This window comes from Gracilibacillus alcaliphilus (genome assembly GCF_016909015.1).
Classification (GTDB): Bacteria; Bacillota; Bacilli; order Bacillales; family Amphibacillaceae; genus Gracilibacillus; species Gracilibacillus alcaliphilus.
Genome location: NZ_JAFBFA010000015.1, coordinates 1 through 110,457, shown reverse-complemented (window position 1 = coordinate 110,457; position 110,457 = coordinate 1). Strand labels below are relative to the sequence as shown.

General features: G+C 40.6%; 96 protein-coding genes and 1 pseudogene. 66 read left to right on the top strand and 31 right to left on the bottom strand.

Translation table 11 applies throughout. The features are described 5' to 3' along the window. Positions 1 to 177 precede the first annotated feature (177 nt). The 9 genes from JOD18_RS12685 to JOD18_RS12645 all read right to left on the bottom strand — a co-directional run bounded on the left by JOD18_RS12685 (position 178) and on the right by JOD18_RS12645 (position 10,976). Positions 178 to 615, bottom strand: coding sequence for an SRPBCC domain-containing protein (locus tag JOD18_RS12685; protein WP_204669401.1), 438 nt, complete (start codon positions 613 to 615; stop codon positions 178 to 180). 44 nt (positions 616 to 659) lie between these two features. After that, positions 660 to 1,835: a spr1629 family repressor/antitoxin gene (locus JOD18_RS12680; protein ID WP_204669400.1), complete on the bottom strand. Its 1,176-nt coding sequence runs from the start codon at positions 1,833 to 1,835 to the stop codon at positions 660 to 662. Positions 1,836 to 2,445: 610 nt separating this feature from the next. Next, positions 2,446 to 3,240 carry an SDR family NAD(P)-dependent oxidoreductase gene (locus JOD18_RS12675; protein WP_204669399.1) on the bottom strand — a complete coding sequence of 265 codons (795 nt, stop codon included), beginning with the start codon at positions 3,238 to 3,240 and terminating at the stop codon, positions 2,446 to 2,448. A gap of 63 nt (positions 3,241 to 3,303) precedes the next feature. After that, complete coding sequence (locus tag JOD18_RS12670; RefSeq protein WP_204669398.1) at positions 3,304 to 4,161, bottom strand: DUF6807 domain-containing protein; 858 nt, start codon at positions 4,159 to 4,161, stop codon at positions 3,304 to 3,306. A gap of 32 nt (positions 4,162 to 4,193) precedes the next feature. Continuing rightward, positions 4,194 to 5,321, bottom strand: coding sequence for a Gfo/Idh/MocA family protein (locus tag JOD18_RS12665; protein ID WP_204669397.1), 1,128 nt, complete (start codon positions 5,319 to 5,321; stop codon positions 4,194 to 4,196). Between the two features lie 752 nt (positions 5,322 to 6,073). Then, positions 6,074 to 6,901: a carbohydrate ABC transporter permease gene (locus tag JOD18_RS12660; protein WP_239588103.1), complete on the bottom strand. Its 828-nt coding sequence runs from the start codon at positions 6,899 to 6,901 to the stop codon at positions 6,074 to 6,076. Positions 6,902 to 6,917: 16 nt separating this feature from the next. After that, a complete protein-coding gene (locus tag JOD18_RS12655; protein ID WP_239588102.1) occupies positions 6,918 to 7,871 on the bottom strand; it encodes a carbohydrate ABC transporter permease in 954 nt (317 codons plus the stop codon). Positions 7,872 to 8,138: 267 nt separating this feature from the next. After that, positions 8,139 to 9,467 (bottom strand): ABC transporter substrate-binding protein, encoded by a 1,329-nt coding sequence (locus JOD18_RS12650; protein WP_204669396.1) that lies wholly within the window; start codon positions 9,465 to 9,467, stop codon positions 8,139 to 8,141. 354 nt (positions 9,468 to 9,821) lie between these two features. After that, positions 9,822 to 10,976 carry a XylR family transcriptional regulator gene (locus tag JOD18_RS12645; RefSeq protein WP_204669395.1) on the bottom strand — a complete coding sequence of 385 codons (1,155 nt, stop codon included), beginning with the start codon at positions 10,974 to 10,976 and terminating at the stop codon, positions 9,822 to 9,824. A 599-nt stretch (positions 10,977 to 11,575) separates the two neighbouring features. On the opposite strand from JOD18_RS12645, the gene JOD18_RS12640 reads away from it, so the two are divergent. The 5 genes from JOD18_RS12640 to JOD18_RS12620 all read left to right on the top strand — a co-directional run bounded on the left by JOD18_RS12640 (position 11,576) and on the right by JOD18_RS12620 (position 16,350). Next, positions 11,576 to 13,483 (top strand): BglG family transcription antiterminator, encoded by a 1,908-nt coding sequence (locus JOD18_RS12640; protein ID WP_204669394.1) that lies wholly within the window; start codon positions 11,576 to 11,578, stop codon positions 13,481 to 13,483. After that, positions 13,480 to 13,932, top strand: coding sequence for a PTS sugar transporter subunit IIA (locus JOD18_RS12635; RefSeq protein ID WP_204669393.1), 453 nt, complete (start codon positions 13,480 to 13,482; stop codon positions 13,930 to 13,932). The genes JOD18_RS12640 and JOD18_RS12635 overlap by 4 nt, the downstream gene beginning before the upstream one ends. Then, positions 13,925 to 14,209 carry a PTS sugar transporter subunit IIB gene (locus tag JOD18_RS12630; protein WP_204669392.1) on the top strand — a complete coding sequence of 95 codons (285 nt, stop codon included), beginning with the start codon at positions 13,925 to 13,927 and terminating at the stop codon, positions 14,207 to 14,209. The genes JOD18_RS12635 and JOD18_RS12630 overlap by 8 nt, the downstream gene beginning before the upstream one ends. A gap of 110 nt (positions 14,210 to 14,319) precedes the next feature. Then, the gene (locus JOD18_RS12625; RefSeq protein WP_204669391.1) at positions 14,320 to 15,597 is read left to right on the top strand and encodes a PTS ascorbate transporter subunit IIC; all 1,278 of its coding nucleotides are present in this window, start codon (positions 14,320 to 14,322) and stop codon (positions 15,595 to 15,597) included. A gap of 12 nt (positions 15,598 to 15,609) precedes the next feature. Further along, the gene (locus JOD18_RS12620; protein ID WP_204669390.1) at positions 15,610 to 16,350 is read left to right on the top strand and encodes an SIS domain-containing protein; all 741 of its coding nucleotides are present in this window, start codon (positions 15,610 to 15,612) and stop codon (positions 16,348 to 16,350) included. A 184-nt stretch (positions 16,351 to 16,534) separates the two neighbouring features. Here the strand turns inward: JOD18_RS12620 and allB are convergent, their stop codons facing one another. Next, positions 16,535 to 17,890: an allantoinase AllB gene (gene allB, locus JOD18_RS12615; protein WP_204669389.1), complete on the bottom strand. Its 1,356-nt coding sequence runs from the start codon at positions 17,888 to 17,890 to the stop codon at positions 16,535 to 16,537. 178 nt (positions 17,891 to 18,068) lie between these two features. On the opposite strand from allB, the gene JOD18_RS12610 reads away from it, so the two are divergent. The 10 genes from JOD18_RS12610 to JOD18_RS12565 all read left to right on the top strand — a co-directional run bounded on the left by JOD18_RS12610 (position 18,069) and on the right by JOD18_RS12565 (position 28,515). Next, complete coding sequence (locus JOD18_RS12610) at positions 18,069 to 19,277, top strand: Zn-dependent hydrolase (RefSeq protein WP_204669388.1); 1,209 nt, start codon at positions 18,069 to 18,071, stop codon at positions 19,275 to 19,277. 132 nt (positions 19,278 to 19,409) lie between these two features. Continuing rightward, positions 19,410 to 20,456, top strand: a complete 1,047-nt coding sequence (locus JOD18_RS12605) for an ABC transporter substrate-binding protein (RefSeq protein ID WP_204669387.1) — start codon at positions 19,410 to 19,412, stop codon at positions 20,454 to 20,456. 152 nt (positions 20,457 to 20,608) lie between these two features. Next, complete coding sequence (locus JOD18_RS12600) at positions 20,609 to 21,418, top strand: ABC transporter permease (RefSeq protein ID WP_204669386.1); 810 nt, start codon at positions 20,609 to 20,611, stop codon at positions 21,416 to 21,418. A gap of 18 nt (positions 21,419 to 21,436) precedes the next feature. Beyond that, complete coding sequence (locus JOD18_RS12595; RefSeq protein WP_204669385.1) at positions 21,437 to 22,231, top strand: ABC transporter ATP-binding protein; 795 nt, start codon at positions 21,437 to 21,439, stop codon at positions 22,229 to 22,231. Positions 22,232 to 22,242: 11 nt separating this feature from the next. After that, entirely contained in the window at positions 22,243 to 23,052 is an 810-nt protein-coding gene (locus JOD18_RS12590) for a carcinine hydrolase/isopenicillin-N N-acyltransferase family protein (RefSeq protein ID WP_204669384.1), read from the top strand. Further along, complete coding sequence (locus tag JOD18_RS12585; RefSeq protein WP_204669383.1) at positions 23,053 to 24,372, top strand: amidohydrolase family protein; 1,320 nt, start codon at positions 23,053 to 23,055, stop codon at positions 24,370 to 24,372. 17 nt (positions 24,373 to 24,389) lie between these two features. Further along, positions 24,390 to 25,103: a GntR family transcriptional regulator gene (locus JOD18_RS12580; protein WP_204669382.1), complete on the top strand. Its 714-nt coding sequence runs from the start codon at positions 24,390 to 24,392 to the stop codon at positions 25,101 to 25,103. Next, complete coding sequence (locus JOD18_RS12575) at positions 25,087 to 25,836, top strand: maleate cis-trans isomerase family protein (protein ID WP_338029537.1); 750 nt, start codon at positions 25,087 to 25,089, stop codon at positions 25,834 to 25,836. Before JOD18_RS12580 ends, JOD18_RS12575 begins: the two co-directional genes overlap by 17 nt. A gap of 24 nt (positions 25,837 to 25,860) precedes the next feature. After that, the gene (locus JOD18_RS12570; RefSeq protein WP_204669381.1) at positions 25,861 to 26,817 is read left to right on the top strand and encodes an NAD(P)-dependent oxidoreductase; all 957 of its coding nucleotides are present in this window, start codon (positions 25,861 to 25,863) and stop codon (positions 26,815 to 26,817) included. A gap of 876 nt (positions 26,818 to 27,693) precedes the next feature. Beyond that, positions 27,694 to 28,515, top strand: coding sequence for an undecaprenyl-diphosphate phosphatase (locus JOD18_RS12565; RefSeq protein ID WP_204669380.1), 822 nt, complete (start codon positions 27,694 to 27,696; stop codon positions 28,513 to 28,515). On the opposite strand, the gene JOD18_RS12560 is transcribed toward JOD18_RS12565, so the two are convergent. Next, positions 28,484 to 28,810, bottom strand: coding sequence for a CAT RNA binding domain-containing protein (locus tag JOD18_RS12560; RefSeq protein ID WP_204669379.1), 327 nt, complete (start codon positions 28,808 to 28,810; stop codon positions 28,484 to 28,486). The genes JOD18_RS12565 and JOD18_RS12560 overlap by 32 nt on opposite strands. A 232-nt stretch (positions 28,811 to 29,042) precedes the next feature. Between JOD18_RS12560 and JOD18_RS12555 the strand changes: the two genes are divergently transcribed. The 3 genes from JOD18_RS12555 to JOD18_RS12545 all read left to right on the top strand — a co-directional run bounded on the left by JOD18_RS12555 (position 29,043) and on the right by JOD18_RS12545 (position 31,832). Beyond that, a complete protein-coding gene (locus tag JOD18_RS12555; protein ID WP_204669378.1) occupies positions 29,043 to 29,972 on the top strand; it encodes an L-lactate dehydrogenase in 930 nt (309 codons plus the stop codon). Positions 29,973 to 30,211: 239 nt separating this feature from the next. Continuing rightward, the gene (locus JOD18_RS12550; protein WP_239588101.1) at positions 30,212 to 31,189 is read left to right on the top strand and encodes a M23 family metallopeptidase; all 978 of its coding nucleotides are present in this window, start codon (positions 30,212 to 30,214) and stop codon (positions 31,187 to 31,189) included. A gap of 106 nt (positions 31,190 to 31,295) precedes the next feature. Beyond that, positions 31,296 to 31,832, top strand: coding sequence for a hypothetical protein (locus JOD18_RS12545; RefSeq protein WP_204669377.1), 537 nt, complete (start codon positions 31,296 to 31,298; stop codon positions 31,830 to 31,832). A 133-nt stretch (positions 31,833 to 31,965) separates the two neighbouring features. Here the strand turns inward: JOD18_RS12545 and JOD18_RS12540 are convergent, their stop codons facing one another. Genes JOD18_RS12540 through ureA form a run of 7 tightly spaced genes read right to left on the bottom strand, consistent with a single transcriptional unit; the run spans position 31,966 to position 37,004 of the window. Beyond that, positions 31,966 to 32,757 (bottom strand): urease accessory protein UreD, encoded by a 792-nt coding sequence (locus JOD18_RS12540; RefSeq protein ID WP_204669376.1) that lies wholly within the window; start codon positions 32,755 to 32,757, stop codon positions 31,966 to 31,968. After that, a complete protein-coding gene (ureG, locus tag JOD18_RS12535; protein WP_204669375.1) occupies positions 32,754 to 33,386 on the bottom strand; it encodes an urease accessory protein UreG in 633 nt (210 codons plus the stop codon). The genes JOD18_RS12540 and ureG overlap by 4 nt, the downstream gene beginning before the upstream one ends. A 47-nt stretch (positions 33,387 to 33,433) precedes the next feature. Beyond that, complete coding sequence (locus tag JOD18_RS12530) at positions 33,434 to 34,186, bottom strand: urease accessory protein UreF (RefSeq protein WP_204669374.1); 753 nt, start codon at positions 34,184 to 34,186, stop codon at positions 33,434 to 33,436. Then, entirely contained in the window at positions 34,086 to 34,568 is a 483-nt protein-coding gene (locus JOD18_RS12525; protein WP_204669373.1) for an urease accessory protein UreE, read from the bottom strand. The genes JOD18_RS12530 and JOD18_RS12525 overlap by 101 nt, the downstream gene beginning before the upstream one ends. A gap of 35 nt (positions 34,569 to 34,603) precedes the next feature. Then, complete coding sequence (gene ureC, locus JOD18_RS12520; protein WP_204669372.1) at positions 34,604 to 36,319, bottom strand: urease subunit alpha; 1,716 nt, start codon at positions 36,317 to 36,319, stop codon at positions 34,604 to 34,606. Next, entirely contained in the window at positions 36,316 to 36,687 is a 372-nt protein-coding gene (locus JOD18_RS12515) for an urease subunit beta (protein WP_204669371.1), read from the bottom strand. The genes ureC and JOD18_RS12515 overlap by 4 nt, the downstream gene beginning before the upstream one ends. Beyond that, entirely contained in the window at positions 36,684 to 37,004 is a 321-nt protein-coding gene (gene ureA / locus JOD18_RS12510) for an urease subunit gamma (protein ID WP_204669407.1), read from the bottom strand. Before ureA ends, JOD18_RS12515 begins: the two co-directional genes overlap by 4 nt. A 372-nt stretch (positions 37,005 to 37,376) precedes the next feature. On the opposite strand from ureA, the gene urtA reads away from it, so the two are divergent. The 11 genes from urtA (at position 37,377) to JOD18_RS12455 (ending at position 46,396) form a co-directional block, all read left to right on the top strand. Further along, positions 37,377 to 38,678 carry an urea ABC transporter substrate-binding protein gene (gene urtA, locus JOD18_RS12505; protein ID WP_239588100.1) on the top strand — a complete coding sequence of 434 codons (1,302 nt, stop codon included), beginning with the start codon at positions 37,377 to 37,379 and terminating at the stop codon, positions 38,676 to 38,678. A gap of 115 nt (positions 38,679 to 38,793) precedes the next feature. Then, positions 38,794 to 39,696: an urea ABC transporter permease subunit UrtB gene (gene urtB, locus JOD18_RS12500; RefSeq protein ID WP_204669370.1), complete on the top strand. Its 903-nt coding sequence runs from the start codon at positions 38,794 to 38,796 to the stop codon at positions 39,694 to 39,696. A gap of 91 nt (positions 39,697 to 39,787) precedes the next feature. Continuing rightward, a complete protein-coding gene (gene urtC, locus JOD18_RS12495) occupies positions 39,788 to 40,870 on the top strand; it encodes an urea ABC transporter permease subunit UrtC (protein ID WP_204669369.1) in 1,083 nt (360 codons plus the stop codon). Next, on the top strand, positions 40,824 to 41,633 hold the full coding sequence (urtD, locus tag JOD18_RS12490; protein WP_204669368.1) for an urea ABC transporter ATP-binding protein UrtD: 810 nt from the start codon (positions 40,824 to 40,826) through the stop codon (positions 41,631 to 41,633). The genes urtC and urtD overlap by 47 nt, the downstream gene beginning before the upstream one ends. Further along, positions 41,599 to 42,291 (top strand): urea ABC transporter ATP-binding subunit UrtE, encoded by a 693-nt coding sequence (gene urtE, locus JOD18_RS12485; protein WP_204669367.1) that lies wholly within the window; start codon positions 41,599 to 41,601, stop codon positions 42,289 to 42,291. Before urtD ends, urtE begins: the two co-directional genes overlap by 35 nt. 160 nt (positions 42,292 to 42,451) lie before the next feature. Beyond that, a complete protein-coding gene (locus JOD18_RS12480; RefSeq protein ID WP_204669366.1) occupies positions 42,452 to 42,679 on the top strand; it encodes a type II toxin-antitoxin system RelB/DinJ family antitoxin in 228 nt (75 codons plus the stop codon). 71 nt (positions 42,680 to 42,750) lie between these two features. Beyond that, entirely contained in the window at positions 42,751 to 43,371 is a 621-nt protein-coding gene (locus JOD18_RS12475; RefSeq protein WP_204669365.1) for a DUF2975 domain-containing protein, read from the top strand. Between the two features lie 6 nt (positions 43,372 to 43,377). Further along, complete coding sequence (locus tag JOD18_RS12470; RefSeq protein WP_204669364.1) at positions 43,378 to 43,596, top strand: helix-turn-helix domain-containing protein; 219 nt, start codon at positions 43,378 to 43,380, stop codon at positions 43,594 to 43,596. A gap of 266 nt (positions 43,597 to 43,862) precedes the next feature. Further along, entirely contained in the window at positions 43,863 to 44,810 is a 948-nt protein-coding gene (locus tag JOD18_RS12465) for an NADP-dependent oxidoreductase (protein WP_204669363.1), read from the top strand. An 81-nt stretch (positions 44,811 to 44,891) separates the two neighbouring features. Continuing rightward, a complete protein-coding gene (locus tag JOD18_RS12460; RefSeq protein WP_204669362.1) occupies positions 44,892 to 45,608 on the top strand; it encodes a sulfite exporter TauE/SafE family protein in 717 nt (238 codons plus the stop codon). Between the two features lie 26 nt (positions 45,609 to 45,634). Next, positions 45,635 to 46,396, top strand: coding sequence for an SDR family NAD(P)-dependent oxidoreductase (locus JOD18_RS12455; protein ID WP_204669361.1), 762 nt, complete (start codon positions 45,635 to 45,637; stop codon positions 46,394 to 46,396). A gap of 35 nt (positions 46,397 to 46,431) precedes the next feature. Here JOD18_RS12455 and JOD18_RS12450 read toward each other — a convergent pair whose 3' ends face one another. After that, entirely contained in the window at positions 46,432 to 46,881 is a 450-nt protein-coding gene (locus JOD18_RS12450) for a MarR family winged helix-turn-helix transcriptional regulator (protein WP_204669360.1), read from the bottom strand. 121 nt (positions 46,882 to 47,002) lie between these two features. Here JOD18_RS12450 and JOD18_RS12445 point away from each other — a divergent pair, with 121 nt between their 5' ends. The 9 genes and pseudogenes from JOD18_RS12445 to JOD18_RS12405 form a co-directional block, all read left to right on the top strand. Next, positions 47,003 to 47,629: an NAD(P)H-dependent oxidoreductase gene (locus JOD18_RS12445; RefSeq protein ID WP_204669359.1), complete on the top strand. Its 627-nt coding sequence runs from the start codon at positions 47,003 to 47,005 to the stop codon at positions 47,627 to 47,629. 138 nt (positions 47,630 to 47,767) lie between these two features. Further along, entirely contained in the window at positions 47,768 to 48,601 is an 834-nt protein-coding gene (locus JOD18_RS12440) for a sugar phosphate isomerase/epimerase family protein (RefSeq protein WP_204669358.1), read from the top strand. Between the two features lie 412 nt (positions 48,602 to 49,013). Then, on the top strand, positions 49,014 to 50,036 hold the full coding sequence (locus tag JOD18_RS12435) for a LacI family DNA-binding transcriptional regulator (RefSeq protein WP_204669357.1): 1,023 nt from the start codon (positions 49,014 to 49,016) through the stop codon (positions 50,034 to 50,036). Positions 50,037 to 50,206: 170 nt separating this feature from the next. Beyond that, positions 50,207 to 50,857 carry a class II aldolase/adducin family protein gene (locus tag JOD18_RS12430; RefSeq protein ID WP_204669356.1) on the top strand — a complete coding sequence of 217 codons (651 nt, stop codon included), beginning with the start codon at positions 50,207 to 50,209 and terminating at the stop codon, positions 50,855 to 50,857. Between the two features lie 12 nt (positions 50,858 to 50,869). After that, complete coding sequence (locus JOD18_RS12425) at positions 50,870 to 52,342, top strand: rhamnulokinase (RefSeq protein WP_204669355.1); 1,473 nt, start codon at positions 50,870 to 50,872, stop codon at positions 52,340 to 52,342. Positions 52,343 to 52,422: 80 nt separating this feature from the next. After that, positions 52,423 to 54,210, top strand: coding sequence for an L-fucose isomerase (locus tag JOD18_RS12420; protein WP_204669354.1), 1,788 nt, complete (start codon positions 52,423 to 52,425; stop codon positions 54,208 to 54,210). Positions 54,211 to 54,610: 400 nt separating this feature from the next. Next, the gene (locus tag JOD18_RS12415; protein ID WP_204669353.1) at positions 54,611 to 56,125 is read left to right on the top strand and encodes a Na+/H+ antiporter NhaC family protein; all 1,515 of its coding nucleotides are present in this window, start codon (positions 54,611 to 54,613) and stop codon (positions 56,123 to 56,125) included. Further along, the gene (locus JOD18_RS12410; RefSeq protein ID WP_204669352.1) at positions 56,122 to 57,300 is read left to right on the top strand and encodes a trans-sulfuration enzyme family protein; all 1,179 of its coding nucleotides are present in this window, start codon (positions 56,122 to 56,124) and stop codon (positions 57,298 to 57,300) included. The genes JOD18_RS12415 and JOD18_RS12410 overlap by 4 nt, the downstream gene beginning before the upstream one ends. A 697-nt stretch (positions 57,301 to 57,997) precedes the next feature. Next, positions 57,998 to 58,372 (top strand): annotated as a pseudogene (locus JOD18_RS12405) (MFS transporter); the annotation flags it as partial. 57 nt (positions 58,373 to 58,429) lie between these two features. Here JOD18_RS12405 and JOD18_RS12400 read toward each other — a convergent pair. Beyond that, positions 58,430 to 59,401 carry a tetratricopeptide repeat protein gene (locus JOD18_RS12400; RefSeq protein WP_204669350.1) on the bottom strand — a complete coding sequence of 324 codons (972 nt, stop codon included), beginning with the start codon at positions 59,399 to 59,401 and terminating at the stop codon, positions 58,430 to 58,432. 291 nt (positions 59,402 to 59,692) lie between these two features. Between JOD18_RS12400 and JOD18_RS12395 the strand changes: the two genes are divergently transcribed. The 6 genes from JOD18_RS12395 (at position 59,693) to JOD18_RS12370 (ending at position 66,179) form a co-directional block, all read left to right on the top strand. Next, complete coding sequence (locus tag JOD18_RS12395) at positions 59,693 to 60,907, top strand: ROK family transcriptional regulator (RefSeq protein WP_239588099.1); 1,215 nt, start codon at positions 59,693 to 59,695, stop codon at positions 60,905 to 60,907. A gap of 146 nt (positions 60,908 to 61,053) precedes the next feature. Then, the gene (locus tag JOD18_RS12390; protein WP_204669349.1) at positions 61,054 to 62,310 is read left to right on the top strand and encodes an ABC transporter substrate-binding protein; all 1,257 of its coding nucleotides are present in this window, start codon (positions 61,054 to 61,056) and stop codon (positions 62,308 to 62,310) included. A gap of 110 nt (positions 62,311 to 62,420) precedes the next feature. After that, complete coding sequence (locus tag JOD18_RS12385) at positions 62,421 to 63,341, top strand: carbohydrate ABC transporter permease (protein WP_204669348.1); 921 nt, start codon at positions 62,421 to 62,423, stop codon at positions 63,339 to 63,341. Between the two features lie 11 nt (positions 63,342 to 63,352). Further along, on the top strand, positions 63,353 to 64,165 hold the full coding sequence (locus JOD18_RS12380; protein WP_204669347.1) for a carbohydrate ABC transporter permease: 813 nt from the start codon (positions 63,353 to 63,355) through the stop codon (positions 64,163 to 64,165). A 26-nt stretch (positions 64,166 to 64,191) separates the two neighbouring features. Next, the gene (locus JOD18_RS12375; protein ID WP_204669346.1) at positions 64,192 to 65,205 is read left to right on the top strand and encodes a Gfo/Idh/MocA family protein; all 1,014 of its coding nucleotides are present in this window, start codon (positions 64,192 to 64,194) and stop codon (positions 65,203 to 65,205) included. Further along, positions 65,202 to 66,179, top strand: coding sequence for a Gfo/Idh/MocA family protein (locus JOD18_RS12370; RefSeq protein ID WP_204669345.1), 978 nt, complete (start codon positions 65,202 to 65,204; stop codon positions 66,177 to 66,179). Before JOD18_RS12375 ends, JOD18_RS12370 begins: the two co-directional genes overlap by 4 nt. A gap of 114 nt (positions 66,180 to 66,293) precedes the next feature. On the opposite strand, the gene JOD18_RS12365 is transcribed toward JOD18_RS12370, so the two are convergent. The 6 genes from JOD18_RS12365 to JOD18_RS12340 all read right to left on the bottom strand — a co-directional run bounded on the left by JOD18_RS12365 (position 66,294) and on the right by JOD18_RS12340 (position 76,105). Further along, positions 66,294 to 67,136: an MBL fold metallo-hydrolase gene (locus tag JOD18_RS12365; protein ID WP_204669344.1), complete on the bottom strand. Its 843-nt coding sequence runs from the start codon at positions 67,134 to 67,136 to the stop codon at positions 66,294 to 66,296. Between the two features lie 194 nt (positions 67,137 to 67,330). Beyond that, positions 67,331 to 70,753 (bottom strand): polysaccharide lyase family 8 super-sandwich domain-containing protein, encoded by a 3,423-nt coding sequence (locus JOD18_RS12360; RefSeq protein ID WP_204669343.1) that lies wholly within the window; start codon positions 70,751 to 70,753, stop codon positions 67,331 to 67,333. A 174-nt stretch (positions 70,754 to 70,927) separates the two neighbouring features. After that, positions 70,928 to 72,196: an alpha-L-fucosidase gene (locus JOD18_RS12355; protein ID WP_204669342.1), complete on the bottom strand. Its 1,269-nt coding sequence runs from the start codon at positions 72,194 to 72,196 to the stop codon at positions 70,928 to 70,930. A gap of 75 nt (positions 72,197 to 72,271) precedes the next feature. Continuing rightward, a complete protein-coding gene (locus tag JOD18_RS12350; protein WP_204669341.1) occupies positions 72,272 to 73,897 on the bottom strand; it encodes an extracellular solute-binding protein in 1,626 nt (541 codons plus the stop codon). A 285-nt stretch (positions 73,898 to 74,182) separates the two neighbouring features. Next, entirely contained in the window at positions 74,183 to 75,076 is an 894-nt protein-coding gene (locus JOD18_RS12345) for a carbohydrate ABC transporter permease (protein WP_204669340.1), read from the bottom strand. A 72-nt stretch (positions 75,077 to 75,148) separates the two neighbouring features. Next, positions 75,149 to 76,105, bottom strand: coding sequence for an ABC transporter permease (locus JOD18_RS12340; protein ID WP_239588098.1), 957 nt, complete (start codon positions 76,103 to 76,105; stop codon positions 75,149 to 75,151). Positions 76,106 to 76,938: 833 nt separating this feature from the next. On the opposite strand from JOD18_RS12340, the gene JOD18_RS12335 reads away from it, so the two are divergent. The 11 genes from JOD18_RS12335 (at position 76,939) to JOD18_RS12285 (ending at position 89,874) form a co-directional block, all read left to right on the top strand. Next, positions 76,939 to 78,174 (top strand): ROK family transcriptional regulator, encoded by a 1,236-nt coding sequence (locus tag JOD18_RS12335; protein ID WP_204669339.1) that lies wholly within the window; start codon positions 76,939 to 76,941, stop codon positions 78,172 to 78,174. A gap of 145 nt (positions 78,175 to 78,319) precedes the next feature. Beyond that, entirely contained in the window at positions 78,320 to 79,144 is an 825-nt protein-coding gene (locus tag JOD18_RS12330) for a sugar phosphate isomerase/epimerase family protein (protein ID WP_204669338.1), read from the top strand. 289 nt (positions 79,145 to 79,433) lie between these two features. Next, positions 79,434 to 80,399 carry a Gfo/Idh/MocA family protein gene (locus tag JOD18_RS12325; RefSeq protein ID WP_204669337.1) on the top strand — a complete coding sequence of 322 codons (966 nt, stop codon included), beginning with the start codon at positions 79,434 to 79,436 and terminating at the stop codon, positions 80,397 to 80,399. Positions 80,400 to 80,421: 22 nt separating this feature from the next. Beyond that, positions 80,422 to 81,408 carry a Gfo/Idh/MocA family protein gene (locus JOD18_RS12320; RefSeq protein ID WP_204669336.1) on the top strand — a complete coding sequence of 329 codons (987 nt, stop codon included), beginning with the start codon at positions 80,422 to 80,424 and terminating at the stop codon, positions 81,406 to 81,408. Continuing rightward, positions 81,409 to 82,398 carry a Gfo/Idh/MocA family protein gene (locus JOD18_RS12315; protein ID WP_204669335.1) on the top strand — a complete coding sequence of 330 codons (990 nt, stop codon included), beginning with the start codon at positions 81,409 to 81,411 and terminating at the stop codon, positions 82,396 to 82,398. A gap of 47 nt (positions 82,399 to 82,445) precedes the next feature. Continuing rightward, positions 82,446 to 83,384: a carbohydrate ABC transporter permease gene (locus JOD18_RS12310; RefSeq protein ID WP_204669334.1), complete on the top strand. Its 939-nt coding sequence runs from the start codon at positions 82,446 to 82,448 to the stop codon at positions 83,382 to 83,384. A gap of 80 nt (positions 83,385 to 83,464) precedes the next feature. Then, positions 83,465 to 84,298, top strand: a complete 834-nt coding sequence (locus JOD18_RS12305; RefSeq protein WP_239588105.1) for a carbohydrate ABC transporter permease — start codon at positions 83,465 to 83,467, stop codon at positions 84,296 to 84,298. 217 nt (positions 84,299 to 84,515) lie between these two features. Continuing rightward, entirely contained in the window at positions 84,516 to 85,892 is a 1,377-nt protein-coding gene (locus JOD18_RS12300) for an ABC transporter substrate-binding protein (protein WP_204669333.1), read from the top strand. Positions 85,893 to 86,293: 401 nt separating this feature from the next. Then, positions 86,294 to 87,157, top strand: a complete 864-nt coding sequence (locus tag JOD18_RS12295; protein WP_204669332.1) for a sugar phosphate isomerase/epimerase family protein — start codon at positions 86,294 to 86,296, stop codon at positions 87,155 to 87,157. 93 nt (positions 87,158 to 87,250) lie between these two features. Continuing rightward, on the top strand, positions 87,251 to 88,300 hold the full coding sequence (locus JOD18_RS12290; protein ID WP_204669331.1) for a Gfo/Idh/MocA family oxidoreductase: 1,050 nt from the start codon (positions 87,251 to 87,253) through the stop codon (positions 88,298 to 88,300). Positions 88,301 to 88,734: 434 nt separating this feature from the next. Beyond that, entirely contained in the window at positions 88,735 to 89,874 is a 1,140-nt protein-coding gene (locus tag JOD18_RS12285; protein ID WP_204669330.1) for an MFS transporter, read from the top strand. A 152-nt stretch (positions 89,875 to 90,026) separates the two neighbouring features. Here JOD18_RS12285 and JOD18_RS12280 read toward each other — a convergent pair whose 3' ends face one another. The 5 genes from JOD18_RS12280 to JOD18_RS12260 are packed head-to-tail and all read right to left on the bottom strand — an operon-like array spanning position 90,027 to position 94,167. Further along, positions 90,027 to 91,568, bottom strand: coding sequence for a hypothetical protein (locus JOD18_RS12280; RefSeq protein WP_204669329.1), 1,542 nt, complete (start codon positions 91,566 to 91,568; stop codon positions 90,027 to 90,029). Beyond that, positions 91,561 to 92,274, bottom strand: a complete 714-nt coding sequence (locus tag JOD18_RS12275) for an ABC transporter ATP-binding protein (RefSeq protein WP_204669328.1) — start codon at positions 92,272 to 92,274, stop codon at positions 91,561 to 91,563. The genes JOD18_RS12280 and JOD18_RS12275 overlap by 8 nt, the downstream gene beginning before the upstream one ends. 12 nt (positions 92,275 to 92,286) lie before the next feature. Further along, entirely contained in the window at positions 92,287 to 93,054 is a 768-nt protein-coding gene (locus JOD18_RS12270) for an ABC transporter permease (protein ID WP_204669327.1), read from the bottom strand. Beyond that, positions 93,051 to 93,941, bottom strand: a complete 891-nt coding sequence (locus tag JOD18_RS12265; protein ID WP_204669326.1) for an ABC transporter ATP-binding protein — start codon at positions 93,939 to 93,941, stop codon at positions 93,051 to 93,053. Before JOD18_RS12265 ends, JOD18_RS12270 begins: the two co-directional genes overlap by 4 nt. Next, positions 93,925 to 94,167 (bottom strand): PLDc N-terminal domain-containing protein, encoded by a 243-nt coding sequence (locus tag JOD18_RS12260; RefSeq protein ID WP_204669325.1) that lies wholly within the window; start codon positions 94,165 to 94,167, stop codon positions 93,925 to 93,927. Before JOD18_RS12260 ends, JOD18_RS12265 begins: the two co-directional genes overlap by 17 nt. Before the next feature lie 97 nt (positions 94,168 to 94,264). Between JOD18_RS12260 and JOD18_RS12255 the strand changes: the two genes are divergently transcribed. From JOD18_RS12255 to JOD18_RS12205, 11 genes are all read left to right on the top strand, one after another. Then, a complete protein-coding gene (locus JOD18_RS12255) occupies positions 94,265 to 94,777 on the top strand; it encodes a helix-turn-helix domain-containing protein (protein WP_204669324.1) in 513 nt (170 codons plus the stop codon). A gap of 954 nt (positions 94,778 to 95,731) precedes the next feature. After that, positions 95,732 to 97,249, top strand: a complete 1,518-nt coding sequence (locus JOD18_RS12250; protein ID WP_204669323.1) for an extracellular solute-binding protein — start codon at positions 95,732 to 95,734, stop codon at positions 97,247 to 97,249. 78 nt (positions 97,250 to 97,327) lie between these two features. Continuing rightward, the gene (locus JOD18_RS12245; protein ID WP_204669322.1) at positions 97,328 to 98,278 is read left to right on the top strand and encodes an ABC transporter permease; all 951 of its coding nucleotides are present in this window, start codon (positions 97,328 to 97,330) and stop codon (positions 98,276 to 98,278) included. Positions 98,279 to 98,317: 39 nt separating this feature from the next. Next, on the top strand, positions 98,318 to 99,196 hold the full coding sequence (locus tag JOD18_RS12240; RefSeq protein ID WP_204669321.1) for a carbohydrate ABC transporter permease: 879 nt from the start codon (positions 98,318 to 98,320) through the stop codon (positions 99,194 to 99,196). A 272-nt stretch (positions 99,197 to 99,468) separates the two neighbouring features. Then, positions 99,469 to 101,790, top strand: a complete 2,322-nt coding sequence (locus JOD18_RS12235; protein ID WP_204669320.1) for an AraC family transcriptional regulator — start codon at positions 99,469 to 99,471, stop codon at positions 101,788 to 101,790. A gap of 23 nt (positions 101,791 to 101,813) precedes the next feature. Next, positions 101,814 to 104,267: a glycosylhydrolase-like jelly roll fold domain-containing protein gene (locus JOD18_RS12230; RefSeq protein WP_204669319.1), complete on the top strand. Its 2,454-nt coding sequence runs from the start codon at positions 101,814 to 101,816 to the stop codon at positions 104,265 to 104,267. A 23-nt stretch (positions 104,268 to 104,290) separates the two neighbouring features. Further along, positions 104,291 to 104,947 (top strand): YesL family protein, encoded by a 657-nt coding sequence (locus JOD18_RS12225; protein ID WP_204669318.1) that lies wholly within the window; start codon positions 104,291 to 104,293, stop codon positions 104,945 to 104,947. 13 nt (positions 104,948 to 104,960) lie between these two features. Then, positions 104,961 to 105,638 (top strand): rhamnogalacturonan acetylesterase, encoded by a 678-nt coding sequence (locus tag JOD18_RS12220; RefSeq protein WP_204669317.1) that lies wholly within the window; start codon positions 104,961 to 104,963, stop codon positions 105,636 to 105,638. After that, positions 105,638 to 106,906, top strand: coding sequence for a hypothetical protein (locus JOD18_RS12215; protein ID WP_204669316.1), 1,269 nt, complete (start codon positions 105,638 to 105,640; stop codon positions 106,904 to 106,906). The genes JOD18_RS12220 and JOD18_RS12215 overlap by 1 nt, the downstream gene beginning before the upstream one ends. After that, the gene (locus JOD18_RS12210; RefSeq protein WP_338029536.1) at positions 106,907 to 109,537 is read left to right on the top strand and encodes an exo-rhamnogalacturonan lyase family protein; all 2,631 of its coding nucleotides are present in this window, start codon (positions 106,907 to 106,909) and stop codon (positions 109,535 to 109,537) included. Beyond that, positions 109,534 to 110,223 (top strand): DUF1961 family protein, encoded by a 690-nt coding sequence (locus tag JOD18_RS12205; RefSeq protein ID WP_204669315.1) that lies wholly within the window; start codon positions 109,534 to 109,536, stop codon positions 110,221 to 110,223. The genes JOD18_RS12210 and JOD18_RS12205 overlap by 4 nt, the downstream gene beginning before the upstream one ends. Positions 110,224 to 110,457: the final 234 nt, after the last annotated feature.

Genomic DNA, 110,457 nt, shown 5'->3' with positions numbered 1-110,457 from the left:
CCTGTTTGGTCATTCTTTTAGACATACAAAATACTCCCTTCATAATAGGTGAGAATTTTTATTATTTCTCTGTCTACTATAAAGGGAGCATATCAGTAGTAGGGCCATCTTTATGACATTATTTGATTGTTAATATGTGCTGCAATGTCTATCGTAATTATCAGTTTTAGATAACCATTACAGCTCTTCTGCTAGCGTCTTTATGGTCTTTTTCGACTCTTCTGCAAATTCAACAGAGGCTGCATAGTACATTTCCCCGTTTTCAATTATAGCGAAATCACCGATGCGGATGTTCAGCAATGTCTGGCTGTCTTGTTTTTCGAGTTTATATTGATAAGCAACTTCTCCTGCTTCTGGTGTTACCTTCCACGCTGTACCATAAAGGTCAATAACCAGTTCGTTTTCAGGGTCTGCCTTGCTAACAGTGGTGATCGATTGTTCTCCATTAGGAAGCTCCCAGACTACTTTACTCCCCACTGTCATTGGCTCCTGTGGATAATCTTCCGGTAATTCGTCCCATTGGGCAACATATCTGGGAGTAACTAAGACTTCCCAGACTTTAGCAGGGGGAGCATCGATCAATATATCGGCGAATACAGTTAGGTTTTTGGTCATAATCAGTATCATCCTTTCATTATAGAGTATATATGCCATGAAAATTACTTTGGTTGAATAAATTCAAAATCTTGCGTTTTAATCATGTATTGTCGAAAAAAATTAGGTTCAATCCCAGTGAGTCGATAAAAGAAATCAATTTCCACCATCCAGTCTATCTCTATCATCTGCTGAATGTCAATAATTCCTTTTACGGCCAGTACATTAATAATTGATTTTATTTTTTGCGGTAGTTGAACAGACAGTTCGCTGTCTAATGGTTCTTGTTTTAAATAACCTTTCCTGTGAAGAGCCGCATAAAAATTACGATGTTTTTTTGCTTCTAGTATACCTAAATCAGCAGCCCGGTACCCAAGCACTTGCATGGATGTTTGCCATTTCTTTTTCAAATCGAGATAAGCATCTGGATTTGTCAGATGAAAAATATCCTTCATGTCTTCTCTAAATGTCTTTTCTGGCAATAAAAAGGCGCTGGCAAATTGGTTTGCTTCATTTTCAATGGCTTTATGCTCCTTGCGATTTAAGTTAGTAAATTCGACTTGATAATGGAGCAGCAGGTGTCCAAGTTCATGAGCCATATCAAAATTCCGTCGAGCTGCTGATCGTTTGAGGTGTCCCAGCATAATAAAAGGACAGTCACGTTTGGTCCAGGTGCTGTAAGAACCGATATCTTCACCTAGTGCTTTTTCAAAAATAAATACACCGCTTTTTTCAATGAGGAACATAAGGTCACTGTTTGTGTTCAGACATAGCCCTAATTCCTGTCGTGCGAGATCGGCCGTCTTCCTGATTTGGACATCTCTTTTATCTGAAGTAGCATTGAGGTAATCAATGACTTGATCCCTTAATTGAATGATCATTTGTGTTGGATAGGTTACTTTAGTGGATAAATAATTTACCAGGCTATCCAGAAACTCCATATGTTTTGTTTCAGAATTTGTTTTTGAAGTGCTGTGAATAATCTGTGAGCGATAGGCAATATTGGAAGTGGGGATATTTCCTGATTCGGTGAATCGGCTCAGTGCATCCAGTTTATAAAAGTATTTACTTTTCACGTGGAAAATGGATGTTAAATCGTTTATCAAGTTCATTTTCGGCGCTGTATAATTATGTTCATATTGCCAAATGGCTTGTTCTGTTACACCTAACATATCAGAGAGCTGTTTGCGTGAAAAACCGTTCATGATACGTAGATTGGTTAGATTTTCACCAATAAACATAAGGCTCCCCCTTATCTTAAAATAAAGTGAGACTGTTAACCAGCAAGAAAATAATCCTTTGCTGCTTGTATTGTGATCAGTTACTTACTTTTTCAAATTTTCCAGTATCCCATGTTGCAGGGTCAATTATATCATGATCTTGTTTAGGAGCAATAACTTCATGTTTCTCATATATTACTTTTGCACGAGACAGGTATGGAAAACCTTGCTAGTCAGTAAGCTTTACTGTCTGTCGAAATTTCCGGATCATGCATGATCTCAGAGGTTTGACAGGCTGTCCCCATATAATAAGTAAAGAATACCTGCGAATGGAATTTTCTCATATATTTAAAAAGCAAAGCCTCTGTCACAGCTGGATTTAAAGAGTTGCTGGTAAAGCATTGTCTGTTAATATTGGAAAGAAAATATGAAAATAGGGGGAAAAATTCGTGAAGCAATAAAAGATCTACCGCATTTTAACTGCAAATATCAAGTTATAACAATATTATCCTAATATTTCTAATCATAGTCAACCAAATGATCATAGAAAACCCCAGAATCATCAACTTACTTGATGATTCTGGGGTGGCAGCTGCTGGTATACAGTCTTGATTCTACCTTTCCAGATCGCTTAATTTCTCTGCGCCAGTGCAGAAAGTCCGCCATCTACATTTAAGCATGCTCCTGTTACGAAGGAGGCTTCATCTGAGGCTAAGAAAAGAATCCCATAAGCTAGTTCTCGCGGAGTTCCTTGGCGTTTAAGGATCCCTGGTCCTTCAGGGTTTGGTTTAGTCACACTCTGATCCAGTTCTTGTCCTGCCGCTTCCGCTCTTTTTATGTGATAGTCGGTAAGGGTAGGCCCAGGGAGGATAGCATTTACACGCAATTGTTCGTCGGCATGATCACATGCCATCGACCGTGTAAGGGCAAGGACACCAGCTTTAGTGGCATCATATAATGCCATACCGGGACGTCCGACTACACCATTTGCAGATGAGACGTTGACAATGGAGCCACCGCCGCTTTGGGACATGATAGGGATAAAATGTTTGCAGCAATAACCGACTGCACGTAAGTTAATATCAAAGATAAACTGCCATGTTTCTTCATCTGCTTCGGTGACTGGTCCAAATACACGTACCCCGGCATTGTTAACAAGAATATCCACTTTATTAAATTTATTTTTTACTTCTAAAGCTACTGCAGCGATATCTTTCTCACTGCCTACATCTGCGGTGGCTGCGATTGCTTGCGGTCCGCCTTGGTCAGCAATGAGCTTTACTGTATTTTCAGCATCTGCTTCATAACGATCTACTACTACAACCGTTGCACCTTCTTCGGCAAACAGGAGACATGTCTCTCTGCCAATGCCTGAACCACCTCCGGTAACTACTGCCACTTTATTTTCTAATCGATTTCCTGTCATATTTTCAGCCCCATTCTTAAAGTTTTTTGAATTGAAAAACTTATCCTTTTATTCATCCAAAGTTTAAACTACACTATCGTTAAAGGAGTTCCAACTTCTTTCAATTTGTCCGATATCGGGCTGACCACAGTAGACAAACAAGCGATGCTTATACGTTTCTGTTGTTCCTTGTGCTTGCGTCCACTCTCCACTAATACACCGGCTTGGTGAAAATCCGAGCTGGTCATCTACCCTCCAAGTAACAGGATGTTGAGGATTATCTTTATGATTCATCATAGCAATCCCCGCCCAATCGTTACGATTTTCAATCGGCATACTTACAGTAACCCAGTTGGCATATTTTGCTTCAGCGTTCTCATTTTCTTGGCCAGCGCTATTTATTGCTTTGCCGCCAAGTTCTTCTTTGAATGGCATCCGCAGAAAAAGCCCGCCAGCAATATGTTGACCATAAGTAAGGGATGTTTCTGCTTGCAAAGACCAAACAAGGTCTAATTCATATGTTTCACCATGGTCTGTAAATGTCCAAGCTTGTTCTTCTGAGATCATATGTGTACCATCTGGTGCAAGCCAGTCGGTCTCCACTTTCCATCTTGCTGTGTTTTCTTTGATGATTGGTTGGGCCAATGACTTTGGATGGATAGTGCCGTCATATCCTCCTCTTAATCCCTCTTCCCAAAATCCTATGTTATTAATATTATTGAATCCGCAATAAAGCCCGTGCTGCCACGGATGATGAGATGGAGCATCTTCCGTTAATATTCCCACACCATCTGGAGCAGCCATGGGATGAATGTAGGGACGTTTCTCTGTCTTAGCATGTTGTGTAATAATGGGAACGCTGTCATTATAGCGGTAAATACTAATTATTTGCTCTGAGCTTTCTGCTCGCAAGTCACTCTTTTTTGCATGGTTATGTTCCATATACATCACCTCCTTAAGTAAATGATCGTTTCTCAGGAATAATTGTCTGAAATCCCTTCCTTAAATATCGGCAATTTAATAATTTCTCCATTTTTCATAGCTGATTCATGTGCACAAAGCCCTGCACAGGTCCAGTTTGCCGAGGTGAAAACATTAGGAAAGGGATCTCGCTTTTCGAGAATACTGCTAACAAATTCATGAGCTAAATGCGGGTGTGATCCTCCATGACCGCTTCCTTGCGTAAAAGATAAATGCTTGTTGTCTCCAGAATCATATACTCCTTCTGTCGTATAACGCTGAATAGACTCCGGCAGTAAGTGAGCGTAATCAGGTATTTTCACTCTTTCTCCATCTTCTCCGGTGAAGACCACGGGATTTTCAGACTCTAATTGCTGCCACTCGAAACTTTTCTTATCGGCATAAACATCAAAGCTTTCCACATATTCACGAGCAGTTTCAAATAATGATCTGGTTACTTCCATCGCTAAATCCGAATTTCTTAACCTAAACAAAGCTGATTCGACTGCAAATGGGGAGCCATATTTGGCTGTTAAATGCTCCGCTATTTTTCCAGAGCCAAAACAGGAGACATATTCTGCTTCCTTTTCAGCCAAAGCTAATAAGGGACTTACTGCATGAGTAGCATAATGCATGGGGGGAAGTCCTTCCCAATATCCAGGCCATCCTGCCATTTCCTGCTGATGAGCTCCTCTTAAAAATTGTATCCGACCCAGCTCACCTCTATCTCGCAATTCTTTGACGTATAAAAATTCCCTTGTTTGCACGGCTGTTTCCATCATCATGTAGTTTTTACCGTGTTTTTGCTGCGCCTTAATAATCCGCCGACATTCTTCAATAGATGTGGCCATTGGCACCGTACAGGCTACATGTTTTCCTGCTTCCAGTGCAGCAATGCTTTGTTCCGCATGCAAATGGATAGGTGAGTTAATATGAATGGCATCAATATCCTTATCTTGGATTAACTCATCAAAATCGGAATATCTTTTTTCAATGTTAAAATGATCACCAATCTTATTCAAATTTCCCTCATTTCGCTGACAAATAGCATACATCTCTGTATTTGGATGATCTCGATAAATAGGGATAAATTCAGCTCCAAATCCCAGTCCTACAATGGCTATCTTTAGTTTTTTTTCCAATCAAAGCCCTCCTTGATCCTAAATTTGGCAATCGGCAGAACCAATTGCATGTCTCACTATTAATCTAGTCAATTAATAGGTGGAAGTCTATGAGATATCACGTTACTTTATTTAGATTTTTGAGGGCTATGGATGATCAAAATGATTATATTTCTCAAAAACTCAACTTTCGCACCTCGAAAACGGCCTCCCATCCATAGACATAAGCATTGGTGGTTATTTCGATCCACTTCTTGACAAAGAAAACAGCATAGGTTTTGACTTATAGCAGTTATCGAGAGCAAGGCAGCCGCTGCGGCTGACCGTTTCGCTTTCCGAGGGGCATGCTCCTCAGCTAACTTTTGCCAAGCAGATCACTTGGTAAAAGTGGATCTTCAGAGCATGCGAATCCCTCAGGAGTCGAAACGGTCGGCCTTCGCTAGGATTTGCTTCTACAACGTTTGTGATTCCTAACATGGTGAATATCTTCTGCTTGTTCATTAAGGAATGGTAAATAGATAACAGACGTTTGAAAAGTTGCTGGATGTTAATTACGCGATCAAGAGTAATCAGATCAGCTATCCTAGGGACAATCCAGTCCTGAGGCTGTCCCCATGGAAAGCGGAGTGGTTGGCCGGAGCGAATCTTCGCACGCTTATTCAGTCAAAATAATGATAAGTCAAGTGCGCTAATGGAGTGCCCACTTACACATTGATAGCAAGGTGTAAGTGTTTATTTATGTGTGCGAAAGTTGAGTTGAAAACTGTTTTTTATCACCCCTTTACCCCACCTAAAGAAATCCCTTTGACAAAGGCTTTTTGCACAAAGAAATAAAGCGCTATAATTGGAACGGCAATTAAGACAGAAGCAGCCATTAGAGGCCCCCAAGCAGTACTTTCTGTTTGCTGAAATTGTTGTAAACCAATCTGAAGTGTGTATTTGGAAGGGTCACTTAGATAAATCAAAGGCCCTAAAAAATCATTCCATGAAAACATAAATTGAAACAAAGCGATGGTCAAAATAGCGGGCTTACATATGGGAAGCATAATTCTGAAAAATATGCCAAATTCAGAGCAGCCATCCATTCGAGCCGCATCCTCTAAGCTGTTAGGCAATTGCTTGAAAAATTGCCTCATTAAGAAAATGAAAAACGGCATCCCAAACCATAAGGGTAATATAAGTGGTAATAGCCCTCCTACTAACCCAAGCTGAGAAAACAACAGAAAGAGAGGGACCATCGTTACAGGAAATGGAATCATCATCACTGCTAGTGTAATAACAAAAAGGGTGTCCCGTCCCTTCCATTTTAACCTTGCTAAACTGTAAGCTACGATTGGACAAGAAACCACAACTCCCAAAGTGGATAAACTAGAATAAATTAAAGAGTTTTTAAAATAGGTGAAAAAAGGGATCATGGTAATCGCATTAAAAAAATGTTCCCATTCTATTGGATTTGGGATCAAAACAGGCGGATAGCTAAACAATTGAACATTAGGTTTTAAAGCTGTACTGACCATCCAGAAGAAGGGGAGCGCAAATAGTATCCCGGCAGCACTAATAAAAATATAGGTCAATACCCTTTTTGATTTTTTGTGCTTCAACGTAAAGTCCTCCCTTTTAGTTATCTCCTTGATAGAATACCCATCGTTTGGAGGTTTTTAATATAATCAATGTGATAAGCATGATCAGTATGAATAAGACCCAAGCCATAGCGGAAGCATAGCCCATTCTCATATACAAAAAGGCATTGTTATACAAATACATGCTGTAGAACATTAGTGAATCTGCAGGAGACCCCGTTCCAGATGTTAACGTGTATGGTAAGGTGAATTCTTGTAAGGCATTGATTAATCCCATTACCACATTAAAGAAAATCACCGGGGTTAAAAGCGGCAGTGTAATATGCCAGATTTTTCGAAGTGGATTGGCGCCATCTACTTCGGCTGCATCATAATATTCTTGTGAAATATCTTGTAAACCAGCAAGGTATATTAAGAAGGTATTCCCGATAATCCATAAAGACATCATTACAATGGAAGGCTTCGCCCATGTTGGATCTCCCAGCCACCCTGGACCGGCTATTCCTACTAAATCTAACAGATAATTCACCAAACCAAACTGTGCTTCAAGTAACCATTGAAATAAAATAGCAACCGCAACGGCTGGCACTAAAGAGGGGATGAAAAATAATGTTCTAAATATGCCTTGACCTTTAATTTTCATATTGAGCAATAAAGCAATAGAAACGCCCAGCATGACACTTAAAGGAAGCTGCATTAATGCATAAAAAAACGTATTACTGATTCCCGTCCAAAACATTGGATCTTTAAATAATTGGGTGTAGTTTTGTAGTCCAACGAATTGAGAAAAGCCAGAAATATTATAATTTGTAAAACTGTAATACATCGAACTAAGTAATGGGTAGAAATAAAAGGCACATAATCCAATGATCCATGGAAGAGCGAAGATAACACCATATTTGGAACGCTTGCTTTCGATGTTATTTTTCACTCTTGTTTTACTGCCTTGTTTGTGCTGCAGTTTGCTTGCTAGTGAAGGTGACTTCATCATGATTACCCCCATACTATTTTTGTTTTAAAAAAGGGGAGAGATCCCCTTTTCATGTGTGTAAATATAGCATTTTGTCGCAGTGTAACTGGCTATAGAATTTCCATTTCAAGAAATAAGGGAATATGTCAGAGCTTCAACAGCCAGTAACTGCTTGATTGGTTTAACTAATGTTCAGTGGAGGAAAGAGGAAGCGGACTAAGTTCACGATGTCGTGTCGCAACGTCTGTACTAGCACATCCTATGCGTCTAACCCCCACTGAACGAAGTTTATTCTCTCCTAGCTTCTTCCTGTTCAATTGCATTGTTAATGGTTTCATTGATCCGATCCAAAATTTCCTGAGGCGTACCTTGCCCATCAAGAACTAGATCAGGTGCTTTTGCCAATTCATCCCACATCATATTTCCAGCTAGTACAACCGGTCGATGCTTCCCATTTGGCAAGACATCCAAAAACGGCTGGTGATTAGGAATATCGCCATAAAGTTCCTCGTTCACTTCAGGAAGAACAGAATACTCTCCTTTAATTTCCTTGAATTTTTGCCCATCTTCTGTAGAACTTAGCCATTTAACAAACTCCCATGCTGCCTCTAATTGTTCTCCTTCCACTCCTTTTGGTATGATTAATGCTCTTCCGCCTAAGAATGTAGTAAAATTATCACCAGTTGGAGTAGGAATATAAGTCACGCCATAATTTAAATCGGGATTATATTCCTCTATTTGTTCCATAATCCAGTTACCTTGAACGACCATAGATACTTGTTCACTGATGAATGGATCTTGGGCGTCACTTCCTTCCGAATTTGCAAAGCTTAGTACATTCTGAGCACCCAAATCGGTAGCAAAATCAGTCATCCACTCCAAGGCTTCTACAACTTTAGGGTTGTCGGCAGTCACTTGATTAGTCTCATCGACAAATTCGCCTCCGAAAGACCAGCCCCATGAATATAACCAGCCTTCACCTAGCCAGGGAATCATCCCATACTGGGTAAATCGCCCATCTTCTTGTTTGGTAAGCTGGTGTGCCGCCTCTTCTAATTCTTCAATTGTGGTAGGCGGATCTTCAGGATCTAATCCAGCCTCTTCAAAATGATCTTTATTATAATATAATGCTCTTGAGGTTCCATCATATGGAAGTCCTAATATATTACCTTCAAATGTTGACTCTCCCCATGCCCAATCATAGTAGATGTCTTCGGTTATTCCATCTCGCTCAGCCAGATCGTTTAGCAAGGTTAGTGAATCCATATATTCGGCAATGCCATAGCGACTTGCAAGCATGACATCGGGCGGATTTCCTCCCGCAACCGCTGTAACGAGCTTAGAGGAAACAGAGTCTCCGCCATCGGCAGCTACATATACCGGTGTAACTTCTATATCTGGATGTGATTCATTAAATGCTGCAACAGACTGTTTAATCTCTTCACCACCTGGTCCTACTTCCCAATTGTGCCAGTATGTTATTTGAGTTACTCCATCTTCAGACGATCCAGTGTTGTCCGCAGTATCACTATCCTCAGCAGAACAGCCAAAAACAAAGAATAGAATGAATAATGAAACTAACAGAGCGGGTAAGCGCATACAATTAAATTTGAACATCATTATTTCCCCCTTTATGTTTTTAGGTGCTTGTAACTCCCTTTTTCAAGGGCTAAGAATCATATTTAAAGATACCCCCTTTCTAATAACGCCATTATGCTTAGATAAAGTACAAAGCTTACAATGGATAATTTTTACTTTAGTACAGCTGATTAACGCTAGTATAGGTAATTAGAAATTTAAAGTCTATGAGATATTACGTTTCTTTATTTAGATTTTTCGTATTTAATTGGGATCAATTTATTACTGGCAGTCGTTATAGCAGAGGGGGGATTTTTTTAATGATGTTATGGACTTCTGTTTTGTTTTTCAATAAATTGTGTAAAACTCCATCTGGATTTATGTACGTTTTTATTAGTTAAACTTTCTATATTGGCCTGGGGTTAGCCCTGTTTTTCTTTTAAAGAGCACATTCATGTATTCTACATGTTTGAAGCCTATCTTTTCAGCGATTAAAGATAAAGGCAGATCAGTTTCAGATAGTAATTGTTTCATCAGGTTTACCTTTATTTCCATAATTTCCTGGTGAGGGGTTCGTCCTAACGCCTTTTTAAATCGATTATCAAGAACACTGCGTGAAACAAGGACATGTTTAAGAATATCCTCTACTTTAATGTCCTCATATGCATGGTTTCGAATAATTTGTACTGCTTCAGAAACTAGTGTATCCTCCACTGTGACAACATCGGTAGAAACCCTTGTGAAAAGTTTCATGGGAGAAAATAAATGAAGCTCTGGTTCAACCTGTTCCCCAGCCATCATTCGATCCAAAATCTCAGCTGCTTTATACCCGGTATTTAGTGTGTCTGGAACAATACTTGATAACGAAGGGTCTGACAAGTTACAAAGCAGCTCATCGTTATCCACACCTATTACGCCTACCTGATAAGGTACAGCCACATTAGCAAGCTGGCATGCTTCTAACAATTTTTGTCCTAAAATATCATACGAGGCCATAATTCCAATTGGTTTAGGCAATGATTCCAGCCATAAAGCCATATCTTCTCTATCCTTTGTCCATGACTTATTTCGACTTGATTCAAATGTGTGACATGGAAACCCTTTATCTTTTAAATAGTCGATAAAAAACTGGCATCTTTGTCTAGCCCAAGGAAATTGCATTTCACCGCAAAAGCCAAAATGTTTGAAACCTTTACTGATTAAATGATCAGCCGCCATATGAGCAATTGCTTGATTATCGGTTTCAACACAAGGAAGGTGAGGCAAAAAGCGGTCAGCGCTCACATCCACAGTAGGAAGATTAATCTCACTTATAATCGAGGCAATTTCTTTTGTTTCTATCCTTGCGATAATTCCATCGCCTTTCCAATTTTTTAGCCAACTTAGATCGGTATGGTCTCTGCTATGTTCCCCCAAATATATCGACCAGGGACGGTTTTCATTCAAGTATTCTTTGATTCCTCGGAGCAGCCCGCGTGCATACTCGTTGGAGGTTTCAATAATTAACGCAACATGATAATTTGGATTCTTTTTATACTTTGAATTCATTTTCCCACCCTCATTTACAAAAGACTTAAGTCTGGTATTTTTCCCATTCAAACGCTGAAAAAGATACGGGTTAAGTAAATTTTGATGAAATTTCTGATCATTATTAATTGATTTTTGTGCAGTTGTTTATTTACAAGTACAGAAAATGATCTGTCCCAGTGCTTGGAGCTTATTCACTTGTATTAGAGGAGATGATTAGGAATGCAATGAACTGTTGAGTCTTTTTCTAAAAGCATCTTGGTAATTATCAAATGCTGGGGGCATTCGTTTTCCATATTCCACAAATGGCTACACGATAGTGTCTGTTTGACAAGTGTTTCCCTGGCAACTCTTTTACAAGACTCCATTTATATTTTAATTCATAAAAAGGCAAAATGATATGATTTTTATTTATTTATTTAAAGTTTTTATTAAAATTTATAAAAAAATTAAAGTTTTAAAAAGAAAGAACCCTACTCCATTTTCCGCCAAAAACTCATGTATAACCAAGATTAAATAACAAAGAATAAAAGAAGGAATACTTTTTGCCACAGTTGTGTCAATCTTTGTTCTTTCGATGATCCGCCCTACGTATTAGACTATCAGTAAGGGTGATAAACATGTTATCTACTAGGCAAAAGCAATTGCTAGCAAAGCTTATCGAAAGTAGCCAATTTATGACGGTGGAGTTTCTGGCCAAGTGGCTGGAGGTTAGTACGAAAACCATTCGCAATGATTTAGACGCATTAACAAGTTTTCTGGAAGGGAGGGGCAGTTCGCTGAAAAGGACTCCAGGGAAAGGGGTCTTACTCCTAGCCAACAGTGAGGAAAAGGAGAAAATCATCGAGTCGCTCGAACTTACCGATTCCTTTCTTGATAGGAATGTGCAATTGACGATGATTAGTCTCTATCTGCTTGTGCATAAAAAAGTAACGGTACAGCGGATTGCAGATGAATTCTTCTTAAGCCGGACCAGTGTACAGCATCTTTTGCGGGAAGTGGAGGAGCTGTTCGATCCGTTTGGCCTGCAAATTTCTAAAGAAGTCAGAAAAGGCTTATTCATTTATGGCACTGAGCGAAGCAAGCGAAAGGCCGTTTTTTATTGGTTAACTAGGCAGAGTACCAATTTAGATACTGTGTCTAAGTGGTTAGCAGTAAACGAGTCAGAACAAACGTTAGCTATGGAATGGATGGCCTCCTGTGAACAGGAGCGGGGAGTCATGTACAGTGAAGAGTCCAAACAATCCCTTATGATCTTCTTCATATGGTGGAAACGCCGGGCAGAGGAGCAGCAGATGGTTTTTATTCCAAAAAAACAACGGATTAAGAATCCTGTTACAGGCAGTGTATCTGCTTATTTAGCTCAATTATCAGGAGATCAAGAGCTACTGGAAAATGAGCTAAATTTTATCCATCAAATCTTTGACCAAATCAAAGTAGTGAAGTACAAATTCGAGGCCAATGATCTGGATCATTATAAAAAGGAATACGCCTTTTGCCGTTATCTCATTGATCAAATATCGAGCATACTTCAGGTGAATCTGTCTGCGGATAAGAAATTGATGAATGATTTAATGTATCATGTAAAATCAGCATTCCTAAGGATTGAAGAAGGTACAGAAATTGACAATCCTTATACTGAGGAGATTAAGATACGGTTTCGTGCTATTTATGAGATGGTTCATCAAATTACATTAGATATTGGTTACCGATTAATTGCAGCAGAAGTAGCTTACCTTACAATGCACATCAGTTCTGCAATGGAAAGAAGTAATAATAAAAGATATTTTCCGAACGTAATTGTAATCTGTACAACGGGATTAGCCACTTCTTCTATTCTCATGACAAAACTGGAACATATTGAGCCGGGCTTTAATTTATTGCGTGTAGTCAATTCCCAAGAATTAGAGCAGGAATTGGATCTGGGAGAGATTGATTTTATTCTAACGACAAGTAAGCTGCCGGCACAACACACGGGTAATATAAAAACCTATCGCGTCAGTCCGTTATTATTGGACGACGAGAAGGCCAAAATCCAGCATGAGGCACATAAAATTGTCAATCGCAAACAGCTTAAACGATTTAATGAGGTATACCACCAGCCGACTTCTGTCGTGCCAACCTTGTTTGACGAACAAATACATTACCGTCATACACAGGACTGGCATGAGGCCATCACCATAGCAGCCCAGCCGTTGTTAGAAGCAGGCTATATCAAACAAGGCTATATTCAAGAAATGATTATGTCTGTTGAGCGTAATGGGACATACATGGTATTTCTCCCAAAGGTAGCCTTTGTCCATGCACATCCTGAAAATGTGTGCAAAGAAGGAATTAGTATGACCATTTTTGAGGAAGAGATTATGTTTGGCTCGAAAAATCCAGAACAGGTTAAAATCATTATTGTACTAGCCATAAAAGAATCACATAATCAAGATTTTTTACAGTTATATCGATACCTGGAGAACCAGGAAGTCCTCGATCAATTAATGCATGTCAGCAAGGAGAAGTGGAGGAAGAAGAATTGAAGGATTTAGAAAAGGATCATATAGCAGTACAAGTAGAAGCAGATGACTGGAAAGAGGCTATTCAAGCATCCGGTCAATTACTCGCAAGATCTGGTGCGGTTTCAGAGGATTATGTCAACAGCATGATTCAATCCGTAGAAAAAAATGGTCCCTATATCGTGATTGCGCCAGGGATTGCGATAGCACATGCCAGACCAAGTGCAAGTGTATTTGAGAATGCCTTAGCCTTAGCTATTCTAAAGGAACCTGTTGCCTTTCACAGTAAGGAGAATGACCCGGTTGATTTGGTGTTTTCTTTCTCGGCAAAAGGGGATGAATCTCACCTTAAAATGATTGAACAATTATCTATTTTTCTTATGAAAGAAGAAGCTGTCAAACGGCTGAGGGAAGTAAATTCTGCCGAAGAGGCATATCAAATTATAACAGAGGGAAGTGTTACAAATGAGTAAATTAAAAATAATGACGGTGTGTGGTTTTGGGTTAGGATCTTCTATGGTATTAAAGATGAACTTGGATGCGGTGCTAAAGGATTTAGGAATTGAAGCAGATGTATTTACTGGAGATGTAAGCTCTGCAACAGGAACGAGCTGTGATTATATTTTTACAAGCAATGAATTAGCCGGGAATATCAAGTCTGCCACCAGTACACCTGTTGTCGTCATCAACAGCTTTGTCGATAAGGCAGAGATTAAAGAGAAGGCACAGGCAGAAATAAAAAGTGAATAAAAGATGTTCAAAAAGTTCGTTAAGAGAGAGGCAGCGCATCTCTGTAATGTGATGACAGCCTTCTGCGGGCTTTTTGAACACGCACTAATAAGCAAAGTGAGGGATCAGTAGTGGAATCACTAATGAATTTTGTTATTGAAATTATCCGTGAGCCGGCTATCTTTTTAGGTTTAATAGCACTAGTAGGGCTGTTGTTGTTAAAGAAGGACTTATCATCGGTCGTTTCTGGTACAGCGAAAACAATTATTGGCGTTGTGATTTTAACACAGGGGACAAATATTCTGGTTAGCTCCATCGAGCCTTTAACGGCCGGCTTTAATTTGATGTATGATATCCAGGAAACCGAGGTAAATCCGGCGCTTGGATCAGATCAAGTACTTAGTCAGTATGGAACACAAATTGGGATAGCAATGCTTGTAGCATTTGCGATCAATTTGTTAGTCGCTCGTTTTACGAAAATTAAGCATGTCTTTTTAACTGGTCATATGTTGTTCTGGTTTCCATTTGTTTTTGTTGCCGTTGGAGTAGAAAACAATTTAAGTAATACGCAAATCATTATCTTTGCCTCAATTATGACGGCTTTATACATTATTATTGCACCGGCATTATTACGCCCATTTGTCCGAAAAGTGACGGGATCTGATGATTTTATTATTGGTCACCCAACCACGATTCTTTCCCTTATTTCCGCTGGGGTTGGTAAGCTGTTTGGCAATAAAGGAAAGTCATCTGAAGATATTAAGTTCCCTAAGTCAACGGAATTTTTACGTGAAATAAGTATTACATCTTCGATAACCATGTTTTTAGTTTATTTAGTGGTAAGCATTATTATTGGGTTTAATCCGGCAGCTGCTGCATTTGGTGCCGAGCAGAATATCGTGATCTACAGCTTAATGCAAGGGGTTTTATTCGGTGCCGGTTTAACGATTTTATTACTTGGGGTACGGATGATGCTTGCCGAAATTATCCCGGCATTCCAAGGGATTTCGCAGAAGTGGATTCCAAACGCCGTACCTGCATTGGATGCGCCGATTTTATTCCCATTTGCACCGAACGCTGTGTTAATTGGTTTTATTGTATCGATGATTACATCGGTGGCCACCATCTTTATTACCGGAAGTTTGGGTATCTTTAGCTTTGTTATTGTGCCGCTTACAATTACCTGTTTCTTTGAGATTGGGACAGCCGCTATTATCGGAAATGGTACAGGCGGATTAAAGGGTGCTATCGCCGGATCTGCTGTGGCAGGGATTGTCATGATTCTTCTTGTCGGATTATCGGTGCCTGTCTTAAATGGAACAATAGCTGATTGGATTGTTATTTTTGGTGGAAATGATTTTTCTCTTTGGTCATTCATCGGTGATTGGATAGCCAAAATATTCGGATAGGAAGGTGAAAAGATGACATATATGAAAGAGTATTACGATAAAATTACTACTGCACTTGATTTTATTCTGGAAAAAGAAGAAAAGGAGATCGGGAAAGCAGCAAAACAGATGGCGGAGGCTGTATCCAATGGTCATTCGATCTATTTGTTCGGTGCTTCCCATGCGGGGATCATTACAGAAGATGCCTTTTATCGTGCTGGGGGATTTGCCTTGTTTAATCCCATCTTCAGCCCCAGCCTGATGCTGAATGTAGAGCCGGTTACATTAACAAGCCAGCTGGAAAGGCTGGAAGGCTACGGCAGCATCCTGCTGGATGCTAAGCCAGTAAAGGCGGGCGACGTGCTGTTTATTCATTCAGTGTCAGGAAGAAATCCTGTGGCTATTGACATGGCGTTGGAGGCAAAGGAAAGAGGAGTCACGATTATTAGCTTAACCAATGTGACTTACTCTCAGCAGGTCTCCTCACGACACTCGTCAGGCAAACGATTATTTGAAGTCAGTGATATTGTAATTGATAATGGAGGCGAACCAGGTGATGCGGTTGTTTCTATTCACTCTCTTTCTCAAAAAGTTGCACCAATATCAACGATCGTAGGCAGTTTCACGATTCATTCGATTGTATTGAAAATGATTGAGATGTTTGAGCAGGAAGGCAAGGATATCCCGATCTTCCGCAGTGCCAATTTGGACGGTGGCGATGATTACAATGCCCAATTATTTGAGCGTTACAAAGAACAGATTCATTATATGTAGGTAATAGGCAAATAAGGCGAGGGCAAACGTGTAGTCGCTGCATCGCTATTCGAACCATCAATCAAATGATTATCGGTAGGTTCAGGTTTTTAGAGAAAAACGGCTATTTATTAAACTAAGAAAAAGGGCAGATCCAGGAATGGGTCTGCCCTTCTTCTTAGTTAGCAATTTTTAACGTTTTAGCTTACTTGCACCATTGTCTCCCTTTGGGTTCCCCGATGATGCCCTGTTCAGTAGAGAAAATTAATTCTCCCCGCAAAAAGGTCTTGGTAACGCGTGCGCCAATCTCCATTCCAATATAGGGGCTGTGCGGATTCTTATAATAAAGATCTTTGGCTTCTAAAGTATAGTTTTGATGAGGATTTATAAGTATTAGATCGGCATCATAACCAAGTGCTATTTTACCCTTATTGGGAATGGCGAAACGTTTAGCTGGATTTGCTGCGATAAGTTTTGCAAAGTCAATTACACTCATGCCCCGTTTGTTGACGGCTAGATCAAACATTAGATCTACATTGTTCTGACAGCCGGATATCCCACCCATGGTTTCAAATATATGGCCTTTTTTAAGCTCAGGGCTACAAGGAGAGTGATCCGAGCTTATCCAATCAATGTCACCGATTATTAAAGCCTGCCACAATGCTTCCTGCTCTTCTGGATAACGAAGCGGAGGCTGGCATTTAGCTACTGATCCGAGGCGCATTAAATCGTCTGCATTTAGGGCGAAATAGTGGGGACAGGATTCCAAGGTAATGTCTACACCCTCTTGTTTCGCCCGCTGAATTAGCTGAACTGTCTCATAAGAACTTACATGGACGATGTGAACGGAACAGCCTGTTTCCTTAGCGAAATGAATAACGCGAGAAACGGCTTCGACTTCTGCAATAATCGGACGAGATTCTACAAAGTCATAACCACTTTTTTTTCCTTGCTTTATTTTCTCAAGCGCTAGACCATCTGTAATCGCTGCATTCTCACAGTGAATAAGTAGTATTTTTCCTAGCGAAGAAATACGCTTCATACCTTCTAACAAAGTAAGGTCATTAATGCTTTGGAAGTCACCGGGAACTTCTGCCTGATAGGTGGAGAGGAAGCATTTAAAAGCCACAGCACCAGCTTCAGCCAGTTCTTCTAAATGATCGAGATTATCTGGTGTTAAGGCACCGTAAAAAGCATAATCGAGATAGTTTTTGGTAGAGGCAATCTCTATTTTTTGCTGTAATGCCTGTCGGGTAGAAGTAGCTGGCAGCGCATTGAGCGGCATATCGATATAGGCGGTGGTTCCGCCTGCAGCCAGTGCCTTTGATCCAGTTTCAAACCCCTCCCACTCTGTTCGCCCAGGTTCATTCATATGTACATGGGTGTCTATCATACCGGGGAGCACGTATTGTCCTTCTGCGTCTATAGGCTCCACGTTGGGGTGTTTAGGTATATTCTCACTAATTCTCCTGATAGTTCCTTCTGTAATCTCGATATCCTCTTGGAAAACCCCAGCTTCTGTTACAACTTTTCCATTAGTAATCACTCTCGAATGTGACATGTCAAAGAACTCCTTTGTACCAAGTTAATTTATACATCATCATAGCAAATATGGAAGGATTGCGAAGTATTGTGTGAGGTAACTTAACAGAGAACTTGAAAGAAGGAATATTTTCGTATGATGATAAATGGCATACACAAAGGGAAAGAGTTGATTAGTATTCAAAGGAGATGATTACATGACTAGTTTAGTTTTAAAAAAGTTAGAATGGCTTGCCGCCTATGGGAGAGATGGACGAGGAGGAATAACGAGGCTGGTTTACTCAGAGGCTTGGTATCAGGCTCAGCAAGCGTTAAAAACTTGGTTGGAAGAGGAAGGTTTCAACGTCGAAATAGATGCCGTCGGTAATTTAATCGCCTTAATTCCTGGTGCTGAAAGACCGGATGAGCACATTATGACTGGATCTCACCTGGATTCAGTAGTGTCTGGAGGTATATATGATGGGCAGTACGGAATTATCGGAGGGGCCTTATCTGTATTAGGATTAGTAAAGAAACATGGCCGCCCAAGAAAAACAATAGCCGTTGTTGCGTTTGCTGAGGAAGAAGGAAGTAGATTTCCCTATGCGATGTGGGGGAGTAAGAGTATGTTTGGGAAGGCATGTATAGATGATGTGAAAAATATCAAGGACGCGGAAGGGGTATCGATGGAGAATGCCATGAAAAAATGGGATTATTCAGGGGTACAGGAACCGAGAGAGCAAGTGAAAGCTTTTATCGAATTGCATATAGAACAAGGTAGTGTATTAGAGACAGAGGAGATAGAAATCGGCATTGTCCACAGCATTGTAGGGCAGCGCCGGCTCCAAGTCACGGTAATCGGGGAAGTTAATCATGCGGGGACAACACCAATGGGTTATCGTAAGGACGCAATGAAGGCTGCCAGTCAGATGGTTAGCAGTTTACTGTCTATAGCAAGTGCATATGGTGATCCACTGGTGGCAACGATCGGTCGGTTTGAGTTGGAACCTAATATTCCGAATGTGGTACCTGGCAAAGCAATTTTTACTTTAGATATCCGACATATTGATAAGAGTGTATTGGAGGAAATAACCGAAGAAATGACAGTAGAGATGGAACGGATTGCTAAAGAACAATTTGTAGAAATTAGCATTGAAACATGGTTTTCCTCTCAGCCAGTACCAATGGATAATCAGATGATTCAGCAGATAAGCCAAAGCTGTGAGGACAAACATATCACATATAAATGGATGCACAGTGGCGCTGCCCATGATTCTCAAGTGACAGCTACGATGGTGCCAACTGCGATGATCTTTGTTCCCAGTCAATCAGGAATCAGTCATTCACCGTTTGAGTTTACGGCTGAACAGAGTTTAGTACAAGGCATGGCTGTCTTAGAAGATACTTTGTTTAAACTGGCTTACTAAAGCAGATGGATAAAGAAATTCAAAAAAAGACTGGCAAATAATATAACAGGTTGCTTGTTGGAACAGTTCCAAGCAATGAAAATAGAGACAACAAATAAAAAGAGAACACCTAGAGTGTGAGAGGATGAGTCTATGTTGAATCGAAATAGAAACAGGTTATGGTTGGCTATGCTAGGTGCAGTTCTTATGTTGCTAAGTGCTTGCGGATCCAATCAAGGAGAAACAGATACTTCTTCGGAAGTGTCGACAGCAGACAGTTTAGCACTAGGTTATGCAACATGTGCACATTGCTTAACGATGTCATTAACACCCGATTATGTAGAGGATGTAAATATTGAAGCAACAAGCTTTGCCTCTGGTAATGATGTGTTGACAGCATTGGTTTCCGAGAGTTTAGATGTAGCTCAAGTGACCTATCTCCATTACATTACAGCTTTAGATAAAGGATTTGATTTAGTGGCTATCTCTGGTCAAATCAATGGAGGATCTGAGATTTTAGTTGGAAATGATGTGCCTCTTGAAGAAAACGATTGGGATGGATTCAAAGATTTGATTGAACAGCATAAGCAATCTGGAGAGAAGTTCAGGGTAGCGGCCTCCAGGGGGAATGCACAAGATATCCATATGCGAGGAGAATTCATGCTGCATGGTATTGATCCAGTAGAAGATCTGGAAATTATTAATATTGCGAATCCTGCAGACCATGCAAGTGCTTTAGAGAGTGGGGAAGTAGACATGATTTCAACAGTGGAACCATTTGCTTCGCAGATTCGTTTAAGTGAAGCAGGAAAACACTTTGTCTATCCATATGAACAAAATGCAGGTAACTTAACAAATTTAATCGTGACACGATCCGATGTCATTGAAGAGAAGGAAGATGCCTTGTATGAGGTAGTTGGCGGGATTGTAAGTCTGGTAGGGGATTTGGAGGAGAATCCGGATCTTTGGTTAGATGTATTAAGTGAAAATACCTCGTTAAGTGAAGAGGTAAGTAGAGAGGCGATGAAAAATTCTTTTCCTGATTACCAAATGCATTTAGATGAAACATTAGCAATTGCAGAGATGATGGAGGATCTCCAGTATATTCAGTCCGATGTAAGAGAAGAAGCGGTGGAACATATGGATTATCGTTTTATCGAGCAGGCAACAGGTAAGAGTGCGGAGGAACTTGGAAAGTAATAGCTGAGTAGTGATGTGTCATGAGGCGAACGATTTGATATTTTTTGAGAACATTAACGGGGGAGGAGAAAATCTCCACTAATGGCAGTTTCACTATATCATAATTTAGCAGCGTGCAGTGGTGAAAAAATATATCAAAAAGGAGAATGAACATGAAACTGGCAAAACAAACAAAGTCACTCTTATTGAAGGTTGTAGTCCCAGTTACTTTTATCCTGCTATGGGAACTTTTATCAAGGGCCAACCTGATATCGAGCGCTTTATTGCCTGCTCCCTCCAGTATAATCGCAGCAATGATCGATTGGATCTTCGGGACGACAGGGCTCGTTGAATCAAATAGCGGTCAGTGGCTGGTTGATGCAGGGAACAGTGCGTTGAGAGTGCTAATTGGATATAGTATTGCTACTGTAACAGCGATTGTTATGGGTATTTTGATAGGCTGGTGGAAACCGATCGAGCAATTGGTAGAACCAACGATTCAAATGCTTCGCCCCATTCCACCGGTAGCGTGGATACCATTAGCTATTATCTGGTTTGGCATTGCAGATAAACCAGCGATATTCCTAGTTTTTTTAGCTGCATTCTTCCCAATTCTAGTTAATACGATACATGGTGTAAAGTCAGTAGATAAAAATTTAGTAAGAGCTGGCGGAATGATGGGGGCAAATCAATGGCATACATTACGGTATGTTATTTTACCAGCGGCTCTTCCTAATATTATGGCTGGTATGAGAATTGGTATTGGAGCGGCATGGATGTTAACCGTAACAGCAGAGATGGTCGCCGTTAACAGTGGATTAGGATATGTACTTTGGGATTCTTATTATTTCTTAAGGTATGACCTGGTTATTGCCAGCATGATAAGTATAGGACTGTTAGGATTTCTAACAGATTTTGCTATTAAAAAGGCAATGCATGCACTGCTTCCATGGCAGCGAGGAGCTTCTATTGAAAGTATCTAAACTTAAGGAGTGATCAAAATGGCGTTTTTGGAGATCAATCAAGTAGATAAAATATTTAAAGATGCAAAACGTGGAACACAAGTACAGGCACTTCAGGATATTAGTGTAACGATTGAAGAAAATGAATTTGTGTGTTTATTGGGTGGAAGTGGATGCGGGAAATCTACCTTACTTAATTTGATAGCAGGCTTTGAAAAGCCAACCATAGGTGAAATTATGATGAATGGCAAGAAAATTGAGAAGATGGGGGCTGATCGGGGGATGGTATTTCAGCAGCCGACATTAATGCCTTGGTTAACTGTACAAAAGAATATAGCCTTTCACTTAAAACTAAAAAGGGCAAGTAGGCAAAAGAAAAAAGAAGAAGCACAAAAGTATATTGATATGGTAGGTTTAACAGGCTTTGAGAAACATTACCCTCATGAACTATCTGGAGGGATGAGTCAGCGAGTTGGGATTGCAAGAGCCCTCTTGCAAAACCCTTCCCTTATCTTAATGGACGAACCATTTGCTGCACTTGACCCGTTTACGAAGTTAGAAATGCAAGAAGAACTAGCTCGAATCTGGCAGAAAAATAAACGCACTATTATATTTGTAACCCACTCTGTGGAAGAGGCACTGATGTTAGGTACAAAAGTAATTGTTTTAAGCAAACGTCCCGGCCGGATAAACAAAATTATCAATTTGGAAATGGATCGACCTCGGGATTCCACGTCACCTATCTTTAATCGATATAAACGCGAAATACTGACACTGATTGAAAAAAATGAAGAGCCCCTTCTAGAAGAGGATTCTATGCATCAAGTGATTTAGGAGGAAGAATAATGTGCACAATGTTAATGAAACAGCATATGGAAAATAAGTTGTTATTTGCTGCTAAAACGGTGGATACACCAGAAACTTCGCTGATATTTGATTATAAACCTAGTTCATTAGAACATTATGGTTACTTTTTCTTTAAGATGGGCTGGCAGAATGGTGTTAATTCAGGTATGAATGGAGAGGGGCTGGCTGTACTTTCCTCCTATGCCAGTTTAACAGAACATTTGCCCAGTGAGGTATTGGACAAGGAAGATACCAGAGGGATGGCCAACGAGCAAGTGCTTCGTCAATGTACCAATGTACAGGATGGTCTGCATTTATTAGAGGGTATTCTTATGCGGAAGCCAAGTGAAGTTGGGGGAATACATTTTCTAATCGATGCTAGTTATTCTATAGGAGTCTTGGAGCATGACCCTGTGACAAGGGCAATCAAGAAACATAGATTAGATACAAATTATGTAATTCGAGCTAATCATCCGCTTTTTTTTAAGGAGAGAGACAAAGAGGGAGCTGACCGTAGGCTGCGTTATGATCAGGTAGCCAAAGCTATCGATCATATACAAGGAGAAAATTGGCTGGTTACGCTTCAAAGCCTGCTGGGGCAGCATGTTTCCGATGATGACAAACAAACAGGCAGCATATGTATCCATCATTTCGATAATAAAGGTACAAGAAGTAAGGATGAGAGCTTTCATTCAACGGAAACGGCCTTGATTTTTGATGTTGTAAACAAGCGGTGCATTTATTCCGACGGCTCTCCCTGTAAAGGAAAATGGACAGTATGGTCTATGAATAAGAGAGGTGTAGAATAAGTGTTATTGATCAAGGGAGACATTATCACGATGAATGAAGATGATGACATATTACTGCAGTCTGCCATTGTTATCAAAGGCGATAAGATAGAGGCTAGCGGAGATGTAATAACTCTTGCAAAACAATATCCAGACGCAGAAGTTGTCGATTGCTCTTCAATGATGATCATGCCAGGCTTTGTAAATCCCCATTATCATGGAGCACTTGTCATCAATCGGGGTGTTGGTTCAGATACTGGTGTACCACCCTTATATTCCCGTAATATGCCGCAGGGTGTGTTACTAACGGAAGAAGAATGTGATTTGTTCAACATATTCGGCTATGTAGAAGCACTTCGGGCAGGTAATACGTGCATCGGTTCTAATTATATTCAATCAACGAAAAGCCTTACTGCTATAAAGGATTTAGGCCTGCGGGCTGTCATAAGCGAGCGGGTCCACAATATTGATTTTTTCCGTGTTCCAGAAGGCGTATATTCGTTAGATGAACAGGCACAAGAGGGAACATTAGCCAAGAATATAGAACTTATCGATAAATGGCATAATAGCGCTAATGGAAGGATTACTTGTCATTTTGGCCCTCATGCCCCAGATACCTGTACTACGAATTTCTTAGAGGAAATCATTTCACTTGCTAGAAAGTATGATGTTGGCATTACTACACATCTCGCTCAAAGTAAGATGGAGGTAGAAGAAATTCAAAGGAGAGATGGGATAACACCTGTTCAGTTATATCATGAGTTAGGGATTCTTGGTTCAAAGACTGTAGCGGCTCACTGTATTCATTTAACAGAGGCAGATCAAGCATTGTTGGTTGAAACGAATACCAGTGTGGCACATGTCCCAGAAGGGAATTTAAAAAAGGGTGATATAGCCCCGATAGCAGCGCTTGAAGAGAAAGGGGTAAATGTTGCTATTTGTACGGATTCTATGTCAGGGAGTATGTTTGAGTCGATGCGCTTTGGTTTGGCAGTACATCGATTATCGTCCGGCCGCAGGATAGGTCCGACACCTCGTCATATCGTAGAGATGGGTACTTTAAAAGGTGCAAAAGCCCTGGGAATGGACCATGATATTGGCTCACTTGAAGTAGGGAAGAAGGCAGATCTAATTGCGATTCATAAAGATAAGTTCCATATAGCACCTATCATTTCACCATATGGAACAATCGTACATTCTGTGCAAGCCAGTGATGTGGCGCATGTGTGGATAGATGGCGAATGGTGCGTGCGGGACGGGAATGTGACAGGTATCGATGAAGAACAGCTTAGTGCAGAAGTTCAATATGTGTCAGATAAATGCTGGGGCCGTTATAAATAAAAGGAAAGGGATGTATCATGACTAAATTCTCCATCGAGAAATCCAAGCCATACTATGACCAAGTGTATTATAAAATCCGCGAAATGATTATCTTTATGGAACTGAAGCCAGGTGAGCGTGTCTATGAAGCCAAACTGGCCCGTTTCTTTCATACCAGCCGAAGTCCGGTGCGGGAGGCTGTTAAGGCACTGTGTAAAGAAGGATTACTGGTTATTGATGATAAGTCACGTATTTTTGTTTATAATCCGACTTTTGATGACATTATACAAATCTATCAATGCAGAACAGCATTGGAATCCTTAGCAGCAAAGTTAACAGCACATATAGCGACAGATTCTCAGATTAGCAAAATAGGCGAGGTGATAAGGCAGACGGAACAGCTGCTTACTGATGAAGAAGAGAATCGTGAGCAGCTGATAAGGTTGAATACAGCGTTCCATCAATTAATTATTAAGTACAGTAACAATAACTTGTTGAATAAGCAGCTGGAATCAATTAATTCATTGAGCTTTTTCTTCCGCGTGTTAAATTTTAAAGGGGATCATCGCGGAAGAGAATTGTTTATGGAACATCAACAAATCTATCAATATATCAAGCAACGAAATGGTGAACTGGCAGCACGAGCAATGATGAAGCATATTGAGAATGATCTGGTTCATTTTTGTGAAATGAATAGTGAAACATATCAGACAGTATTTAAGGAGGCAAAAGATCGTGAGAAAAGAACCTAAGAAGATAGGAATGCTCACACCATCATCAAATACGGTATTAGAGCCCATTTGTATGGAAATAGTACGAGATTTGTCCAATGTAACATGTCATTTTTCTCGTTTTGAAGTAACCAAGATTTCGTTGGAGGATGATGCATTAGCCCAATTTGACTTTGAGCCTATGTTGCAAGCTGCAGAGTTATTGGCACATGCCGAGGTGGATGTCATAGCATGGAATGGCACATCTGGCGGCTGGATGGGATTTGATGTAGATGTTGAACTGTGTCGTAAAATTGAAGAAAGAACAGGAATTCCAGCGACGACATCAATGTTAGCGCAAGTGGAAGCATTTAAAGCAAATGATATCAAAACTGTCCATTTAGTGACCCCTTATATTTCAGAGATTAATGCATTAATTGCGGAACAATATAAAACATATTGTGGCATTCAAACCATACAAGCAAGAGGATTAGCTCAAACAGTCAACCGTTCCTTTAGCCAGATAGAAGATGAAAGAATTGAAGATATGATCCAACAAGTGACGACGGACCAAGCTGATGGTATTAGTATGGTCTGTACTAATTTCCCTGGTATCCATAACGTAGATTACTACGAAAAAGAGTATAATGTTGTTATCTATGATACAATAAACACATTAATATGGCAGTGTCTGTGCATGGTCGGAGAGAAGCCCAATGCTGTAAAAGGCTGGGGGGATATTTTTAACTCTGTACCATTAACAGTAAGTAATTAAACATAGGGAGGAGGATTTTGCGATATGGCAAAAATATTTATTTCTGGGGAAATTCCCGAAACAGGCTATGAGATTTTGCAAGAGCATGATCTCCATGTATATAAAGGTGAACAACTGATTACAGAAGCGGAACTTATAGAAGGGGTACAGGGAGCAGAAGCGCTATTGACTCCCTTATCGACAAAGGTAACCAGAAAGGTAATCAATTCAGCTCCTGATTTAAAGGTTATTGCTAACTTTGGTGCTGGTTTTGACAATATTGATATAGAAGCAGCAAAGGAAAAAGGTATTGCCGTTACGAATACCCCGGCAGTCTCTACGGAAGCAACAGCGGAGTTGGCACTTGGTTTAATGATAGCGGTTATGCGGCGTATTCCTGAAGGTGACAACTTGTGCCGAACGACTGGATTTAACGGTTGGGCACCGCTTTTCTTCTTAGGAAATGAATTAACAAACAAGAAATTAGGTATTGTTGGCTTTGGCAAGATTGGGCAAGCAGTGGCTAAGCGGGCACAGGCATTTGGGATGGATATATATTATACAGGCAGATCGCAAAAATCACCGGAAATAGAAGAGAAATATAACGCTACCTATACATCATCACTTACAGAATTACTTGAAACAAGCGACGTGATAACCGTACATTCCGCCTATAACAAGGAGACACACCACCTCTTTACAGTGGAAGAATTTAAAGCGATGAAAAAAACAGCTTACTTTCTTAACTTATCTAGGGGCCCGGTTGTAAAGGAAATAGACCTTGCTAAAGCTTTGGAAGAGAAGGAGATTGCAGGGGCGGCACTCGATGTGTTTGAATTTGAACCAAATATCACAGAAGAACTTAAACAGTTTGGTAATTTAGTGATAACACCGCATATTGGCAATGCCACGGTCGAGACGCGAAATAGTATGGCAAAGCTGTCAGCGGAGAATATCTTAAACGTGTTAGCCGATCAACCGCCATTGACACCTGTTTATTAACATTTTAAGTTTAGTGGGGTTGTCTTACTCTATGTTGGTAAGTCACTAGTTTAAGAATTTACAGGTTATAACCATACTGTGTAAATAGACCGAGAGCACATGCTAAGGTTAGAGGGAAGACATTTAACGCAACTTATATAGAGAATTTTGGAATTTTCATGATTCAATTATAGCTGGCTGCTGAAGACACGATAAGATTTTCAGTGGCCTCATAAAATAATAAAGATTTTAAATATGAATCTTTTCCTGTTTTCACATGGATAATATATTCAAAGTCTTTTATTGTTCTAAAATCCACAATCGAATTCTGTTATTTCAAATATTGTTCTACTTCCTCAATGGATTGAAATTCGTCAATATGATCAATAATCGTTTCTACCGTACTTAATTCTTGTTCGTGCACCTTCTTCTTTCCCATCATTTCTAAAAATTTCCGTTAAGCTCATTGCCATTTCGCTCCCTTCTGAATAGGTATTCTCTACATGTTCGATTATTTCATAATTGTACATGCCTCAAATGAATGTTCCTATTTGCTATCCTATTTAAATCGATCAAGAGCACATCCTAAGATGGAGATATAGAGGTAAAGTTATATAGATATCTAAATTTTCTATGTTTTCGCCTATCTGCCCCAATAAATACGCAATCTTATGGATTGCTATAGTTAGCAAAATTTGAACAAAAATTAACAAAGTGAATACAAGAATTTAATTGAAAATATAGACAATTAAGCGTATGATTAAGAGATGATTGCTGTTTTGAAAAATGGCAGTCGAAACTAGGAATCAATAAGCTTGTCTGCATGATTCTAGTAAATACAGCATAGATTGAAACTAGGTCAATTCTTGAAAAACAATGAAAAGGTAGGAATGAAGAATGGATGCTTTAAGTAACTTTTGGACACTTATACAATATTTTATTCTGGGGCTTGTACAAGGTGTAACAGAACCGATCCCAATCTCCTCCAGTGGTCATCTAATCATTATACGGGAGCTGTTCGATATTGAAGCAAGGGGGCTTTCTTTTGAGATCTTTGTCAACTTTGCTTCTTTGCTTGCTGTCATGCTGATTTATCGTAAGGACATTGTGCGCTTGATTGTTGGAACTTGGAATTTTATTGTAAAGCACGATAAAAGCGCAAAAGACGATTTTATGTTTGTCGTTTATTTAGTAATTGCCACTATTCCAGTTGGTATCATTGGTGTGTTATTTGGTGATGTACTTGGTGAGGCATTAAGCAGTACAAGTGTCGTCGGGATTACTTTATTGATCACAGCGGCTGCCTTGTGGATTATTCGTAATCTTCGCGGGCGTAAACAAGATGGTGATTTATCAGTAAAGGATGCGATTATCGTTGGATTGGGTCAATCGATTGCAGTTACACCTGGTATTAGCAGGTCTGGTGCAACGATTGTAGCTTCCATGCTTGTCGGTATGAAACAAGATACAGCTCTGCGCTTTTCTTTTTTGCTGTATATTCCGGTAAGTCTGGGTACAGGTATCTTAGAGATCCCTGAGATAATCGCTGATCCGAATATGGATCAACTATGGGCACCTTATGCGATTGCCTTTATTACATCTTTTATTGCCAGCTACTATGCATTGAAGTGGTTTATGAATATTATGCGTCATGGCAAGTTGGAGTACTTTGCCTATTACTGTGTGGTTATTGGATTATTAGTCTTAATTTTCTTGTAAGGAAATCCTTTGAACCAAAATGGATCAGTGAGGCCTTTAAGCTATAGGAGCGGACAGGCCGTTCACAATCTGGCATGAGAAAAGGGAGCAGATCCATACATGGGTCGGCTCCCTTTTCCTTTACATACTCTTGGCGTGTACGCAGATCATTTGGTACAAAGACTTTTTCGATGGCGTCTTCATCAATGATATCTCCTTTTTTATGTTTAAAGCCGAGCCCTTTTCCCATAACAATAACGGTATTGCCTTCCTCGTTCTTGGAAAGGATTAGGCTGTTATTTAATACTTTTTCCACCTTTATTAGATCACCAACTATACTCCTGTAATTGGAAAAGAAAATAAAAAGTCTTGCGTAGAATAAAAAAACTTGATATACTAAATTTGTGAAATAAATCACATATTAATGTTTTGGATTTGCTGATTATTACTATATATAACAATAAAAATTCGAATGAATCTCAATTTTTACACAACCATTTATGTGATTTTATTCACAATAAATAATACTTGGATATGGGGGAATAAGGATGAGTATTACACTAGGAAATAAAGTCGTATTAGTAGGAACTGGGGCAGTAGGATCAAGCTATGCATATGGTTTATTAAATCAAGGATTGTGTGATGAGTTAGTCATTGTAGATCTAAATACAGAAAAAGCAAAAGGCGATGTGATGGATTTAAATCATGGGATTGCTTTTGCTCCTGCTACGATGAATATCCGATTTGGTCATTATGAAGACTGTAAGGATGCTGCACTTGTTGTCATTTGCGCCGGCGCTGCACAGAAACCAGGAGAAACGCGTTTGGATTTGGTGTATAAAAATGTAAAAATATTCAAATCTATTGTAGAAGAGATTATGGAATCTGGGTTTAACGGTATTTTCTTAGTTGCGACGAACCCAGTTGATATTCTGTCATATGCTACTTTGAAATTCTCAGGTCTGCCTAAAGACCGCGTCATTGGTTCTGGAACTGTACTGGACTCTGCTAGATTCCGTTATTTATTAGGGCGGGAGTTCGATACGGCGGCTGCTAGTGTACATGGCTATATTATGGGAGAGCACGGTGATTCTCAGTTTCCTGTCTGGAGCTCTGCGAATATTGCCGGTATACCAGTAGCAGGCAGGCTAAGTGAGGAACGCAAAACAGAAATTAGTGCCCAAGTACGTGATGCCGCTTATGAAATTATTCAGGCAAAAGGTGCTACCTATTATGGGATTGCAATTGGTCTGATTAGGATTACAAAAGCTATCCTAAGAAATGAAAATGTTGTTCTGCCAGTAGGCGCACTGTTAGAAGGTGAGTACGGACACAAGGATGTATTTATTGGTGCACCATCTGTTATTACCAGAAACGGAGTTAAACATGTTGTTGAATTAGTGTTAACTGATGAGGAAAAGGATAAACTAGCCCAATCTGTTCACACACTAAAAGAGATTCAAGACGCAGCTATTTAATACGCTAAAGATGTAGAAAAAATCAAATCTGCCTCTCACGATCTGGCTGTGACTTGTTATTTCTGATTAACGGTTTTGAGTAGGATAGTGTTGTTGACATAAGGAATGTAGTTATTCTCCTGATAGGAATGGTGCGAAGTGGCTTAGCTAGTGAAGGCTGCCTGTATTTGGTACAATAAATGGTAAAATATAAGAGCTGTATACTGCATATATACAAATATAACAAAGGATGGTTATTTATGCTGAAAAAGCTAGCCTTAGGCACGATGAGCGCCTTGATCCTGCTGTCTGCCTGCAGTGTTAAAGAGGATCGAGAAGAGACAGTTTCAGAAGCAGGGGAGAAAACCATGACGGAAAGAATAGAACCAAGGGAATTGGCAGAAGCTTTGTTAGAAGAACAGTCAGAAGCTATTTACCAGCAGACAAGTGCTTCGTTTCAAGCAGAAATCCCGTTTGAGGATTTTGAGGAACTGTTGATTTCTTTTAACCAAGGAGTGACAGGATATGAACTGCAATCGGAAGTACCTATCCAATCTTTTACCCATTATACATGGATTGACAAAGATGAAATGAAAGGGATTGATGTCTTATTTGCAGAGGATGGCACGATTGAGCAACTTTTTGTATTACAGCTGGAAGCCTATTCCGAAACAGATGAACAGTTTACCAAGACAGAGTTTATTTTGCCGATACAAGAAGAATGGTTTACCTTCTGGGGCGGAACCAATGAGTTGGTCAATTATCATTATGCGTTAGAATCACAGCGTTATGCTGTGGATTTGTTGATCATGGAAGAAGAGTCCACATATGAAGGGGATCCAGCTAAGAATGAGAGTTATCACGCCTTCGGTAAAGAAGTCATTGCACCGGCTGACGGCGTCGTGATAGAGACAGAAGCGACGGTTGCGGATAATGAACCAGTAGGTGAAATGAATAGTGAACAACCGTTAGGCAATTATGTATTAATGGAACATGAGCATGGGGAATATAGTGTCATTGCCCATTTGCAGCAAGATTCTCTTCACGTATCGGAAGGAGATGAAGTAAGGCAAGGGGAAGTTATTGGTCTAAGTGGCAACTCTGGTAATTCTAGTGAAGCCCATATCCATTTTCAAGTAAATGACTCGTCAGATTTGGAAGCTGGTAAGTCGATTCGAATTCGCTTCAAAGATCAGCTCACACCGATAAAAGGGGACTATCTTCAACCGCAAATCTAGCAGACTTCTCTTTTATTTTTCCCGCTGCTTGATGAAACACGGAGAATAGTCAACTGCCGACCGTTGTGAAGACAAATGTATTGCTGTTGCAGTGGGATGAACAACGGTGAAAAGGGGAGACGATTTGCTCTATTTATTCATTGATTTTTTTGTTAATTTATGTGTATTGATCGCTTTGATTTTTATCTATTTAAAGATAATTTGGAAATTAGACCTCAGGAATAAATCTCTTTATTATACGGGCATTATCCATGGCGCTGCAGGCGGTGTGCTAGGATGTATTTTACTGAATTTCTCGATAGAGATCTCGGGTGTAGACTTGCGTTTTATCCCCGTTTTGCTGCTTGTTATGTATGCAGGTGCCTTCCCGAGTATGATCGGTGCATCTATTATTATCATAGAGCGGCTCATGCTGGTGCTGGATGTGCATAGTTCAGCCGTGGCTTCATTGCTTCTGATGATTCTGCTGGTTATTGGTTTTATCGTCATTAATAAGTTAGCTCGTAATGGAAACCCCTATAAAAAAGGTTTATGGATGACATTATTCTATAATAGCCTCTTTAGTATTATGTTAGTTTTTTTGGTGCAAGATCTGAGAGGAAACATGACATTGGATATTGATTCATCTCTTCCAGGGGAATGAGGAGGAGGAAAGTTATAGCATGTTGATCGAAGAACCGGATAGCGTTTTCCAAATCGCTGTCCGGTTCTTTTGTTACGGCTGTTTATGTGCCTTTTATTGCAAAACACAGAGAAGGTGAGCCCGTTTTCCTTTATCAATCGGCACACACTAATGCTTGGAAATACTGCATTTGTTCTTTCAATAAGCATAGATCCCTGCTTAACCAGCGGGCATGAAGTCCGATTGGATCAAGTGCAGTGACAGCGAAACGGACATTCGGATCAACCGCATCCGCCTGCTGAATCATGGCAAGATCTCTTGGTATGCAGGAAGCAATATACCAAGCACTGCCGAAATAGTAGTCGTCCAATAAACCGAGCATTTCCTGACTAGATGGCTGGAAATAAAGGCGGTCATAGGCCAGTCGTTTTCCTTCATAATAGACATGAAGCGTAGAGTCAATGGACTCATATTGAAAGATTTCTTGATATTTCTCGCGTCCTGGTGAAAGGATATCAGCAAAATAACAGCAAGATGAGGCGTCCACTCGGATTGTAACTGATTGCTGAAAACGGGAACCAGCAAAGGGAATGGTTGTTTCAGGATGCCAATAGAGCTGACTGCCGTTGGAAACTATAATAGAAATATCCTGTTTGCTCTTTTTATCACGGATGCGAGCAGGATAGATTTTTGTGGCGGACTGTTGGATGATATCAACTGATGCTTGATGATCAGCGGTGATCACTATCTGATTATAGTCCCCGCAGGCAATACCTCCTGACGTATCCACAAGATAGACGGAGGCTCTCTCATTCCCAGACGGATAAAGCGTCCGACTAGCTTTCAGCGGCGACCGCTGATAACAGCTAGTCATTCGTGTCTTTTTCCCTTGTTTGTAAAAGGAAAGCTGGAGTTCTCCCTTAAGTGTTTGATAGTGGGGTGTCATGATGTTGGCATATCCCCTGCTATAAGGTCTTCCAGTAACAGTTCTTGTTTAATCCAGGTTATGATTTGCTCAATACCGACATGCTTCTTTTGGTTGGCGAACACAAAGGGCCTCCCCCCACGGGCTTGTCTGGCATCTGTCTGCATTTGATTCAGATCAACATCGACATAAGGAGCCAGGTCAATCTTATTGATCACTAATAGGTCTGATCTTGTGACACCCGGTCCGCCTTTGCGCGGTATATCCTGACCTTCCGCAACATCAATAACATAGATAAAGCCGTCCGCCAATTCCGGGCTGAAGGTCGCGGATAGATTATCTCCGCCGCTTTCAACGAAAATGATATCTAAATCATTAAACCGCTGTTTTAATTCATGGATCGCTTCAAAGTTCATTGAGGCATCTTCGCGGATTGCTGTGTGGGGACAGCCGCCTGTTTCAACCCCGATAATGCGTTCAGGTTCAAGTACACCGTGAGTAGTTAAATATTCGGCATCTTCCTTAGTGTAAATATCATTGGTGATAACTCCCAACTGGTATTCTTTATGCATTGCCCGGGTAAGACATTCTACTAAAGAGGTTTTGCCGGAACCCACAGGTCCGCCAATTCCAATCCGTACTGGTTTCATATAATTTGCTCCTATTCTAGTTAAGATTTTTAACATTCTCTATACATTTAAGAAATAAATAAACGAGAATACAGAAATTCATGTGCCATCGAAGCTAATTCGATACCGACTGCCTGATTGGACAAATCATCCAAATTCTTTTCTAGTATAGCTAATGTCTCTACTTCACAATGACTCAGGATATCATTAATTACACGCACACCTGTCGTCTGTCCAAGGGGTACGGCACGCACGGCATTATGGATTAAACCAGCTACCGAAGAATAGAGAAAACTGCATATCGTCACAGGCAGGGAAAAACCCTTGATGTAGGCGTATAAACCGTAAGATATCGCATAATGACCATAAGTCTGATTAGCAATTACTACTTCTTTCCATTGTGACAGCATGGGGGAATCAGCTAAAGGAACAGCCGTTTCCAGAAATTGTCGACCCATTTTTGTACTGCCTGCCCTTGATTCCTTGGCTAGTTTTTGTGCGTGGCAGAAGGCATCAAGGGTATAGATGGAGTCAAAAGATTTTGATTGTGCAAGAGTTTGCCAGACCTCTTTAACAAAAATGCCATCTCCACAGCTAAGGTTGCTATGGAGATAGTTATAGCAATAGGTGAACAAGGTGTCTGGATCCTTGATTTTATCTTGCTGAATGTAAGTTTCCATTCCAAAGGAGTGGGTGTAAGTCCCAATTGGAAAAGCAGAATCATGAATGTGCATGAGTTGAAGCAGCTGCTGCATGTTCATCGTGATGGTGGTGTCCTTTGTATTTAAATGGCTGTTTGAATCTTTTTTCTGTTTGGACATAAGCAACCCCCGTTTTGGCAAAGATATCTTCTAATGTCCTGTCATAACGAACGATAATTTCATTGCCTTCGATAATACAAGGTGTATGACGATTTCCTAATTCAAAGGCGATCTTGCCCATTTCCGTTATCGAAGCAGGCCGAATAACGTATGCAGGTTCAGACTTTGTGCGAATCGCCATTGTGCTGGTTTCGTCTTGATAAAGAATATCCCCATACTGTAGGCCTTGTTCTTCTAAGATAATTGCTATTTCACGACCTTTTGTAGTGAACTTGCGGAGTATACGTTTGTTAAGTTCCTCCCAATCCAGTTCAATCCATTCCACTGTTTCTGCATAGTAGTCTGCGCTTTCTATATTACCTATTACATTTGTCAATTTCATTTATTGTACAGCCTCCTCTTTTATATAATATAATTTTAGAACAAAAAGTATCTTTGGGCTAAAGCGACATGCTCCAGTGGTTCGCAGGTGACTAGCTGACCGTTGACTTTTACTGCATATGTTTCTGGGTTTACTTCAATCACCGGAGTGGCATTGTTTCGTTTCATATCTGCCTTTGAAAGTGTACGACATCCTTTTACCACCCCAATTTTCTTTTGCAGTCCCAATTGTATGTGAATCTTCTTGTCATAAGCCGGCTGTGACAGAAACGTCAGCGATGTTTCAAAGACTGCCTTGCCGAAATTGGCAAACATCGGACGCTGCATCACTGGCTGCGGGGTGGGAATAGAGGCATTTGGATCCCCCATTTGTCCATGGGCGATAAGTCCTCCCTTGAGTATCAACTCCGGTTTTACACCAAAGAAACGAGGGTCCCATAAGACAAGATCAGCTAATTTTCCTACTTCAATCGATCCCACTTCATGATCAATACCATGGGTAATCGCTGGATTGATCGTATATTTGGCCACATAGCGTTTAATTCGTTCGTTATCATTATCAGCACCTTGGTCTTCGACAAGTGCTCCAAACTGCTGCTTCATTTTATCTGCGGTCTGCCATGTGCGAATCACGACCTCACCGACACGTCCCATAGCTTGGGAATCGGAGGAGATCATGCTGATGATACCTAAGTCATGAAAAATATCCTCTGCAGCAATCGTTTCAGGTCGTATTCTGGAATCCGCAAAGGCAACATCTTCAGGTACTTTCGGATCTAAGTGATGGCAAACCATCAGCATATCGAGATGTTCATCAATTGTATTGATGGTAAAGGGACGAGTTGGATTGGTGGATGATGGTAATATATTCGGCAATGCGGCAATTTTTATAATGTCTGGGGCATGCCCGCCTCCAGCGCCTTCGGTATGGTAAGTATGGATGACACGATTACCGATAGCGGCAACGGTATCTTCCAGAAACCCTGCTTCATTTAAGGTGTCAGTATGAATCGCCACCTGGATATCCATTTCATCTGCTACATCGAGACATGCTCGAATCGCCGCTGGTGTAGAACCCCAGTCTTCATGTAACTTTAACCCAATCGCCCCTGCTTCAACTTGTTCGCGTAACGGCTGATGAGTCGAACCATTCCCCTTGCCGAGAAAGCCAAGATTAACAGGGAAGGCTTCGGCTGCTTCTAACATGCGGTGAATATTCCAACTGCCTGGGGTGCAGGTGGTCGCCTTGGATCCGGTCGCCGGTCCAGTGCCGCCGCCAATCATGGTTGTTATACCAGAAGCGATCGCTGTTTCTATTTGCTGTGGGCTAATGAAATGGATATGGGCGTCGATTCCTCCTGCAGTTACGATCAATCCTTCGGCAGCAATGACTTCTGTGCTGACACCGACAATCATATTCGTGTCGACTCCATTCATCATATGCGGATTTCCGCCTTTGCCGATTGCAGCGATGCGGCCATCTTTAATGCCGATATCTGCTTTGATAATTCCCGTGTAATCGATGATGGTTGCGTTTGTTAGAATAAGGTCTAGGACCCCTTCATCCCGTGTATGTGTTCCGCTTTGACCCATGCCGTCACGTAGCACCTTGCCGCCGCCAAACTTTGATTCATCTCCATAGGTGGTAAAGTCTTTCTCGACTTCAAGCCAGAGGGCTGTATCAGCGAGTCGTACCTTATCTCCTGTTGTTGGGCCATATAATCCAGCGTATTGGTTACGTGATATTTTCATGACTCACCACACTGTCTAGCAGAGAAGCTGGTAACTGCTTTTATTACCTTATCGCGGCGCTGTTCAAGATTACCTTCGACTAAACCATGGAAACCATAAACAGCTTTATCACCACCTATTTCTACCAGTTCAACGATTTTCTCCTCGCCAGGTTCAAAGCGGGTTGCCGTTCCTGATGCTATATTCAAGCGCATGCCATAGGCTTGGGAACGTTCAAATAACAAATCTCGATTTACTTCAGCGAAATGATAGTGAGAGCCCACTTGAATAGGTCGGTCCCCGCTATTGGCTACACGTATTTTTTCTTTTCGCCGGTTATGATTTAATTTAATCGTTTGGTTCGGTGTTCTTATTTCTCCAGGTATCATGATTCCATACCTCCTGCTTGAATTGGTTCATGTATCGTGACGAGCTTGGTTCCGTCTGGAAATGTTGCTTCTACTTGTATTTGATCCAGCATTTCAGGGATTCCCTCCATTACATCGTCACTGGTTAGTACATGTTTTCCCTCTTTCATTAAGGCGGCGACAGTTTTCCCGGCTCGGGCGCCTTCCAGAATAAAACAGCTGAGGATCGCGGCAGTTTCTGGATAGTTAAGCTTAAGTCCGTTCTCTTTTCGTTGCTTCGCCAATTCTCCGGCCATAAAAAGAAATAGCTTCTCCTTTTCAATGGGCGATAATATCATGTTTTTCACCTCACCTGCTATGTAAGTTTTTCATCTGTATTATCTGAAGAATCAAACAAAAGTGTATCCCAGCTATTAAAAGATAACAATAAACTTGTTAGATTATTTGACATGAAAACGAAAGGGGCTGTGGCATCCATCAGGAAAATTCTCCTATCAGTATTTCAAAAATAAAAAGCAGTTCAGAATCAGTGAAACTAAATATTGATTTGATTAATTGACCATTTGTAGTCGCTAAGAAGACGTTTTTTCAAATAAAGCAGCTGAACATGTAAGAAAAAACCTGTTAACTTTTCTTACATGTTTATTGCTGGCTGTCTGAAACCTTTGCTATTGTTGGAGTTGTTATGAAGGGAAAAGGAGAGGTTATATATGAAAAAGGGTAAAAAGACAGAGCATACAAGATTAATAGCAGGGTTCATAGGATTAGTATGTTTCCTACTCATGTTAACAGCTTGTGGAGATGGGGGAGAAGCAGCCTCTGACCAAGCTGAGGCACAAATGCACCCTTCTGAAACTGGAGAAGAAGTTAATATTGATGAGTCAGAACAGATTCCGGTCGGGATTCTTCACTCCTTAAGCGGTACGATGGCTATGAGTGAGACCTCGGTTTATGAGGCGGAAATGCTGGCGATTAAAGAAATAAACGAGGCAGGTGGTGTACTAGGCAAAGAACTGGTACCAATTGTAGAGGATGGCGCTTCGGAACCAAATATTTTTTCAGAACGTGCAGCGAAATTATTACAGCAAGATGAGGTGGATGTTATTTTTGGCGGGTGGACATCAGCAAGCAGAAAGGCCATGCTGCCGGTTGTAGAAGATAACAATGGACTATTATTTTATCCTGTTCAATATGAAGGGATGGAAGCTTCTCCAAATATCTTTTATGCAGGTGCAGCTCCAAACCAGCAAATCGTCCCAGCAGTAGATTGGCTGCTGGAAAATGAAGGAACAGAGTTTTTCTTGCTTGGCTCTGATTATGTATTCCCGCGTGTCGCTAACCAAATTATCAAGGCACAGCTGGAGGAAAATGGCGCGGCATTAGTGGATGAACAGTATACGCCACTTGGGCATACTGATTACAATACTGTTATTTCTCGTATTCGTGAATCAGAACCAGAAGTAATTTTCAATACCTTGAATGGTGATAGTAATGTAGCCTTTTTTAAGCAGTTAGCAGATGCAGGTATTACCTCAGATGATGTAACGGTATTATCTGTCAGTGTCGCCGAGGAAGAGATACGCGGGATTGGAGCGGATGTTTTAGCTGGGCATTATGCAAGCTGGAATTACTATCAAACAACAGATACACCGGAAAATGAAGAATTTGTAGCTAAGTATAAGGAAGCATATGGTGATGATCGTGTAACAGGTGACCCGATTGAGGCTGGATACTTTATGGTTCATTTATGGGCACAGGCAGTCGAGGCAGCTGGTACGACAGAAGTTGACGCTGTACGGGAAGCTGCGGCGATTGAGTTTAATGCACCAGGCGGTCCGGTTGTGATTGATAGCGATAATCAACACGTCTATAAAACCGTACGGATTGGGGAAGTTGGAGAGGATGGTCAATTTACGGAAGTATGGAATTCCGATGAGCCTGTAAAACCAGATCCATTCTTGGAAGAATATGATTGGGCAAGTGATATCAGCGGGACATTAGCTGGAGAGTAAATTCTGTATATAAAGCTGTTTAAAAACCGGTGGACTGTTTTAACAGCAGTTCGCCAGACAGTTAGTTTGTATAAAACTTGCAAACTCAGAAATTCAATAAGGGATGTGACTGGGAATGGAAGCAATTCTCATACAGGCTTTTAACGGTTTAAGTTTAGGATCTATTTTGTTGTTGATAGCTTTGGGATTGGCCATAACATTTGGATTAATGAAAGTCATTAATATGGCACATGGTGAGTTGATTATGATTGGAGCTTACACTACCTATGTCATGCAAACGATTTTTACACAGTATATGCCGGCAGGATTATTTGATCTTTATTTTATTCTGGCGATACCTTGTGCATTTATTGTTGCTGCATTAGTTGGAATGTTATTAGAGTATACAGTTATCCGCCATTTATATGGCCGGCCATTGGATAGTCTGCTAGCGACGTTTGGGGTAGGTCTTATTTTACAGCAGACCGCTCGTTCAATATTCGGTGCACCAAATGTAGGGATAGTAAGTCCTTCCTTTTTAGAAGGAGGGATGAATGTGTTTGGTATGACAGTACCGGTCACACGAATATTTATTATCGGTCTTGTGGTTGTCTGTCTCCTGATTCTGGCCTTCTATTTGTATAAAACAAACAGTGGACGTCGTACCCGGGCTGTTATGCAAAATCGCGAAATGGCTAGCTGTGTGGGGATTTCAACTAGACGTGTCGATATCACTACTTTTGCGATTGGGGCAGGTATAGCAGGGGTAGCCGGTGCAATCTTAACATTAATCGGTCCCATTGGCCCAGCGATTGGAACTTACTATATTGTGGATGCTTTTATGGTGGTTGTAGTAGGAGGAGTTGGGATGTTAGTTGGGACTGTAGTGAGTGCATTCGGTGTTGGAGTGATGAATACCTTATTTGAATATTGGACAGATGCCTCTATGGGAAAGGTATTAATCTTTGTATTAATTGTTTTATTCCTGCAATGGCGCCCGTCAGGACTATTCTCATTACGCACTCGTTCGCTTGATTAAAGGTACACCTCAGGGTACAGACTTGCTTGACGAGTAACCTGTCAAATGAGAAAGTTATCGTTTTTTGAACAGAAAGGAAAGGGGAACAATCATGAAGTCTGTGGTGGCCAATTATATGATCAGCCGAAAGTGGCTTTTGTTAGCTTTAGTTATTCTTCTTATTCTCTTACCATTTGTTTTATCGGATTTTCGAGTGAATCTCTTAGGCCGTTATTTGGCTTTTGCCATTCTGGTTATTGGTTTGGACTTATTATGGGGCTATATGGGGGTGCTTAGTTTAGGTCATGGTATATTTTTTGGGCTGGGTGCTTACATTATGGGAATTCACCTGAAGATGGAGGCTTCCTCAGGCGGTCTTCCAGATTTTATGATGTGGAGTGGTATGACAGAACTGCCATGGTTCTGGACGGTACTGCAACATCCAGTGATAGCTATTTTAGCAGGAATCATAGTACCGATGATCATCGCTGTAATTTTGGGTTTTTTTACCTTTCGCAATCGGATTCAGGATGTGTATTTTACCATCTTGACCCAAGCGCTTGTAATGGTAACAGTGACGTTATTAATCAGTCGGCAGGATGTCACTGGCGGGACTAATGGATTAACTGGCTTTTCGACTATTTTCGGTTTTTCTTTATCCGATCCAGCTACGCAAAGAGTGATTTACTATGTTACTTTAGGTTGTTTGGTGATTATTTTGCTGATTTGCAGCCGATTGATAAACAGTCTTTTTGGGAAGGCCTTAATTGCCATTCGTGATGGTGAAAACCGTCTCCGTTTCTCTGGCTATGATACATCAATGTTCAAGGTATTGGTTTTCACGATTTCGGCAGGTATTGCTGGTTTAGCAGGAATGCTGTTTGTCATGCAGGTTGGTATTATATCACCGACACAAATTGGCATTATCCCATCGATTGAAATGATTCTATGGGTTGCCATTGGCGGACGGGGAACTTTAATTGGGCCAGTCATTGGAGCGATCTTAACCAATTCCGCCAAGACTTTCTTTAGTGAATCGTATCCAGACATCTGGTTGTATTTTCTTGGGGCAGTCTTTGTCATTGTTGTTATCTTTTTGCCAGGTGGATTAATGAGCTTAGGAAAGAAATTGAAGAGGAGGAATTCAAATGAAAAAGGGCAAACAAACAGCAAAGCAGATTATTCTGCAAGCTAAAAATACATCGGTGAAATTTGGGGCATTCTTTGCGGTGAAGGATTTCTCATTTATGGTTCGTGAAGGGGAACTGCACTTTCTGATTGGACCTAATGGTGCAGGCAAAACTACATTTTTGGATCTTGTTTGTGGAAAGACGAGGGAGAGCGAGGGGTCGTTGATATTGAAAGAAAAGCATGACCTAAGTAAATTAAAAGAATTTGAGATTGTCCGCAAAGGAGTTGGGCGGAAGTTTCAGGCTCCGTCTGTGTTTGGCAATTTAACGGTGTGGGAGAACCTAGAGCTGTCGATGAAGCAGGATAAACGGCTATCTCATATTTTACGTGCCAAACCGAATCAAGAGAAAGACGCAGAAATAAAAGAAATGCTAGCATTAATTGGCTTATCTGAACAAAAAGATGAGCAGGCACGTTTACTGTCCCATGGTCAGAAGCAATGGCTGGAAATGGGAATGGTGATGATGCAGAAGCCGAGTTTACTTATGTTAGATGAACCAATCGCTGGTATGACCGAAGAGGAAGAAGAGAAAACTGGTGAACTGCTATTAAAGATGAAGGAAAAGTGCGCGATTATTGTTGTAGAGCATGATATGGAGTTTGTTAGAAAATACTCTGAAAAAGTGACAGTTATGCATGAGGGGCAATTGCTCTGTGAAGGTACAATGGACGACATTCAGGGTAACGAACGAGTAATGGAAGTTTACTTAGGACGTAAGGGGGATACGGCAGATGCTTCAACTCCAGCAGCTCGAAGTGTCGTATGAGGAGAGTATCGTCATTCGGGATGTATCGTTACAAGTAAAGAAAGGCGATGTCGTCTGCTTGATGGGACGTAATGGGGTAGGCAAGACGACAATTATCAAGGCAATAATGGGTATCTTACAGAACGTGAAAGGACAAATTATATATCAGGGGGAGGAAATCACTAATAAACCAGCCAACTATCGTGCCAGAAAAGGATTTGGTTTTGTACCGCAAGGAAGGGATATTTTTCCGCAGCTGACTGTCTATGAGAATATTATATTAGGGATGGAAGCAAGCAAAAACAAAAAGCAGAGTATTGATGAAGAAATTTATCAATATTTCCCTGTTTTAAAAGAAATGAAAGATCGCCGCGGCGGTGATTTAAGCGGAGGGCAACAGCAACAGTTGGCTATTGCTCGTGCCCTTGTCTCTAAGCCTTCCTTGTTGTTACTGGATGAACCGACCGAGGGAATCCAGCCTAACATTGTGGAAGATATTCAGCATGTCATTAAGGAGATCAAACAGAAACAATCAGAAACATCTATTTTATTAGTCGAGCAAAGCTTTGACTTTGCCAAAAGTGTGGCCGATTACTTTTATATTGTTGATAAGGGCCGGGTTGTTTATGAAGGATCAGAATTGATTGAAGAACAAGTTGGTCAGTTGCTGAGTGTGTAAACAGTGATAAAAATCAGGTGAAGCTCCTTCCGTGCACAGCATGGAAGCGAGTTCTTTTTTTTGATGAAAGATTGGGTTATAAGAATTTGGGTGTATTGAATAATGCGATTTAATTGCATATTTAATAATAATGCATTGATACAATGGGGAGGTGAGAGAAATGAAAAATATTCAAGTTCGTGTAGAAGATTCTTTAAAGGAAAAATCAGATAAGTTGTTTAAGGCATTGGGAACTAGGACAAATGAAGCGATTAAAATATTTTTGAACATGTCGGTCAATAAAAATGGATTTCCGTTTGCTATACAGATGGAAAAGATACATACATTAGAAGAATGGCTTGAAGAAAAGACTGCTGGTTATGATATCCAAATTAACGATTATTATTAATTTATTATTGAATAATATAAATCCCCCCTTTACAATGGAACTAACCAAATCATGATAAGGGGATGCTAGTGATGGATCAAGTAATGGTAACCAGGATGCGAAACAGGTCAAAAACCATGTGGAAGATGCTTCAGGTGGGGACAGGACTCGTGATCGTGTTTCTGATTTATACGGTCGGGCTTTCTGTTTGGGCACTGTTCCTGCCGGAGTCTGTCTTTGAGGCGAAATCAGGGGTAGATAGTTGGTGGATAAGCGGACAATGGGAGTTTGTTTTTTTTACAGCAATTATTCCGTTTGAAATCTTGCCGACACTTGGATCACAAATGTTTGACATCCAGTCAGCTTATATTACCTATATGATTTTCTATGGTTCGACATCTGCCTTACCTTTGTTATATGGAATCAAGCAGGTGAAAACTATATTGACCTCTATCGCAGAAGGGTCAACCCCTTTTTCAGCACAAAATGTGAATTGTCTGAAAAAATTAGCGTTTGTTTTGCTCTTTTATGGATTTTTCGCCAAATTAATTATAAACTTAGCGATGACAGTGTTCGTGACACAAACGTTGAGCATAGGGGTAGCAGCAATATTTCACTACTTTTCCTTCTTTACTGGATTATTACTTTTAATCGTGGCGCAAGTTTTTCAGTATGGTCTCAGTCTTCAAGAAGAATCAGATGAAACGGTGTGATGTCTCATGGCTATTATTACTCGGCTGGATCGCATGTTGGCCGATCGAAAAATGAAATTAAATGATTTAGCGAAAAAAACAGGAGTTTCGAATGTTAACTTATCAAAATTGAAGACTGGAAATGTGAAGGCAGTCCGCTTCTCCACTTTGGAGGCAATATGCAAGACACTCAATTGTCAGCCAGGTGACATATTAGAATATGTGGCAGATGAAGAGGAAGCATAAGTTCCGTTTATTAAGAAGCAGTGACAAAAAAAGAATGAAAGCGGAGGGAAGTCGATCTCAGCAAGGACAGGGCGAGCTGACCCTCCAGCAGAAGGCTGTATCTGTACAAAACGGCCTCTCGAAGCTTGACTAACAGGGGAAGGACTATGTGTACTTCTCGTTTTTCAATCAAATGAATGCGGTTTAATGGACAGTACAAAGATGGATTGATATGATAAATTTCAATTAAATGCTGATTTTGCTGAAAAACGAATGGAGTGATATACATGAAGACAAAGGCGGTAATCATTAACGAATACGGTGGCAAAGAGGTGCTCACAGAGGGAGAGGTTACCTTGCCCGAACTAGGGGCGCATCAAGTGATGGTCCGTACCAAAGCTACCTCCGTTAATCCGATTGATTGGAAGCTTCGTGAAGGATATCTGCAGCAGAAACTGGATTGGGAGTTTCCAATTATTCTCGGATGGGATGTAGCAGGGGTTATTGAAGCTGTAGGATCTGAAGTAAGCAATTGGCAGGTGGGTGATGAAGTATTTGCACGCCCAGAGACCACAAGGTTCGGTACGTATGCACAGTTTACCATCGTGGATGATCACTTATTGGCTAAGAAGCCCGTCCATATCACGTTCGAAGAAGCTGCAGCTGTACCTTTGGCAGGATTGACGGCATATCAAGCCTTGTTTGATCATGGTCAATTAAAAAAGGGTGAACAAGTTCTTATTCATGCTGGTGCAGGCGGGGTGGGCAGTTATGCTGTTCAGTTAGCGAAACAGGCAGGTGCATTTGTTTATACTACGGCTAGTCTGAAAAATCATGAATTATTATATAAGCTGGGCGCTGATCAAGTGATTGATTACCGTACGATAAATCTCCAGGAACTATTAACCGATATAGATTTAGTGCTCGATACAATCGGTGGTGACACGCAAGAGGAAAGCTTTCCGATTCTGAAGGAAGGCAGCGGGCGGTTGATTTCCGTGCTGCAGGAACCAGATCAAGAATTGGCAAAGACTAAACAAGTGACAGCGAAGAGTATGTGGCTGGAACCGAATGGTGAACAATTAGCCATCCTAGCTGATTTGCTCGAACAGAAGAAAATCAGAAGTGTGATCGCTCAGTCTTTTCCTTTAACAGAGAGTGGAATCTATCAAGCTCACGAATTAAGTGAAGGCCATCATGCCGTTGGGAAAATTGTGATTAGCAGTGAAACATAAGTTACAGCCCTGCCTGCTTTAGGGCAGGGGATAAAATACAAATAGCAAAATAGATGGATATTGCAAGGAAAGCAGGTTTATATGGAAACAATCTTTTTTGTTTTAATTATTTTTATTGCCTCGGTGTTACAGACAAGTACGGGCTTTGGTTTCTCGATTTTGGCAACACCGTTTTTGTTGTTAATCTTCCAGCCGATGGAAGCGATCCAAATTAATTTAGTGCTGTCGTTAGTGATATCCTGTGCTTTAATTATTAAAATTCAAAAAGACCTGGATATCGGCATTCTTAAACGGTTTATTATCGGCAGTTTGCCCGGTTTGCTGCTGGGGATATATATTTTTCTTGCTATTCAAATCAATAGCCTGAAACTAGCGGTAAGTATTATTATTCTATTATTGACCGTATTGTTGATGTGTAAGTGGCGGCTGCGTCAAAGTAATAAGCGTGATCTTATAGTAGGAGGGCTATCTGGTACATTGACTACCAGCATTGGTATGCCTGGTCCGCCGTTATTGTTGTATTTTTCCGGTACAGATACAACGAAGGAAACGCTGCGGGCTACAACACTAGGTTATTATTTGTTTATTTATTCGGCCAGCTTGGCGGTGCAAGTTCTATTTGCCAGTACCAATCAGACGGTATGGCTGTCCAGCCTTCTTGCCTTGCCTATTGTAGCGGCAGGATTAATTACCGGACAGCTGATGTTTAAGAAAATGAGCGCAGGTTTTTTTCGTCTCTTGACGTATATCTTGTTATTATTTACAGGGATATATTTATTGTTAGAAAGTATCGCATGACTTTGAAGAGAATAGGAGGTTTTTAGATGACAGATTTATTAGCAGGTAAAATTGCTTTGGTTACAGGCGGTTCCAGAGGATTAGGGAAGAGTATTAGTATCGCACTGGCAGAAGCAGGGGCGATTGTAGCGGTGAATTATGCCAATAATCAGGCAGATGCTGAACAAACAGTGGAACTGATTCGTGAGCTTGGCGGCCAGGCTGTAGCGATCCAAGGCGATATTACAGACGAAGAGGCAGTAGATAATCTCGTTCGGCGTGCGGAGGCAGAGGCAGGCGGTACAATAGATATTTTGGTGAATAATGCAACAGGTCCGCAGCCAGAGGTTTCGATTGACGAGAGTACATGGTCTGATTATCTAGACCAACTCGATTTTTTTGTGAAGGCTCCGTTATTATTAACAAAGGCTGTCCTGCCAGGAATGAAAATGAAGAAGTCAGGCCGGATTATTAATATTGGCAGTGAAGTCGTGCAACTAGGCAATGCCCATTTTGCAAATTACGTAACGGCCAAATCTGCTCAAATAGGAATGACACGTTCGTGGGCGAGTGAACTTGGCCCATTTGGAATTACAGTGAACTTAATTAACCCCGGCTTTATCCCTGTCGAAAGGCATGAAGAGGTTGCCGTTGATGTATTGGCACAGTATCAAAACCAAGTTCCTTTACAGCGGATGGGTGAGCCAAGTGATATTAGTAATACGATAGTATTTATCGCCTCCGACAAAGCTAGTTTTATCACCGGACAATCGTTATCGGTTAATGGCGGGAATACGTTTGGGGTGTAGGTAAAAGAGAAAAGGCCATAGCTTAAACACACCAGCTAAGGCCTTTTTCGCTGCTTATCATAAAAAATTTTCTCCTGCAATAGATCGATAGCGTCCTCTACTTTGGCAAGATCCTCCGATGTGTTGTTCTGCATTCGTGCTAGGAAATGATTTTCTATGGAAGCGAAAACCTCTGTCATTATTTTTTCTCCTTGGTCAGAAAGCTGGATATAATGTTTGCGCCGATCATTGGTATTGGTGCTTTTTTTTATTAAATGCTTCTCTGTTAAATGTTTCAGTTCACGACTGGTGTTTGGCATCGACATGTGCATACAATCATTAATCTCGCTGGGTGTGGCAGTGGGATGAACGGCAATATATTCAAGAATCTTATATTGAACAGGTGACAGAGCTGCCGGACGGACTGTTTGCGTCCATTCATGTGTGGTTTGATGAACGGCAGCAGAAAAGGCTACCATTTTATGGAATAGTGATGAATTCTCCATGCATATCCTTCCTTTCCTTACCTAAGATAGCAAATAAATTATCAATAAACAATTATCATTTGATAATTAAAAATAAAACGAGTACTATTTAGTTATCAAAAGATAATTAAGGGGTGCTAATATGAATGTTTTAATCGTATTTACTTATCCTCATCATCGGAGTTTGAATGGATCCTTTTTACGGGAAACAGTCAGAGCTTGTGAAGAAAATCCGAATGTGACTTCTTTCCAAGTGTTAGATCTATATCAAGAAGATTTTGAACCGGCTTTAGTATTTAATAGACAGAAAAGAAGGCGTAATATGCATCTAGATGCCGATTTGGAAAAGTATAGGAAGCAAATAACATGGGCAGATAAACTGGTGTTCATTTATCCGATCTGGTGGGGGAGACCGCCAGCTATGTTATTGGGTTATATTGACCAGCTGTTTGCCGCTAATTTTGCCTATAAAGATAAACGAGGGTTATTTCCGGAAGGACTGCTAAAGGGGAAATCAGCTGTTTGTGTATCAACGATGAAAGGCCCCACGTACTACCCGCTGGTATGGCTGCATAATGCACACAAGATTCTAATGAAAAGAGCTTTATTCCGCTTTGTAGGTATCAAAAGAGTCAAATTTTTTGAGTTTGGAAATATGGAAGAGTTGAACGGAAAGCAAGTCAAGCAATTACAAAAGGTATATCATTATATGAAAAAGATAAATGGAGTGAGCAGAAAAGCCGAGATGCCAAACAGCCAGATGTTATAAATCATCCGGCTGTTTTAAGTTTGTTGACAATCTTAAAACAAAGCACAGTTGTCGATCAGAAAATGCATTTGTTATAATAGAATAAGTCAAGCAAAAAAATGAAAGCCTTAACAAATTTGTGGAGAGGTTGAGATAAACATGGAATTAGGCATTTTAACAGACACCATTAAGCGCCATTCGATTGAAGAGACCTTTCAAGCGATTCAATCCTATCATCTGCGTCATGTCCAATTAGATTTATCGAGTGTAGGGTTGCCAACGCTGCCTGAAAGAATTGATGTGGAGGCGGTAAAACGGATTAATCTTGCAGCAGAAGAATATGATATTAACATTAGTGCGGTATCTGGAACATTTAATATGGCTCATCCAGATGAAGCAGTCAGAGAAGAAGGTTTAAAAAGGCTACAAACATTGGCTGTTATGACTAAGTCTATGGGCAGTCCAATTATTACGCTATGCACCGGATCACGAGATGAAGAGAATATGTGGCGGTGGCATCCAGATAATCAGACAGAAGAAGCTTGGCATGATATGTCAAACTGCTTGGAACAGGCTTTGAAGATTGCGAAGGAGCATGAGATTGTTTTAGCGATTGAAACAGAAGCCTCCAATGTAGTGAATTCGGCCAAACGTTGCAAAGAAATTATCGATCAAATGCAGTCTCCTTATCTCAAAGTGATTATGGATGGAGCCAATTTATTTCAGCCTAATCAATATGATGATATGCAAGGCACGATCCAGGAGGGCTTTGATCTATTAGGTGACGATATCGTTCTTTCTCATGCCAAGGATATTGCTCATGAACCAGGCCTGCATTTTGTTGCAGCGGGAGAAGGGATTCTTGACTATGCTTATTATTTATCTCTGCTGTCACAGGATTATGATGAGATTCCTTTAATTATGCATGGCTTATCAGAAGACCAAATCAGTAAAAGTATCTCCTTTATTCAGGAGCAATTAGGTCGGTTATAAATTTCACAAAAGGTGTAACCTAAGAAAAACCGAGCAGATTTTATGCTGGTTTTTCTTAAGTGTGATTGGAAGTTAAGGGAAATTTGAGAACAAACCTGAATTTTGTTTATAAAAATGAATCGACGCACAGGCAAGAAGCAGCTGTAATTGGATAACTATAAAATTTATATGTTTGATGAACTATTCACATGTAGATAAATTTTCAAACGATATATTTTGTAATGTAAGCTTTTCTCGACCTTTTGTTTGTTACCGATAACAATTTATGATATAATTACTGCAATTCCTATTATGGTGGTTTTGTGACTGATTAGATGAATAAAATTGTCAGAATCATTGTATAACTCTTGCAATCTCTAAATGTTACCGCTATTCTTGGGGTTATAACGTACTTAGAATGGGGTTATGACGAATGGTAACTATTTATGATATTGCAAAATATGCGAATGTATCACCGATGACGGTATCTAGGGTCATTAATAACTCAATAAACATTAAGGCAACCACGAGGGAAAAGGTAGAAAGAGCTATTAAGGAATTAGGCTACATACCAAATGCAGCCGCAAGGAGTTTGACATCTAATCAAACGAAAACCCTAGGGCTTATTCTTACCGATATTACCAATCCATACTTCTCCAAAATCGCCCGCGGAGTTGAAGATGTGGCTGTAGAGAAAGGCTATCGCGTGTTGATAAGTAATACAGATGAGGATAGTGATAAGGAAGTCAATTATATTGATATGATGATTTCTGCTCGGGTAGATGGGGTATTGATCACACCAACGAGTGATAAGACCATTGATCAGGTGGAACGCTTGAGGAAACATAATATTCAGGTGGTGCTGCTTGACCGAACAATTGAAGGGTTTGAAGGGGATTATGTAATCGGTGACAGCTATTTAGGGACTCAACAGCTTGTTCAGCATTTAATTGACTACGGTCATCAAAATATTGCGCTGATTAACGGACCGGCCAATGTATCCACAGCAAGAGAACGTGCCCGTGGTTATTTAGAAACATTAAAACAAAATGGATTAGAAGTCTATGAACACTATCTATCTGAATTGGATTATAAGCATGCCCAAGAAGGTAAGGCGAAAGAGATTCTGAAACGTTTATTAAGTTTAGAGGCAGATAAATGCCCGACAGCTATTTTTGCAGCGAATAACTTTATTGCGGTAAGTGCAATTAGAAGTTTACGGGAGCTTGGATTGAGCGTGCCTGATGACATATCAGTTGTTTGTTTTGATGAGGTAGAGCCTATTGTTTACTTTGACCCGTTTTTTACAGTAGCGGCTCAGCCGGCAATTGAATTCGGACGAGTAGGTATACAGCTGTTGATTGAACGGGTAGAGGAGAAAGAGGCGGGGATAAGGCAGCAAGTCATTTTACCGCCAGTTATCCATATTCGCAAATCGACGATGAAGCGGTCATAGATGAGGGAGAAGCTTTTCGTTTATCATGGTGCAAATGACCTAGAAGAGCCGGCTTATGCGGTAAGAAGCCGGGGATTATGGGAGTGCACCCTGATAAAGCTTGTTTTTATTATAGTTGAAACCGCTTTATTCCCAAAAAACAGTAATATGCTGACAGAGGAGGTAATAAGATGAGTAATGTTACGCAACAGTTAGAGTTATATGCAAAGAAATTGGTAACCTCAGGTTTAGTAGTTGGAGCTGGAGGCAATCTGAGTATGCGAGATGGAGACTATATGTATATTTCCCCAAGCGGGTTTGATCTGCAGGAAATTGAAGGTCCTCAGTGGGTGAAGGTCCATATTGGATCAGGGGCTGTCGAGAGTGAGTTAAAGCCGTCATCAGAGATATTGATGCATTTGGAATGTTTCCGGAGAAGGCCAGATATCGACTCTGTCCTTCATGCCCATCCAAGTTACTCGGTAGGCGTTTCATCAGCTGGACAGGAGATTCCGAGTATGTTTCCGGATTTTCCAGCTATGATTAAGAATGTGAAGTATTTAGAGTATATGATTCCGACCACACACGTGTTGGCCGATGCTGTTGCAGATGTCATAGAGGAAACTGATGTTGTAGTAATGCGTAATCATGGTGTATTAACAGTAGGAACATCGATGAAAGAGGCATATTTTTTTATGCAGTTAGTAGAAGAGGCAGCCAAGGTGTTTACTATATCCAGTACTGTCGGCACGCCAAGACTGTTATCGGATGAAGAATGTGCCGATTTGCGGAATCTGTCCAGTGAAAAATACCGGGCAAAATTGTTAAAAGACACCAAATAACGGAGGGATTGCATGAAGAAGGTGTGGGCTTTTGATATTGGAGCTTCTAATGGCAGGCTGATATTGAACAGCTTTGATGGAGAAAAAATGTATACAGAAGAAATATACCGGTTTGACAACCATCCTGTTCATGTGACAGGGAATGATTATTGGGATATCCTCCATATTTTTGCTGAAATGAAAAAAGGCATGCAGATTAGTTTACAAAAGGGGCATTCCGAAATTGAGAGTATGGGAATTGACACGTGGGGAGTCGATTTTGGTCTGTTAGCCAAAACTGGTGAATTATTAGCCAATCCGTATAGTTACCGGAATCCTCGTAATCAAGAGGCGATGGAAGCAGCCTTACAGCATATCAGCTCAGAGAAATTATTCGAGCTTACCGGAGTAGAAACGGCGCCAATCAATACGGTTTTTCAATTATATGCTATTAAACAGCACTGCCCAGAGCTGCTGGAACAGGCGGATACATTGCTGCTTACACCGAACTTATTGTCTTATTTGTTTAGCGGAGAGAAGTATAACGAGTTTACGATCAGCTCTACAACTCAATTACTTACCTCGGAAGGAAAGCAATGGGCAAAAGATATCCTGACACAATTAGGTTTACCGTCTCATATATTCGCTCCATTAGTGAACTCTGCTACCATATCCGGTGAGACACTACCTGCGATTAATCGAGAATTACATATGGATCCAGTTAAGGTAGTGAATGTAGCAGGTCATGATACAGCAAGTGCCTTAGCAGCCTTACCGTTGGAGGATGACCAATCCATTTTTATGAGCTGTGGCACATGGGTGTTAATAGGTGTACCGATAGAACAAAATGTTACCGATATCAATGCAATGCACTGGGGATTTACAAACGAGGGAACCATAGATGGGCGGTCGCGCTTGCAGAAAAATAATATGGGAATGTGGCTGTTACAGCAATGCCGAAAGGTGTGGGAGCGTCAAGGGATTAAGACTGATTACGCAAAGGAAAATACGTTATTTGCAGAGGCTCCTGCCTTCCGTTCCTTCATCAACCCTGATGATACACAATTTTTTAATCCAGTGAACATGGTAGAAGCGATCCAGCATTATTGTACTGCGACCTCTCAGCCAGTTCCTGAAACACAAGGGGAACTTATTCGCTGTATTCTAGAAAGTCTTGTCCTAAAATACCGCTGGGTGATCGAAAGATTAGAACAACTAACCGGCAAGGAATTAAAGCGTATTCACATGGGAGGAGGTGCTATTCGTAATGAGACATTATGTCAGTTAACAGCGAGTGCAACGTTGCGGGAAGTGACAGCCGGTCCAGTGGAGGCCAGTTCGATTGGAAATGCGATTGGGCAATGGCTGGCTCTAGGGGAGATTGCGTCGATTCAAGAGGCCAGACAGATCGTCAAGAAATCCTTTAAGGTGAACATATATCAACCAAAGCAAGCAGAAGAATGGCAGCAAGCATATCAACGTTTTACCAAGATGTTAATCTCCTAACTTCACAGATCACATGATGAAGACATGGGGAATGATGAATAAAAAACATATTTATATTGTAAACAAGAGGAGGAAGTAATATGTCAAGTCAAAGCAGATGGATTGGAGAAATGCCAAAGATAGGAATTCGGCCAACGATTGATGGCCGGAGAAGAGGGGTGCGTGAATCACTGGAAGAAAAGACAATGGGGATGGCAGAGGCTGTGTCCAAGCTGTTATCAGAGAATCTCCGCTATCATAATGGGGAGCCAATTCAAACCGTGATTGCTGATACTTGCATTGGCGGTGTAGCAGAGGCTTCCATGGCAAAAGCTAAGTTTGATAAAGAGAATGTCGGTGTTACCATTACGGTGACTCCTTGTTGGTGTTATGGTTCCGAAACGATGGATATGAATCCAAATCGTCCGAATGCCATCTGGGGATTTAATGGGACAGAACGCCCAGGTGCCGTTTACTTGGCTGCTGTATTAGCTGCCCATAATCAGAAAGGAATCCCGGCATTTGGTATCTATGGACACGAAGTGCAAGATATCGAAGATCAAAGTATTCCAGAAGATGTAGCAGAGAAGATCCTGCGTTTTGCCCGTGCTGGTATTGCTGTAGCTATGTTGAAGGATAAGTCTTATTTAGCGATTGGTTCGGTATCAATGGGGATTGCCGGAAGTATGGTCAATGAAGACTTCTTCCAAGAATATTTAGGTATGCGAAATGAATATGTGGATTCATCCGAAATCATCCGGCGTGTCGAAGAGGAAATCTATGATAAAGAAGAATTTGAGCAAGCCTATGCCTGGATCAAAGCAAATGGCATTTTCGGCTCAGACATCAATAAGAATAAGAATAAACGAACAGATGAACAAAAAGAAGAAGACCTGAAAATGAACATTAAGATGACATTGATTGCTAGAGATTTGATGGAAGGAAATCCAAAACTTGCTGAAATGGGCTATGAAGAAGAGGCGATGGGACACCATGCTATTGCTGCTGGATTCCAGGGGCAGCGTCAATGGACCGACCATTTCCCGAACGGTGATTTCATGGAGGCTATCTTAAACTCATCATTCGATTGGAATGGTATCCGTGCTCCTTATATGGTAGCTACTGAAAATGATACCTTAAATGCCGTAACGATGTTGTTTGGTCACTTATTAACCAACACGGCACAAGTCTTTGCTGATGTGCGTACGTATTGGAGCCCTGATGCGGTGAAACGGGTGACCAATCATACATTAGAAGGGCAGGCAGCACAAGGAGTGATTCACCTTATCAACTCTGGATCAGCGGCACTGGATGGTACAGGGGAGCAGGAGATAGATGGCAAACCAGCAATGAAACCATTTTGGGATATTACCGAAGCAGAGGCAGATAAGTGTTTGAAGGCGACACAATGGCGCCCTGCCAACACCGAGTATTTTCGTGGCGGCGGCTTCTCCAGCAACTTCCGAACCAAAGGCGGCATGCCTGTGACCATTGCCCGAGTCAATTTGATTAAAGGCTTAGGTCCAGTTATGCAGATCGCAGAAGGCTATACGGTGGATCTGCCAGATGACGTACATGCGACATTAAATGATCGAACAGATCCAACATGGCCGACTACATGGTTTGTACCGAATTTAACTGGTGAGGGTGCTTTCCGTGATGTCTACACCGTGATGAACAATTGGGGAGCTAATCATTGCTCGATCAGTTATGGTCACATTGGCCAAGATTTAATCACGTTAGCATCGATGCTGCGTATACCAGTCAATATGCATAATGTAAAGGAAGAAGGTATCTTCCGGCCAAGTGCATGGAATATGTTTGGCACCAAGGATCCAGAAGGTGCAGATTATCGGGCATGCCAGACCTATGGGCCGCTATATAAATAACAGTGAAAACGGCCATCAATGAGGGTGCACCTTCACATAGATGGGCAGCGGGACTTATTAGAGAGACAGCTCGTTATCTTTTATTGGTACGATCTTAAGACCATTTGCATGGAGTAAAATAAATGGCATCAATGAATCATTGTGTTCATTGATGCCATATGTTATATTTAAAAATGCGCTTAGTTTAGTTGTTGCATAAACAAACTATTCGATGAAAGCGTTATTTGTAAGGGGTTATATACTGAAAAGCAGCAAATGAACAATCATAAGTAAGCGACAGGGCTTATGAGCAAGTGTTATATCTTTTTGCAAGTTTTGAAAAGACGTTATCATCAAAGAAGGGTGTTAGCTATGCAAGCGGGTTAGGTAACGTCCTGTACTAGAAGGAGAATGATGTTTTATGGAAAACAAGGAAGTTTCACTGCTAAGAAGTATGATTCCTTTAGCAGGTTTATTCTTGCTTATTTTATTCGGTGTAATTCTTATGCCGCAACTATTGTCTACAACGGTAGAAGTTACTAATGCAGATGGTGTAACAGAAACAGTGCGGGAACCGGGTCCAATGATGCCATTGGAATTGGTTTTTTTGTTTGCGACGGTAATAAGTGTGCTTAATTTAGCTCATATGGGATATAAATGGGACGACATTCAAAAACATATTGTGAAAAAAGTATCCCAGCTTGTTCCAGCGGCGATAATTTTGTTTTCAATTGGTATTCTCGTAGGATCCTGGATGTTTGCGGGTACGATTCCAATGCTTATTTATTATGGGGTGGATTTGATTAACCCGAACTATATGTATGTTGTTGCTTTTCTGGTGCCTTCTATTTTTAGTGTGTTTACCGGAACTTCCTGGGGAAGTGCAGGAACAATTGGTGTAGTTATTATGGGGATCGCCACAGCGATCGATGCCAATTTAGCGATTGTAGCTGCAGCTGTCATTGGCGGTGCTTATTTTGGTGATAAGATGTCACCGCTTTCTGATACGACGAACATTGCTGCATTGGCAGCAGGTGTACCTTTAATGGAACATATTCGCTCCATGGTGAATACGACTGCACCTGCTTATATTTTGGCTGCCATTACATATATGATTATTGGATTCACTTCTTCTGTCGATACTTCGGCTGCTCAATTAAGCGAGGTAGCGACTTTGAAAGAAGGATTAGCAGCATTGTTCCATTTTGATCAATGGTGGCAGATTGTATTGATTATAGTGCCTGTACTGGTTGTTTTATATGGTTCCTTTACCAAGAAACCTACAGCACCAACTTTAATCGCTTCTTCGATTGTTGCGGGTGTGATAGGCTTATTTGTTCAAGGCTTCAGTGCAGAACACGTTTTTTTAGCGTTGAATTCAGGTTTTGATACAGCTGTTATCTTCCCTGATCTTGATATTGATGGGAACGTTACGGAACTATTAAACCGCGGTGGCTTGTACAGTATGGACAGTGCAGTGATCATTGCGATTATGGTGTTTATTTTTGTTGGTACACTTGACTGTATTAACGCAATTCCAAATGTGATTAATAAAGGCTTCCGTTGGATCAAGAACCGTCCACAGGCGATTGTCAGCTCTTTATTTGCAACGGCGCTTACCAATGGTTTGACATCTAATCAGATGGCGACATCTTTTATTGTTGCAGAGGCATTTGGACCGATTTATAAGAAGTTCAAGATACCTAAGAAGGTATTATCCAGAAGTATTGAAGACTATGGAACCATGCTGGAGAGTTTATTGCCATGGACTGCAACGGGGGTATTCATGTTTGGAGCGTTAGGGGTATCACCATTAGAGTATTGGAATTATCAATTTGTTTCTTTATACGGATTTGTGATTGCGATTATTCTAGCAGTTACCGGAATTGGCTGTTTCTATAAAGAGAACAACAAAGAGGAAGAAGGGAAAGAATGAAAGACAAAACAATGCTAGTTCATTTTTCAGAAGAAGACAGTAAACAAAATCATGGAGCGGTCGTACCGCCTATTTATCAAAATTCTTTATTTGTTTACGAGGATTGGGATGCTATCGATCAGGCTTTTGACGATCCGGTCAATAATTTCCTTTACACAAGAGGGAAGAATCCTAGTGTTTCTTTAGTGGAAGAAAAGCTGGCTAAACTGGCACATGGGGAAAAGGCGAAGCTGTTTGCCAGTGGTATGGGTGCCATTTCTGCCGCTATTTTACACTTTGTCAAGGCGAATGATCATATTGTGACCGTAAGCAATGTATATGGACCGACCAACAATTTTATCAAACACTACCTGAAGGAGAAATGTAATATTGATTCCACCTATGTATCTGGCAAACGGATCGAAGAATTTGAACAGGCCATTCAGCCGAATACAACATTAATCTATTTGGAATCACCATCCAGTGCGTTATTTTCTTTGCAAGATGTGGAGGCAGTGGTTCAATTAGCCAAACAACGAGGCATTCACACAGTGATTGACAATACTTGGGCAAGCCCTATTTTCCAAAAACCGCTGGATTTAGGGGTGGACTTAGAAGTTCACTCCTGTTCCAAATATATAGGCGGTCACAGTGATGTAGTGGCTGGTGTAGTGATTGGCAAGACAGAGGATATTGATCAGCTGTTTTTACATGAAGCGGCCTTACTAGGGGCGAAGATGTCACCGTTTGAATCATGGCTGATTCTTAGAAGTCTGCGCACGTTGAAGATTCGTATGAAGGAACATCAGGAGAATGCTCTGCAAGTTGCCCAATACTTAGAGAGCCATCCAAAGGTGAGTAAGGTACATTATCCAGGATTGCCTAGCTTTGATCAGTATCAGCTTGGGCAAAAACAAATGAGCGGATACTCAGGTTTATTTGCTTTTGAGTTAAGGACAGAAGATGTGTTGGAGATCAAGAAGTTCGTTAATTCTCTGTCTTATTTTAAAATAGGGGTTAGCTGGGGAGGACATGAGAGTCTAGTTTATGTACCAGCGATTAGCTATTTAAAAGAATTGACACCACAGCAGTTTAAGGAAATGGGCATTTCATTAGGAACTGTCAGACTATCGATTGGCTTAGAAGATGCCGAGGATTTGATTGCTGATTTAGATCAAGCGTTAGGGGATTTATAGAATATAAAAAGGGATGTCTATACTAGGTCATCCCTTTTTTTGAAATATCCTTAAGGGACAATCCTTATAGTATCGGATTTAATCAACTAAATAAGCAAAACTTTATAAAGAAATAGGAAAAAGTTAAACGTAAATTCCGGCAATAATATGGCAAGTCAACTAACCTATTATAGGTCATTCTTATCCCTTTTAGCTGTAATAGAAGGGTTTTTACAGAATAAAAGGAATACTAGGAACTATTGACAACGCTTACAAAATGATGTATATTTGCAACTACTTTATAATCTTATTGAATAAAGTGCTGTTATCTGCCATCGCTTATTTCAAGATACAAGAAAGGAGGATCTGATAAGTATCTAGCACAAGTCATAAGAGAGAAATAACCCCCTGCCAATGAAATCCTTGCTTTTACACATAATCAAAACATCTGTCATGATTGATGCATACATAACTACCATTCAGACAACCCTTCTGTCAGTTTCACAGGATTGCCTAAGGCATGACTCGAAGGACAGACCGCATCATACAACACAAAGAAACTTTTTCCTGTAACAACGATAACATACAGCCGCTATATAGAAAGATACAGTTTCCTTCATTAATCTAAGGAGCAATCGTTTTTAAACCTCTCTCTTTAGACCTTTTATGAACTCCAACAAATAGAAGTAGGGGAGATAGAAGCTGATATCCCCGCAAACGGCTGTTGGTCTCCGGCGCTCTTACTCAGATGTTATTCTTTATTGGAATGGGACTGATTAGCAATATTCATGTGATTATTGCCTTGCAGGTGATAAGTGCCTTCTATGTTGGTGTTATGTTTATTACCTTACTGCTGTATGTGCAGGATAGCTTTAAAGGGAGGGAGGGATTTTCATCTTCCTTGTATTTTAGTTCACTGAATTTGGCTTCGATCGGCAGTACCGCCCTAGTAGGGGTATTCCTGTTACAGTTTTCTTTTCAGCAATCCTTTTTATTACTAAGTATTTTTCCTTTCTGTTCCGTCTTTCTGATTCTTTATTTAGATAAATGGCGGGAACGGACGAATGAGGTGGAAGAAGAGGAGCTGGCTTGACGGTCACGGAGATAGACGAAAAAAAACAGTACAGCCTGTTTCGACTGTACTGCTGGGTTATTCCGTTAATTCTATAAAGGTGTCATTCTCGTAAACTGGTTCAAATAATGGATCACTGTAAGCTATATCTCGTAAATCTATATTTAGTTCAATAGCTTCTTCCAGTTTAGCTAATCCTTCTTCGATCTCGCCCTGTTGAATCAGTGCGGTGCTCTGACCGTAGTAACCGACACCTTCATCAGGGAATGCTTCTGTCATTTCGGTATAGAAAGCTTCTGCTTCGTCTAATTGACCAGCATAGATTAACATAAGTCCTTTATAATCCAGGTTATCTATTTGCCGCTCCGGTTCCAGTTCAATCAATTGATCAATATAAGGAATGGTTGATTCAAAGTTTTCTAATATATCATTTGCATAAACAATATATCGAATGGCATCCACATCGTTTGGAAATATGTCTAAGTATTGTTCTAAGTAAGGAATACTATCTTCAAATTCTTCTAAGAAATAAAGTGTAACTCCTTTGCCATATAAGCCATAGGGTGTAGTCGGGTCGATTTCTAATGCCTTATCATAATATTCCAAGGCCTTTTCGTCCCTTTCCAGCATCGAGTGGGCATTACCCATATTAATAAATTGTTCTGGTTCATTTTCGCTAATGTCAATCGCTTTTTGAGCGGCAACAATGGCTTGCTCATATTCTCCTAATTCATTTAGGGATAAAGCTAAATTTGTATAGGCACTATCTGATTGGTCATCGATCTCGACAGCTTCTTCTAATGTTTTTTGAGCTTCTTCGTATCGTTCCAATTCATTGAGGATGTATCCTTTTTCGTTTAATAAGTAGGCGTCTTCTGGATAGTCTTCCAGCCTCTGATTTATATCTGCTAAGGCTGTATCAAATTGTTCTTGTGCATACCAGTTATCATACTCATCTCTTGGAAAGGAAGTATCGGTCGAGGATAACAGACTGCAGCCTGTCATCAGAGCAAGTAACGCTGCACATAAGATTAATATTTTTGTTTTCATGTTTCCCCCTTGGACTCCTTGTATATTGTTCTTTGATAGAGAACTGTATCAATTGTAATATAAATGTAACATAAAATGAAGACTATTTATCAAAATAGTAAAATAGTATGATCATTCATTCTTAATTGTAATGAAAATTTAATAATTGATTGGAAGGGTGCTTGTGATAAGGAAGAGATTGTCGTAAACTGTCTCAGAAAAGAAATATGCCATGTTAAAATGGGCAGAATTTATTATGATAAACTTATAGATAACAAGATAGTTTTGTAATTGAGTAGAGGAGGTCCCTTTTTGAAAAAGCAGCGTACAGGAGACTTAAAACTAATCCAACAATTAAATGAATCTGTCATTCTAGAAATGATTAGAGATCATGGTCCTATCTCGCGGAGCCAGATTGCTAAGGAACTCGGTATCAGTCCAACTACTGTTACTTCTGCAGTTAATCTGCTGATGGCAAAGGATCTCGTAACAGAGGATGGTATAGGGATTTCCAGCGGAGGCAGAAAACCAGTCCTGCTGCGATTTAACCCAACTGCTCATTCGATCATTGGCGTTGCCGTTACTAACACGAAAATTGCCATTGCCGAACTCGATTTGAACGGGAATGTAAAACAGCGTGAGGATCATGATACCCATAATGCACGGGGTAATGATATTGTGGAGTTATTGCTGGAGAAATTGGAGCGATTTGTACAGAAGCATCCTAATTTGCTGCACTGTCAAGGTATTTCTGTAGTCCTGCCAGGCATTGTCGATGCGCAGCATGGGGTGGTTTCCTACAATTCCAAGCTCAACTTATTTAATGTACCGTTAGTAAAATTAATTGAAAAGAAATTGGGTATCCCCACATATATTGATAATGATGCGAATTCTTATGTACTGTCTCATTATTACTTTGGCTCATCTGCCAAATATAAGAATTTAATCTATATTACCATTGGGGAAGGTATTGGTTCTGGCATCATGATCAATGGTCAAATATTTAGGGGAAGTAATGGAAGTGCTGGAGAGATCGGTCATACGTCAGTTGCACCAGATGGGGCAGTTTGCGAATGCGGCGGTCAAGGCTGTTTAGAAAGTTATGTGAGCTGGCCTGTTATTTATGGGAAGATTGTATCCGCTGTTATATCCAATTCCACGCCAACCCTTATTCCAATGATGACAAATGGTGACATTAACCAAATAACTCCTGCCATATTTTTGAAAGCGCTTAAGGAGGGTGACCAGTTATGTGAGAATATTATGAAGGAAATGGTGCGTTATTTGTCAACAGCGATTAAGGATTATATTCATCTGTTTGACCCGGAGGCCATCATTTTGAGTGGCAGTATCGTTCAAGATAATCATCAATTAATAGAACAATTACAGGAGGAAGTAGCGAAAAAAGTAATTTCTAATTTGCGGAGTAAGGTCAATATTCAATTATCACCTGTAGGCAGCGAGAAACGTATGCTTGGCGCGGCCGCTATCCTCTTTCATAATAAGTTTAAGTTTAGGTTATCGTGAATATACACTGCCCAGGCAAGACGATAAGGTTCATGGGGAGTACTCGTAAGAAAAAATCTGTTATCTTTCCTTAGCTGGCTGTTGATAATCATTTGCAATTTTTGCTGTGGTATGAAAACAAGACGAAGTTCTTGGGAGGAGATAGAATGGGAAAAACCCTACACATCGTGCTTTTAATCGTGATATCAGCTGTTATACTGGCAGGCTGTGGGACGAATACAGGAAGTGATGACAATACCCTTGAAGTAGCCTTATGGGATGAGAAAATAAGCGGGGCTGTGGATGCCTCTATCGAAGAGTTTAATAAGGAGCATCCCGATGTCGAGGTAAAAGTAACCTATACACCCTATGCCAATTATTTTACCAAATTAAGAACGAGTTTGGGAGGCGGCAGCGGTCCGGACGTGTTCTGGATGAACGGTCCTAACTTCTACGAGTATGCGACGTTCGGGTTAATCAAGGACTTGGAGCCGTTTATTGAAAAAGATAGTGAGTTTTCGAAGGATGTCTACTTTGACTCGGTGATTGACTTATATTCGCATGAAGGACACTTGTATGCAGCCCCTTATTTCTCCGATATTGTTGGTTTATTTTATAATAAACGCCTTTTTGATGAGGCAGGCTTGGACTATCCGGATGAGACATGGACATGGGACGATATCAAGGAAAAAGGAGAACTACTCACGAATAAAGAGGCAGGAATATACGGGTATTCAGCAAGTGTGGTAAGCAATCAGGCTGGTTATTATAATCTTATTCCACAGGCTGGAGGATATATGATCAATGAGGAGAAAACAAAGTCTGGCTTTGATTCTCCCGAGACAAGAGAGGCGCTCCACTTTGTGAAAGATTTAATCGATGAGGGGATAGCCCCAACGGTGCAAACACAAATCGAGTCTAATCCACGTGACTTGTTTATGTCAGGGCTGATAGCTATACACCCTGAAATATCAGTAAATGCAGAAATGTTTTACAGTGAACTGGGAGATGATTTGGGAGTAGCTCCATTACCAGCTGGCAAGGAAGAAGCAACGATCACACACGGGATTGGCTGGGCGATGAACGGAGATACCGAAAAAGAAGAGCTGGCCTGGGAACTGATTAAGCATTTAAGTGGAGAAAAAGGTAATCAATTTATCGCAGAAACAGGATTCAGTATCCCGGCACAAGAGGATATGAGTGATTTATGGGTTGAATCGATACCAGGATTAGATTTGCAAGTGTTTATTGATGCACAAGAAGTGGCTTACCCTTACCCATTGTCGCAAAATACGATACAGTGGCAGGATATTGAGCAAGCTGAAATTCAAGGAGCCTTCTTAGGCTATAAATCGATAGACGAAGCCTTAGATAATGTGGCTAAGGAAATGAACTTGATCTTAGACACAGAGCAAATAGACTAAATCGACCATTTTTTCTATAAGAGGATGTTTTGAGAGCCCGGACTATAAGATTAGTGTGCAAAAAAATTGATCGGGCTTTTTGAACAACTATGGAAGGGAGTTTCTAACGGATGAGTAATGCAAGTGCGCTTACAAAGCCGAAATGGAGCAAACGAAAGCGGAAGGAAGCACTGTGGGCCTATCTATTTATTGCCCCGACGCTTTTAGGGCTTTTCGTTTTCTACATGATGCCTGCCTTAGCTTCATTTGGGTTGTCGTTTACCAATTGGAACGGAATTACCCCGCCACAGTTTATCGGATTAGACAATATTGTTCGTCTATTCCAATCAGGTTCTTTCATAAGGACGCTGATTAATACGTTTGTGTTTACGGTTGTTTCCGTACCGATGGCCGTGATATTAGCCACTGGAATTGCGGTGCTGCTGAATCAGAAAATTAAAGGGATGGTAGTGTATCGAACGATCTATTTCCTGCCGATGGTGACCATGCCAGTTGCCGTTGGAATGGTATGGAAATGGCTTTATAATACGGATTACGGGCTGCTTAATTATTTATTAGGTTTACTCCATTTACCTCAGCCTGCCTGGTTGTTTAACCCTAATATTGCGCTATTGTCGGTTATTGCGGTCTATGTGTGGATGACCGTTGGGAATAACATTATCTTGATCTTGGCGGGTTTGCAAGGAATCTCACAAACCTACTATGAAGCAGCACAAATTGATGGAGCCTCGAAATTCAAGCAATTAATCAAGATCACGATTCCCTTATTAACACCCACCTTATTCTTTGTGTTTATTACGGGAATGATCAGCTCCTTGCAAGTATTCGACTTGATTTTTATCATGATTGGAGATAGCCATGTTTTACTAGAGCCATTGCGTACGCTTGTATACGGAGTCTATGAATCTGGATTCGAGTATTCGCAAATGGGTTATGCTTCTGCCCAGGCATTCTTATTATTTCTGGCGATACTAACCGTTACCATTGCTCAATTTGCATTCCAAAAGAAATGGGTGCATTATGATGGATAAGGAGGCAAAGTATGAATAAGAAGTGGCTGATTCATTTGATGCTGATTGTCGGTGCGGTAGTTATGATTACCCCATTCCTTTGGATGGTACTTACTTCCATGAAATCATTTGGGGAAGCGATGCAAGTACCGATCACCATCTTACCCCAAGAATGGTTACTAGAAAATTATGCGGAAGTATTTGCAAGTGTCGATTTGTTAAGGTATTACTTTAATACTTTTGTTGTTACACTAGGAAGAACCTTGGCTCAAATTGTTCTATGCTCATTGGCAGCTTTTGCCTTTGCGAGAATGGACTTCCCTGGAAGGAATGTGCTGTTTATTCTCATCTTATCTGTATTAATGGTGCCCATGCAAATAATTTTGATTCCAAATTATGGTATTTTGACTGCGCTAGGCTGGATTGATACCTTTTATGCCTTAATTGTTCCCGGCATGTTTAGTGCCTTTGGTGTCTTTTTATTAAGACAATTTTTCATGGGAATCCCGAAAGAATTAGATGAGGCAGCAACGATTGATGGCTGTTCTTACTTCGGTATTTACTGGAGAATTATATTGCCTAATGCTACACCAGCGTTAATTGCCTTAGGTATTTTTACTATTTTAGCTTCATGGAATGACTTCCTATGGCCATTAGTTATGACGAACTCTGAGGAAACGAGAATGCTGTCAGTTGGTATTTCGTCGTTTCAAGGTCAATACTCTACGAACTATCCTTTGTTAATGGCAGGGGCTGTATTGTCTACCATTCCAATGCTGATTATCTTTGTTATTTTACAGAAGCACTTGGTTTCAGGAATTGCCTTACAAGGGGTTAGAAGATAAATTTAAGAAAGAGGTGCAGGAGAAAAATGAATGCTTTAGTTTTAGGTGCAGGGACAATGGGAAATGCCCATTCCGCTGCCTATGCGAAAATGGAAGGTGTAAGATTGTGTGGCATTGTCGATGTCAATGAGGAGAAAGCCAAGCAGCTAGCTGATAGGTATGGTACACAGGCTTTTACATCCTATCAAGAGGCGAAACAGCAGATTGCTGCTATTGATGTGGTATCTGTCTGCTTACCGACGCCGCTACATAAAGAAATGGTGATGCAGGTAGCGGAAGATAAATCTCATATTGTATGTGAGAAACCATTAGCCCGTCATCTGGATGACGCCAGGGAGATGATCCAATACTGTCAACAGCAGGGTGTTCGTTTATTTGTCGGTCACGTGGTGCGTTTCTTCCCTGAATATGTGCAGGCGAAACAAGTGCTGGATACGGAGAAAATTGGCCAGCCAGTAATAGCAAGAACGACGAGAGGAGGTGCCTTCCCTCGTGCCTCCAATGATTGGTATGCCAATTTTATCAAAAGCGGAGGGGTTATCTTAGATACGGTTATTCATGACTTTGATTTTCTAAGATGGTGTTTTGGGGACGTAGAGCGTGTCTATGCTAAAACAAGCAGGGGCAGAACAGCTGGCAGCATAGAGTATGCTTTGATTACACTGCGCTTTGAGAATGGGGTAATCGCCCATGTAGAAGGTACTTGGGCGCATCAGACGTTCCATACAAAATTAGAAATTGCCGGCAAAGACGGGATTATCCAACATGATAGTTCTGCTGTGAATCCTGTCGTTTTAGAGAAAAAGGCTCAAGCCAATGAGGCAGCTGGCGTGGCAGTTCCATCCAGTCCGTCGAAAGATAATCCATATTTCTTAGAGATTGAGCACTTTATCGAGTGCATCAAAGAGGATAAAGAACCAATTGTTACAGCAGAAGATGCCTATAAGGCAATGGAGATTGCACTGGCCGCTTTGGAATCCATTGAAACAAGAAAGCCGGTCTATTTGACACATTCTACAGATTTGGAGGGAGTAAGATGAAAGTAGGGATCATCAGTTTTGCCCATGGTCATGCTAATGGTTATGCTAATGCCTTAAAACAGATAGATGGTGTGGAGTTATATGGTATTGCAGATGAAGAAGAAGAGCGAGGAAGACAAGCAGCTGATCGATTTGGCAGCATCTATTTTGCAGATTACCAAGACTTATTAAAAGAGCCGATAGATGCTGTGGTAGTTACCTCAGAAAATCAAAAACACCTGGAGCATGTAAAGGCTGCCGCAGAACATGGTAAACATATACTTTGTGAAAAACCGCTATCTTCTAATGTGCAAGATGCAGAGGAAATGATTAGGGTTTGTAAGGAAAAAGGCGTTATTTTGCAAACGGCATTCCCTGTCCGTTTCAATACACCGATTCAACACGCGAAAAAAGTAATCGATTCTGGTGAATTGGGTAATATTGTTGCTATTAAAGGCACTAACAGAGGTACCAATCCAGGAGGCTGGTTTGTCCAAAAAGAAAAATCTGGTGGTGGAGCAGTTATTGATCATACCGTTCATGTGGTCGATATTATCCGCTGGTTTACCAAGGCAGAAATAGTGGAAGTCTATGCAGAGATAGATGATAAATTGTCTGATTATGAGATAGACGACACAGGGCTTTTGACAATGGAATTCGATAATGGCATGTTTGCTACCTTAGATTGCAGCTGGTCACGGAATAAGAGCTTTCCTACATGGGGAGATGTCACGTTAGAGATAGTCGGCACTAATGGCACCTTGTCTGTAGATGCCTTTGCCCAAAAGATGGATGTCTATCATGAAGACGGCGTAAATTGGAGCTTCTGGGGAGACAATATGGATCAAGGTCTGGTAGAAGACTTTGTTCAAACCGTAAGAGTGAAGGGCCGCCCGTCTATTAGCGGAGAAGATGGTTTAAAGGCGCTAGAGGCGGCCATGGCAGCTTACCAATCATCTGAGCGTAAGGAAGCAGTAGCGATTAAGGATTTATAATACTTTTGTCAGTGCCAAAATAAAGACAGCCCTGCACCTTGATAATTGGTGTGGGGCTTGTTTTTTGAATCAGGAGCATGAGTAACTTATACTAACGCCATAGGATGTATCGTTCTATCTTAATGCCGTATCAATCTCTAAACCGTCATAACTGGTGATCACACCTGCTTGCTCCGTCAAGGCGGCCATTTCTTTATGGGTTAATCCGCCGTTGTGAGAAAAGTGATTGGCGACGAAAATGGTATCTTCGGTGCATAGATTACGTGCGCGCAGTTCTTGTATCAGCTCTTGGTTATGCTCCCAATTCATATGACTTTCATTTTTACCTTTTGTTTGTGATGTACAATCTAAGGATACAAGCGTAAGGCGTACCTTTTCCTGCTCTAAGTAATCAAATGTTTCTGGATATGGATAACCAGAATCGTGTGTAGTTAGCAAGGTGTCTCTTCCATCCGAGATGGCAAAATTAAAGCTGTCCTGTTCAAACATGCCATGTCTGGCTGGGAATGGGTAGATCGTATAACCGTTCACTTCAAACTTTTGAAAAGGCTGGATGGTATGATACTGTAAGAAATGATCATTTGGCCCGCCTTCTGAGTTGATCACTCTATCATATAATTCCTTTACAGCTTCATTTCCATAGATATGCAAAGGTTTATCCAGACCTGCCGAATAATAAGGCAGGCGGAAGACCAAGTCTTCAGGATAGAGATGGTCAGAATGCCAATGAGATATCAGTAAATATTCGATATCATTGTAATTGAGATGATGCTTCATCATATGCAGGTAAGCATCACCAGGGAAGTCAATCATTAACTTGCCATCATCTAAGAGAAATTGACTTTGGGTGCGAATTTCCTTGCCTTGTTTTTGCCGGGCATGATCACAAACCCGGCATTTACAAAAGATAGCCGGCACACGCTCGGCGGCGCCAGTTCCTAAATAGGTTAATTTCATAATTTATACCTCCTATGAACGGGAAAAATTGCTTACCCTACAGCCTGCCATCGGTCTGTAACACCCCCCGAAGAACAAACGGGTGGACTGGAAGGGAGAGACTAACGGCAGACGTTAACCTCTCGATCAGCTTCTTTGATAACCATTATAACTTTCCTGAGAAAAATCGGAAGTGATAACAATTATAGCGATCTTTATTTCTCCAAGCTGTTAGAAAAAGAATGAGTGATTGCATAAAGTGTATGGTATGCATAGTCATTGATTACTTCGTTTTTCTTATGATTATCCAGCAAAGTGCGAATTACTTTCAAGTGTTTGATGATTTTTTCGTCTTCTCCTTGGCTTGCGAATTTTTCCAAGTTGGTTACATGTACTTGTAAAGTATGGGCAATATTGCCACGATGAAATGCTTCCTCCTGCTCAAATTGTTCCACTAGCTTCTTGATATCTGCTGCTTGTATATCCTGTTGATATTCAAAGCTCACAGTATGGGTCTGTCCAACCGACTCGGAGACATCGACTTCTACTTTCGTGTAAGCAGATGATTGGTCGACTGTCACGCTATCATCTTTGTCTATAACAGATAAGCCGATTTTACCGAGGTCGATGATGATTGTATCCTGCTCCATAGTTGGATCGGATACAGACAGAGTTAACACATCTTCCTCTTCTCTGACTAGCACAGAAGCAGGCTGATGGGAACGGATAACATCAGCAGTTACATCTCCTTCCCAAAAGTTGGCTGCCAGAATACCTAGCTGATGTTCTTTCACGGCATGTACTGCTGACGTTTGGGTTAGTATCTCTATATGTGGTTCATGGCTGTAATCTTCTGTCTCTTTGACAGACATATTTGGCAAAAGAACGTAAGCATATCCTTCATTTTGAGGGTTTACCCCATGATTGAATGCCAAGCTTAAATAGTTTCTTGTGATGGAATCTTGAGAGCCTCCATTGTTAAGATCATGCCAAGATCCTGTTCTTGCTTCGCGTAAAGCCGCTACCTCTGAATCCGCTGGGAAAAAGTATCCTATATCAGCATTGTCTACATTCCCTTGCAGATGGGCCCAATTCACTTGATCTATGGTTTCAGACCAACCTAGCTGTGTCGGCTGCTCGCTGCCATTGATGACTAATTTATTATCTCCGCTGTCTTTTAATTGTCGATTTTCAATAATCGTTTCTACCTGTCGATCATCTGAACTGTGAATATCTGAACCTATGGCAACGATCTCATCATCAAACATAAACCAAGATTTCTTACCGCTCAGGGTACTCCCTGTCAGTTCGGACAAGGAGAAGTCCATACCGGCTGCTCCATACCGGTTATTATGAGAGACACCACCAACCCATTTTTTTGGATTCATATAGGATTTCCAGGCCACTAAATTTCCGGTGGAATGGTCGGTCGTTGTACCTGGTAATCGGTTACTGTCAATCGTAGGCCAGTAGTCATTATTATACTGAGCTAAATCAGGGTTATATAGATAGGTCATTCCTACACCTGTATACCAGCCTTTTTTGTTTTCTCCATTGCCGTATTCAAATCCTGAAATGCGGTTAGAAAACATGCTTAAACCAAATCCAAATTGGGGACGGAGATGAACCGCTCGTGCCATTCCTGCAAACATTTGATTTTTGATTAATTCCCCTCTTGGCTGAATCGACGAGTCATTAATCAGCGATTTTAATAGACCGATTTCATAGATGGCTAAACCTTGAGCATAATTATCATCAATGGAATTCTCCACCCATTCTTTAACCATTTGTTTCATTTGTAATTGCTGCTCAGCTGGTGCAGAATCAGATAGGCGCAGGATACTGAGAATGGTTCCTTTCCCATTTTGATAATCACGTTCATTTTCTCTGGAAATAGCTCGTCCACGCACCATATCCATCATCGCACCTTGATAAATGAGCGGTTCAAAAGAATCTGACACCCAATCATAGACATGATGCACATTGGAATCTGTTAACTCCCATGGCGAATCGTTTAGCAAATAAAGCATATCTGCTGTACGATTCATCCAAACTGCCCCATAACCACCTGAATAGGCGATATCGCTATGTTGGACAAGTGAACCATCTCTGTATACGCCGTCTCCTTGCTCGACATATAGATACTCGTTCTCGATAGAGCTGCTCCCTTGAAGTACCTTTGCTTCATTTTTACCAATGATTCCTCTCAAGGTCACGACTAGTGCTTTATCTAATAGATTTGCTCCTGTTTCTGTTACACTGCTGTTTGCTTTTCTTTTTGCCGGATCGGGAACGAAATGATCAATCGTTTTGATATACTTGTCTATATGTGCCTGAGGTAAATCATCATACATAAGCACAATGATGTTATTGAGAATTTGTGGTGTGCCGATTTCCCAATCCCACCAATTGTCGTAGATATTTTTCTGTTCATGGTAGCGGTTTTCATACATCCATTCTAAAGCACCTATAATGTCTTCCTGCAGCTGTTCGTCCTGGAACAAATCAGGGCCTTTCATGGAATAAGCTTGGGCCATGTCTCTAATATGGCCATAAGCTGTCGAAATTTGACTGGAATTGGTGGTGCTTTGTAAAGATTCCCATAGATAATCACGATCCTCCGCCTTATTCATGGTATCCCAATGTCCGGTCTGCTCTGAATTAGTAAGGCGTTGTTCCAGTTCGGAGATATAGGTGGCCATATCTGGATCCTCTGGATTAAATGATGAATTACCTGTCAGTTTATCGAACCAATTCAAACGAATGGTATCATAAGATTCTATCGTGGCTTCGGACTCCACACTAACAAAAGCCTCTGCTTGATGTCCTCCATCATGCGTCTGTGCCTTAATTGTTGCATAACCATAATCCTTGGCATGAATTTCTCCAGCTTCATTTACGGTTACACTGTCAGGTTTTGATGATTCCCAACTGACCTCTTTGTTGGTAGCATTTTCAGGCTGGAAAAGGGGAGTCAGCTGTTTGTTTTCACCTTTTTTCAAAGCAATGTAGTCTTCTTCTAAATCAAATCCTGTCAAAAATACTTCATCTGTTTCTTCCATACTTACATGATCAAACCAAACAGTTCCTGTCGCCGTTTCAAGAAACAGCTCCACACGAATTATTTTCGCATTGTCGGGAGCTGCTATATTCATTTCCAACAGAGTCCAGTCATGGTCTCCCTTTAATTTAGATGTATACGGTCCATCACTAACCTTTCTCCCAGCTGCATCTAAATATTGGGTTCGAATAAATGCGCCTCCCTCACTAGCGGCTTCTACTTGATTTGTTTTGACCCAAGCACTGAATTTGTAATTCGCCCCTGTCGTTATAGGGATATCTTGTAAAATATCCGCCCGGCTTGTTGATGGAGCATTTATTCGCAGGGATTGATCCCCCTCATAAGATACATCGGGATCTATCATTAATTGAGGATTTCCGCTTGGAATCCATACATCCCATCCGTCAGGCTTGATATTGTTCTCCCATCTTTCTCCCGTTGCCGTACTAGTTTTCTCAAAACTGCCATTTATAATAAGGTTATTCCCTGTTGTCTCTTCCGCCTTCACCTGATAAAAGGCAAAGGAAAAGATAAAGTATAAGATACATACCAGCGAAATAGAGCACTTTTTGTTCATAACTGGCCTCCTGTTTTGACGATTTTAGATTCTTAAAAATGCTTAGCATTGATCAGTGCTATATAAGTAGTTTCCTTGTTATCTCGGTGTGTGATGTGCTTTTTTGCACACACATTAAACTAGCTGCTTATGGGAAAACAGTCTTCATAGAACAGAGCTGGCTAAGGCGAAAAATTAACTATGATAGAGTCCGACATGATAGATAGACAGATTCTTGAGTATTGGCTTGTCATCACTGGCAGTGACTTCGACGATCACTTCTTTTGCCATAACTGGTGGGATGGCAATAATTCGTTTATGACCGACATGCTGGTCTTGATAAATCGGACACCATACACCGGACTTTTTCGTTTTGATGGCGATCTGAAATTGACGTATGTTTTCTCCGTCTGTCAGATCTTCCTCGATGACAACATGATCAAAGAAAACGGACTGATCGGCTTGATAGATCCATTTATTCCCTTCCTGTTTGAAATTATCAAAAGATGCCAGCGGACGGCTAAATCGTTTCTCTAAGGCTTCTTTGAATTCTAAGATACGCTCTACATCTTCAACTGGCAGCTTTCCTTGCCGGTCTGGTCCAATGTTTAGTAAAAGATTAGCGCCATTACCAACAGAATGATAGTACAGGCCGATTAATTCTTCTACACTTTTGATTTGATCTTGATTATTTTCACTGTAGAACCATGTATTCCTTAATTGGACATCACATTCAGCTGGCAGCCATTGGAGTTCCTGCAAGGAGCTTTGTTTTTCGGTATAGATAGAGAATTCGGTAGATTCGACGGCGTTCCATGTTGGGTTTGGCGCCAGTCCATCTTCGTTTCCAACCCAGCGGAAATTAGGATCAACCATGTTGAAGATCAAAATATTTGGCTGCAATGAGCGGATTTGTTTCACGATCCTTGGCCAATCATATTGATGATCCTCTGATCCGGCACCATCAAACCAAAGGATGTCAATTTCGCCGTAGTTGGTTAACAATTCAGTAATTTGATTGATAAAATAGTCATCATATTCTTTTGCGTCCTTGTTGTAAAAATCTACTGAACCATCATAAGGGGAATAATACAGTCCTGTCTTGAGGTCATACTTTCGACAGGCTTCAATGAATTCTTTGACTACATCACCTTTGCCGTCTTTCCATGGAGAGTTTTTTACAGAGAAATCGGTATATGCCGATGGCCAATTGGAAAAACCGTCGTGATGTTTGGCAGTTAGTACGGCATATGTCATATTCGCTTCTTTTGCCTTACGGATCCATTGTTCACAATCCAGCTCTGCTGGCTGAAAGGCCGTTGGTGACATTGTTCGTTCATCAAAATCATGATATCCTTCATAAAATGTCCGCAGTCCGAAGTGTAAGAATAGTCCATATTCCCAATCCTGATATTCCAATTGGCGGGCTGTTGGTTTTACTTTTGCTTTTGTTTGATGTGACATATTATCCCTCACTTTTTATTCATATTTTATACGGAAAGGAGAAACGATAAGTATCGCTTCTCTTTTCCCTTCTCTTTATTTATATTTTTCGTCATATGCCTTTTGGTAAATGTCTACATATTCCTCCAGTCCTTTTTGATTCAAGGTGTCGATATATTGATCCCACTCAGATTCCAGATTAGAGGATCCAGTAATAAAGGCAGCTGTCATTTCTTCAATATATTCTGTAATAGACTGTTCCAATTGAGCTAATCGGTTGGACTCCTCTTCTGTAAAGAACAGTTTTGGCATCGGTTCGATCTCTTCAGAAATGTAAGGTTCATATTGCTCCGTTGCTTCCCATAATATCTGTTCTTGATCGCCTGGCACAACTACTTGCCCTGCACGAAACGCTGCTGTACGAAGCGATGGACCAGTTTGATCCCAGAAGTTATTATGAATGGGCTCGTCTCTTGGAATCAGCTCATAAGTAGCTGGGTTGCCATCAAGTCCTAAAGCTCCTTCTTCTGGTTGTTTCCAATCCTCTCCTTCTATCCCAAGTACAGACCTCATCGTAATTTCTTCTTGATACATGGCATCTGCCCAACGCAGTGCTACATCAGGGTGTTCTGCCTTATCCGTGATAACAAACTCCGCTGGTCTTGTAACAGGATCAGGTAAATAGAAACTAACTCGCTGGCCTTTCGGTCCTTCTAATGGAGGGATAATGACATAATCCCCCATTCTTCCTTGCTGCTCACTAAAGGCGGAAGGGGCAGCAGATACAGCCGTTCCTAAAATAGGCTCAGGGTTCTCTCCCAGCTGTTTATACTGTTCACCATTTTGCGTAAATGATCCTTCATAAATTAATCCTTCTTGATAAAGGTCACGTATATAAGCAAGTCCTTCACGATATTCGTCTTTATCCCACGGTACAACTACATCGCCATTTACGACATGTGTATCACTATAAATAAATGGATCGATTAAGAAACTGGAAGGTGCTGCTATATCCGCATGCCAGCCATTATACTGCCCTGCTAATGGGATTTCGTCGGCCTTGCCGTTGCCATTCAGATCTTCCTCTTTGATAGCAAGCAGCAATTCTTTATATTCCTCTGTTGTAGTCGGTATATCTAGTCCCAATTCATCTAACCATGGTTTATATACCCACATCTTTTGCGGCATCGTACAGTGAAAACATTCATTAACTTGTGGCAAGGCATAGATGTTACCATCGGGTGTCGTAATAACATCTTCTACCAGAGGCATCTCTTCAAACATTCTTTTTGTTTCTATGCCATATTCTTCGATCAGGTCATTTAATGCTAAGAAGGTACCATTCTCCCCGTAAATGCGTAATTGGGCAGGTGTTAAAGAGGCATCCATAATAATATCTGGGTAATCTCCACTGGCTAACATTAAGTTTAGCTGTTCTTGAGCACCTTCTTCAGGAAGGACTTCCCAATTCACCTTAACCCCTGTTTTTTCTTCATACCATTTCGTAAATTCGTTCGTTTCAAAATCTCTTACCAGTGAATTACTAGGTATAACGACATTCAATTCCACTTCTTCTTCAACTATTGGAAATGTTCCAGGTTCCGTGACAACCGGCTCATAATCCTCATTATTTCCACCAGTGGATTCATTGTTGGAGCAGCCTGCTGCGATAATAGATATAGCTAATAGAAACAAAAACAATAATTTGGTTGTGCTACGCATGATTAATCCCTCCTTAAAAATGTATAACCGTGAATGAAAACAACTTTGTTTATCGCTAACAAGAATATACTGTCCAGTGTGTCACCCCCTTTAAGTTTCAGATAGTAACGGTCTTGGCAACGGGTAGGAAATATCACATCCTGGCGCAATCATCTGTAAGCCCACGCTTTCCAACTTGGAGAGTTGTCAAAGAAGTGTAAGTGGGAGGTAGCGGCGGCTAATCCCCTGATAAGTCTAGCTATTTATTAGTAAGGAGGAAAACCCCCCGCTGATCGCTGCCTCACTTTATCCTTTCAAGGAACCGATCATAACTCCTTTTACAAAGTGCTTTTGTACAAACGGATAGATAATCAGCACTGGCAGGGAAGCCACTACAATGGTGGAGTATTTTAACAGCTGCTGCAGTCCAATGCGGTCCTCCATTCGGCTTACATCTCCCATCATTGATGGGTCGACCTCATTTTGGATCAAAATATCTCTTAGTACCAGCTGGAGCGGAAAGAGATTGGTATCTCGTAAGAAAATCAATGCATTAAAATATTGATTCCAATGCCCAACGGCATAGAATAAGGTCATAACAGCCATAATAGGGGCTGATAGCGGTATCACGATTTTGAATAAAAATTTAAAGTCGTCACAACCATCGATTTGTGCCGATTCCAACAGCTCATCGGGGATGGTAGATTTAAAGAAGGACATCGTGACGATTACATTAAATACAGCTAATGCGTTTGGCAAGATCAGTGCCCACCTTGTGTTTAACAAGCCTAAGTCTCGCACTAATAGATACATAGGAATAAGCCCGCCGTTAAACATCATGGTAAAGACAAATAGGAACATAAAGATATTTCTGCCGCGAAAGTCTTTTCGGGTAAGCGGATAAGCAGCTAAAATGGTAAAGGCAACATTGATAATGGTACCTACTACCATATAAAACAATGAATTACCATAGCCGGTCCAAATTGCTTCGTGTTTAAACACTTCTTTGTAACTGGTTAAACTAAAATCAACGGGAAGCAGCCAGACTTGTCCAGTTGATACAGCTTGCACCGAACTAAAGGAAGAGCTAACAACAAATATTAATGGATAAAGCACAGACAGTACAAAGAGTGACAATAGAAAATAGTTACATATAGTGAAGATCCTGTCGCTTCGTGTTTCTTTAATATGTGAATGCATCGTTTCACTCCTTTTTATAGTGTAGAAAGCAGAAGTAAGCGCAATTATTTGTCGGCAATAGGCATAGCTCGCTTACCATAATCCTTGTTTGGTTACTTTTTTGGCCAATTGGTTAGATCCTACAATCAGAATCAACCCGACCACGGCTTTGAATAACCCGATCGCAGCAGAATAGGAATATTGCGGAACCATTCCGGTGAGTCCGACTTTATATACATAGGTGTCAATTACTTCAGAAGCTTTTAAGTTTAGTGGATTTTGCATAAGTAATACTTTTTCAAATCCGGTATCTAAAAATCCGCCCATATTGAGAATCAGGATGATGATAGCGGTAGGTAAGATACCAGGAATATCAATGTGCCATATCCGTTTTAATTTAGAGGCACCATCGATAATAGCGGCCTCGTGCAGTTCTGGACTAATCCCAGCTAATGCAGCGAGATAGATAATACAGCCAAACCCGACATTTTGCCATACGTCTGTCCAAACAAAGATTGATTTAAACAGGCTGGCTTCACCCATAAAGTTAATCGAGTCAAATCCTAAAGCATTTAATAGTGAATTTGCTGGGCCCCTGGGATCTAGGATAATGAAGATAATACCAACCATTACCACAACTGAGATAAAGTGGGGAGCGTAAGTTATCATCTGGGCAGCGCGTTTAAACCGTTTGTTATAGATATAGGTTAAACTCAATGCCAAGACAATTGGCAAGGGAAAAGTTGCCAAGACTTGGTAGATTCCTAATAGAATGGTGTTTTTCATGACACGCCAAAATTCAAAGGATTGCATAAATGTAGTAATATGTTCTAAACCGGCCCATGGGCTGCCCCAGATTCCAAGAGAAGGGTTAAAATCCTTAAATGCAATAATGGCGCCATACATTGGAAAATACTTGAAAACCAAGATATACAGTAGAGGGAGTGAAAAAATTACATACAATTGCCACCCCTTTTTTATATCTTTTAATAATTGAGATTTCTTTTTGGGGACAACTTGCTTGTCAACATACCCATCAGTCATTTTCATTTTTTTCCTCCTAACTATCATTCTGGAATAAATTTGCTGTGGCTAAAGTAAAATAAAATAGATTTTATATCATTATTATGTGACCGGTAACAAAAACGACGAAAAAAATATAATTCTGAAATTACAACTCACTTATTCCAATGACATTAATAAGATGAAACAACTATACAATCTAATGTAAGCGTTGTCAAGATTAATTCTTAAATGAAAAAATTTAAAATAAGAGATGTATTTTAGAAAAAATCATTCAATCGTTGCGTGTGTAAGGTAGGAGTCTAATTATTATTCCAATAAAATAACGGAATAATATTTTTAATGCATTGACAACGCTTTCAATATGGGATATATTTTAACCAACTTAATAATCCCAATGGAGAAAGTATTAGATTTCAATTGTACCAGTTCAGTTTCAAAAAATCGTTATCTGTTAAGCCGCAACATCGCGGGAATGCGGTGACTCGTCCTGCCGAAAACATTTTTGCAACATCGATACTAGCACATCTTATACACTAGTAGGCTTAAAATAGTGACGAATTGTCACAATATTTTACTAGCACATCCTCTAATCGAGAGTTCGAGGCAGCGTAGCTTTGAGTAGCGGAACTTATGCAGTTTAATACGTGAGCGGATGTTCTAGCACGTAGAAAAAAGTACAAAGAAAGACAATGTGTCATTTTTAGCAAACTTTTTTGAACATCCTTTATAAGGTTATTTCTTAATTGTTTCTTCTATACAGGGAGGGTTGTCTTAATTTGAAATCATAAAATCATTATCATATGTAGCTAAAATATACAACAAATAACTGTTCGCGTTAGATTGGACTGTGAATAATTATGAAAAGAACAGGAGATCTTAAATTAATTCAGGAACTGAATCGATCCATTATCTTAGAAACGATACGAAAACATGGACCGATATCACGCAGCGAGATTGCGAAGCAGAATGAATTGAGCCCGACCACGGTAACGTCTGCTGTAGCGGAATTGATCAATGATGGATATGTTAGTGAAAGTGGAACAGGTATCTCCCGGGGCGGGAGACGGCCCATCTTACTGGAATTTTCGCCAAATAACCATTACTTGATTGGGGTGTCTATTTCTTATACGAAGATTACCATAGCGGATATAAACTTGGAGGCAAAAATCAATATCAAAAAAATTTATCCGACAAAGGGATATACGGGTGTTACTTTAATAAACTATCTGCTGCAGTTATTAGAAGACTTCTATAAATTACGACAGGATCATAGAATCTGTATAGGGATCTCTATTATTATTCAAGGAATCGTTGATGCTAAAAAAGGGATTGTCCACTATAACCCTGTATTGCTGCTGGAGGATGTTTACTTGCGTGATTCGGTGGAATACCATTTCCGCCTGCCGACATGGCTTGATAATGATACGAATGCCTATGTCTTGGCAGAGAAGAATTTTGGCCGCTTTCAAGATATAGAGAATCTCATTTATATCACAATCGGAGAAGGGGTGGGTGCAGGTGTAATTGCCAATCATCATCTTTGTAGAGGAGAAAAAGGCGGCACAGGGGAACTTGGACATACAAGCATCGATGTATCAGGTAAAGTATGTGGCTGTGGCAATCGGGGTTGTCTAGAGAACTATGTCAGTTGGCCTGCAACTTCAAACAGAATAATGAAGCGTATATTAGAAGGGTGTGATACACAACTTACTGACTATTTGACAAACAATAAAGATTTCATTACACCAGCAGAATTTGTGGAGGCCGTTAATGAGGGGGATGGCTTGGCAATAGAAGTGACACATGAAATTGCCGAATACCTTTCTGCGGGAATCGTAAACGTCGTTCATTTATTCAATCCGCAAGTGATTATTTTAGGGGGAGATGTCACCAATCAAAATCAGCTGCTGATAGAAAGTTTGCGAGAGAAACTTAGACAGAAAACATTAAAAACACTGTATAAGGATTTGTACATTACCACCTCTTCATTAGGCAAAGAATTTGAAATGGTGGGCGCAGCTTCTGTTTTACTGCAGGATAAGTTCCAATTCAAGCTTACGCATGATCACCATAGACTAAAAACAAGCTTATAAATAAACAAACAGACAGAAACCCTGTGAGTTTTTCTGACTTGTTGATAGTAAGAATCCTTACTGTTTTGCTATGCTTAAAGAGTAAGGAGAGAAACGGCAGAAGGCAAACATAGGGAATCTATATAACAATTTTAGGAGGATTACAATGTTAAAAGGTATTAATCAATGGTGTTATCCAGAAGAAACAACATTAGAGCAGGTATTCGAGTACAGCAAAGAAGCGGGTTTTGATACCGTGGAATTGAATGTAAACCCTTCCGGAGGGATTGGATTAACGATCGATTCCTCACCAGAAGATGCGAAAAGCATCAAACAGATGGCAGAGGAATATGGACTAAGCATCCAAAGTTTATCCACTTCTTTATTATGGCAGGTGCCTTTATCATCATCAGACGAAGCCACGCGTGCACAAGGAAGAAAGGTAATTGAGAAGCAGATTGAACTGGCAGCCGCTATGGATATTGATACGGTTCTTGTGGTGCCTGGTGCTGTATCAGAAGACGTCTCTTATGATCAATGCTACCAGCGCAGTCAAGAGGAATTGAAGAAGGTTTTGCCTGTGGCAGAGAAGCATCAAGTACATATTGGTATTGAAAATGTATGGAATAAATTCTTGCTTTCTCCATTAGAAATGGCCCGTTATATAGATGAATTAGACTCAGACTATGTGGGGGCGTACTTTGATATTGGAAATGTCCTGCAGTTTGGTTATCCAGAGCAATGGATCCGAATTTTAGGCAGCAGAATCCGCAAGGTGCATGTCAAAGATTTTAATACAGCAGTAGGCAATATCACTGGTTTTGTAAATTTATTAGCTGGTGATGTGAACTGGAAGGAAGTAAGTAAGGCATTGAAAGAACTTGGTTATGATGGCCCGGTTACAGCAGAACTGTCGGCTTATAAGCTGGATCCAAAGGCATTAGCAATTGATACGGCAAGACATATTGAATTAATTATTAATGCAGGTTGATAGAGGATGTTCAAAAAGTCCAATAAAAATGACACGACGAATTTCTGCGTTAGCAGTAGAAGTCAACACATACTGTGCAAGTCCGTGGCTCAAAATCTGCGCCGCCTTGAACTTTCGACGTGCAGGACGTACTAATGCAGGCGTTATGACAGGGCTTCATGAGTTTAGCCTGCCGACTCACACGACGTGACAGTATCGATGTTGCAACACGATGTTGCGAACTTAACCGATGATGGGCCTTTTTATCGACCTTTTTGAACACACATACTAATTAAGGAGGAAATAATAAATGGCGAAATTAAAAGTTGGTTTTATAGGAGTCGGGGGCATTGCAGCCGTCCATTTAAAAAACCTGGCTAGTAATGAGGATGCAGATATTACAGCTGTATGTGACATTGTAGAGGCTAATGCGAAGAGGGTAGCAGAGGAACATAGTGCCGCTGCTTATACTGAGGCAGATAATATGTTAGAAAACGAAGAATTGGATGTTATATTCCTTTGTGTCCCACCGTTTGCGCATGGTGATTTAGAGGAGAAGATTGTTGCCAGAGGTATCCACTTGATGGTAGAAAAACCTGTTGGATTAAGTATGGAAGAGGCACGTACGAAGCAAGGAGTTATTCAGCAAGCTGGTGTGATCTGTGCTACAGGTTATTGTTTACGCTACCTAGATACTGTGCAAAAGGCAAAAGCATATTTGGCAGATAAAGAGATTGCTATGGTTCGCGGCCACTATATCTCTACTTTTGTGGAGACACCTTGGTATCGTACCATGTCGAAATCAGGCGGGCAATTGGTAGAACAAGCCACGCATATTGCAGATTTAATCCGCTATTTAGGGGGAGATATTGACAAAGTCTATGCCAATATGGCATTAAAAGTGTCTAACGACATTGAGAATATTGATATTCCAGATGTAACCTCTGTTAGCTTTACCTTTGAGAATGGGGCAGTCGGCCATTTAGATTGTTCCTTTACGCAAACTGATCACCGGATGGGAGTCGAGCTGCTAGGGAAGGACTTCCGTGTAGTAATTGACGGTACATCTCTTACAATTCTGGAAAAAGATAATGTAGTGACAACCAATTCCGAGGTAGACTTTTATGAAGAGCAGGATAAGGCCTTTATTGAAGCAATTGTAACTGGAAATACAGACAAGATTCTGTCTGATTATACCAATGGTTTGAAAACATTAGAGTTTACGCTGGCAGCGAATGAGTCTCAAGCTAATGGTAATGTAATTTCCATAACTTAAACAGAATAAGGGGGCCAAAGAGATGTTAAGAGTTGCTGTAGTTGGACTGGGGAAGATGGGACAACGTCATGCAGATGCATGGAATCGGCTGGACAATACGGAAGTTGTAGCCTTGGTTGGTCGTGATGAGAGTAAACTATCGCCGCTCACCAGCAAATGGAATGCAGCTTACTTTCCAGATGTTCAGTCCTTATTAGAGAAAGAAACCATTGATGTGTTAGATATTTGTCTGCCAACTTTCTTGCATTATGAAACCATTACGACTGCTATTCAGTTACAAGAGGGCTTGGCGATTGTTTGTGAAAAACCGCTCTGTCTGACTGGAAAGGAAGCACAAGAAGTGGAAGCCATTAGTGAGCAGAAGCAGGCAAAAATCTTTGTCGGGCATACGCTTCGTTTTGATCAAGAATATACCAATCTTCGTAATCATGTTGTCGAAGAAGCAGTGGGAGAGGTGGGAGTAGTAAGGCTTTCGCGCAAAACTGCCTTCCCTGCTGGCTGGTTTGCTGACCAGGAGAAAAGCGGCGGCATTATCATGGACTTAGGCATCCATGACTTAGATTGGCTGCAATGGACTTTTGGAGAAGTAGAACGTGTAATGACTCGGCATGTGAAGAAATTTTCTCATTACCCCTATGAGTATGCACTGATTGTGCTGCGAATGAAGAGTGGTGTCATTGCTCATTTAGAGCTGTCATGGGGCGGTGATGGGTTACACACTTCTGCTGAAATTGCAGGTAAGGGTGGGTTACTAGTTGCAAACAGCGATAATAAACAAGCCATTCAAGTTCATAAACCACAATCATCACAAAAAGTTGGCTATTTATCTGCTGATCTCATAGGGGAACCTCCAATTGTGAGGCAGCTGCGGCATTTTCGGGATTGTATTATAGGGGAAGAGATACCAGTCATTACTCTTCATGAAGCAGTACAGGCGGTTAAGGTTGTTGAAGCTGCCATCACATCTGCACAGACTGGAGAAGTTGTATATATGAGGGGAGGGGTCTAAGTGAAAATTGGAATGATTAGTTTTGCGCACATCCATGCCTCAGCTTATGCACACTATCTAGAGCTGCATCCTGAAGCAGAAATAGCAGGTATATGGGATGACGATTCTACTCGGGGAACGGAGATGGCGGAGAAATATAATACTGATTTCTATCAAGACTTGGCGCAACTATTGGCGGCAGATATAGACGCCGTTGTGATTTGCTCGGAAAATGTGAATCACAAACAACATGTAGTGGCCGCCGCTCAAGCTGGCAAACATATTTTATGTGAGAAGCCAATTGCTACTAATATAGACGATGCAAAAGAAATGATCGATACGTGCAAACAGGAGAATGTTATTTTGCAAATTGCCTATCCGGTTCGTTTTTCGCCAGTTATGCAGCAAGTAAAACAAATGATCGAGGCGAAGGAAATTGGTGAAGTAGTAGCTATTAACGGTACGAATCACGGTCAAATGCCTGGAGGCTGGTTTATTGATAAAGCACTTTCAGGGGGCGGAGCAGCCACCGATCATATTGTCCATTTACTGGATGTGACCAGATGGCTGCTTCAGGATGAGGTAAAAAACATCTATGCCGAACTGGATACCAAGTTCCATAACATTGATGTAGAAGACTGTGGCATGGTGTCAATAGAAATGGAATCCGGTGTGATTTTCACCATTGATCCAAGCTGGTCCAGACCAAAAGTATTCCCTACGTGGGGAGACGTCACAATGGAAATTATCGGAACAGAAGGAAGTTTGACCGTTGATGCGTTTAAACAGCACTTCCTGCTTTATAATGACCAAGCGCAAAATGTGCAGCAGCTGCCATGGGTAGACGATATGGATCAAGTCTTGATTGCTGATTTTATCGAGTGTGTACAAATGAATAGACAGCCGTCTATAACCGGAGAGGATGGGCTTCGAGCATTAGAAGCGGTTAAGGGTGCCTACCAAGCTGCTGCTGCCAACCGAGTTGTTACGTTGGAGCGGATAGATGTGTAGGCTGGAATAACATGCACTAACAGGGTATTCGAAAGGGGTAGTTAACAATGGCTTCGAAAACTGTTTCAGAACATAGTGGAGTAAGTACAAAGGTCAAAAGAAAATTCTTCTCTTCTCGTGATTGGGCAGGCTACATCTTATCGGCACCTTTAATCATAGGAATTCTAGGGTTTGCTGTCTATCCTATGGTTGCAGCATTTATTATGAGTTTCCAGCGAACGGCCAATTCCTTGACCGGGGATTGGGTGGGGTTAAGAAACTATGTCTATGTCATCGGTGATTCACTCTTTTGGAAGGCCGTTTACAACACATTTTATATGGGTGTATTATCTGTCATACTAGGCGTGTCGCTCTCGTTTATTTTAGCCACCTTAATTCATAATGTACCATGGCTGAGGTGGAAAAACTTTTTTAAAGGGGTTTACTTTCTACCCAATGTAGTATCACTGGTTGCAACCAGTATCTTATTTACTCTTTTATTCAATCCTGGGCAAGGGGGAATCCTAAACTTCTTTCTCGGCTTCTTTGGTGTTGAACCGATAGGTTGGTTTACGGATCCGAGTGTGGCTAGGTTCAGTATTGTATTAATGACGTTATGGGGGATGTTGGGTTATAACACGATCATATTTATTGCAGCGCTTACAAGTGTTCCAAGAGATTTATATGAAGCGGCTGAAGTAGATGGTGCCAACTGGTTTAAGAAATGGTTTTACATTACCATTCCTTATTTAAGGCCAATTATCGTATTTATGGTGATTATGGGTACCATTTCCGCAATGAAGAGATTTACAGATGTATGGTTGATTGGAGGAACAGCAGGAAATCCGGCGGGCTCTCTTATGACAGCTGTCTTGTACATCTATCGAAATGCATTTCTCTCTTCACAAATGGGTGTTGCCACAGCCGCTTCCTATTTATTGTTTATCATGATTTTGGTGTTGACCGTATCGTTATTATTACTTAATCGAAGAAGTAATTTTGATTAAAGGAGAGATGGATCATGCAGCCTGCAATAGATAAAACGATTATGAATAAGGACAAGAATGACCAGTCCCCACGTGGGACCATGACCAAACAGAGGCGTATTGGCAATTTCTTTTTAATCTTAGTACTGTCCATAGGTTCGTTAGTGATGATTATTCCGTTTCTATGGATGTTGTTTACTAGTTTTGACTGGCAAGCGAGGTTGAATATCCCTTTTCCGCCAAGATTCTGGCCAGAGGAATTCTCTACTCGAACATATACGCTGGCATTTTCTAATATTCCGATGTTGAAGTATATTTTTAATTCTCTGATTATTTCTGTAGGTGTGATACTAGTTAGCTTGTTTTCAGCGGTTATGTCTGGATATGCCATTTCAAAATTGAAGTTTAAAGGGGCAGCAATTGTACTCGTGCTTGCCTTGAGTACGATGATGATTCCATTTGAAATGACGATGATTCCGCAATATTTGTTATTTAACTACTTAAATCTGTTGGATAGTTATTGGGCTTTCTATTTACCGGCTTTAAATTTTGCTTTCGGTACGTTTCTAGCAAAATCATTTATTGATCAGTTACCAGGGACATTACGAGAAGCAGCGATCATTGATGGTGCAGGGGAGATCAAGGTATTTTGGCAGATTTACTTACCTTTATGTATTCCTATCCTAGCAACAATGGCCATTCTGCAGTTCTTGGCTGTTTGGAATGACTTATTATGGCCGTTGCTTGCCTTAAATACACCTGATAAATTTACGATTCAATTAGGTTTGGCCTTGTTTTCTTATAATAAGACGACACCAATGCCATCTATTATTATGGCAGCAACAACCGTTAGTTTAATTCCTGTTGTGGTAACCTACCTGTTTCTGCAGCGATATATCGTGGAAAGTATTGCGTTATCAGGAATCAAGCAATAGATGGTGACTGTTGTTAGTGGGTTCCGCTAGTAACTTATATCGGCAGGGTGGTGATACATCCCTTCCGAGGTTTAACGACACTTATCAAAATGTTAGCCTTCATTGGAATTTACGGATGGCTCACATAATGATAAATAGCATACCTGAAAGGGGGTTGCTGCTTTTCCAAATAGGTTGTCCATGTTTACTAAATTTAATAAAAAAGGGGAGTTAAAAAATGAAGAGGAAAATGGCATTCTTAATGGTCGCACTATTTGTTTTGCTGTTGGCAGCTTGTTCTAATGATTCCAGTTCATCAGATGAACCACAAGAAGATATTGAAGTAGTATCAGAGATAGAAGGAACGGTTCGTGTGGCAGTAGCCGGTTTTCAGTTAGAAGATGGTATAGATCCAATCACAGCTATAGAGAATAAAGGTCTGCAAACATTTGTCGATGAATATTTCCAACCACGCTACCCTAATATTACAATTGAGTTAACACAGGTACCATGGGAAAATGCACAAGCAGGACAAACTGCTATGTTACAGTCTGGTGATGTCGATGTTCTATATACTGGTGGTGCCTTTGCAACACAGTGGTATCAACAAGGACTGCTGCGTGATCTTGATGACTTTATTGAAGAGGACGAGGATTTCGACCCAAGTATCTATTTGTCTGGTGTATGGGATACTTCCTATAGTGTAAAATCACCCGATGGTGAGCACCAATTTGGTATACCGGCTATTCTAGGCCGACGTGTTGTTTCATTTGATTCGGAATTATTTAATCAATGGGGTGTAGAGCCTCTATCGGAGAATCCAACCCCTGAGGAAATTTTAGAAAAGGCCGCTCAAATGACAGGTGAAAATCCAGAGACTGGTGAAATGAATTATGGTCTATGGTTTGATGGTGCTTCGCTTAACTTATCTGTTTTTGTTGCTTTAACCCATGCCTTTGGCGCAACTGGTGGAGAAGGCACCTTAGATGATCCTGCCAATATTGAGTGGGATTTAAATTCACCTGAAATGGTGGAGGTATTTGAATGGTTAGAAGAAGCGGCTCAGTATCCGCCGTCTGATTTTATCAATACGCAAGGTAATGAGAATTACGGTTTAGAATCGAATAATATTGGTATTTTCTTAGACTATGATGGAGCGACTGTTATGGCAGAGGCAAGAGCGGATGAAGGTAATGATTTAACTGAACGTTTTGAGGCCAGACTCAATCTTGGACCAGAGGGCGAAGGCTGGGTAGCCGTTGATCCATATGTTATGGCTGCCAATGCCCAAGATGAAGAGGCGGCTTGGGAAGTGTTGAAGTTCTTTACAAGTTACGAGGCACAGAAGTTTAACTATGAACAATATACGAACACTCCTACGTTGACAGATCCAGATTTTGTTTCTGATTCAGATATTTATATGCAAAAAGCAGCTGAAATTGCTGAAGTAGCTACTTCTACTTTAATGGATGAAGCGAATCCGTTTTTTGGAAGTGAAATGGCTCCAGCAGTAAATGGTTTTGTCAGTGAGGCGCATAACGGTAATGCCCCTGATATTCAGTCTTATTTGGATGATCTGCAAGAACGGGCAGAAAGATGGTCTGCTAACCAATAGAAAGAATGGCAGTTTAGGCCGGGAAACCAGCCTGAACTGCTTGCGCTTGTATGCTGAGGAATCTCGGAAAACAAAGACTGCTGTGATAAAGGCCTGTTGCACTTTTCTCTACTGTTCAGGAAATTAGACAAGCAAATTTTTTCTTGTGAATCTGGGATAAGCCGATTGGTGCGCAGTGACCGACCACATCAAAAGGGATTTAGCGGACAGAAAAAAGGAAAAGGACATTCTTCAGTCCATGAGAAAGGATCTCGTGGACAGGAGCTGGGGAAAATCGATTCTTCAGTCTATAAGAATGGAATACCTTGGAAAACCCGCTAACCATTAATCGAAGAACCCCCCATTGATGGAAGTTGTATGAAATATAAATATTATTTAACTAGAGTAAAGGAGTTTTTTTGATGAAGATTGGATTAAGTTCATATAGTCTCTTTGCGGCAATGAAAAGCAATGAGATGACGATACTGGATGTAATTGACTGGACGAGTGAGCAAGGTTTTGAACATATTGAAATTGTTCCGAATCTGGGCTTTAAATGGGAAGAGGATCAATTAATTGACCAAGTACGTGAACGCGCTCAGGAAAAAGGACTCGAACTTTCTAATTATGCGATTGGCGCTAATTTTATTCAGCCTAATGAAGCGGCCTATCAAGCAGAAATTCAGCGTGTCAAGGATGAAGTAGATATCGCCAATCGATTAGGTGTAAAGCTTATGCGCCATGATATTGCTACACGTGATATTTCGGAAACGACGATTGCAAATTTTGAAAAGGACTTACCTTCGTTAGTGGCTGCTTGTCAAGAGATTGCTGATTATGCCAGTCAATATGGAATCACGACGAGTATTGAGAATCACGGGTTCTATGTTCAGTTAAGTGAGCGGGTACAAACGGTTATTAATCATGTCAATCGTCCAAATTTCAAAACAACCATGGATGTTGGCAATTTCCTTTGCGCAGATGAAGAGCCAATAGCTGCAGTGAAAAAAAATATTTCCTTTGCTTCGATGGTGCATATTAAAGATTTCTATCGGCGTCCGGCACACCTCTACCCAGGTGAAGGCTGGCTGCAAACGATAGCAGGCAACTATTTACGGGGTGCGATTGTTGGGCATGGCGATATTAATATGAGAGAGATATTGAAGGTCATTAAGGAGTCAGATTATAAAGGCTACTTATCGATTGAGTTTGAGGGAATAGAAGAAAGTAAACTAGCTTCCAAGATAAGTTTAGCCAACCTTACCAGAATGTGGCAGGAAGTCTAGTTAGCCGTGAATTATTTGTTTAAAGCTAAATGTTTGCCACTTGAAGTTTCAAAAAAAGAGAGAGAAACGTAATATACAAAGGAGGAATAGAAAGTGAAAATAGGTGTTATTGGAGCAGGATCCATTTCTGACGGACATTTTCAGTCCTATTATAATAATGAGCAGACAGAGGTATTTGCTGTTTGTGATTTGAATGAAGCTCGAGCCAAGGAAAAGGCAGCAAAATATGGAGCTTCCCATGTGTACACAGATTACCATGAACTTCTGGCTAATCAGGAAATTGAGGCCGTGAGTATCTGTACATGGAATAATACACATGCCGAGATTTCGATTGCGGCATTGCAGGCTGGTAAACATGTGTTGGTGGAAAAGCCGCTCTGTAAAACAGTAGAAGAGGCATTAGCCGTAGAGCAGGCAGTTCAAGATTCCGGTAAAATTCTGCAAGTTGGTTTTGTCCGCCGTTATGCAGCCAATACCGAGATTTTGAAGCGGTTCATCGATAATGGGGATTTGGGGAATATTTATTATGCCAAAGCCTCTTGTCTGCGCCGGCTGGGCAACCCTGGCGGATGGTTTTCTGATAAGGAACGTTCAGGCGGGGGGCCACTGATTGACCTTGGGGTACATATCATTGATATCTGCTGGTATCTAATGGGCAAACCAAAGGTCAAATCGATACGTGGTAATACCTATCATCAATTAGGCAATCGCTCAAATGTGGAGAATCTGGATTTCTATAAGGCTGCAGATTATGATCCAGATAAGAATACGGTAGAAGATATGGCCAATGCACTGATTACCTTTGAAAACGGTGCTTCTATAATGGTAGATGTCAGCTTTACGTTGCATGCGAAGGAAGATAAGATTGCGGTTAACCTGTATGGAGAAAAAGGCGGGGCAGAGCTGGAGCCATCACTTGAGATTATTACCGAGAAGTATAATACAATGTTGAATGCCACACCTCAAACAAACTACCATACGTTTAATTTTGAACAGGGCTTCCAGAATGAGATTGATTATTTTATAGATAGTGTGAATGGAGTCAAAGAAACACGCAGCCCAGTAGCTGACGGAGTAGAAATGATGAAGATCTTGTGCGGTATCTATGAATCCAGTGAAAAAGGTATTGAGATTCAGTTTTAAGAGGAAATTAAAAACGTCTGAAGCACCGAACTTTTATACAAAAATGCTGACTAAGTGATTGCCTTTTCCAAAAACACGAATGAATCTAATAAAGAGGGCAACTTAAATAGCGGTGTCTGTCAGAACATACTGGTTTTGAATACGCACTTGAAATAGGTTTAGATAAGTCATGTCTGGTAATTGGATGACATGGCTTATCTTTTTGCACTATAAGAAAGCATAAAAGTTTATGGATTATAGTATAAGTAAAACTAAGATTTTCGCCACAAAGACTCGGCTATAAGCCAAGTTCTTCTAGTACGGGTCAGTTGGCCGGTGAAAGGGTTTTACGTATAGTGCACGCCATGATAGAATTTCATTGTTGATAATATTAGAAAGTACTGAACAGCAGGTAAATCAGGTGGTTCTTTAGGGACGGAGAGGAGCAGGCAAGAATGCGTAAATACGGGCTGTTAAAGCTTTTTTATTTTATTTTCTCGATGGCAACAGGAGCATTTCAATTTTTGAATTTATTTTATGCTGATTTTGGTTTAGACACACAAGAGATTGGTATGTTATTTGCCGTTGGTCCAATGGTGATGATTGTGGCACAACCCTTCTGGGGGATGATAACGGATTATATGAATTCGGCCAAACTTACATTAAGTCTGATGAGTATTGGCTCAGCGGCAACTATTTTATTTTTCCCAATTTCTACACAGTTTGAACATCTTTTATGGCTGAATATTCTCTTTTTCTTTTTCCAAAGTGCTATTCCGCCGATTGCTGATGTAACGTCAATGACAATGCTGGAAAGCCGGAAGGAATTCGGCAAGATCAGGCTGTGGGGTTCTGTAGGATATGCTGTCGGTGTGTTGGTGGTAGGACGGTTATTAGATATATTCGGATTAGATCTAATGTTTATCTTATATAGTGTATTGATCGTCGCTGCCCTCTTTTTGGCTATGAAACTGCCAGTGAAGCCTGCTGCCAAAAAAGAGTTTCATATGCGTGAGGTATTAGCTCTCTTTACAAATCCGCAATTTGCTTTATTTCTTTTGTTTAGTTTTATGGTTCATTTGACAGTTCATGCAAATAATTCATTCTATTCGATACATATGCAAGACTTAGGTGCTTCGATTAGCTTAATAGGAATTGCCTTGCTCATCAAATCAATTCTAGAGGTGCCGTTCTTCTCTTTATCCAGACAATTAATGAATGCCTTTTCTTACCCGATGCTGTTGACGGCTGTTGCCTTTGTTTATGGATTGAGATGGCTGATACTTGGTGTCAGTACGAATGTTGATATCTTGTTATGGTCACAGTTATTATTGGCCTTATCCTTCAGCATTCAATACTTTGTTGCAGTGGCTTATGTTGATGAATTGACACCGGAGAATTACCGGGCGACAGGACAGACGATCTTCTGGGCCGTTTCGTTAGGTGCTGCTGGCGTAATAGGTAATGTACTGGCCGGCTGGGTGCTGAATTTTGTGACAATTGAGCAAATGTATCAATTAGCGGCAGCAGTTTCCTTTATTAGTATTGCTATCTTATGGTTAAAACCAAGGAAACATGCGGCGGAAAATGGTTAAGTAAGCAGCGATATAGGTTTTACGATATAGTGAAGGAGCGGGCCAGTAACAGTTGGCTCGCTCCTTTTTTTGCACGTTGAAGCAATCCGAATCATCGGGCAGCCCGTTCGAGGGGGTATCGGTAAATCACCGCTGATAGGAGCTTCTCTATTTTAGTTCAGCATCATATTGTTGCATGATATTTTTTGTAATAGGACTATTATTGCAGCAATTTCTATCCCCATTATCAATAATAGCAGGTATAGATTACCTGTGTATACAACTGCAATAATGGCTGGGATAGTTATCATACTTATGATGGCAGTGATAATGGTTGCTTTACTCTGCTTGACTACTTCCATATCATTATTCCATGTATAAGAGGGAAAGTGTAAATTGATAAAGAAGCCGACGATACTAATAAGAAGCAAGCTGAAAAATAACAAGGCAACTATTGTGATCAAGTCAAGCATACGCACCTGAAAAATAGCAGCATACACGACAGCTGTTAAAACGATGCCTGGTAAAAATAAAAGAATATTAACTGCCATTTTAGATGCTGCTATTTTGATAAGACTGACAGGTGCCGTTAACATGATCCAAATCCTTCTGCCTTCAAATGAGAGACTGCAGGAAGTAGTGGTGGTAAGCATGACACATGTGAACATAATGAAAGTAAACAGATGTTGTGCCGTTATCGTAAATCCCGCTACATCATAGGAGAAAGAATGAAGATTCGGAATGACACCAACCAAAATACATATATTTAAGGCAATCATTGCTACAGGGGTTAGAATCGTATTACTGACATAAGTAAGGGAAGAAAAGTAGAGCTTAAATTCCTTCAGCAATAAGGCGGTGACAGGTATGTGGGTATGCCATATAGCATTTGTCCTCCGTTTCTTTGACTGTACCGCGTTTTGGCTGCTGACTAAATGATGAAAAGCTGTTAATAGCAATATCACTAAAGATGTTGTAACAGCAGTAATACCAATTAACAAAATGATATGCTGCATAAAAGAAAAACTATTTATTTCGTTAAGCGGATATCTTAAAATAGATGCTTGTATGAACCATTCTTTATAATCGACAGAAGCTGAACTGCGGATTAAATAGATAAGTGGTGCCACAAAAAGTCCTAAAGTAATAATCGATTCCGTTACATGATTCCGCCATTTAATAATAGACAGTACATGGCGTACAACCCATGCAAGTAAGAAAGTGACATTGGTTGAGAGTAACGGAATGATCAAACTCAACACTAAAACGAACAGGATTGCCAAGAAAAAATGATCGATATAAGCAATCGTTACGAGATATCCAAACATCAGGACGATAAAGGTTAAGCCGATATGGATCAGGTATTTACTAAATAAGGGAAGCAGTTTAGCTTGCCAAGTTTTGAGCGGCAGGCTGAAAATAAAATCCCTATCTTTACTTTTTATCAGATCATCAGGTCCGCTCAGTATATCCCATATACCAAAAGCCCAAAACAGTATAGAGGAAATTAATACAAAAAATGCCTGAATATTATTATCGATGTTTAAGTCGATGGAAATAAATAAAACATATCCTAAGAACATGAGAAATGCTACAATGTAACCAGAAATAGTGTAAAAGGCATGTCTTCGCACGTCTTTGTTGGAGCTGTTCAAATTAGCAAGCTGCAGTTGATTTTGCAAGCGAAACAAAAATAATAAGGTAAGCTTAGTCATCAGAGGTCACATCCCTAAATATTTCATCCAGTGACGCCTTTTGGAGAATATGCTCCATCGTATCATTGACCACTACCTCTCCCTTATGGAAGATGACTAATTTATTACAAACCTTTTCGGCTACTTCCAGAACATGTGTAGAATATAAAATAATCACACCTTCACTTGCTCTGCTTTTCATTTCATCGATCAGAAAGCGGGTAGCATTTGGATCTAAACCGACGAATGGTTCATCCAGAATAATTAGTTTAGGATTATGCATCAGTAAAGAGATAAGCACCAGCCTTTGTTTCATCCCATGTGAGTAGCTGGAAATCAGTTCATGAACTGCTGTTTCGAATGTTAATTCTTTTAGTAAGTAGGCCAAATTTTTGTTCCGTTCACCTTCATCGATTTCATAAAGGGAGGCAATTAACTCAAGATAGGCCTTGCCAGTCATATTAGGATATAACGCTGGTGTGTCAGGAGAGTAGCCAATCATAGACTTAAAATGTGCAGGATTGGCTTGTAAGTTTGTACCGAATAAGGTTACTTCTCCTTTGTCAAAGGGGTGTATGCCTACAATAGATTTAATCGTTGTCGTTTTCCCTGCACCGTTTGCACCAATAAATGCACAGATGTCTCCTTGATGCAGCTCTAATGATAAGTTGCTGATTCCCTTATTAGAACCTTTATAAATTTTACTTATATTTTTAATCGATAACATGTTTTATTCCTCCTAGACCTGATTAATAAAGGCTTTGGCTCCATAAACATTGATCAGAATATAAACGATCGGCGCAATCATAAACAAAAAGTTGATATCGTGTGTTTGAAGAAGCAGGCTTTCTGCCAATGTAAGTACACCGCTTGGTAAGAACAAGGAAAGTGTGCTATTTATATTTCCTGCTAATAGAAAAATAATCGATAATAATATTGTTGCGACACCGATAAACATCGAACTTTTGATAAGCGTACTAAATAATACAGCGGTACTTACGACGAAAAGAATCCATACACTGTAACATACAAGAAACAAGAAGAAATCAACGATCGGATAATAGCCAAACAGATAGACGGTGTAAAAGTAGGAAATAAATGAACCTATGGCGATACATACCATACTGATCAACCAGTTCCCAAAAAGCTTGGAGCTAATATATTCTAGGCTGGATACAGGTCTTGTGAAAATAAAGCCTTGAACACCGCTGTTCTTTTCATTGGCGATCATCCCCATAAAACTTATAATAAGTACGATTAACCCGATTTGGTTAAATTGGCCTGAAAAAGTAGCCAGTAAAACTTCATTGGCTTGAGGTTCAGGGGCATTGGGATCAATCATAATTCCCTCGACACCGCCGAAACTTTTGATAATGACTTCCATGTATTTATCAATTAATGGCTGTGTTACGCCAAGAAGGGTAAAGAATAACGTTAACCAGATAAATTTAATATTCCTTACAGCCTCTAATAGTTCAACTTTTAATAGGATCGATATATTTCTCATACTTCTGACACCAACTCTAAAAATATTTTTTCTACATCTTTTTTCTCATAGGCTAAAGAATGGATCTGGATATGGTGTTTATCCAATTCTTTCATCAGATTAGCGAAAACGATCGGTTCCTTACTAGTGACAGAGAATTGTCCCGGCTTTATTTCTTGCAATACATAAGATTCATTTAGCTTCACGGGCGAAACAGCAGTTTCCTCTGCATTAACTTGGAAATATACTTGTTTCTTATTGATCGTTTCATCTTGATTGGTTATGTTGCCGACGATTTCACCGTTTTTTATAATAATGTATCGATCACAGAACTCGCTTGCATCGTCGAGGATATGGGTGGAGATTAAAATAGTTGTATAGGTTTTTAACTTTTGAATTAAGTTCTTGATTTCACTTCTGCCAATTGGATCAAGAGCAGAAACTGGTTCATCCAGGATAAGGAGCTTGGGGCGATGTAAAATAGCTTGTGCTATTCCCAGCCTTTGCTTCATCCCGCCAGATAATTCTTCCACTTTATATTTGTTTTTGTCTTTTAGCCCTACGTCAGTCAGGACGTCAGTGATATGTTCGTCAAGGTATGCTTTACTTAAACCAGATAAGCTGCCAAAAAACCGCAGCGATTCTTCACAAGTCATCCATTGTTTAAAATCTGTGTTCTGTGACAAGTAACCAATATCGTTCTTAAAGTTCAAAATGTCTTTGCCATGGAAGGTAATTTCGCCATCTTCGTAATGAATGATTCCAGTAATACATTTAATTAAAGTAGTTTTACCAGCGCCGTTCGGCCCTAATAAGCCAATACATTCACCTTCTGAAATATCAAAGGTAATATCTTTTAAGATCTGTCTGCCTCTAAACGATTTGTTCACCTTATGAATGGCGATCATTTTTTAACATCCTCCTTCCAATAATGAGATAAATTATCGGCCCGACCGTGTTGAGTAACAAGATGACGATCAGCCAAATAATCGGGTGATTAATCATATCTCTGCGCCGATATAAATCAATGAGTGCAACAACTAAAAGCAACAAGTGCAAAATCAAAATGGGAAGGACTAATGGTAAAATAGCACTCCAATCCACATCATATAAGACACTAATATCTGTGTTCATAAAGACAACCTCCTTATAATTATCATTATTGATAACGATAATTATAGTGTACATTTTAGCAAAAATCAATTATTATTATAAAAAAGAGGTGAAATATATGGAGCTTGGATTATTTAAAAATCAAACCCGTTTTAAAATAGCATTAGAATTGATTGATAAAGAAGACGGATTATCGATCATGCAATTAAATCAATTGTTAGAAGATATACCCCAGGCAACATTATACAGACATGTAAATGCTATGTTTGAAGACGGGCTGTTAAACATTGTGCGGAAAAAGAAAACACGCTCAGGAGAAGAGAATTTTTATGCCATAAAAACAAAGGCGTATAAAATAGGCGAGGAAGAATGGAATCGGGCAAGTTATGATGAAAAGGTGAATTTCATTACTTATTATTTTATGTACGTACTAAATGCGTATCAAAACTATCATCAAACGATCGATGATAAAAAAGACCAGTCCACGTTTTCCATCTCCAAGTTACATTTAGGAGAAGCCGAATTTGAGAACTTTCAAGCAGATCTTAATCATTTGTTAACCAAATATTACAATCAATCACAAAATAAGAGTGACAAAGAGAGAACCGTTTCATTGGTGATTATTCCGTAATGGACTTAACTGTTTAAGTTGTTTTTACCTTTAAAGGAGTGGGTAAAATTAAACGGTGAGAAGAAATAGTCAAAGTATAGTTGTTTTATCTGCTGTAAATGGGGTATACTATCTATAGAAAGTCATATAATAAAAAGACCGTCCCATGCGCTAACATGGAACGGCCACAATAGACTGAACCCCAACAAGAGGGGCTAGGTAGCGAGAAGAAATAATCCCTCACAGGCCTGCTAAACCGTACGAGGGATTATTTTTTTCGGTTTTTATCCGCCATGATAAAAGCTACTAACATCCCAAAGGATACCATTAGCATTAACACGTTGTCTAAATCCATAGGCAAACACCTCCTCCCTAGGAAGTCTCCTACCAAAGACCGCCAACAGGACGACAAGTGCTACCATAACCCCTCATGCGAAGCCAATCTATTGTTCCATCTATTATAACACAACAAAATGTTGATTGGTTATATAATGGACATGATTAATTGTTGTATATATGATGAAACTCCTCTTGAAGATGAAAATGATCTTTTATAAGTTTTAATATTTGAAAAAAGAGCTTGGTTAGCGAAGAATATAGACGGAATAACACTGGCCTGAGTCCGATATAAGGACTCAGGCTTTTTGACGAGCAATAAAAGAACTTGATTCACAATCTATAAAACCTTCATTTTCTCGATGCAAAAATGTATTACTCTACAAAAAAGTGATAATTTAAATTGTGCTGAGGCTTGTTTTAATAGGCATGTTAAATATTTTGCAAACACATGACAAAAAATGTGCATTGCAGGAAAAATGTAAGCGCTATATATTTTGTTGTACAGCAAGTTAACACCTGACAATGAATGTCTAAATAATGAAAGGAGAGAGATAGCAAATTATTATACAATGTATTACAGTGTAAGACGCAATAGGGGGTAAAAAATCTCCATATATTCAAAAGGAGGAGTTTAGTTTGAAGCAAACATCTATTAGCAGGTATCTTATTTTATGTGTAATTGCTGTTGTTGTTATTCTGGCAGGCTGCAATAATAACGAAACGTCAAACAATGAAAGCAGTGGTTCTGATGATGACCGGATGGAATTGAGAGTGTTCGTTCCGACGTTTAGTACAGAGCCGCCAACAGATAGCAGTCCGGTTTTACAAGCTATTGAGGATTATACCAATAAAAATATATCAATGGAATGGGCGCCGAACAGTAATTTAGATGATAGATTTAACATTACGTTATCATCAGGCGACTTACCACATGTGATGTATGTACCGAGCAAGTCACCGAGTTTTATTAGTGCTGTAGAAGATGGCGCCTTTTGGGAGCTGAGTCCATACTTAGATGATTATCCAAATTTGAGTCAGGCAAATGATATTATTCTGAATAACAGCTCTATAAATGGCGAGATTTATGGTATTTACCGATCGCGTGATTTAGGAAGAAATGGAGTGATTATTCGTAAAGATTGGTTAGAAAACTTAGGGCTGGAAGAGCCGGAAACAATTGATGAATTCTATGATATGTTAAAGGCTTTTACCGAAGATGATCCAGATGGTAATGGGGAAGATGATACGTATGGCATGGTAGTATCGCAATTTGAAGGTCCGTGGGATACGATGCAGACATGGTTTGGTGTACCGAATAAATGGGGAGAAGATGAAGATGGAAATCTGTACCCATTCTTTTTAGATGATAACTATATGGAAGCGCTGGACTTTTTCAAACAGTTATATGATGAAGGGTTAGTCAATGATGACTTTGCTGTCATGGATCCTGCACAATGGTCTGATGAAGTAATTGCTGGGAAAGCTGGAGTGCAAGTTAATGTGCTTGATGAAGGGCATCGTATTCAGGAAACGATGCTTGAGGGTGATCCAGATAATGATGATCCTATTACAGTAATCAATGCAGTGGAAGGACCGAATGGATTATTCAACTTGCCAACTTCAGGATATTCCGGAATGTTAGCCATATCCAGAACAGCTGTACAAACAGAGGAAGAACTTGCGGAAGTATTGGATTTCCTTGATAAATTGAACGACGAGGAAGTGCAAATTCTAGCAGAAAACGGTATTGAAGGGCGTCATTATGAGATGGTAGATGGTGAATATCAATCTTTAGCAGATGAAGATCAGAATTTACAATCTGAATATGATGGCTTAAATCAAATGTTGATGTATCTTCCAGAACCTTTGTCATTGACCCCGGAGGCGACAGAACTTAGGCAATTGGAAACAGATCTCATGTTAGAAAATGAAGAGATTGTTGTACCTAATCCGGCGGAAGCGTTAATTTCAGAAATATATTCTAGGCAAGGTCAACAGCTAGATACTATTGTCTTAGATGCAAGAATTCAATATATTGCAGGTCAAATTGATGAATCAGGCCTTGATGAGGCAGTAGATTTATGGCTTCAATCAGGCGGACAGGACTATATTGACGAAATTAATCAGCTGTATCAAGAAGCAGACTTAGAATAATAGTATCCAGGCAGGAAGCGGCTGATAAGAGAGTATAGCTGCTTTCTGCCGTCAGCTAAAGAGAAGAGAGGCGATTAAATGGAGGAAGCAGACATAAAGTATAACCAAGCTACCCCTGATAAGAAACAGAGCGTGTTTTCCAGAATTGCCAAGGAAAAATGGCTCTATTTGATGCTCTTGCCAGGTTTAATTTACTTTATTGTATTTAAGTATTTTCCAATGTGGGGTGTCCTGATTGCATTTCAAGACTATTCCCCTTTTCTAGGATTTTTGGGGAGTAACTGGGTTGGCTTTGATCATTTTCAATATTTCTTCTCCAATCCAGATTTTCTTAGACTATTACGCAACACCTTTATCTTAGCTTTGTACGATTTGGTGTTCTTTTTTCCAGCGCCGATCATCTTATCATTACTATTAAATGAGATAAGGATTACGCTGTATAAAAGAACTGTCCAGACATTGGTCTATGTACCGCACTTTATGTCATGGGTAATTATAGCAAGTATCAGCTATGTCTTCCTAACGACTAGCGGTGGTGCAGTCAATGAATTGCTGCAGACACTAATCGGTCGAGAAATTAATTTCTTAGCTAGTCCGGAATGGTTTCGGCCTATGATCATGGGGCAGATTATTTGGAAGGAAACCGGCTGGGGGACTGTTATTTTCTTAGCAGCGCTTGCCAGTGTAGACCAAGAACAGTATGAGGCTGCGATTGTCGATGGCGCAGGCCGTTTCAGAAGACTGTGGCATGTGACGTTGCCAGCTATTAGAAGTACAATTGTTATTTTGCTTATCTTGCGTTTAGGAAATTTCCTGGATACGGGCTTTCAACAGATTTACTTAATGTCAAATGCGATGAACAGAAGTGTCGCTGATGTATTTGACACGTATGTCTATTTTGTCGGGATTACAGAAGGTGCTTTCAGTTATAGTACGGCGGTCGGGCTGTTTAAATCTGTCGTCGGTATCGTGCTGATCGTAGGTGCTGATAGATTAGCCAAAAAGCTGGGGCAAGGCGGCTTATTCTAAGCATTTACAATCTAAACAGGTGTAGAGGAGGATTTATATATGCATAAAATGCACAACACTACCGCAGGCAGGGTATTCGATGTCTTTAACTTTATTTTCCTAGGATTAGTAGGACTTGTTACAGTGGTGCCATTTCTTTATATTGTGGCTGGGTCCTTTGCTACGGAGTCAGAGTTAGCGACCAGGCCGTTTTTCATCATACCTGAGACTATTACCACGGATGCGTACAGGTATATATTCTCAACGGATTCTGTTTTACGCAGTTTGGGCGTATCTGTGTTTGTTACAGTAGTAGGAACCTTCATTAGTATGATACTGACGTTAACGATGGCCTACCCATTATCACGAAAAACAATGGTGGGGCGGAATTTTATTTTAAATCTGGTTCTCTTTTCCATGTTATTTAGCGGCGGGATGATTCCTACTTATCTATTAGTGAAGAGTCTCGGTTTGCTGGATTCGTTATGGTCATTGATTTTACCGCTTGCGATTAACCCATTTAACCTGATTATCGTCAAAACTTTTTTCCAAGAGCTTCCCCGTGAGTTAGAGGATGCTTCTAAAATAGACGGATGTTCTGAATTTCAGACCTTTTGGAAGGTGATGCTGCCCTTATCCAAACCGGTAATTGCTACGTTTACCTTGTTTTATGCGGTCTTTTACTGGAATGACTTTTTCCAGGCGCTGTTGTATTTAACAGATACAACGAAGTGGCCGATTCAGTTATTGCTGCAACAGCTGGTAATGGTGGCGAATGTCGGGCTGGGCGACATGCAGGAAGCTATGTTGTATGAACCGCCTGAGGAATCTACCAAACTGGCTGTGATTGTGGTTGCAACTGTTCCTATTTTAATTTTCTATCCATTCTTACAGAAGCATTTTGCAAAAGGGGTAATGCTAGGTTCAGTCAAAGGTTAGTATCTCTGTTTATCTCGATGCAACCGTCCACAAGTCTTATAATTCAAGTCTTTTGTGGAATTGCAAAGAAGCCTAGGGGATAACCGACGTGGGCTCCTTGATAAGTCTCGCTTTATGGTACTGATCTCTGACTGTGTAGCAGTACGCTGGATATCACCCCTGCTTGAAACTCACCGGACTATCATATATCTGAAATTTTTTTTAAATAAATTGGTAGTTTTAGTCTACAATAAGGTTTGTACTGTATATTAACTTAAGGTGGGTGAAGGGATTTGGGGAAAATATGGAGTCTGATCAGAAATAGAGAGTTTAGATGGAAGAGTACCTACTTTCGGAGAAACTTTGTCTTAATTTTAATCATTGCCTCCATTCCAGGAATTATTACTGGAATCGGGCTGTATTGTTTTGGTATCCATAATATTGAGAAGGAACTAAAAACAATTCATGAGAATCAAATTACCGAAAGGGCAAATAATGTCCATGAACAGCTGGAATATCTGGAAATATCATTGGCTCATTGGGCCTTTGATCCGATGTATAATTATTCCTTGTTAGAAGTAGATTTTAAGAAAGAATTCCAGACTACACGCGATATCAGCAAAAGTCTGTTAATCTTGGAGGGCAGTAATCCGATTGTCGATAAGGTGGAATTCTATTTGGATCTAGAAGAGCCGATCCTATTTAATCCACATTATAATGAGGTTGCCAGTATCAAAGAGCTGCAATTTTATCAGGGATTATTAGAACATGAGAACTCTATTAATTGGGAGTACTATAATATTCCGACACCTAACGGTCAGTCAAACGAATACTTGACACTGACACATCATATCCCAGGCATTAGCAAGCCAATCTTTGGTGAGATCATTATTAAGATTAACCAAGAAAAGTTTAGTCAATTGTTTGAAACGTTAACACCTTATGATGAAGGCGCTACCATTTTGCTTGACGAGAAACAGGAGATATTGCTTACAACAAATGGGGCGGATGAATTGCCGTTTACGAAAGAGATCCTGGCAGAGACACTAGATCAAGAGACGCAGCAGGATTCTTTCTCAGTTGAATTAGATGAGATGACTTATTTAGTATCCTATGGATTTATGGAGCGGGTCAGCGGGGATTGGATGTATATTTCTGCCTCGCCGATATCTTCGATTACGTCACCAATTGTGTTTATCTCTAAACTAATTTTAGTAATCAGTTTTTCCGGGATGTTATTGGCGATTATTATGTCATGGTTTGCCTCGATTCGAATCTATCATCCGGTTAAGAAATTAATTCATGGTTTGAATCATGAAGAGCAGTCACTGTCGCGAGATAAGGATGAATTTGAATTGATCAGAAATAATTTATTTAATGTGATGAGTGAAAGCAGACGGTTGGAAAAAAGATTAGCAGAACAAATGCCGCAATTGAAAGAAAGCTTATTAGTACAAATCAGCAAGGGGTACTATGACCAATTCCCTGAAGAAAAGCTGCGCCAGCGTATGCAGAATTATGGCTGGGAATTAGAACATCAACAAATTATCTTATTAGATATTCAATTAACCGGTTTATATTCTTCGGAGCAGGTTTTTGAAGAAAGTGATTATAGCTTATTAACGTTTACACTAGTGAACATTGTGGAAGAGTTTGCCACTCATTATTTTAAACAGTTTACGGTTATGAACTACCACAATTTATCGATGGGGATGCTGGTTGTCTATCCAGAGACAGAAAACGGTCAAAGTCAAGTCCATGCGTTTGCAGAAAAGACCTCGGAAATGATTAACAAACTGATTAAAATGCATGTAACGACTACGATCAGTACACCTGTTCAAGAAGTGAAAAAGATTGCTCATTTGTTTGAAGAGGTAAAGATCGGCAAGAAATACCGCAAATTTGAGAACAAGAATCAAGTGATAAATTTGGAGAAATGGACAAAAGATAAGGACGGCTTTACGATTTTTTATCCGTTTGATACTGAAAAGGAAATCATTCAATCGATTAGAAGGGGACAGGTGGAGGAAAGCAAACAGCTGATTTACCATTTTATCAATGAATTGAAGGGAAATGGTATTCAAGAAATCAATATTCAGCCAGGTGTGATCCAGCTCTTTAGTGTGATTCATCATGAGATTCTGCAGTCCGGCATTCATCCCAGCGAACTATTTAAGGGCAGAAATATGTTTGATGAGTTAACAGAGATTAGGGAGCTGGACTGGATGGTTCATTGGATTGTGAAAGAAGTCATTGAACCTTATGTAAAGATATTAAGAAGTCGGATAGATATGGAAATGAAGCAAACTGTCGAACAAGTGGTGCAGTATTTAGAAGAAAATTATATGAATGATATTTCTTTGGAGAGCTGCGCTGAAATCGTTGGCGTAAATGCCTATTCCTTAAGTAAATCGTTCAAGAAGGTATTGCATATTAATTTTATTGATTACTTAACCAATCTGCGTATTAATAAAGCAAAAGAATTATTATTGAATACCGAAAGGAAGATTAGTGATATAGCCGAAAGTGTCGGTTACCGTCACAGTTATTTTAATCGGATTTTTAAGAAACATGTTGGCCTGCCCCCAAGTCAATATCGCAAAATGAAATCATAAACAGTGAGAAAGGATGTGACAAGATGCAAACAGACCTGCACAGGCAATTTATCAATCCGCCAGACGAATTTTCTCCGATTCCTTTTTGGTTTTGGAATGATGCACTGTCAGAAGCAGAGATTGACAGGCAGATAGAAGATTTTTATCAGAAGGGTGTAAAGGGATTTGTGTTACATCCGAGAATAGGGCTGCCTGAGGAACTATCCTACTTATCGGCTGATTTCTTATCGTTTGTCGAAACAGCGGTAAAAAAGGCGCAGGCCCTGGACATGTCAGTTATTTTATATGATGAGGGGATGTACCCATCAGGGGCTGCCAATGGCTTGGTTGTAAAAGATAACCCCGAGTATGCCAGCCGCGGTTTAGCAATGAAGGAGTTTCCTATTCCAGAACAGGGGACTGTCACGATTGAATTAAAAGAAGGCGAAGAACTTGTCTCTGTCCAAGCGGTTAAAAAACTGGCCAAAGATCGAATCGAGATCGAGAAGACGGTGATCTTAGAGGTACAGTACAATGAGGTCTATTTCCAGCCCGAAGAAAAAGGTGACTGGTCGGTTGTTGTGTTTCTATCTACTTTTTCACAGGGGCATATCAGGGGGATTCACTTTGGTGAAGATGATGGCGAGCCTCAAGCTCCTCGTTCGGCCGATTTACTCAATCCTGCTGCGGTAAAGAAGTTTATCGAACGGACTCATGATACATATTATCAAGCACTAAAGCCATACTTTGGCGATCCGATTACGGCTATGTTTACGGATGAACCAGATATATTAGGCAGGGGAGCTCTTCCAGGATTGAAACCGTGGACAACAGGCTTCTTAGCTATCTATCAACAGGAAGGAAATCTGGAATCACATTTACCGGTACTATGGTTCGAGGCAGGTGAACAAACGAATGCTATTAGAAAATCATTTCAGCAAGCCGTTAATCATCAGCTCAATCGATCCTATTATATCCCAATTAGCAGGTGGTGTGAGCAGCATGGCATTGCATTGACCGGTCACCCGGCGGCCAGTGATGATATCGGTTTATTGGATGCCTTTCAAATACCGGGTCAGGATGTGGTCTGGAGATGGGTAGCACCAGAAGCGGACAAAGGGATAGAAGGAGAACATTCCACAGCCGGGAAGTGTTCTTCTGACGCAGCCAGACATCGAGGCAGACGCAGAAATTTAAATGAGGTGTTAGGTGCCTGTGGTAAAGAGAGCGGCTGGGCATTGAGTGCAGACGATATGAAATGGTATATCGACTGGCTTGCTGTAAGAGGAATAAACCTGTTTTGTCCACATGCCTTTTATTATTCGATCCGGGGAGAGAAGCGCAGCCATGAACGGCCGCCTGATGTCGGACCACACAATCTCTGGTGGCCTTATTATAATCAGTTTTCGCAATATATGAAAAGGTTGAGCTGGTTAATGACCGATGCCGTTAATGATACTGGGATAGCTGTTCTGTGTGAGGAAAACTATCTGCCATGGCGAATAGTGAAGCCACTGTATCAGCATCAAATTGAATTCAATTATTTAGAGGAATCCCTTTTCGTTAATCAAAGTGACATTCGGGAAGGTGCTGTATATATCCAGCAACAGAAGTATCAACTAATTATCGTTGAAAATAATCTCAGCTTGAATAAGGCAACGGTTCGAAAGTTAGCCTCATTTGTACAAAATGGCGGGAAGGTGATTGCTTTACAGCAAGAAACGGAAACGGTGCTGGATTCGATCGCTGTTATGATCAGCCAAACCGATGAGATCCTGCAGAAGATTCCCGCTGTCTGTCAGAACCAAGTAAGCATACTGCCCGCCGAACCGGATATTCGCCTCAGCAAAGTGAAAAAGGATGGCTCCTGTTTTTATCTGCTGGTCAATGAAGGAGAGGAAACCTATCAAGGGAAGATCCGGCTGCAGGAGAAAGGCAGGGTGGAGAAGTGGGATGCTTGGAAAGGGACATATGCAGAACAAGCGCTAGAAGAGAATCGGTATATGCCGATCACATTGCCTAGAAGATCCTCGATTATTTATTATGTTGATCCAACAAAGGCGGAAATATGGGAGAGACAAGAGACGAAGCAGAGCTCTGAGTCCCTTGCCATACAACCCGAATGGATAGTAAGTCATCCCTCGTTTTCTCAATCGATCAGCGACTTAACTTCTTGGACTGAATGGGAGGGGATGGCCTATTTTTCAGGAGTTTTACGATATGAGAATTCTTTTAAAATACCTGACCTTTCACCTGATTGTGAGGTGATCCTTGATCTCGGAGTGGTTCATCAAATCGCCAGTGTCTGTATCAATCAGCAGGAGATAGGGGTGCAAATGTGGGCGCCGTATCAATGGGTGATTCCTAGTGATTATTTGAGGGTGGGAGAAAATAGCGTATCGATTGACGTTCGCAACAGTATCGCTAATCAAATGGATAAGATAGCACTGCCTGCTGGATTATTAGGTCCTGTGTCTGTGACGTTAGTACAGACGTGAGAGAAGTGAAAGGAGGAATGTCTATGTTTGAGAATGGTTGGTTCGGTAAATTTTATCGCTTTGGTGATGTCGTGTTTATGCTGCTGTATATCAATCTGTTATGGGTCTGCTTTACACTGATTGGCTTGGTCCTTTTTGGGATTGGCCCAAGTACGGTGGCGATGTTTAAGATATTTCGGGAATATTGGATGAATGAGGATAGGGATGTAGAAGTATTTAAAACATTTAAACAGACATATAAACAGGAGTTTATCCGGGCAAATATGTTAACGTTCATCTTGCTTCTGATCCCTTATATGATCTATGTAAATAGCAACTTCTTAGCAATAGATAATGAAACATGGGCAGCTGTACTGCATTATATGCAGATCTTGGCGATGATTGTATACAGTATTATGCTGATTTATATTTTTCCGATGTATGTACATTATCATAATCATTTGTTTAATTATTTTAGGAATGCCATTCTGGTAGCCTTTTACCACCCGCTGCGAACGATCTATGCATTGGCTGCCTGTCTGACGCTGCATTATCTATTTTTTTCCTTGCCGGTGTTTCTATTTTTCTTTGGCGCAAGTTTAACCGGTTTTATCGTGACGTGGATTGTTTATCGAACCTTTCTGCGGATTGAATATAAACAAGATCAACTACAGGAGAGTCATAGCCAGATTATAGGATAGGGAGGTGAGAAGAATGCCAAATCATAGATGCCATGTCTATTTAGCAGGTGATTCGACGATGCAAACTTATTCACTGCAAGATGGCAGACAAGCGGGATGGGGACAATTTATCGCAGAATATTTCCATCCATCTGTCACTTTTTACAATTATGCTATAGGGGGCAGGAGTACAAAAACATTTATTGAGGAAGGGCGATTAGCAAATATCTTATCCGAAATCGAAGCAGGGGATTACCTTTTTGTTCAAATGGGCCATAATGATTCGACAAAAGAGCGACCAGCACGATATACAGAACCATATCAAGATTATAAACAATATCTCAGACAATATGTAGAGGGAGTCAGAAGTAAAGGAGCCGTTCCGATTCTGATTACTCCGGTAGCCAGGCTTCATTATGTACGAGGTGAATTTCTAGCTGATTTTGGTGATTATTGTAATGCGATGAAGGAAATAGCTGCAGAAATGCAGGTAGATGTGATGGATTTGATGCAGGCGAGTATCCGCTATTTTACGACGATAGGTTATCAAGCAGTGATGCCTTTCTTTATGGTTTCGCAAAATGGTGATGATCATACACATTTTACAGATGTCGGCGCTAGTCAGATTGCGAGAATTGTCAGTGAAGAAGTAAAGAAATTATCTATTCCGTTATCACAATATGTGAAAATATCAGAAAAAGGGGTGACATGATGACTGATTATAGTCAAAGTCAAGCTGTACTATTAGGCGAGATTGATATTAGTGCGGCTGGAAAGAACTGCAAAATGTATATCGGGGATCTAACAGGATCAGGACGGATGGATTTGCTTTTAGTGCAGCCTGATGGCAATATTGACGATCGTTATGTACCACATCAAGTAGAAGCCATGACAGCTTATTCACTGGATGGGGATATACTTTGGCAAGTAGGTCAGCCTAGTGAGAATCCGGGCGGGCCTGGGTCAGATTATCCGGTTCAAATATATGATATTGATGGTGATGGCTATAACGAAGTCCTCTGTGTGATGAATAAGCAATTTCTGATCTTGGACGGTAAAACGGGCCAGCTAAAAGAACGCTATGACCTGCCGGCTGATGAAGCCCATGATTGTATTATTATTGCTAATTTAACTGGTAAAGATGTTCCGCAAGATATTATCCTCAAGGATCGGTATGCTCAATTGTGGGCGCTGGACAGACAGTTTCATTTGTTATGGACACATAAAGGGAATGTGGGACATTATCCTTGGGTATTTGATTTGGATGGGGATCATTATGATGAAGTGATGGCAGGTTATGATTTACTTCAGGCCAATGGACAAACGCTATGGTCATGCCAGCCGCTGGATGATCATGCCGATTGTATATGGGTAGGAAAAGTGGAAGAAGACAGTGATCACTATCAAATTGTCATCGGCGGCAGTGTGACTGTAATGTATGATCATCAAGGACAGGAATTATGGCGATATGAAGGTTCAATTGAATCTCAGCACATTAGTTTGGGGAAATTCCGCAGTGATTATGCCGGTTTGCAGATAGCTGGACTGGATCGGATTATTCGCGGCGATGGTGGAGGAAATGGTAAGGATGGTTTGTTTTTGCTGGATGCACAAGGACAGGAAATCTGGAAGGAAGATCGTCAGTCATATGGCTGGCTCACCATTATTGAAACGATCAGAAATTGGGATGCCCATGAGCTGGACTATATCCTTGCTTATCGTCGCGGCGGTGGTATAAATCCTACTCTGTACGACGGTTATATGCAGCCTGTGGTGACTTTTCCAGTCGATGGTTATGTCGTCTATGGTGATCTAGTTGGGAATGGCTCTGATAGTGTCATTATCTATAATGATCATCAGGCTTATATATATGCAAGCCAAGCTTTTTCATTAAAACCAGTTAAGCAGCAACCATTGCAACAGCCGAAACGATTATATGCCGTGACATTGTATCCCGGCGGAGAATATAGGAAGGAGTGAGTGATTATTCAAACAAATATTCCATTATCCTGGCTGGAAACAGACAATCATTTATCTACAGGTGTGACATGGGGGATTCCATGGGAAAAAGGGCAGTTAAAAAGGCTGGAATCATATATGCTGAAAGTAGGCAATGCGGATACATCGGATACATCGAGTCTGCCGGTGCAAACATGGCCGACTGCCTTTTGGCCGGACGGCAGTGTGAAGTGGACAGCACATGCTGCCTCTATCCCTGGAGGTCTATTGAAGCAACCAGTGTCATTAACAGATGCAGCAGCGCTTCAACAATCAGAAGTGCTTACAGTAGAGGAAACAGATGAGCGCATCATAATTGATACCAACACATTAATATGTAAGGTGAACAAAAAAGGCAGCTTTTTGATCGAAGAGATGTCCATAAATAATACAACTTCTTGCCAAAAGGGCAGACTGATCGGTATTCGTGAATCCCACCATCGAACAGAGGGGATTGATACATATCGTCAGGAAACCTTTTATAGTGAAATATATGATGTAACGGTGGAACAAGCCGGTCCCATAAGAGCTGTGATCAAGGTGACTGGCAGACACCGGCTGAGCAGTAACAAGCGGGAGTGGCTGCCGTTTCAGGTACGATTGTACTTTTATGCCCAACAGCCTGAAGTGAAAATTGTTCATTCTTTTTTATATGATGGTAATCCACATCAAGATTTTATTAAAGGGATTGGTCTGGAATTCGCAGTGCCGATGCAAGGAGCCTTATATAATCGATATGTGCGTTTGGCAGGAGAGGAAGGCTTTTTTAGTGAGTCGCCTAAAGGGCTGCTGACACTAAGAACACAAGGCAAGTATGAGGAGATGTATAAAAAACAAAGGAGCGGCCGTCCCATTCAGTTCGAGGAAGGCGACCAACCTTTTATCGATTTGCTGGATGATGCCGCGACATGGAACCATTATAAATTAGTCCAGCATTCTGTTGATTCCTATTCGATTGCCAAACAGACACAAGCAGGCTGTGCCTGGGTGCATGCTGTGAATGGCAGTAGATCAGGCGGACTTGTCTATGTTGGCTCAGAAATTGGCGGCATAACAGTGGGATTACGCAATTTTTGGAAAAAATATCCTGCCTCATTTGAAATAAGCGATTTAGCTGCAGAGCAAGCTGTTGTAAGGACATGGTTTTGGTCACCAGAGGTTCAAGCGATGGATATGCGCCATTATGATACAGAAACACATGTTAGTTCGTCTTATGAAGGTGCCGAAGAATTAAGAAGTACGCCTTATGGGGTTGGTAATACAAGCGAGTTATATATCAATTGCTTTGCTGTAACACCTGACATCCCTACCTTAAAAAAACTAGTAGGTAAGAAAGAGTCGCCGCCATTACTCGTTGGTGATCCTGCTTACTATCATCAGACCAAAGCACTGGGGATTTGGAGCTTAAGAAATACGGATACACCGATCAAAGCAAGGCTGGAACAGACATTAGATGAGGTACTTGGTTTTTATTTAAAGGAAATCGAACAGCGCAAATGGTATGGTTTTTGGGATTATGGGGATGTGATGCATAGTTATGATCCAGTCCGTCATGTCTGGCGCTATGATTTAGGCGGCTGTGCCTGGCAAAATACAGAGCTGGCACCAAATTACTGGCTCTGGTATATGTTTTTGCGCACAGGAAGAACGGATATTTTTCGCATGGCCGAGGCTATGACACGCCATACGAGTGAAGTCGATGTCTATCATAAGGGGGCTTATAAAGGACTGGGATCGAGACACAATGTCAGTCATTGGGGCTGCGGCTGTAAGGAAGCACGGATTGGAGCGGCAGGACTGCACCGTTTTTATTATTATCTCACTGCGGATGAACGTATCGGCGACATGATGGATGAAGTAGTGGATGCTGATTATACGACAGTATATATCGATCCGATGCGAGCCTATTTTCCAGAGGATCAATACAGTACCCATACACGGAGCGGGCCTGACTGGGCAGCTTTTTGTTCCAACTGGCTGACAAAATGGGAAAGATATCAGGATCATACGTATAGAGATAAGCTGTTTACCGGTATCAAATGTTTGGAAAAGATGCCCTTTCGGCTGTTAACAGGCCCAGTGTTCGGTTATGAGCCAAGGACAGGCGAGTTATTCTATATGGGGGCCGAGAATAAAGGGCATCACCTTATCTTTAGCATGGGAGGCGCTCAGGTATGGATGGAAATGGCGGAACTACTCGAAGATAGCCGATGGCAGGAGATGCTGGTGGAATTCGGGGCGTTCTATAATCTTTCCCCTGAAGAAAAAAGTCGTTTAACCAATGGCGAAATCAAAGGAGTGGACTGGAATATCCCGATGCTTTCCGCTTCACTGGTCGCCTATGCTGCGGCCAAAAAGCAAGATGGGAATTTGGCCGCGCTGGCCTGGAAACTGTTATTAGAGGAGCAAAGCCATTGGCATATTAAGTCGCCTTTACTTGTAGAAGAAGTAACTGATTATCTCCATCCGATTCAAGAAATAAAGGGTATTTCGACCAATACAGCAGCTCAATGGTCGCTTAATGTGATGATTTGTCTGGAGCTAATCGATGATGCTTTAGATGATTCTTATGAGGAGATGCTGACAGCAGGCAAGGAGGAGACGGGCGGATGAATTGGCAGGAACAATATGATCATCAACTAATCTATCATAATCCATTGCAGGACCAAGCAGATATCAACGATTTTCGCATAGAAGGAGAGGCTGCGCTTAGTTTTCCGTTACAGCGATTACGGATGGAAAACAAAAAAGATCCCCTGCAAGGCCAAAAATCAAATTTTGTTTTATGGTGTCCAGAAGATTTTCCTGAGAATATTGCCGTGACATGGGATTTTTGGCCAATCAGGGAGCCAGGTCTCTGTATCCTGTTTTTTGCCGCAAAAGGTGGAGCAGGTGAAGATTTATTTTCCTCTTCTTTAACCAAACGGACTGGGATTTATGATCAATATCATCACGGTGATATCAACGCCTATCATGTGTCATATTATAGGAGAAAATGGGAGGACGAAAGGCAATTTCACACTAGTAATCTGAGAAAAAGCTACGGCTTTCATCTAGTTGCCCAAGGCGCCGACCCTTTACCTAATGTGGAAGACGCCAAAGGCCCGTATCAATTAGAATTGGTAAAATATCAAGGCGATATCACATTTTATATGAATCAATTGCCCATTTTCCATTTTCATGATGACGGCAGAGAGTACGGACCATATCTGAAAGATGGAAAAATCGGCTTTCGACAAATGGCCCCATTAATTGCGGAATATGCCAATTTAAAAGTATTTCAGCTTCGTGAAAAATAAGGATAGCAGGCACCTCTTCTGTTATATTTTCTTGATAGCGGGAGAGGTGTTTTTGCGTACAGACCCCTCTATCATTAGACAAGCTGAAAAATGACGGACAAAAAAGCGTGCCACCCGGGTAAATTGTCCGTCATCCGGGTGATATTGTATTAGTAAAGTAGACACTCCTCGAAACTGTCCGTTATAATAGAAAAATTAATCAACAGGAGGAGCATATGAAAACTTACAGTTATG

What these genes read in the sequence shown, in the direction of transcription:
- JOD18_RS12685 (WP_204669401.1), bottom strand. Translation starts at nt 615, where the DNA reads ATGACCAAAAACCTAACTGTATTCGCCGATATATTGATCGATGCTCCC.
- JOD18_RS12680 (WP_204669400.1), bottom strand. Translation starts at nt 1,835, where the DNA reads ATGTTTATTGGTGAAAATCTAACCAATCTACGTATCATGAACGGTTTT.
- JOD18_RS12675 (WP_204669399.1), bottom strand. Translation starts at nt 3,240, where the DNA reads ATGACAGGAAATCGATTAGAAAATAAAGTGGCAGTAGTTACCGGAGGT.
- JOD18_RS12670 (WP_204669398.1), bottom strand. Translation starts at nt 4,161, where the DNA reads ATGGAACATAACCATGCAAAAAAGAGTGACTTGCGAGCAGAAAGCTCA.
- JOD18_RS12655 (WP_239588102.1), bottom strand. Translation starts at nt 7,871, where the DNA reads ATGATGAAGTCACCTTCACTAGCAAGCAAACTGCAGCACAAACAAGGC.
- JOD18_RS12650 (WP_204669396.1), bottom strand. Translation starts at nt 9,467, where the DNA reads ATGTTCAAATTTAATTGTATGCGCTTACCCGCTCTGTTAGTTTCATTA.
- JOD18_RS12645 (WP_204669395.1), bottom strand. Translation starts at nt 10,976, where the DNA reads ATGAATTCAAAGTATAAAAAGAATCCAAATTATCATGTTGCGTTAATT.
- JOD18_RS12640 (WP_204669394.1), top strand. Translation starts at nt 11,576, where the DNA reads ATGTTATCTACTAGGCAAAAGCAATTGCTAGCAAAGCTTATCGAAAGT.
- JOD18_RS12630 (WP_204669392.1), top strand. Translation starts at nt 13,925, where the DNA reads ATGAGTAAATTAAAAATAATGACGGTGTGTGGTTTTGGGTTAGGATCT.
- JOD18_RS12620 (WP_204669390.1), top strand. Translation starts at nt 15,610, where the DNA reads ATGACATATATGAAAGAGTATTACGATAAAATTACTACTGCACTTGAT.
- allB (WP_204669389.1), bottom strand. Translation starts at nt 17,890, where the DNA reads ATGTCACATTCGAGAGTGATTACTAATGGAAAAGTTGTAACAGAAGCT.
- JOD18_RS12610 (WP_204669388.1), top strand. Translation starts at nt 18,069, where the DNA reads ATGACTAGTTTAGTTTTAAAAAAGTTAGAATGGCTTGCCGCCTATGGG.
- JOD18_RS12605 (WP_204669387.1), top strand. Translation starts at nt 19,410, where the DNA reads ATGTTGAATCGAAATAGAAACAGGTTATGGTTGGCTATGCTAGGTGCA.
- JOD18_RS12600 (WP_204669386.1), top strand. Translation starts at nt 20,609, where the DNA reads ATGAAACTGGCAAAACAAACAAAGTCACTCTTATTGAAGGTTGTAGTC.
- JOD18_RS12595 (WP_204669385.1), top strand. Translation starts at nt 21,437, where the DNA reads ATGGCGTTTTTGGAGATCAATCAAGTAGATAAAATATTTAAAGATGCA.
- JOD18_RS12590 (WP_204669384.1), top strand. Translation starts at nt 22,243, where the DNA reads ATGTGCACAATGTTAATGAAACAGCATATGGAAAATAAGTTGTTATTT.
- JOD18_RS12580 (WP_204669382.1), top strand. Translation starts at nt 24,390, where the DNA reads ATGACTAAATTCTCCATCGAGAAATCCAAGCCATACTATGACCAAGTG.
- JOD18_RS12570 (WP_204669381.1), top strand. Translation starts at nt 25,861, where the DNA reads ATGGCAAAAATATTTATTTCTGGGGAAATTCCCGAAACAGGCTATGAG.
- JOD18_RS12565 (WP_204669380.1), top strand. Translation starts at nt 27,694, where the DNA reads ATGGATGCTTTAAGTAACTTTTGGACACTTATACAATATTTTATTCTG.
- JOD18_RS12555 (WP_204669378.1), top strand. Translation starts at nt 29,043, where the DNA reads ATGAGTATTACACTAGGAAATAAAGTCGTATTAGTAGGAACTGGGGCA.
- JOD18_RS12550 (WP_239588101.1), top strand. Translation starts at nt 30,212, where the DNA reads ATGCTGAAAAAGCTAGCCTTAGGCACGATGAGCGCCTTGATCCTGCTG.
- JOD18_RS12540 (WP_204669376.1), bottom strand. Translation starts at nt 32,757, where the DNA reads ATGACACCCCACTATCAAACACTTAAGGGAGAACTCCAGCTTTCCTTT.
- ureG (WP_204669375.1), bottom strand. Translation starts at nt 33,386, where the DNA reads ATGAAACCAGTACGGATTGGAATTGGCGGACCTGTGGGTTCCGGCAAA.
- JOD18_RS12530 (WP_204669374.1), bottom strand. Translation starts at nt 34,186, where the DNA reads ATGTCCAAACAGAAAAAAGATTCAAACAGCCATTTAAATACAAAGGAC.
- JOD18_RS12525 (WP_204669373.1), bottom strand. Translation starts at nt 34,568, where the DNA reads ATGAAATTGACAAATGTAATAGGTAATATAGAAAGCGCAGACTACTAT.
- ureC (WP_204669372.1), bottom strand. Translation starts at nt 36,319, where the DNA reads ATGAAAATATCACGTAACCAATACGCTGGATTATATGGCCCAACAACA.
- JOD18_RS12515 (WP_204669371.1), bottom strand. Translation starts at nt 36,687, where the DNA reads ATGATACCTGGAGAAATAAGAACACCGAACCAAACGATTAAATTAAAT.
- ureA (WP_204669407.1), bottom strand. Translation starts at nt 37,004, where the DNA reads ATGATATTATCGCCCATTGAAAAGGAGAAGCTATTTCTTTTTATGGCC.
- urtA (WP_239588100.1), top strand. Translation starts at nt 37,377, where the DNA reads ATGAAAAAGGGTAAAAAGACAGAGCATACAAGATTAATAGCAGGGTTC.
- urtB (WP_204669370.1), top strand. Translation starts at nt 38,794, where the DNA reads ATGGAAGCAATTCTCATACAGGCTTTTAACGGTTTAAGTTTAGGATCT.
- urtC (WP_204669369.1), top strand. Translation starts at nt 39,788, where the DNA reads ATGAAGTCTGTGGTGGCCAATTATATGATCAGCCGAAAGTGGCTTTTG.
- urtD (WP_204669368.1), top strand. Translation starts at nt 40,824, where the DNA reads ATGAAAAAGGGCAAACAAACAGCAAAGCAGATTATTCTGCAAGCTAAA.
- urtE (WP_204669367.1), top strand. Translation starts at nt 41,599, where the DNA reads ATGCTTCAACTCCAGCAGCTCGAAGTGTCGTATGAGGAGAGTATCGTC.
- JOD18_RS12480 (WP_204669366.1), top strand. Translation starts at nt 42,452, where the DNA reads ATGAAAAATATTCAAGTTCGTGTAGAAGATTCTTTAAAGGAAAAATCA.
- JOD18_RS12475 (WP_204669365.1), top strand. Translation starts at nt 42,751, where the DNA reads ATGGATCAAGTAATGGTAACCAGGATGCGAAACAGGTCAAAAACCATG.
- JOD18_RS12470 (WP_204669364.1), top strand. Translation starts at nt 43,378, where the DNA reads ATGGCTATTATTACTCGGCTGGATCGCATGTTGGCCGATCGAAAAATG.
- JOD18_RS12465 (WP_204669363.1), top strand. Translation starts at nt 43,863, where the DNA reads ATGAAGACAAAGGCGGTAATCATTAACGAATACGGTGGCAAAGAGGTG.
- JOD18_RS12460 (WP_204669362.1), top strand. Translation starts at nt 44,892, where the DNA reads ATGGAAACAATCTTTTTTGTTTTAATTATTTTTATTGCCTCGGTGTTA.
- JOD18_RS12455 (WP_204669361.1), top strand. Translation starts at nt 45,635, where the DNA reads ATGACAGATTTATTAGCAGGTAAAATTGCTTTGGTTACAGGCGGTTCC.
- JOD18_RS12450 (WP_204669360.1), bottom strand. Translation starts at nt 46,881, where the DNA reads ATGGAGAATTCATCACTATTCCATAAAATGGTAGCCTTTTCTGCTGCC.
- JOD18_RS12445 (WP_204669359.1), top strand. Translation starts at nt 47,003, where the DNA reads ATGAATGTTTTAATCGTATTTACTTATCCTCATCATCGGAGTTTGAAT.
- JOD18_RS12440 (WP_204669358.1), top strand. Translation starts at nt 47,768, where the DNA reads ATGGAATTAGGCATTTTAACAGACACCATTAAGCGCCATTCGATTGAA.
- JOD18_RS12435 (WP_204669357.1), top strand. Translation starts at nt 49,014, where the DNA reads ATGGTAACTATTTATGATATTGCAAAATATGCGAATGTATCACCGATG.
- JOD18_RS12430 (WP_204669356.1), top strand. Translation starts at nt 50,207, where the DNA reads ATGAGTAATGTTACGCAACAGTTAGAGTTATATGCAAAGAAATTGGTA.
- JOD18_RS12425 (WP_204669355.1), top strand. Translation starts at nt 50,870, where the DNA reads ATGAAGAAGGTGTGGGCTTTTGATATTGGAGCTTCTAATGGCAGGCTG.
- JOD18_RS12420 (WP_204669354.1), top strand. Translation starts at nt 52,423, where the DNA reads ATGTCAAGTCAAAGCAGATGGATTGGAGAAATGCCAAAGATAGGAATT.
- JOD18_RS12415 (WP_204669353.1), top strand. Translation starts at nt 54,611, where the DNA reads ATGGAAAACAAGGAAGTTTCACTGCTAAGAAGTATGATTCCTTTAGCA.
- JOD18_RS12410 (WP_204669352.1), top strand. Translation starts at nt 56,122, where the DNA reads ATGAAAGACAAAACAATGCTAGTTCATTTTTCAGAAGAAGACAGTAAA.
- JOD18_RS12400 (WP_204669350.1), bottom strand. Translation starts at nt 59,401, where the DNA reads ATGAAAACAAAAATATTAATCTTATGTGCAGCGTTACTTGCTCTGATG.
- JOD18_RS12390 (WP_204669349.1), top strand. Translation starts at nt 61,054, where the DNA reads ATGGGAAAAACCCTACACATCGTGCTTTTAATCGTGATATCAGCTGTT.
- JOD18_RS12385 (WP_204669348.1), top strand. Translation starts at nt 62,421, where the DNA reads ATGAGTAATGCAAGTGCGCTTACAAAGCCGAAATGGAGCAAACGAAAG.
- JOD18_RS12380 (WP_204669347.1), top strand. Translation starts at nt 63,353, where the DNA reads ATGAATAAGAAGTGGCTGATTCATTTGATGCTGATTGTCGGTGCGGTA.
- JOD18_RS12375 (WP_204669346.1), top strand. Translation starts at nt 64,192, where the DNA reads ATGAATGCTTTAGTTTTAGGTGCAGGGACAATGGGAAATGCCCATTCC.
- JOD18_RS12370 (WP_204669345.1), top strand. Translation starts at nt 65,202, where the DNA reads ATGAAAGTAGGGATCATCAGTTTTGCCCATGGTCATGCTAATGGTTAT.
- JOD18_RS12365 (WP_204669344.1), bottom strand. Translation starts at nt 67,136, where the DNA reads ATGAAATTAACCTATTTAGGAACTGGCGCCGCCGAGCGTGTGCCGGCT.
- JOD18_RS12360 (WP_204669343.1), bottom strand. Translation starts at nt 70,753, where the DNA reads ATGAACAAAAAGTGCTCTATTTCGCTGGTATGTATCTTATACTTTATC.
- JOD18_RS12355 (WP_204669342.1), bottom strand. Translation starts at nt 72,196, where the DNA reads ATGTCACATCAAACAAAAGCAAAAGTAAAACCAACAGCCCGCCAATTG.
- JOD18_RS12350 (WP_204669341.1), bottom strand. Translation starts at nt 73,897, where the DNA reads ATGCGTAGCACAACCAAATTATTGTTTTTGTTTCTATTAGCTATATCT.
- JOD18_RS12345 (WP_204669340.1), bottom strand. Translation starts at nt 75,076, where the DNA reads ATGCATTCACATATTAAAGAAACACGAAGCGACAGGATCTTCACTATA.
- JOD18_RS12340 (WP_239588098.1), bottom strand. Translation starts at nt 76,105, where the DNA reads ATGAAAATGACTGATGGGTATGTTGACAAGCAAGTTGTCCCCAAAAAG.
- JOD18_RS12335 (WP_204669339.1), top strand. Translation starts at nt 76,939, where the DNA reads ATGAAAAGAACAGGAGATCTTAAATTAATTCAGGAACTGAATCGATCC.
- JOD18_RS12330 (WP_204669338.1), top strand. Translation starts at nt 78,320, where the DNA reads ATGTTAAAAGGTATTAATCAATGGTGTTATCCAGAAGAAACAACATTA.
- JOD18_RS12325 (WP_204669337.1), top strand. Translation starts at nt 79,434, where the DNA reads ATGGCGAAATTAAAAGTTGGTTTTATAGGAGTCGGGGGCATTGCAGCC.
- JOD18_RS12320 (WP_204669336.1), top strand. Translation starts at nt 80,422, where the DNA reads ATGTTAAGAGTTGCTGTAGTTGGACTGGGGAAGATGGGACAACGTCAT.
- JOD18_RS12310 (WP_204669334.1), top strand. Translation starts at nt 82,446, where the DNA reads ATGGCTTCGAAAACTGTTTCAGAACATAGTGGAGTAAGTACAAAGGTC.
- JOD18_RS12305 (WP_239588105.1), top strand. Translation starts at nt 83,465, where the DNA reads ATGACCAAACAGAGGCGTATTGGCAATTTCTTTTTAATCTTAGTACTG.
- JOD18_RS12300 (WP_204669333.1), top strand. Translation starts at nt 84,516, where the DNA reads ATGAAGAGGAAAATGGCATTCTTAATGGTCGCACTATTTGTTTTGCTG.
- JOD18_RS12295 (WP_204669332.1), top strand. Translation starts at nt 86,294, where the DNA reads ATGAAGATTGGATTAAGTTCATATAGTCTCTTTGCGGCAATGAAAAGC.
- JOD18_RS12285 (WP_204669330.1), top strand. Translation starts at nt 88,735, where the DNA reads ATGCGTAAATACGGGCTGTTAAAGCTTTTTTATTTTATTTTCTCGATG.
- JOD18_RS12280 (WP_204669329.1), bottom strand. Translation starts at nt 91,568, where the DNA reads ATGACTAAGCTTACCTTATTATTTTTGTTTCGCTTGCAAAATCAACTG.
- JOD18_RS12275 (WP_204669328.1), bottom strand. Translation starts at nt 92,274, where the DNA reads ATGTTATCGATTAAAAATATAAGTAAAATTTATAAAGGTTCTAATAAG.
- JOD18_RS12270 (WP_204669327.1), bottom strand. Translation starts at nt 93,054, where the DNA reads ATGAGAAATATATCGATCCTATTAAAAGTTGAACTATTAGAGGCTGTA.
- JOD18_RS12265 (WP_204669326.1), bottom strand. Translation starts at nt 93,941, where the DNA reads ATGATCGCCATTCATAAGGTGAACAAATCGTTTAGAGGCAGACAGATC.
- JOD18_RS12260 (WP_204669325.1), bottom strand. Translation starts at nt 94,167, where the DNA reads ATGAACACAGATATTAGTGTCTTATATGATGTGGATTGGAGTGCTATT.
- JOD18_RS12255 (WP_204669324.1), top strand. Translation starts at nt 94,265, where the DNA reads ATGGAGCTTGGATTATTTAAAAATCAAACCCGTTTTAAAATAGCATTA.
- JOD18_RS12245 (WP_204669322.1), top strand. Translation starts at nt 97,328, where the DNA reads ATGGAGGAAGCAGACATAAAGTATAACCAAGCTACCCCTGATAAGAAA.
- JOD18_RS12240 (WP_204669321.1), top strand. Translation starts at nt 98,318, where the DNA reads ATGCATAAAATGCACAACACTACCGCAGGCAGGGTATTCGATGTCTTT.
- JOD18_RS12230 (WP_204669319.1), top strand. Translation starts at nt 101,814, where the DNA reads ATGCAAACAGACCTGCACAGGCAATTTATCAATCCGCCAGACGAATTT.
- JOD18_RS12225 (WP_204669318.1), top strand. Translation starts at nt 104,291, where the DNA reads ATGTTTGAGAATGGTTGGTTCGGTAAATTTTATCGCTTTGGTGATGTC.
- JOD18_RS12220 (WP_204669317.1), top strand. Translation starts at nt 104,961, where the DNA reads ATGCCAAATCATAGATGCCATGTCTATTTAGCAGGTGATTCGACGATG.
- JOD18_RS12215 (WP_204669316.1), top strand. Translation starts at nt 105,638, where the DNA reads ATGACTGATTATAGTCAAAGTCAAGCTGTACTATTAGGCGAGATTGAT.
- JOD18_RS12205 (WP_204669315.1), top strand. Translation starts at nt 109,534, where the DNA reads ATGAATTGGCAGGAACAATATGATCATCAACTAATCTATCATAATCCA.